Source organism: Methanothrix thermoacetophila PT (assembly GCF_000014945.1).
In the GTDB taxonomy this organism is placed as follows: Archaea; Halobacteriota; Methanosarcinia; order Methanotrichales; family Methanotrichaceae; genus Methanothrix_B; species Methanothrix_B thermoacetophila.
Map to the genome: position 1 here is coordinate 1,149,374 of NC_008553.1, position 115,343 is coordinate 1,264,716.

The window sequence follows — 115,343 nt, forward strand, 5'->3', positions numbered from 1 at the left end:
GCTTCCGCCACTGAAGCAGATCTCAGCATCTCTGCTTTTTGGTATGTGTGATGTGTCTGATGGTTATGACTTTTTCATCTTCTCTGGAAACTGGTCGCATTACGCTGCCAGAAAGCACCATCCAAACATGTGGTACTGCTACACGCCTGTGAGGGCATTCTACGATCTCAGGGAGAGCATGATATCCAGGCAGCCTGGATATTTTAGGAGGCTTGTAACATCCTCCTGGATAAGGTGCCACAGCTGGTTTGACCAGAGGTCGGTGAGGAACCTGGACAGGATCGTGGCGATCAGCGAGACTGTGAGGCAGAGGATTGAGAAGTACCATAAGAGATCTGCAGATGTCATCTACCCACCCGTGGATACGGGCAGGTTCAGGTTTAGGACGTACGGCGACTTCTGGCTCTCAGTGAACAGAATATACCCTGAGAAGAGGATCGATCTGCAGTTCGATGTCTTCCGGAAGCTTCCGGATGAGCGGCTTGTTGTTGTGGGTGGTTATGCGAAAGGAGATCATGCAGAAAGCTATTACAGGCGTCTGGTTAAGAAGATCCCTGATAATGTCAAGATGCTCGGTACTGTAAGTGAGGACGAGCTCGTGGATCTCTATGCAAGGTGTAAGGGGCTTGTGTGCACAGCCATGGATGAGGATTTTGGGCTTACGCCTGTAGAGGCGATGGCCAGCGGAAAGCCTGTTGTTGCAGTGCGTGAGGGCGGGTATGTCGAGACCGTCGTGGATGGTGTCACAGGAGAACTGGTCGCGGCTGATAGAGATGAGCTGATCGCAGCTATAAAAAATATATCATCGAACCCGGAGAGGTACAGAGATGCATGCCTCGCGCGCGCCAGGGAGTTTGATATGGGTGTGTTCCTGGAGAAGTTCCGGAGTGCCATCAGGTCAGGATAGGTGCACTATGCTCCTGAGCGTATCACACCTGCGTGAGCTGGTCGGGTTCAGGGATCTGATAATCAGGCTCGCATGGAGCGACTTCAAGCTGAGGTACAAGAGCTCAGCTCTGGGGTTCTTCTGGTCGCTTCTAGAGCCCATGCTCATGCTGCTGGTTCTGTACGTGGTGTTCACGAACCTCATGCGCATACAGGTTGAGCACTATCAGCTTTTCCTGCTTCTTGGCATAATCCTGTGGAACTTTCTCGACAGGGGGACGTCCATGAGCATCTGGGGTATTGTCGGCAAGCCGAGCCTGGTACAGAAGGTTTACTTCCCAAGGGATATAATTGTCATATCCACATGCATCACGGCTCTGATGATGACCGCGCTGGAGTTCATTGTCTTCGTGGTATTCATGCTGATCTTCAGGGTTATGCCGGCATGGACTGCGGTTTACTTTCCTTTGCTTCTGATGCTTGAGCTGATGATCATAACAGGCCTTTCGATGGCCCTCTCTGCGATGAACGTCTACTTCAGGGATGTCCAGTTCATATGGAGGGTGGTGCTGCAGGTCGGTTTCTTCGCCACGCCTGTTATATATCCAATCACCATATTTCCTGAGGGTGTGCGCTGGATGGTCATGCTCAACCCCATGGCACAGATAATAACTATGATGCGGGATTGTGTTCTGTACGGCACACCGCCAGGGATGGAATCTCTTTCCTATGTGGCTTTATCTTCAGCGGCAGTTCTCCTTATAGGGTATCAGATATTCGAGCGGCTCGAGCCCGGGTTCGCGGAGATGATTTGATGGGCGAGACAGCGGTTAAGGTCGAGCACCTCTGGAAGACGTTCCGGATACCTCACGAGCGGAGGAACACGCTGTTCGAGAACATCATTGGTTTTTTCAGGCCGAACAGCTATGAGACATTCACCGTGCTGAAGGACATAAACCTAGAGGTTGAGCGCGGGGAGTGCATCGGCATAATCGGCGACAACGGTTCCGGCAAGAGCACGCTTCTGAAGATCATAGCGAAGATACTCAGGCCAACAAGCGGATTTGTAAAGGTATTCGGGAAGCTCACGCCGTTCCTCGAGCTCGGCGTCGGGTTCCAGCCGGAGCTCAGCGTGAGGGAGAACATACGGATTTATGCCACCATAATGGGTCTGCCGAAGAAGGTAATAGATGACAGGATAGATGATGTGATAAGGTTTGCGGGGCTTGAGCGGTTCGAGGACGCAAAGCTGAAGAATCTCTCGTCTGGCATGCAGGTGCGGCTCGCGTTCTCGACAGCGATCCAGACAGACCCGGATATACTCCTGGTCGATGAGGTGCTGGCAGTCGGTGATATGGAGTTCCAGCAGAAGTGCTTCAGGGTGTTCGAGGATTACAGAGATAGCGGAGTTACAATACTGTTTGTGTCTCACGATCTGAACGCGGTCAGGATGCTATGCGACCGGACACTGCTTCTCAGCAATGGAGAACGTGTGGATTTTGGAGACACAAATAGCATTATAGATAAATATATTTATAAGACAGATGTATCTGAAGTTGCAGAAACATCTTCTGAGAAGGAGCGCGCATCCACCAGGAAAGAGATAGAGATTGTTGATGTCAAGTTCGTGGACAAATACGGATGTCCCAACGAGAACTTCGTAGCCGGAGATCCGCTGAGGGTCCGTATTTTCTTTGATGCACATGGGACGGTTAGGTCTCCAGTATTTGGTATAATATTTTATCATGGAGATACCTACTGCTACGGGACAACCACGGAGTTTAAGGGATCTGATACGGGTATTATCAATGGCAAGGGATATGTGGACTTCATAATACCAAGTTTGCCTTTTCTTCAGGGGAGGTTCGAGGTAACAGTGGCTGTGGCATCACATGATTACAGCACACAGTACGACTGGCACGACAGACGCTATGCATTCAACGTCCACAATCCAACACGTGACCTGGGCATGATGCTTATAGAAGGCACATGGTCGCTGCGCAGGGATGCTTAGAGCAACTCCAGTCGCGCCGAATTCCTATAGCCCTTAGGTACTCCAGCGCAAGTGTGGTATCCTGCAGGGTGTCTAACGTCTCAGAAGTATGCATGCAAGGCCAGACGCTGCTGGTGCTTCGTTGTCTTTGTACAGCACATCCTCCAGCTCATCTTCAGAGGCCTGATGCCAGCCAGCCCTGTAGATGTAGAGATCCTTTCTGATAAGACGACATCCTGAAGCTGATATAAGCCTGTCCAGGCTCTGCCTATCGTACTGCTGGAACCATCCGTAGTTCATCCTCCGACCATAGGGAACTGTTATAACAATCTTACCGTTCCTTCTCGTTATTCTGGCCATCTCTCTGATCGCACTGAGGTCTCCCTCCGGATCCTGAGGTATCGGTCCATTAAAGTAGATGGTGTTGTCCCGGCCGATATGCTCCAGAGTGGAGATGCAAAGGATCATGTCGAAGGCGCCATCACGGAATGGCATGCTCCTTGCATCTCCCACGACCGGTCTTATTCCTGGTATCGATCTGCCCACAAGGTCCAGCCCGTAAAGCTCCGGGATATTCAGTGCATTGATCGAATCGATATAGCGGTCCTCTGCATTCGCATAGCCTATATCAAGGACACGTCTCTCTCCTCTGTACCACGAGAGTGCCCAGGGGATCTCTACACACCGCTCAGTGTCGCCCAGGCCATACTGCAAATCCGGCAGCTTGAACCCCTCATCGTCGATGTGCTTCCAGATCCGCATGGCCAGACGTTTCAGCAGATCGAAAAATCCAGTCAAACTAAATCACACCCACCCTGTACACGGCTATTCCAAGCCTTCTCGTGTCGTCGTTCCCCCACTCCCTGGGAACGAATGTCCTGTCGACAGTGAGTCTCACCCTGTGGAGGCCTGGGCTGATCGGTGTGGGAAGATCGAAACAGATCGACCTCCTTCCAGGATCACTCAGCGCGAACTCGCCTACTTTACGCCCATCGAGATGCACAGCCAGTTTTAGTGGTCTCCTGCTCAGATCCGGACGGGCTGCCGCTACATCCAGTTTCAGATGAGATTTCATCTCATTGGACCTCAGATACAGTACCGCGGACCTCTCAGTCCACCGGAAACATCCCTCACATGGATAAAAACCGGCACCTATAGCCCACTCGGTGCAGTTAAGCATGTCGATCTCTGATGGGAGATCTATCAGATCCAGGTAGGGAGCCTCTGGGAATGTCGGATCTGGGGCACGGCCTTTCAAGCCCACTGCCCAGATCTGGTCCGGGATCCATCTGCTAATGAATCCTGGCAGCTTATCTTTGAGATATTTCACCTCTCCCCAGACGATGGGCGACAGACCGGCGGCTCTCATGAAGCCTCGTATGCTGCCGCGGGAGTGGTATCTTATGTGCAGGTGCTCATACTCCGGGGTTACAAGATGTTTTTGCAGATCGGCGGTGCCCAGTGAGATCGCACGCAAAAGGCAGGCCGCCCTCATGGCCTCAAGCGCTGGAGCTGTATGGAGCACCAGCCTTCCGCCAGGAGTCAGAGTGCGAAAGCACTCACTAAGAAGCGTGCTCAGCGTGCCGTCATCGATATGTTCAGCCACATCTGCCATTATCACTGTGTCGAATGAGGAATCCTTAAAGGGCAGAGACCTGCCGTCGAACTCGAACAGCTCGATGCGTGCGCCCGCATCTCTGGCGCGTTTTGCGCTGATCATCAGTGCGGCCCTGGATGGGTCCACTGCGTACACCTCAGCACCGAGGAGAGAGCAGCGCAATGCAACAACGCCCGGCCCACATCCGAGATCCAGGACTCTTTCTCCAGGCAGAATCCGTGCGAGCGATACCACCTTTGATATCCGATCCTCGGATAGGTCGTAGAGGCTCGATCTGTAGTACTCCTCGGAGTACTCCGTATCGTGGTTTCCGGCGCCCTCGATGAGATGGACGTCATCTCTCAGAAGGTACGAAAAGCCGCACGAGCAGCAGAGCGATCCATGGATACTCTCGAGCTCGCCGCTGCATCTCGGACACCGGAGCAGGCTGAGCATGGACAGAGCTGAAATCTGGCATGATAAAAAGCTTGCGAGGACGTCTGGATCTCGGTGTTGGGCAGCTGCGCTGCGAATCGGCGACTGTGGATTGGAACGAAATATTTATTAGCAGGTTCTGCGCAACTGTAGCAGCTGTAAAGGTATGTGGTCGGGGCTCATTGTGGATTGCTATGTAGCCCTGATCACAGGAGTATAGTGTAGGAGGATAATGTCATGAAAATGATGAGATCGATGCTGGCTCTAGCTGTCCTGCTAGTCATGGTGGGCTGGGCATCCGCAGCAACGGTGACTCAGATGCCTGGCGGAACGCACGCTTGGACCCAAGCGGACGGCGCGACAGCTGGATGGGCACATTCGTTCTACGAGGATACCAACTTCATTCAGGCGGACATCCTTGCGGTGGCATCGACAGATGGTGAGGGAGAGGCGTGGGTAAAGACAACGGTACCCGATCTCGCATCGAAGGATCTGGCGATAACTAACGGAAAATTGACAGTCAGTGCCAAGGGCACAGTTGAGGCGTACGTCAAAGGAGAGACAGGCTCAAAAGCGACAGCAGTAGGGCAAATCAGCTCTTACGCGAACGATAACCTTGCGGGATCTGCGGAAATAAGCTCCTCGTTGGGTGAGTCTTGGAGTAAAAATTTCGGAGACCCTGATTACCAGTTAGGCGATCCCCAGGGAAGTGCTAAAGGCAAGTTCTATGCATATGCAAATGCAGACGGATTTGCTGGATATTCAGCTGATGAAACCCTCAAGGTGGGCGATACTACTACTACATACACCATCAAAGGTGGTGTTGAGGGCAGAACCACAATAGAGGGCGAAGTGAGGGACTCGAATCGAGCAATAGGAGGTGGGTTGTCCCCCATGCTGCAAGTTTCTGAAGACCCAGCATATGCATCGATGGTTGCCCTCTCTACCTCCACGGAGGCTCATGTTTCTTCCAATGTTGATAATGAGATTTCTATAGCAGCCGGGCAGATAAATCTGTGTAATGGTGCAACAGGTTCGGCAGCGGTATCAGCAACAGCAAGCGGCAAGAGTTCTGCAACTGGCGGTAATATGACCTCCACTTATAGATGTGATCCGAACACTGGCTACTGTGATTACTCGGAGTATTATACATCAGCGACAACATCAAAAGAGGATATGATGAGCGCTGATGCGTATGTGCTCAACAATCGAGATGCTGCCGAGGCCAGTGCGGAACTGGATGTTTTGGGAGATGCAGACAATACAGATTCATATACATATAGTTTTATCAGGACATATGGATTCGCAGCGAGGATTAATCCAGGCAATAAGGATGATGGCAGCGACAGGACATATGGCAGGGCGTTCATAACCACAGGCAAGTGGAATGCCGAGGCATCACAAGTATACAGCCATTGGTGGATCGATGATGATGGATATCACTCTGAGAGTTCGACAAACCATTCTGCTGAACTCTCTGGCGAGCTGAGCCAGGTTAAGGATCCGACTGTGGCCAACGAGTACGGTATTGGTGCAGGTGCATTCCTGCGTAACAAGAAGAGTTCACCAGCAAGCGCAGATATTAGGCTTGAACAGTACGCTTGGTCAGATGGCACCACTAAATCAACCTGGATGTTCAATTATGCGTCCATAAGTGGCCCGTCCGCACCGATCTACGGCTCCTCAGTCTGGGATGGGTCTGGCGTCTACGAGGCGTTCAAGGACCTGCATGTGGGGGCAGATCCCGACGGTACTGTGTGGTCCACTGACATTCCGAGTGTAGAGGCCTACTTCTGGATCGACGGCACAAACGACAAGATGATGAACGGGCCCGGACTCAAAGTTGCGGAAGTTCCGACGTTCAACCCGAGCGGTGAGTATACACCACCGTACTGGACTCCGTTCCCAGGGAGTTCTACCGAGAGAAAGGCAGAAGTTGAGCTGGAAACTGAGCAGCCTTACTAAGTAAAACCATTATCACTTTTTTTTGGGGTTCTTACAATGTCACGTTACTTCATCTTTCTGTGTTGCCTTCTTCTTTTCACCCCCGCGCTCGGCGCAATTGAGATGTCCGGGGGGTGGTCAGTATCCAGCGATGGCGAGTCGGTGAGCAGCGGCTCCAGCGGGGTATCCTCGGTATCAGGAGACCCGACCCTGGTAATAGGCATACTATCATCAACAAGCCTCTACGGACCTGGCAGCGTCAAGCTCGTGCGAGAGGGGAGTATTGAGAGAGAGATCACCTCCGGCGGTTTCGTCCTCTCGGCGGGCTTCGATGGCAGTGTTGAGTCTGAGGTCATACTGGAGAGCTCAGGAACAGCATCAGCAGCGGCCTTCATCGGCGCCACTGCATGTGCGATGCCAACTGGCGGAGGCAGTCACGAGATATTCGGGACTGCTGATGTGACCACTGAGGGCATGCTCGTCGGCAAGGGCTCTGTCACCTCAAAAGCATCAGGCGAGGCCAGCTATGGAGTCTCTCTCCAGTCCGGAACCACAGAGGTCTGGGGCGAGGTCGAGGGGTCGAGCAGCACCTCCCTCCAGGGATCAGCTGCAGACTCTCTGCTGAGCACATCGGGCAGGAAGAACGGTTTGCACACAGAGTCGCGCGTACTCTCAAACCGCAGGAACGAGCTCACCGATAGCTCGACGAGCATCCTGTCAGCATACGCAACAGCGATGAACTCCGCGACTGCGGATGTAACAGTTTCTGGCAGAGCGGTGAGCGGCGGGTGGGACTCCACATCGACCACGAAATCGAAACTCGAAAACGAGAACGTGGCGTCGTCAGCCTCCGGCACACTGAAGGGAAAGGTGATCGCCCCAGGAAATGGCGATGCGGCATCTGTCATCGCGAGTGTTGAATCGACAGCGACACGCAACACTGCGCTTTACACAGGCCTGCCCATCGGGCTCTACGTCTCAGGAGGGCCGTCAAGCTACGCATCAGCGAGCCAGTCTTCTAGCTCGACCGAGAGTTATGCTCAGGCTCTGATCGATCCGCTCTGGGGATCTGTTGCAAGACAGCCTGGAAGGACTGCGCTAGAATGGGGCAGCATCGAGACGACGGGATCCGGGGCGATAGCAAGAGAGTCCGGAGCTTATGCGTTATCCTTCGCTAAGATCCAGCTGACCACAGACCTTGTCGAGCGTTCAGGTATATCAAGCTCCTCAGGTAATATCACCCTTGCAACATCTACTGAGATCTCAGGTGACAGGAAGGCGGTTGCAGGTGCGATAGCCCACGGCGTGGGATACGGCGACATGTGGACCAGTGACGGTTACATGCATAACTTCGCTTCCTACGTTGGAGATGCGGAAACGCCCATCCATCACTACTCCTATGTCAGCTCAGGGGATATTGTTCGTGGAGAGATATCGAACATAGCAAAGAACGTCGTCATATCCCAGGATCCATCAGGCACAGCAATCCTGGCCAAGCCGTTTGAGACCAATACCAAGACTAAGCCGGTTTATTACGCCTGGTCGAGCACCGAGGGCTGGTACTACCAGGCGCACTAATCTTTTTATCGTATGGATCTGACCTGTTTACGGCCATGGCTTTGAAGATGTTTAAGATCTTTCTTCTAACAGTCGCGGTGATTGTGGCTGCGCTTTACGTGAGCCTGTCATATCAGCGGTCGGCAGACCTTGCAGCATCTCCCATCCTGAGCCCTGAAGATCTGACGAGCTCCTGCGTGCTGCTAGACGTAAGCGAGGAGGCAGAATCCCATATACCCGGAGCAGTTCACATCAACTATACCGATCTCTGTGGCGAGGACGAGATTCTCAAGCCTCCGGAGGATCTTGCCCGGATATTCGGTAAGGCAGGCATATCAGACAGCGATTCTGTGGTGATCTACGGCGAGTGCAGGCCCTGTGGAGGCTCTGGCGTTACAATACATCCGTCGACCCTGACATACTTCGCGCTCCTGTATCTCGGACATAGAAACGTCTGGCTGCTCGACCGCGGCATCACCGGCTGGACGAACGCTGGCATGCCAACTGCCAGCGAGACATCCAAGAGGCCCCCTGCAGTATACACACCACACCCACGCGGAGGTCTTCTGGCATCGATAGATTACATAAAGAACAGCGATGTCCAGCTGGTGGATGCCAGAACAGTGCAGGAGTTCGAAGCATCAACAATACTGGGTTCGATCAACATACCTGCAGATACTGTGGTCTCAGGCGGCTGGTTCAGGGAGGATTCAGAGCTCGAGAACCTGTTCAGGGCCAAGGGTCTGACAAAGGAGAAACCAGTTGTGGTGTTCACATCAACAGGCGTGAAGGCGACTGTGGTATGGTTTGCTCTTAAGAGGATGGGCTACGATGCCAGGCTCTTCGCCATGAGGAGATGGGTCGGGGCAGGCGAGACCATAGTCAAGCCCTGAGAGAGCATCGCAACCTTTAAGTTTTATGTGGATGAGGGGCAGGCTATGTGTAGGATTCCCGTCATAATGTGCATTTTATTTATAGCAATCATGATACCCGCGAAATGTCTCAGTCTCCCCGGGGGCGAGAGCGTGACAGTGATCGGCGAGGGCTCGACGTCATCCTCTCCCCCGGGCCAGCCACCAGTCTACCGTTATCCGGGAATCTCGTTTGGCATGGGCGACCCATCAAACTATGTGGTTCCTATAGTGAAACCCAAGCCCACCCCTCCAAAACCCGACGGCAAATCCGGTCAAAACGTATCATACGGCACATCAGTCTCGCCTGTAATGGTCTTCACGATGAGCTCTGATGTCTCAGGCACCGGTCGGTTTTCCACGCGGAGCTTTATGGACGGGAGTGAGTATGATAACAATGCGTACCAGCTCATGAGCGCAAGATACGGGAATCTCACCCAATCCAGGGAGGTGAGCTTCATAAAAGAGAGACGGTCGGGATCACTGGGCTCTGATGAAATAACATACTCCCTGGCGCAGATCAGTATCCAGGATTCCATGAGGTTTCTGGGCATGTCCTACACAGATCTGACCAGGTTCAGGAGCGATAGGGATCTGATACAGGAGGGCATCAGAACCGGGGCTATATCCAGAACCTCGATGTACAGAAGCCAGTCCCTGGATTTGCAGCTCGAAGGCGATAACTACAGGCATCTCATGAACAACTATACCGCATACAATATCGACACGCGGTTTGTGGGATCATCCAATCTTCACGTGATCACAAACAGCAGCGAGATCTTCGAGTCCTACATAGGGCGTATCGCCGTCAAGAGGGATCTTGGAAGCCAGATGAAGCTCAACGATACTATATACGATGTGGGAATGCTCGAGTGCTGCGCTCAGCTCTTGCCAGAGAACACCTCAGGGGCGCTCCTGGTGTCAAAGCGCGATTGACCCTCTAAAATGCGCTGGAGCAGCATCTCGGTGCTCTCCCTCCAGGTGAGCCATCGCATGCCCTCTGATTCAGGGTGTCTCTTCTCTCTGTAGAGCTCCAACCACTCCTTTATCGCACTGGCCAGATCTGAGGGCTCATCGCCTTTGAAGTAGAACGCATGATCTCCAGCCACCTCTCGAAAAACGGGTATGTCCCGGGCGATGATCGGCATCTTATGCTGCGCCGCCTCGATCAGGGGCAGGCCGAAACCCTCCCCCAGTGACGCTGCTACGAGACATTTACATGACTCGTAAACCCTCTCCAGGTACTCGTCGCTTATCCCATCGAGCCAGAACAACCGCCTGCCAAGCTCAGGATGGTGGCGCAAGCGGTTCACAGTCTCTGGAATATTGCGACGCATATCATCAGAAAGATGCGTCCATCCCTCCCTGCCGACGATCACGAGATTTACATCAGCACCATCCATCCAGAGCATCTCAAACGCCCCGATGGCCTGAGGGTAACCCTTCCGCGGCTCTATCGTGCCGACCATAAGGAAGCTCATCCGGGATCGAATCTGATTCAGCACCTTAGACGCGTTCTCTGGAAGACCTCGTGTTGGCGAGGAGCTCTCCAGATCTGCACCTATATGGAACCACTCGACCCTGAGCGGACGGAGTCTATCAGGGCCGTGGCTCTTCAGCCATTCTGCCACACCATCTGCAACCGATTTGGAGATGCATAAAACGCCATCAGATACACGGCACACACAGCTCAGCCATTTACTATGAAGATCATCAGTCCCCGGCGGGAACACCTCTGGCATCTGAATTGGGAGAACGTCATACACAACGAAAAAGATCTTAACGCCTGCATTTCTGAGAAATTCCAAATAACGGGACTGCGCTGTTACAACGTACTGGTTCAGATCCAGGCCGAGGAATATATCGCCAGCCTGATACTCTATGGGATCGTCCTGAAGATCCATGGGGCACTCCAGAAATCGCATTGTAAAACTTCTCGCATACCGGTAGCCATGGGCTGGTGATGCATACACAGGCTCAACCCTGTAACCCTCTGGAGGATCCAGGAGCAGGCATCGCAAAATGCCCCTCGTCACCCTCTCAACGCCAGTTCTCAGATCACACTGCACAATTGCAGATACATCCACAAAGATCTGTCTGGCAGGATGCTTCCTGGGCAGACTTCTAGCTATGCAATCTGCCAGAGCTGCTACAAATTTATCATCTGATGGCATTCCATCAAGTTCTGCAATAGATTCTATCAGCGCCCTTGTTCCTGTTCGCGCGCGCTCATAAAATCTCTCTATCGCCTCACAGTACTGCTTTGCGCAGCGCGACGGAGCATGATTGGCGGATATGACCTCTCGTGCTCTTCTTCCCAGAGATTCACGCCTTTCAGCATCGCGCCAGAGCAACTCCAGGGCCTCTACAAGCTCCTCATCCCTGAAGTCATCAGGCAACATGTACACCGCATCATCGGGAAGCTCCGCTGAAGATCCGTGGGCGTTGACTATGAGAGGCAATCCGTAGCTCATGCAGTCCAAGATCGTTCCCGATGTCTCGCCTCTTGAGCGGGTGCGAAGCTGCACAGCCACGTCTGCTGCTTCAAGATAGCTCCTGAACGTCTCCCTATCCACCCAGCCGGTTATATGAACGCGATCCTGAACACCGCTTTCTTTTATAGTTTTTAACAGACTTTGACCGTACTCTCCCCCATGATTCTCCCCGACGAAGACAAGCTGGCAGTGGCGGTCACGCGAAAGGCTGGATTTGATCCATGCGTTGAGAAGACGGTGGTTATTTTTTGTTGGAGCAATAAGGCCAAAGCTGCATACCAGAAATGCATCCTGCGGGACTCCTAATTTTTTGCGGGCTGCTATCCTGTCGACATTTCTGGGCAGGACACGTAGGTGTGGTATAACAGCCCAGTCCTTTCCGGCTCCATACCATTTCAGCGCCAGCTTTGATGAATACGATGAGTGAACGATTATGCCCAGTGACTTGCTTATCGCATCAAAATTGCACGGGTATGTGAATATGGTCTTCTCAAGATCCTCCTCATGGAAGCGCTCGAACACTGCCTTATAGCCATGAGACTCGTAGAGCGAGTGAGTCCACGCGCCGGGGTATATTCCGTTAAACTCCATGTTTGCCTTAAAATTTCCGAGGTAGAAATCATGCAGCACTGTAACACCAGGGTATTCATCAAGCATCTCGAACATATGGTGGTGAAACGGAGAGTTTCCTATGTGGTATAACACTCTGTCGTATCGATATGCATTCTTCTTGAAATAATCCACAGAACGTATCGGCAGACATGCCCTGATCCAGGGGTCTGTTACCTCTGGGTGGTTGACCACGACCTCGATATCATAGTATTTAGCAAGCTCAGGTAAAAGCTCCGCGCTGTAGTCTGATATGCCGCTGCGCTCCGGCGGGAGAGGTGATATGTAGGCAAGAAGAGGTCTTTTATTCAGCTGGTAGTATCTCTTCGATATCTTATTTTTCGATAGGATACTCTCAACCGCCCCGATTACCTTTCTTGCGCACTCGTTCCAGGAGAACCTCTTTGCCTGCTGAAGTCCGTGACGGATCAGATCCTGACGTAAGTCCTCATTCAGGAGCACCACAGCCATCTTGGAGGAGATCGATTCCACGGAGAAAGGATCAAAGAGCGCATCCTCCCGACCGATGACCTCTGGCAAACTTGATGTACTGGAAGCTATCACAGGTGCCCCGCACGCCATTGCCTCGAGGGGTGGGAGACCAAAACCCTCATGCCAGGATGGAAATACGAAAAGTCTGCAGAGATTGTACAGCTTCAGGAGATCCTCGTCTGTGACATATCCTGTAATGACGAGCTTGTCTTTTTCAAGATGAGCATCCCGCGCGATGTCCTCAAGTCTCTTTTTGTCTTCCGGATCTATAGTGGAGACTATGACAAGCTGATGGTCTCTTCTCAGATCATCAGGCAGACGTGCAAAGGCGCGAATGAGTCTATCTAGATTCTTCCGTGGGTCTGTACCACCAGGTGCGCACATGACAAAAGGTCTGGATATGCTGTACTTGCTGAACAGCTCAGTTTTCTGCTCGTCGGATATATCTATGGGCCTGAAGCGTTCGTCGCATGCTTCATACGTGGTGAATACGCGATCTGGCGGAATGCCCAGCGCTGTTATTGCATCTCTGGCAGACGAATCAGATACGGCAAGCCAGGCATGGGCTCTTTTAAGATGGTATATCTTTCTCAAATAGTATTGCTTGTAAGCTGGGTTGTCACGTAGGTAGTGATCTGGATTCAGCAATGGTATTAGGTCATGCAGTGCAACCACGGTTGGCGTTCTGAGGTCGAAGATGCCAATGCTTGTGACCGCGTCATCGACGAACCCCTCGAAGAGGCTTGTTACAAGAATAACATCCGGCTCAAGGCTGGCCAGAAACGCCTCACGTATGCGCTCTGCAGCCGCACGGCGAAGATCGTTCCCGGGCTGGGACTCACGTACGGGTCCTGGCGCGTACCATACGCGTATGTTCTCCGGCGGGAGAAGTCCCACAAAAGCAGCGCGAATGGGCTCGATCGTCTCCGGGAACATACCGTTCAGAGCGATTAATATCTCATGATCCTCACGGTTTCTGGCGATCGCCTGAGCTATGGACAGTGAGTACCGGCCTATGCCGCGAAAGCGGGATTGTGTCTGAGCCCCCTGCAGGTCTATCACCATTCTCATTGTATCACCTCCTGCTCCTTTCTGTGGCTTCCTTGAGATCCCTGTAGATATGTCGAGCATGGTGGGAGAGCTCTGATATATCCGGTGGCAAATGCAGACATGAATGATCTCCACTTCCTACGCTGCGCTCAACCAATCCGGATGAGAGTACAGACTTACTGAATGCATCAAGACGCCGAGATCTTTTTAACATATACGCTGCCATGCGTCTCAATATGGAATGTGATAAGACAAAATTTGCAAACCCACCTAACACCATCATTATTACGTAAACCACCTTGCGCCTTAGCTTCGTGGGCATATCTATTATCGTCGCTTTTAATCCTAAAAGCAAATCAAAACCCACACGCAGAGGCGCTGTTATTTGCCAGCATTTGCTGGAGTACACCGACCTCAGTTCGCGCTCGAGCATCTGCGCACGTGCACGTTCGCTCTCTAATGTCTGGTACATCTCATCGGCTAAGCGGTCTATCTTAGAATTCATTACGCGCCATTCGCTCTCAAGCCATCGCCACCGTTCGCGTTCATATGCGATAAGCTGCTTCTCTTTCTCTGCATAACGCATTACCAATTCATCTCTAGCAAGTCCGTGCTTCTTATCGAAAGCTCGATCAAATAAGCTCATTTGCTCTTTTGATGTGCCTTTTTGAGCAACTACTGCGTAGTCGGGGCTGACACCGAAAAACACATCGGCCAGACTCATCTCATCCGGATTCTGTATTTGAGACGGCTCATTAAGCCTCAGTATCTTAATCCTTGCGAACCCGCTGCATTCGACTAAAAAATGTAATAAGTTTGGCGGTATCGGCCTTTTATGGGTTGGATCCAAGTAGAACTCCGTTGTGCTGACAATGAGGCTCTCGGGGTTTGGAGTTTCCAGGATCAATAATCCACCGGGTTTGAGGACGCGGTATGCGTCCTTCACAAGCTTCTTCACAGATTCGAATGGTATATGCTCGATTATATGAAAACCAGATACTATTACCGCACTTTCATCATCGAGTCTCTCTAGATGTTCTATAGCATCCGCTTTTTCCACCGATAGCCCTTTGGATCTGCATGTGTTGACCATGGCATCGTCGAGATCGACACCTTCGGCCTGGAAACCATTCTCTTTGAGCAACTCGAGCCATTCGCCTCTACCACAACCAAGATCCACGGCTCTGAGCTCCCCGTAAATCGATTTTAGAGGCAGGACGAAAGGAAGATACACATATAATCGAGATCTTACCAGTTCTTGAGAACCACGGAACCTGTTCTCAAATTCAAGGTAAAATCCATCATTATCCAGAATTTCAGCAGGTTCTCTCTCCACTTTGGTCACACCTCAATCGATTTCCGCAATCTATTCTCACGTTCTGTAGAGCCATGCTAAGGCATCTCCGATCTTGGACATTTATCTCTCTAATGTCTGATGGTCTATCGCAGCCATCTGGTACACGCAGCTGTATTGTATTCATGCCCCTAGCAAGCTTTATGGAACATGTTACATTGATGAAGTCGTCACTCGGAACTGAAACGCTATTTATAAAAGCATTTCCTGCATATATTTCCAGCGTTCTTGTACAATGGAAGCTCCTCGCTCGTATGCTTAGGTTACAGGTTAAATTATCCAGCGAAAATACTCCAAGATCTGCATCATCCATGATCCAGTTTGTTGGTATTCCGGACCAGGATTCGATACCATAGAACCCTGAAATGGGTGTATAGTATATGATGGACTCAGATGGCATGATCTTTAAGTTCTGCACAGCAATGCTCAGGCACCTGGAGTCAGGGTTGTTCAGCTCTTTTATGTCGCAAGGTCTTTCGCAACCCTCTGGCACATGCATGCGTATTACATTCATGCCCTCTACAAGGCTTACAGGTACAGACAGATTGATAAATCCGTCGCTGGGGATTTCAACGGTTAATATCTTCTCGTCTCCTGCATATATCTCCAAAGTCCTTGGATGGTAGAAGCTCGTTGCTTGCAAGCTCATTTCGCATGTCTGATTATCGGGAGATTTTAATGCCACCTTTGCATCATCTTGCATCCATCGTGTGGGCACATTATTCCATAACTCTATTCCATACCAGCCGGCAAGTTTCATTATGCTGTAATCGGAGATATCTTTTATATGTAAAAGAGACATGGCAGAGAAGATATTTTTAAAGCAGCTCAGTGGTGATGATGCCATACCAGCATTGAATGTTCTGGTCAATTGTGTGTCTTTCCAGTCCCACAATTTTTCAGGGTGCAGATCCACGTTTGGATCGCCATCCCAGTTGCCGTTTGGATAATAGAATGCACCGACAAATTGTGTAAAAAACGACCAAAAAACTAGGGCGGATACGATAAAAATAATTGATAAATTTTTAAATCTGTAAACGTTCAATTTAATGTCTTTGATAAAAAATCCTAAAAAGATCGCCATTGCAGGAAGCATGCCAGTCAGGAACCTGGGTCCATACGACCCACCTGCCCACCATATGATAAAAGAGCTGTATATTATGACCAGAGTAAAGCACGAAATGCCCATCAAAATTAGAAAATTTTTGATTCGTTTGTTGGGTATCCGCATAACTTTAGCAAATCCTAACACGGATAACAACGTGATAGGAGTATATACGAAGAGCCCTCGACTTGGGCTAACTAGCAATCCAGCAAATCTTGTAACCATCTCAGGACTTAAATCAAACAATTTTAGCAGATCTGTATAACCTCCAAATAAATTTCCAAAATAATAAATATTATATAAAAGAAACGGTGCACCGGATGAAAATGCTGAAAATATATAATAAATGATCCTTTTATCTCTCATATCAAATATATAATATAACACAGGCGCCAATAGTACGCTGTCGATTGGTCTGTTAAATACGAATAACCCGGATAAAACACCCAGAGAAATAACTATCTTATTTGACTTTATCTTTTCGTTTATTAAAACTAGATATATGAACATGGCCAGGATAAGCTCTATCAATCCATGCTGCCACAGTGCCTGACTGCTGATTGCCCAGGTGTTGGTTCCAAATGCAAATAGTACTGCTACGATAAATGCAACTCTTCTATTTATTAGCTCTTTTATTGATAAATAAACAAAAACAACAGATGTCGATGCAATTAAAGATGCGGATAGCTTCTCCATCACGCAAACTGTTTTAGCGAACCCAGGATGGAATAAATCGATTGGCAAATTATTAAATTTCAAAACAATATATGGAATTACATAAAGTGGTGTGATTAATAATGGTGTTACAATTGGATAGCTCGACAAAAAATGACCATCAGCCTCTTTGAAATACCATAGCTGATCATAATTAGAAAAATAATAAAAATAAAAATTATCCATATATAAATTGTGGTATTCCAATATGCTGAATGGTAACAAAGAAGCTGGAATGGTATCTCCGGATCCAAGGGTTCTACAATTGATATTGTATATGAAATATACCGACAAGAGAACCAAAAACACTTCGTTTTTTATTATGAAATCGTGCAATTTAAGCCAGAATCTAAAAAAAATGTTTGACTCATATTCCATCTTGAACACCTTACGATCTAGTTATTATTATCAGGCCAATTATTATTATAATACTTCCAATCAATTTATTGATGCCAAGCGGCTCTTTCAACACAACACTTGATAGTATTAGAACCAGCACGTATGTTAGTGATATAAACGGATACACGAAGCTCAGGTCCTTTTTTGACAAAGCAACCAGCCAGAAGATCGTGCTCGTACCGTACATCAAAAAGCCAAGCATAACAGGGAGGTTGAGCAATAAGTAAGGAAGAGATGAGAGAGTGAGCGTGCCTGCTTGATTGATGCCAAGCTTCCAGCAAAGCTGACCAAGTGCTGCAAAGACAACACTTGCGATAATTATAATAATCGTATTCATATGCGCACCTGCTTGATTATCTTATTTCACCAGACGCTCCTCTATTCTGTCAAGCTTCTTTGTAAGATAATCCACAATCAAACCCAGCGAGATCAGCTGAACGCCGACAAGTATAAGAAATGCGGTGAGTAGGGGGTAAAACTCATGATATATTACACCAGAATACAACTTCTCATAGATGGATACAGATCCAGTGTAAAGACCAATCAGAATGAAGATCAAGGAAGGCACGAGTATCATCTTCGAGAGCAAGGACGTCTCTGTGTACGCCACGGAGATGAGAGCAACCATCATCCTGGCGCCATCCTTTATTGGGTTCAGCTTGGACCTTCCCACCCGCGGCCTGTACTCTATGGGTATCTCGATAATCTTGTAGCCTAGCTTCGCAGCCCTTACTGTCATCTTGGTCTCGAACTCCAGGCCTTTAGCGTTGACGTCGAGCTTCTCGAACATCTCCCTCTTGAACGCCCTCATGCCGGTCTGGCTGTCCTGAATATTCATGCAGCTAATGTAGGTTGCGAGAAATGAGAATATGTTATTTCCGAGCCTGTTAAATGCTGGTATGTTCGTCCTGTTCTGAAGCCTCGCGCCAAGTACAAGATCCGCGCCCTTCTCTATCTCCCTCACGAGCTCGGGCACGTATCTAGCGGGATACGTGTAATCTGCATCAGTGAACACGATCACATCCCCGCTGGCGTGCTTCACGCCAGTTCGCAGGGCGGCTACCTTACCTCTGTTTATATCATGCCTAAAAATTTTCACTTTCTCCCCAGCGAATCTTTTTGCAACCTCATAGGTGCCATCATTGGAACCATCATCCACCACTATGATCTCGTCAACCCATTCCAGGTACTCCGCAATGACTAAGGGCAGTCCTTTCACCTCATTGAATGCCGGGACTACTAGCGATACTCGCATTGTATGACACCCTATTTAAGATGCGAAGCGCGACCATAGAGAATCCACACATCGAATTATCTCGGTCATTGTCATGTTCTTGCTCTCCAGTATGATATTATCACAGTTGATCCGGCTGATATGTTCCAGAAGTTCGCTTTTTGAGGGATCCAGGTGCAGATCCGATCTACTATCATTTTCATGCACATGTACCCCGATGACTCTGCCGTGGACACAGGATATAAACTCTTCCATTGTGAAGCACAGCCTGCGTGAGGCGATCTTAAGATGACCAAGGTCCAGCAGCAAGAAAAGCTCAGGAAACATCTCTAGGACACTCGTGAACTCAGATGGTCTAGTCATCATGTATGCATCATTCTTGTGCTCAAGGTTCTCGAGAGCAACCTTGATTTTGTGCTCTCTTGCATATGATAGTATCTCATCAAGCGATCTCGTGAAGTTTCTGAACGCTTCCTCGTACGGTATGGTCTTACCTGACAGGCTGAAATCCCTGCCCAAAGCTCCTGCGATCCTGAAACCGGGATGGAACGAGTAGAACTCCGCCCCAATATAGCTGCACAGCTCTATGGCTCTTCTGCATATATTTAGGCTCTGCTGACGTATAATCTTATCTTGAGCAGCGAGGTTCATCATAAACGAATCTCTCGGCGGAGGAAAGTAGTTGTGTATGACGAATTCTACATCAGGATAGCGCTTCAGGAGTTCATCTATATCTTCGATATAACTATGACAGCTTCCGAGTTCTATATGTCTGATCCCGGCATTTGTGTAAGCATCCAGCACCTGAGGAAGGCACATGCAGTTTCTCAGGCAGGATGTTGAAACGTATATTCTCAAACGGACTCTCCTGAGCACGATCTGAACCACTCGACAGTACGTCTGAGGCCGTCTTCGAGCGCAACCTTGGGCGCCCATCCAAGAAGCTCTCTCGCTTTGGTGATATCAGGGCAGCGGCGCAACGGGTCATCTTCAGGCAGCGGCTGGTACACTATACCTGAGTCAGAACCTGTTATCTTGAGCACTATTTTCGCCAGCTCGATTATCATTGTCTCTCTATCGTTACCGATGTTGACTACAGCTCCCTTTACTTCATCGATCGATGCGAGCCTCAACAGCCCTTCGATCTGATCTGTTACATATGTGAAGCTCCTGGTCTGAGTGCCATCTCCGAATATCGTTATTGGTTCTCCACGAATTGCCTGGGCTATGAACCTGGGAACTGCCCGGGCATAGATACAGTCCCAGCGTATCCTGGGGCCGTATGTGTTGAATATGCGGGCAATCCTCACATCGAGTCCATACTGGTTCCTGTATGCCATGACATATGCTTCACCGCAGCGTTTTGCCTCGTCATAGCAACCTCGAGGTCCGATTGGATTCACATTGCCGTTATAGCTTTCAGGTGTTGGCACAACCGTCGGGTTGCCATACACTTCGCTCGTAGATGTGTAAAGTAACCTTGCATCGTGATTTCTTGCGATATCCAAAGATGCCATCAATCCGATGGTGTTCGCCTTCAGTATCTCAATCGGGTAGTGCTCGAACTCAAAAGGCGAGGCCCTGCTTGCCATGTGAATCACAAGATCCAGCTTTTGATCGATTTTTAGTGGCCTCGATAAATCCGATACATCGTGCTGGATGAATTCGAATCTGTCTGCATCAAGAAGGTGGGATATGTTAGAGATAAGGCCGCTTGAGAGATTGTCCACACAAACAACATTAGCACCCTGTGCAATAAGAGCGTCGCAGATCCAGGAGCCCAGAAAGCCCGCACCTCCTGTGACAAGTATGTTCTTTTCCTGAAAGTACTGCTCTCCGAGTTCTCTGTTAATACTCTCTATCTCCCTCATGTTGCTCCAGCTCATACTCACACCCGCAGATCCTTATTCTTTCAAAAGAGACTTCATGAATCTCCTGAGCTCATCTGCAAACTCATCTCTGGCGAGGGCCAGTTCCAGGCTGGACTTCATCCAGCTGATCTTGTCGCCTATGTCATAACGACGGCAACGTGTGACCAGCCCAATTGCATCACCACAGCACTTTAGAGCATCGGTGAGCTGTATCTCGCCACCATGTCCGGGCTTAATAGTCCTGAGGATATCGAATATCTCTGGCATAAGTATGTATCTGCCGATTGCTCCGAGGTCTGATGGAGCCACCTCCGGCGATGGTTTCTCCACTATATCAGTTATCTTGTAGACGCCATCCTCCAAGAGCGTACCATCAATTATGCCGTAGTCCTGTATTTTATTTTTCGGAACTCTTTCCACAGCCACAATGGTGCTGTGATACTTTTTGTAAAACTTTATCATCTGGGAGGTACACGGCTCTGAACCGTTATATGGAACTGTTATCGTGTCACCCAGCAAAACTGCGAAGGGCTCACCATCACAGTGCCTCTCTGCATGCAGAATTGCATCTCCTAGTCCTCTCGGCTCTTTCTGCCGGATATAATGTATATCTGCAAGATCTGAAATTCTTCTGTACTGGTCGTAGAGCTTGGCATCATTCTTCTGCAGCAAGGTTTTTTCCAGCTCGCAGGATACGTCAAAGTGATCTTCAATTGCCCTTTTGCCACGGCCGGTTATTATCAGGATATCCTCTATTCCTGAGGATATCGCCTCCTCTACCACATACTGTATGACCGGCTTATCCACAACAGGCAGCATCTCCTTCGGCTGTGCTCTGGTTATTGGAAGAAATCTCGTACCCTGGCCGGCTGCAGGTATCACCGCTTTCCTGATTTCAGGATTTCCCAATATACCCCCTCCGTCACCAGCATATCCCCTCTCTGTCATTGCATGAGAGTATCCTTCTACCCTCTATAACAATTCTGGATTTCATAAGATCGAATTCTTTATCAAGATGAGCAAACTCCGGCCATTCTGTCATAACCAAACATGCATCTGCACCAGTAAGAGCTTCGGATGCGCTCGAGCAGTAATCGATTTCTGTCAGGAATCTTTTCATGGACTGGTTGGCCTTGGGATCATATGCGGCGACTCTTGCTCCTCTCCTAATAAGCTCCTTTATAACGACTATGGACCTAGATTCTCTCACATCATCTGTATTTTCTTTAAAGGAGAGACCTAGAACAGCTATCTTTTTGCCATTCAAATGACCAACTCTCTTTATAAGCAGATCTATTAGTCGCAGCGGCTGAAGTTTATTGATTTGCATGACGGATTTCAGGAGAATTGGGTCTTCACCCATATCCTCGGCCAGAGCGATTAGAGCAGAAACGTCCTTGGGAAGGCAGCTACCTCCGAAGCCGATTCCGGCATTCAGAAATGCGGGACCTATCCTCCTATCAAGCCCAACGGCGCGCATCACTTCATAGACATCTATCCCAAGCTTCTTGCATATGTTACCTATCTCATTTGCATATGAAATCTTGGTGGCCAGAAATGCATTTGATGCATATTTTATCATCTCTGCAGCCATTATCCCTGTGCGGATAACCGGCGCGTTTATGCCTGAGTAGGCAGCCTCTACAAGATCCCCATCCATCTTTTTGCGGCAGCCGATCACAATCCTGTCTGGGTTCAGGAAGTCCCATACGGCCATGCCCTCCCGCAGAAATTCTGGATTCACAGCAAACCCGATTTGGTCGTTATTTTTACCAAATTGCCTTAAAACAGAAGGTATGACCTGCCTCTCAGTGGTTCCAGGAGGTACCGTGCTCTTCACCACTACCACATGGTATCTTGTGCCATCTTTGTCTCGCAAAGCCCTACCGATGGATTCTGAGGCTGATATTATATTAGAGATATCAGGATGGCCATCAGGGCCCTGGGGCGTACCAACACAAATGAATATGATATCTGAATATTTTATATGATCGTATTCAACATACGCATGCAGGTTTCTACCTGCATGGGCTGATAGACGCTCTTCTAGACCAACCTCATATATGGGCGGCTGACCTGCATTTATCGCATCGCATTTTGCCCTGTCGATCTCAATCAAATCCACGGAATGGCCAAGCTCCGCAAAACACACAGCTGAAACGAGACCAACATATCCGCCGCCAACAACTGATATCTTCATATGTACACCAATTAAGGCGATCATTTCAATTCATATAAATATTTCTCATATAATTCTGGAAGCAGCCCGCCCGCCTGCGATGATGTGGAATGCAACTGTCACCATCCGGTCCAGGAAAGCTATCGAGAGGCCAGTTGATGCGGGGATCCCCTGGGAGGCGAGGAGCGCTGCCATGCCGCCCTCGACCAGACCAATGCCTGAGATGCTTACTGGTATTAGAGATAGAGCGCTGACGAGCGGCAGCAGAAGAAACAACATCTGAAGCGATGGCGTCTGGTCGACGGAGCTCGCGAGGATGTACACCCTCAGCGCATGTGTGATCCAGGCGATTGTGGTCAGGAGAACAGATCTGATCATGACGAGCCTGATGTCGTTTATCGCGCTGAGGGCATCGAACGATCGGGCGAGCGGCGCCAGGCGGTCCGAGCCTCTCAGTCTATCGGCGATCTCTGTTCTTCTCCGCCAGATCACCACAGAGGTCAGGGCCACGATCGCGAGCACCAGCGGGATTTCTATCATTTCTTCCCCAAAGAACAGGCCCAGCCCACAGGCTCCTAGGATGAACATCGTGAGGATATCCGAGAGCCTGTCGAGGACGACCGATGCGAGAGCTCTGCTCATCTCGATCCTGTCCCTAACAAGAAGAGGCCGAGAGAGCTCCCCGATCCTGGCTGGGGTGATGTCGGAGAGGATCATCCCGCCCGCGAATGCCTGGTACGCTGATACCAGTGGTATATTTCCGCCCATATCGTGAAGGATCATCCTCCATCTTGTTGATAGAATAAGAAACGTGAGGGCGTAGACCGAGGCTGCCATGAGAACATACACAGGCCTTGCTGAGATGATCGTTTGCGCGACCTCGGACGGTCCGAGCCTGTGGAGCAGTACAGCTACCAGAAGCAGGCCAAACGCGAGCCGGAGAGTCTTTCTGAATATCATCACGTCATGTATGCAGATCATGTGTTTCAGGGTTTCGTCAGGAGATGAACCCGCCGGATCGGATCGCCTCCCTTGGAGAGCATGATCTCCACCCTGGATGTGTTTCTAATCTCCTCAGAGCTGAGGTTCATCGACCAGATCGATTCTCCATCGAGCGTGAACTGGTGGCTGCTCAGAGTGCGTTCGTCGCCGATTATATCCAGTCTGTAGCTGACGTTGCCAGCGTGGTTAGCCACAACGACCATCACATCTGATGTTGTGGGCACATCTCCGTTCTGGTCTGTGAGATATAGCTCGACAGGCCTCTCCTGCTCCATGCTCAGAGCGATCACGATCGCCATAACTAAAAGCAGGATCGGAACTGTCCGCTTGATGCTTATCCTGAGCTCCAGGAGTTTCAAATTGGAGTGAACCCCTCCGCGCCTCTGCAGGATGGACACGATCACGAAGGCAGCAGTTGCGGCAGTGAGAGCGACTAGGAGCGGCGCATACCAGAGGCGCATGCCCAGGAAATCAATACCCACGGCAAGCATGCAAACCAGTGATACGTTCAGCCCGATGCTCATCACCAGGCGCTCGATTGGATTGAGGTCGTCCCTGTGCGGGAACAGAGCCACCGAGAGCGCATAGCCTGGCAGGAGCAGGATGACCGGAAATGCGATCAACGGGACCCCAAGGTATGCGCCTGCGTCTCCGATTAACAGCAGTATAAATGTCAGAATCGCATCCAGGGGAATCTCTTTCAAATCCATAGCATTATCCCATGTAAATCCAGGCCTCTCCATTATCGTATATCCTGGACGTCTTCCTCTCGAGCTTCTCGATCTCATCCTGTCTAAGCGGCATTTTCTCCTTGAGCAGCCACTCACCGAATTCAGCGTATCGCATCATCCTCTCGCGAACCAGAACAAAGTCGATGCCGCCTGAGAACCTGTCTGGATCCAGCTTCTCGCGCGCAGAGGTGCTTTTCCGCTCCAGCAGATCTATTGAGAGATCTGATGTGATGTTTTCCAGCTGGAGCGAGGCGTATCCAACATATCTGTCTGTATGCAACATGCCCTCCGCCCTGCCTCTCAGATAGTCGAGCGCCATGATCTCCGTCTCCGGATGGTATATTATAGATGCCCTGGCGTCATACCTTGGATCGCTCTGTGGGAACTCCTGTCCCCAGAAAACGGTTGATGGGAACGCCACAACCAGGCTGAAAAGACACATCAGAGCCATGGCGGTGGCTCCAGCTTTTGCATTCGACCTCTGGATCAGATATACAAAGCCATAAGCTCCGATAACCGCAAGCGATGGATATATGAACTCTATGAACCTTAGAGGATCCTCAAAATAGTACAGCTTCAGTATGCTGCCCAGAAAGAGCACAGCTACACCGCCAGCCCACGCCAGGAACGGCATGCCCCTTGTATTCATAAAGCCCCTCAGGCCGATAAGCGCAAGGACGATCATCATAAGGCCGTTCGTATAGAATGACAGCGGATAGCTCAGCACGAAGAAGGATCTTCCAAGAAGAAAGTTCAGAGCAAAGGCTGCGCCGATTGCTGTAAATGCAATCAATCCATAATACACAGGCGCAGCGAGGTGCTGAAGGCGGTGTGCATGTGATCTAATGTATACGATACGATCTTCCAAAAGGCTGAGCGATACATAGATCGAGATTATGATAATGAATATCACAGCAACAGGATCTCCCGGGATTGCAGCTGGAATGAGCCTGTCTGCTGTGCCAATCACAAGTCTGTAGATGCTTGGCAGTCTAATGCTCCACCACATGAGTGGAACAGCTAATGCAAAGAGCGAGAGGATAAGAGCCCTGAGGGCGTCTTTATGGTTTTCAGAAACGAACAGCAGGTACGCAATGGTGAATGAGTTGATCCAGACAACGAAGATCATTGCCGTCAAATGATGTGTGAGCGCGAGAGAACTTATGGTGATAAGAGCAACCGGAAGGTATCGTGTGCTCCCAAGAGCTCTGTATGAGATGTAGAAAGCGATCAGCGCTATGGGGATGCCGAGAGATTCAGTTGCAGCCTGGGATATCCAGTGTATGTATGCGGTGCCAACTGAGAGGAGCAGGCCAGAGGTTATGGCGATCCTGTCATCGAAGAAATCCCTTGCGAGGAGATACAGGGATATGATGCCAGCTGCGCTGAATGAGGGAACCAAAAACTTCTGGAGTGGCATGGCTTCGGTGTGCATGTACGTCGACGCGGCCGCGATCAGAGCGTGAAGCGCAGGCTGCTGGTCGGGATAGTATGCAGGAGTGAGAAGTCCGCTCTTCATAATTTTGAGTATCATCGAGTACTCGAACCATGGGTCGCCCCATGTGAGATACTCGAAGCGGAATGCCAGCACAAGTGATGACTGAATGCTGCAGAGGGCAAGGCCCGCCGGACTTTCTGTCAGCCAGGTGCGGTATATCAGAATCGAGTAGCAAGCTGCGAAAAGGATCACGGCCAGTATGTCAATCCTGCTCAGGGCGAGCCCCAAGAGACCTCCGAGAAAAAGCATGATCTCAAGTGCATGATTGCGCCTGTCAAGATGCTCTCTCATGCTCCTCCGACACATCTCATCATTTGAATCCTTTGCACATACTTAATAAAACTGATTCCGATCGTCATATCATCGCGCTGCCAGCGTGATCATCCCGATTGCAATGCAGAGCCACGAGAAGCTGACATCCCTCGCAAATCTCGTAAGCACATCCACCGTCGCATACCCGGTGATGAACGAAGATATCATTATCGCTGCTCCGGGCAGCGGTTGAATCGAGACAGATCCTGTGAAGCAGTCGAGCGCGATCGCGCCGAGGACCGCGGACACACTTATGATGAATGATATCAGAAGAGCATCATACAAATTCACTCCACGCATAAGATGAACTGTGAGTGTTGTGCCGAATCTCGTGACTCCGGGAAGTATCGAGAAGCTCTGGGCCAGTCCCAGGATGGCCATCTCCTTCGTGATGATCGCCTCTCTGTCTCCGGTGGACGAGCCGCGCAGCCTGAGCATCGGTCTTGTGATTATGAGCGGACAGCCTATCAGCAGACCGAAAGCGAGCCGGAGGATCTTTTTGTGGCGCATCTCATCATCTGCCGTTGCATCGGATGACGGAGACGATGCGCTCTCCAGCCACCTCTCTCACCATATCCAGCGCCTCATTCAGGCTTGACGGTCTGTGCTTTTCCGATATCGCTTTTATGGCCCTTCCGATTATGTCATCGTTCCCCTCTCTAACCCTGACGACCACGCTCCCCTCCGGCATGACAAGCCCGTTGCAGATGCAGTCGAGATCGCCATCGACTATCCCCAGCACCGGTATCCCAAGCCTGGAGAGAACATCTCCGGCGATGGCAGTTGTATCGTCTCCTATAGTTATTACAAATGATGCATCTGATGCATGCTCGAATGATTCCTCTGCAGCATGATCTATGATCGCGAACCTGCCGTTCCTGCTCGTTTTGACAGAGGAAATCCTTGGTTTCAGCATCCCTGCGGTTCTCCGCACAGACCCACTTCTAAGTATCGCGGATCTCAGATCGACATAGGGGAGCTTCTCCAGACCGTGCCTCTTGAGATTGATCCCTCTCCCGCCGACAATCCTTCCGTCACGGGCCATGATCTCGACATGTGCATCCGTGGCAGTGCCGATAACCGTGCCGTTGACGGAGATCCTCTCTCCCGGCAGGACCCCGCTCATCCTTCTCACGATAACATCGCCTTCCTGGCGCAGATTGTCATAAGGCATGCAGGCGTCCAGAATATCAAAACCGAAATGTGATGCAAGGCCTTTTGCGATGGCATCGCTTTTCTCAGAGAGATTCGCAAGGGCTGCGACGAAGCGACCGCCGGAGTCCACCTGAACTAGGGGATTCGCGGGCCTTGCCCTTGCAGCCACGATCGCTCCAAAAACAAGCCCCGTCTCCCTGCTCTTCGCATGGTTCAGGAGAACTGTGAGATCCGAGTGCTGGAGGTCGTGCACAGACTGGCTGGGGGACCTGCGCCTGCTGATATCTATCCTTCTCTCAAGCCCGGCGTCGATGACCGCAACCCTGCCCATGGTACCGCCGAGGACTGCCACCACATCACCACGCTCCTCAAGCCACTCCAGGGCCTGAAGAGCAAACCCAGTATCCACTACCTCAGGGCCATGAATTACAACGCCTATCAAGAGCCTGCGCTCATCCACCGCACTCGAGGTTCTCATCATGGAGCCTGGCACGTTCCATCAGCTCTTTCTCCTCCTTCATCCTCTCCGTGAGATCCTCAAGAGACATGCCGCTGAGCTCCTTGCGCTCAGGGACCTTCTCTATGGGCTCCAGGTAGGATGTGAGGTAGTAGAGATCTGTGGAATCCAGAAGCGCCCAGGTCTCCCCGTCCTCCTCTTTTATGAGCTTTACGACCCCCACAGTCCCAGTACCGTTGTACCTGACCAGGGATCCTTCCTTTATCTCCATCACCATCACCATGCAAGCCGGAAGACTCATGATATTCTTCGTGTCTCTCTGGTTTAAGCCTTGCGATTTTGATAAAGCTCTCTGATTGGTTCAGAATCTGTGGGAGCAGCTGAGCGGTTTCGTTGTAAAAGTCTGACTGATCAAGCATAGATGATGCGGGACATGATACAGCCAACAGAGCTCTCTAAAACTACTGTTTCCTGTGATCGCCTGGGGGCAACGGGCTTCCAAAAGATTAAATTGTATGTATCCGATTTGAGCTGGGGCTGGAGAGATAGATGTCAGAGGATCTGAGTAGCATTTATGCGAGGGCGCCTGCAATATTCAGGGGGATACGTGGGGAGATCGAGAAGGTCATGGTCGGGCAGAGGGTGGCTATAGAGCAGCTTCTCGCCTCCATAATCGCGGGAGGGCATGCGCTTCTTGAGTCCAACCCGGGCCTTGGGAAGACCCTGCTGATAAAGACCACAGCGAAGACCATGAGCCTGAGCTTCAGCCGGATACAGTGCACACCTGATCTGATGCCGGCTGACATCACAGGGACCACGATCATCGAGGAGGTCGACGGGGAGAAGAGGTTCAGGTTCGAGCCCGGGCCGATATTCGCAAACATAGTCCTGGCGGATGAGATAAACAGAGCCTCGCCAAAGACGCAGTCTGCGATGCTCGAGTCGATGCAGGAGAAGCAGGTAACTGTTGGGAACAGGACCTACAGGCTCGACGATCCGTTCTTCGTCCTGGCAACGCAGAACCCGATAGAGATGGAGGGTACGTTCCCGCTTCCAGAGGCGCAGCTCGACAGGTTCCTCATGAAGATAAAGCTTGATTACCCATCGCCCGAGGAGGAGTTCCAGATCATGGAGCGATACACTGGACGGGTGGAGCCAAGGGTTCAGAGCGTTGCGAGCAAGGAGGAGATCCTGGGGCTGCAGCAGATAGCGAGGGAGGTGCCGATCTCCGAGGATCTCAGAAAGGCTGCAGTGCAGCTCGTGGTTTCTACAAGAAACTGGAATGGGGTGAGATACGGGGCCAGCCCGAGAGCCAGCATAGGTCTCGTCCTCGCAGCCAAATCAAGAGCTCTGCTCGACGGCAGGAACTACGTCTCCAGGGAGGATCTCCATGTCATGGCGTATCCTATCCTGAGGCACAGGCTCATACTGACATTCGAGGCTGAGCGGCGGGGCCTGACCCAGGACCAGGTGATCACCGACATACTGAAAGAGTTGAAAATCTGATATGGACACGGAGTTCTTCGAGGAGCTTGAGCGTTTCAGTTTGCTGGTCAAAAAGAGGGTATCCACAGCACATATTGGGTCCAGAAGGTCCATACGGTTCGGCCACGGGATAAGCCCTGTCGGATACCGCGAGTACAGGAAGGGGGATGACTTCAAGCTCGTCGACTGGAAGGTGTATGCAAGGACGGAACGGCTCTATGTCAGGGAGCATGAGGAGGAGCGGAGTCTTCTGGTTCACATCCTCCTTGACTCGAGCGGCAGCATGCGCTTCAACAGAAAGTTCGAGCTTGCATCGGAAATCGCTGCAGGCTTTGCGTTCATTGCAGCACAGGAGAACGAGAAGTTCTCAGTCTCCACCTTCGCAGAGGAGCTCAGGGCGGGGGAGCCTGTGAGGGGTGTCGGAAACCTCCTGAAGGTGATAGATCTCCTGGACGGCACCAAGCCATCTGGCGGCACGGATATACTGAAGGCATCAGACCAGTTCGACAGGATGATCTCGACGACCAGCCTTGTTGTTCTCATATCAGATATGCTGGACGATCTCGATAAGGTGGAGACCGCGATCTACAGATTGTCACGCCATGATCTCATCGTTGTGCAGATACTCTCGCATGAGGAGCGCGATCTCGGAATAGCCGGAGATGCGAGGTTCATCGATATGGAGAGCGGAGAATCTCTCATAACAAGGGTGAGCCAGAGGCTCAGAGACGATTACAGATCCAGGCTCGAGGCGCACAACTCCAGGATATCAGAGGTCTGCGATTCTGTGGGGTCGAGTCGGTTTCTATTCGATTCGGAGATGCAGGTCTTCGATGCATTCTCAGAGATACTGAGAGCCGGAGTGCTTAAGGTCTGAGGAGCGGTAGTAAGCATCTGAACGCACCCAAAAATCGCACTCTGTTTCTGCTTCAGCGGTTTCTTGCTCAAAAAAGATGCTGCTCGCATCGAGAATGCATGCGAGCCCTGTATGCCCCAGTGCTCTCCTTTACTGAAGTATCAGCAGAACAGACTCCTCACGACCTCTGTCAGTATCGGCCCTGCTGTGTCTATTATCTTCGCCTCGAAGATCCAGCCTCTCTTCTCCGGCAGCTCACCTGTCACCATTATCGCACATCCCTCATACTGGCTCAGATCTAGCTCATGTGATGCAGCAAGCTCCTCTGCGGAGACTGCAGGTTTCACTATCTGAGTCAGCTTCACGGTGCAGCAGTGCTCCCGCGGCATCATGATATTCAATCTGCCATTTTCGACAATCCCCAGAAACCGATCCATGTGTATCACCCCCAAGTAACATACATGTATGAAAGGTATGGTTTAAAAAACCTTGCGATGATTTCTGGGGACCTGTCCGAATAAAGATTAGGTGTTTATGATGTGTAGAAGAGAGGAATATCCAGATTTCTGGCCACAGCTCTTATCCAGACATGTGTCCAGAATTGGACGTGTCCGGATAAGGAGGGAGTCTATTTGATGAGCATATCTTCAAGGCTCACGATTCAAACACATGGCCTTTATTTGGACAGACCCAATTCTGGGGCGACATAAAGCGCGAACCACTGTGTAGAGCTTCAGGCATTCTATTTTTTGTGTACGCTCTTATCTATTTGATGACTTGCCCGAAGGAGCAGTGGTCATGCTATGCGTTCGTGTCGAATGAATGTGGTCATCACCAACCACATCGCATGGCCCTACAAGTTGCTACCCACATATGAGCGTTTGTGTATTGCCCAAATGCGGCCCGTATCACTGAGATCAGCAGCATGTGACATGTGGGATTCACCTGGTGTTTGCTGTGTACGCCAGTATCTGGCAGATATCTCATACAGACGGCTCGGTGGTCCGAACATAGTATCATTTTTCAGACATGGCCATAACGATATCCTTAACAGCATCGCCGCTAATGACGATGCATGCGCTATATTTCAGCTGAGGAGATGGGCGCGATAGATGCGAACTGCGCGTATCTCGGTATATCCACGCTCCAGCTCATGGAGAATGCGGGAGCAGCGCTTGCGAATGAGATCAGGGCAATCGGTGGAAGGAGAATCGCCATAATCGCCGGCAGGGGGAACAACGGCGGCGACGCTTTTGTGGCTGCACGCCACCTCGACGATCTCGATGTGACTGTATTCCTCATAGGGCGCGCGAGGGATATATCCACAGAGGAGGCCAGGAGAAACTGGGATGTGCTCAGGCGCCTCGAGTTCGATCTGAGGGAGATCAAGGATGTGAGTGAGATAGATCTCAGCGGATACGATGTTGTCGTCGACGCCCTCTTCGGCACAGGTGTTCGCGGCCCGATAAAAGGCCTTGAGGGGGATATCATAGATCTCATTAATTCCTGCGGAAAGCATATCGTATCGGTCGACGTGCCGAGCGGAATGGGCACCGGAAAAGAGGTCTCCCCGGATATCACGGTGACATTCCACCGCCCGAAGATCGGGATGAGGGGCGATTTCAGGGTCGTGAGTATCGGCATACCGAGAATGGCCGAGTTCCTCGTCGGCCCCGGTGATCTGAAGCTTCTGGGGAGAAGGGGGCCTGAGAGCCACAAGGGCGACAGCGGAAGGATACTGGTGATAGGCGGCGGGCCGTACACGGGCGCCCCAGCGCTCTCTGCGATGGCCGCCCTCCGCGCGGGCGCGGACATAGTCACAGTCGCGGCTCCGAAGAGCGCCGCTGATACGATCTCCTCGTTCTCGCCGAACATGATCGTCAGGCCTCTGACATCAGACCGATTGTGCATGGCTGACATTGATATCCTGAAGGGCCTGATACCGAGACATGATGTGGTCGTCATCGGCATGGGTCTGGGAAGGGACGAGGAGACGCTGAAAGCGGTATCGCAGATACTCCCGCTTTGCGATAGGGTCGTGATAGATGCCGACGCGCTACAGCCGGATATGCCGCTGAAGGGGATAGTGACGCCGCATGCCGGAGAGTTCAGGCGCATAAGCGGGCTGGATCTCCCGAAGGGGAAGGAGCGGATTGAGATTGTGAAGAGGTTCGCCCGGGAGATGGGGCTTGTCGTTCTTCTCAAGGGAAGGATGGATATAATCACGGATGGGGAGATCGTGAGGGGGAACACCACAGGAAACCCGGGTATGACTGTCGGAGGGACGGGGGATGTTCTTGCAGGCATAACAGGGGCGTTTTATGCGCGTGCGGATGCCTTGAGGGCGGCTGCAGCTGCTGCATTCGTCAACGGCAGGGCCGGGGATCTCGTCTACCGCGAGAGGGATTTTGGGATGGTGGCCACGGATCTGATCGACAAGATTCCCGAGGCGATGATGGTCTGAATCCAGCTCGAATACAGAAGTCTGCAATCTCCACGTCTGGAGGTATTATATGATAAGAGACAACAATGGCATGGTTGACATCACCGACAAGCCTCCTGTCAGGAGAACCGCAACAGCATCCGGTCTGATAAAGCTCAGACGCAGCACGATCGAGGCTATTGTGTCTGGGAGGGTGAGCAAGGGAGATGTCCTCACGACAGCCAGGATATCCGCGATAAATGCCGTGAAGGAGACCCCGCGCCTGATACCTATGTGTCATAACATCCCTATCACAGGGGTCGATACTGAGGTTTCCCTGGAGGATTCAGCGGTTCGCGTTAAGGTGAAGGTGACATCTGTCGGCAGGACAGGAGTCGAGATGGAGGCGCTCACAGGCGCATCTGTGGCCCTTCTAACAATATGGGATATGGTCAAATCCCTGGAGAAGGATGAGCATGGATGCTATCCAGATACATCGATCGAATACATACGAGTCGAGGAGAAGGTAAAGGATCTGTGAGCAAAAGCCGTTCATGATCTGATGCATTTGCTGTGTCAACCTAGCATCTTTCAGTCCGTCCGGCCAGCGTGAGGGCTTCGGTGATGCGAATGCGCCAATGTCAGATTCCACATCCTACGAGCCGTGCTCATATCCTCTTCTGGATATGGGAATCCTGCTGCCATCCCTCTCGAGCCAGATGCCAGTTTCCACAGCACGACCTATCACAGTGAGCTCGCAGGCTTTTCTCGCATCATCGATCATATCCTCTCTGACAGTGAGGAGAAGCTCGAAGTCGCCTCCCGCCCTGAGAACCATCTCCAGAGCCTCATCATCGCTCTCGGCGATCGCTCTGACCTCCTCTGCGATGGGTATGCGCTCGCATTCAACCAAGAACCCCGTGCCTCCAGCCTCGGCTAGATCGTGGAGTGAGAGTGCGAGCCCGTCGCTGTTATCCATCATCGCTGTCACGGCTCCTGTCCCTGCGAGAGCGATGCCCTCCCTCACCCTGGGGCACGGCTCCAGAAGCCGGCGCGCGAGATCGATCCTGCCGATCTTCAGCGCCTTCAGTCCAGCCCCGGCACCGCCGAGAGAGCCTGTGGTGCATAGCAGATCCCCTGGTCGCGCGCCCCTTCTCCTCAGGATTCTCTCTCGAGATACTCTCCCGAGAGCGGTGCCACATATCGTGAGCTCTCTGTGTGCGTCTGTATCGCCCCCGAGCACCTCTGTGCCATGCGCCTTCACACAGTCCCTGATTCCCTCGAATATCTCTTCTACGAACTCGAGATCTGTTTCAGGCGGTATTCCAGATGCGATCAGAACTCCGAGTGGCTCTGCGCCCATCGCCGCGATGTCGCTAAGGTTGACAGCAGCGCTCATCCAGCCGATCTGCCACGGTGTGGCCTGGTCCGGAAAATCGGTCTCTCTGTGGAGCATGTCTGTGGTTACCACAAGATAATCGCCATCAAGTTCGACGACCGCGCAGTCGTCATGCTCCAGCCCGCCAAGCACCTCCGTTATTTTAGATATCAGTGAGCGCTCCCCGATGTCAGAGAATCTCATGCCAGAAATTCCCCACACAAATCCTTCAGTTTCGAGACTCCTGATGATCATCTTTAGAGATGACCTGCCTCAATCCCTTCCGGCATCTCTGCTCGCAGCCCCCTTCTCGTACTCTGATCTTATCGCCTCAATCATCGCGCTGTCTGCCTCCACAACAAGCGCGCCGATGTAGCCGCACCTCTTGCAGTGGTAGAGCTTTCCAGCGTAACCGCCTGCCTCGTAGTAGATATCAGAGCTCCCGCATACAGGGCAGACCTCGATCAGATGTTCCTTTCTCTCCATGTGTCATTCCTGAGTGCATTATGTGATCGCTTGGTTATTACACTTTGCTGGCAGGAGACTCGTGCTGTTGGTGGTCCAACAACAGCTGAACGGTGCAACTTGAATCTGCTGCCTCGACGGTTCGATGCTGCAGGCCAGAAGCTGCGGATCTCCGGGACTTGAGAATGGGTCACGCTCAAGCACTGGCAGTCCTGTTCTCGTTCTTCACATCCAGATGAATGCTTGATTCTGGATCCGATCTGGTAAGCATCCAAACCGCTCACTTTTTAGATGAGTATTGTGTATCGGTTAACATGCGGGTGATCCGGTTTGAAGGCTGTCATGATCTCCGGAAGGACCCTCGCGCAGGGAGCTGGCTGCGAGGATAAGATGTCTCCACTGTACATCAACGAGGTCTCATGCTGTTATCTCTCTGAGGAGGACTACAGGGCACTGGGGCTCTCAGATGGTATGAATCTGCTTCTGACCAGCCCACATGGAAGTGCGGTGCTGAGGGCTGGTGTGGACAGGGGACTGCCACAGGGCATGGTTTTCATACCCATGGGGCCGTGGGCGAACATGCTGACAGGCACAGATACAAAGGGCTGCGGGATGCCCGGATTCAAGGGTGTGGAGGTGGAGGTCACACCCACAGATGAGAAGGTGTTGGATATCCGCGAATTGATGTTGAGAGGTCGATGAGATTGCAGATCGAAGATGTGCTCTGCACCTTCTGCGGCTGCCTCTGTGATGATATAAAGGTCGAGGTGGATGAAGGCAGGATAGAGAAGGTCCGTGGGGCGTGCAGGCTGGGCTCCTCGAAGATCATGGGGCATAACAGGATAAAATCGCCCATGATACGCGTGAACGGAGAGCTGAAGGAGATTAGCTACGAGGAGGCATACAGAAGGGCGGCCGAGATTCTGATCAACGCCAGACATCCACTCCTCTACGGATGGGCCTCCACCACATGCGAGGCTCTGAAGAAGGGAATTCTCTTAGCGGAGGAGATCGGCGGGGTTGTCGATACCACAGCGACTGTATGTCACGGCCCATCGATCATAGGAATTGAGGAGAAGGGAGCCGTTGGCTCCACTCTTGGCCAGATAAAGAACCGCGCAGATCTGATAGTATTCTGGGGGTGCAACCCATCAGAGGCGCATCCAAGGCACACGCTCAGATACTCATCAAATGCATGCGGCAGGTTCACACCTGATGGGAGAAAGGGCAGAAAGGTTCTGGTCGTTGATGTGAGGGAGACGAGAACCGCCAGGAACGCTGACAGATTTCTGAGAATCCAGCCGGGGACGGACTACGAGATAATATCCGCGCTGCGCATGATCATCGGAGGAAAGGCAGATTCTCTGCCGGAGGATGTAGCGGGCGTCTCCAAAAAAGAGCTCATCGAGATCGCGGAGATGATGAAGAGCGCGAAGTTCGGCGCGATATTCTTCGGTCTTGGGTTGACACACAGCAGGGGCAGATACAAGAACGTCGACAATGCTCTTTCCCTGGTGTCGGAGCTCAACAGCCACACGAAGTTCGTGATAATGGCTATGAGGGGGCACTACAACGTCACCGGCGCAGGACAGGTACTGGCGTGGTCCTCCGGGTATCCAATGGCTGTTGATTACGCCCGTGGTGCGCCATACTACAATCCCGGAGAGACATCGTGCTGCGATCTCCTGAGCAGGCGTGATGTCGATGCAGCCCTGATCATAGCCTCAGATCCGGCATCGAACCTGCCCAGGGGCTGCGTCGAGGCTCTCGCGGAGATGCCGGTGATACAGATAGATCCATTCGAGAATCCGACGACGCTATTCGCGGATGTTGTGATACCAAGCGCGATCGCAGGCATCGAGGTCGAGGGGACTGCCTACAGGATGGATGGCCTCTCGCTCCGGCTGAGAAAGCTTGTTGATGTGGAATACCCGGGAGATGTGGAAATACTCCAGGCGATTCTCGATAATGTCAGGAGGCTCAGAGATGATAATTAAAGGGGGCATCGTCTACGATCCTGCCAACGGGATCTTCGGCGAGGAGATGGATATATGCATAGAGAACGGCCGGATAGCTGAGGACGCCGGCGGGGAGGTGATTGATGCCAGAGGTCTTCTGGTTATGCCTGGCGGTGTGGATGCGCACTCGCATATCGCAGGGCCGAAGCTGAACACTGGAAGGATAATGCGCCCCGACGACTCCAGGATGGGAACTGAGCCGAGGACGAGGGTCTGCAGGCCGTCGACGGGATATACGGTGCCTAACTGCTACGCCATAGGCTACAGGTACGCCAGGCTTGGATACACCACCGCGTTCGAGGCCGCGACGCCGATAATAGAGGCCCGCCACACGCATGAGGAGCTGGAGGAGATCCCAATCGTTGACAAGGGCGCCCTTACGCTCTTCGGAAGCAACTGGACCGTGATGGAGTGCGTGCGCGAGAACGATATGGATATGCTCGCTGCATACGTTGCGTGGGGCTTGAGGGCCGCGCGCGGATACGGCGTTAAGATCGTGAATCCGGGCGGCGGCGAGGCATGGGGTTTCGGATCGAACGTGAAGAGCGTGCACGATCCGGTGCCGCACTTCGATGTAACTCCAGCACAGATTATACGAGCGCTTGCAGAGGTCAACGAGCGTCTCAGACTTCCACACTCGATACACCTGCACTTCAACAATCTGGGCAGGCCTGGGAATTACACCACAGCGATCGAGACCCTTGAGCTGCTGAAGGACATAAAGCCGAGCAGGATGCGGCAGGTTGTGCATGTCGCGCACATGCAGTTCTCAGCGTATGGCGGCACAGGCTGGAAGGACTTCGAGTCGAAGGCATCTGCGATAGCGGAGTACTTCAACCAAACAAATCATGCTACGATGGATCTCGGCCAGATAATATTCGGCCCTGCCACAACAATGACCGCTGATGCGCCGCTGGAGTATGCGAACGCCAGGATCGGGCACCAGAAATGGTCGAACCACGATATAGAGCTAGAGGAGTCCAGCGGTGTGGTGCCGTGGGTTTACACGAGAAAGATGCCTGTCAACGCGGTCCAGTGGGCGATAGGGCTGGAGCTAGCGCTTCTCACAAAAGATCCTTGGAAGGTGGTCATGACAACAGACCATCCGAACGGCGGGCCGTTCGTCAACTACCCTGAGATAATATCGCTGCTGATGAGCAGGGAGAAGCGCGAGGAGGAGATGAAGACGCTGCACGAGGTGGTGAGATCAAGAAGCACCCTACCATCGATTGAGAGAGAGATGGATTGGTCAGAGATCGTGATAATGACGAGAGCTGCACCTGCGAGAATTCTTGGCCTGGAGGACAAGGGGCATCTTGGCATCGGCGCTGATGGAGATGTATCGATATACAACATCAGACCAGATGAGATCGACCCGTCGAAGGATCATGCAGTGGTGAAGGCAGGCATGTCCAGGGCGAAGTACACGATAAAGGGCGGTGCTGTTGTAGTAAGGGACGGCGAGATAGTCGCAGCGCCACAGGGAAGGACATACTGGGTGGATGCCGCTGTTCCTGAGAGCGATATGGATCGCATGCTGTCTTCTCTCAAAGAGAAGTTCGAGAGGTACTACAGCATAAGGATGTCGAACTACATGGTGCAGGACGCGTATGTACCGAATCCGGTTGTGGTGAATGCTGGAATGCAGCCTCTGAAAGAGGTGATCTGAGATGCGCACCATCACCATAAAGCTTCCGCAGTACCATGGCGTGCCGGTGGAGGCGGAGAGGATATCTCCGGATGTTCTTGCAGGTCTCAGCATCAGGGAGATTTCTGAGATCGAGGTATGGCAGGGCAACAGGAGATTGCGGCTTTCGGATATCTTTTTGATCTCAGGCGATACTGACCCGGACAAGCCGGAGAACACGAGAGTCGTCGTAGAGGGCGATCTCTCAAAGGTCAAGCGTCTCGGTGAGGGCATGTCTGCCGGAGTTATGGAGATCATCGGTGACGCTGGAATGCACGCGGGAAACAGCATGCGCGGCGGAGTTCTGCGTATAAAAGGAGATGCAGGTGACTGGCTCGGGAGGGAGATGCGCGGAGGCAGGATCGAGGTCGATGGGAACGCGGGCAACTACGCTGGCGCCGGCTACCGCGGTGAGCGATGCGGCATGCGCGGCGGGGAGATAATTATAAAGGGGAATGCAGGTGCATTCCTTGGCGAGCATCTCTGTGGCGGGACGATCGAGGTCATGGGAGATGCTGGCGACTTCCCGGGGTGCGCGAATCAGGGTGGCATAATCCGCATACATGGACATGCTAACCTCCCCGGGGCTGAAATGGTCAAGGGCAGCATAACCGCAGGGAGCGCACGCGTGCTTCCCAGCTTCGCATATGAGGATATCGTGGAGCTGGGTGATATGACTTACAAAAAATATGTCGGAGATCTGGTTGAAAATGGCAAAGGTGAGCTCTATATTGCTTCTGGCCAGATCGGTAAATAATAAATCATGTCAGCATATACAGCTTTGAGGTGTCGAGTTGATCGATCGCAGCAGGATCTATGAGATTCTGGACGGATATGAGATGGATGATGTGAGAATAGGCATGATCGCATCTCATTCCGCCCTCGATGTCGCTGATGGCGCTGTGGAGGAGGGCTTCAGAACCCTGGCTGTCTGCCAGGAGGGGCGGGAGAGGACCTATGTAAAGTACTTCCGGGCGGAACGGGCACCGGACGGAAGGATAATCACGGGAATGATAGATGAAGTGGTGGTCTTAAAGAGGTTCAAGGATATCCTCGACCAGCAGGATATGCTTCTCAGAAAGAACGTCCTTTTTGTTCCCAACAGGTCATTCACATCTTACTGCGGAATAGATTCGGTGGAGGACGAGTTCGAGGTCCCGCTCGTGGGCAGCAGGAATCTCCTGAGATCGGAGGAGCGGGGCGACAAGATGGACTACTACTGGCTCCTGGAGAAGGCAGGCCTGCCATACCCGGAACAGATAGAGCCGGATGAGATCGACTGTCTTGTCATAGTAAAGCTGCCACATGCCGTCAAGACGCTTGAAAGGGGTTTCTTCACAGCGGCATCCGCAGAGGAATACTACGAGAAGTCGGAGCTTCTTCTCCGCCAGGGGGTCATAGACAGCGATGGCCTCGAGCTCGCCAGGATCGAGAGGTACATAATAGGCCCGGTGTTCAACCTGGACTTCTTCTACTCGCCTCTCAGGGATCGCATCGAGCTTCTCGGGATCGACTGGAGGTTTGAGACGAGCCTTGATGGGCATGTGAGGCTTCCGGCACCACAGCAGCTCAGGCTGAACGAGAAGCAGATAAACCCTGAGTACACAGTCTGCGGCCACAACTCCGCGACGCTGAGAGAGTCTTTGCTGGAGAAGGCTTTTGATCTCGCTGAGAAATATGTTGCAGCGACGAAGGAATACTATCCTCCTGGAATAATCGGCCCGTTCTGTCTCCAGACCTGCGTTGACAAGGACCTGAACTTCTACATCTACGATGTGGCGCCCCGCATAGGCGGAGGAACAAACATACACATGGCCGTGGGGCATCCGTATGGAAACGCGCTCTGGCGGACGAACATGTCTACTGGAAGGAGACTGGCTAAAGAGGTGAGGCTTGCGATAGAGAGTGATTCACTCAGGAAGATAGTGACCTGATTCGATCCATGAAATCCTTGATGTCTAGTCGAAGCGCAGGGAACACGCCAATCGGGGACGAGTTGCAGGTGAATACCATGCCCGGATCCGGAGAGCATTCGCGGAAGCTCAGACGCACACTGGATAAGCTCGCAAAGGAGGGGGAGAACGTCCAGCTCGTGTACCCGGCGCTGCTGGAGCGGCACTGCGACAGGAACACGCTGGCCCTGGCGAGGCTCGGCGGCGATGTGAGGATATCGAGCTGGGTGATCGTCACAGATAAAAACCTGCACTTTGTGAGAGCCGGCATACTCTGGGACAGCGTGCAGAGCATACCGCTCGATCGCATAACCGATATCGAATACGTCGACGAGTTTCACACCAATACCATCAAGATCCGGGTCGGGGAGCTCTCAGAGAACCTGGTATTTTACGATGAGCTCGAGGGGATACGCTTCTATCAGTACATGAAGTTCAAGAGATGGAAGGATACGTCTACGTCGTTTCACACTGTCTCCTGAACCCGCTCGTCAGGGTCAGGGGGCTCAGGCAGCCCGAGCTCTGTCACAGAGGCCCATTCATACAGCTTCCCTGCCCTGAGGTGATCTACATGGGTCTGGATAGGTGGGCTGTGACGAGGAACCAGCTTGATGTGCCAGAGTACAGGCGGTTCTGCAGGGAGCTGATGTTATCCTCGCTGGATGCAATGGAGATGCTCTCCAGGCGTTACAGGATAGCGATCGTGGGGGTTGCAGGAAGCCCGAGCTGTGGCGTGTTCACCACGACCACCGGCTATCAGGGAGGCAGGGTGCGGGAGTCAGAGCATGAGGAGATCCGCGGCATGGGCATCTTCATGGAGGAGCTGAGGCGCGCCATGAGCGAGAGAGGAATCGATGTGGAGTGGCACGAGGCGCGCAGCCGCGAGGATTGAGCGGGCGGGAGGATCTCGACAAATCATCCGGTGGGCCGTTATATATCTTCGAGGGCGTTTGAATTATGGGGCATTAAGCATGCGCTCAATCGGTTTATGTCTGGCTCTGGTGCTGGCGGCTTCACTTATCCTCTCCGGCTGCATCGAGCAGCCTCGCGTGGATGGTGGTGATAAGCTTCTCGTGGTCGCCACGATATCGCCGCTGGGAGAGTTTGTCAAGGCGGTCGGTGGGGATCGCGTTGATGTGATGGTGCTGCTCCCACCCGGGGCTGATCCGCATACATTCGAGCCCACGCCGGTGCAGATGAAGCATATAGAGAACTCAGATCTTTATGTGAAGAACGGCGCCGGTCTGGAGCTGTGGCTGGACAGATTCTCCTCAGAGGGACTTAAGGTCGTTGATAGCTCAGAGGGGATCGAGCTGATATATCTGAACGGCACCCCAGACCCCCACATCTGGCTCTCGCCCCGCTGTGCCATGATCCAGGTCGAGAACATCTGCCGGGCACTGATCGAGGTGGATCCCGATGGCAGGGAGATCTACGAAAGCAACAGAGATGCGTACATAAATGAGCTCAAAGGCCTCGACGAATATCTGAAGAACATACTTTCCAGCGCGAAGGGGCGCATCTTCGTCGTGGATCATCCTGCATGGAGCTACCTCGCTAGGGATTACGGTCTGGTGCAGGTTGCGATAGAGGAGGGCGAGAGGGAGCCCGGGCCGAGGCGCATCGCCTACATAATAAAAACCGTGAGGGATAACAACATAAAAGCGATACTCGTCGAGCCTGAGTTCAATCCCAAGATGGCAGAGGTGATCGCATCAGAGGCAGGATGTGAGGTCGTGGAGATCGATCCACTGGCAGGTAATTATATAAATAATATGAGAGCTGTGGGAGATACCATAGCGGAATCTATTGGAGCATGATGTCAGCTGTCTCTATTGAGGGTCTCACGGTCAGGCTAGATGGCAGGATCGTGCTCGAGGACGTCTGGCTGGAGGTGGGGGAGAGGGATTTTCTTGGCCTGATAGGGCCGAATGGAGGCGGCAAATCGACGCTTCTGAAGGCGATCCTCGGGCTTGTGAAGCCCACCTCCGGGCGGGTCAGGGTCTTCGGCAGGGACCCAGTTGCTGCAAGGCCTCTTATCGGATATCTTCCGCAGCACAGCATCTTCGATCAGAGGTTTCCTGTGAGAGTACTGGATATCGTTCTCATGGGAAGATACCCGCGCGTGGGCATTCTCAAGCGATACAGAAATGAGGATATCGAGGCCGCGAAGAGGGCGCTCGATGCCGTCGGCATGTTAGGCCTGGCTGACCGTGAGATCGGAGCTCTCTCAGGAGGCGAGCAGCAGAGGGTCTTCGTCGCCAGGGCGATCGTATCCGATCCGAAACTGCTCCTGCTCGATGAGCCGACAGCTGGCGTGGATATAACACAGCAGAGGGAGTTCTACGATCTCTTAAAAGATCTGAACAGCAGAATGGCCATAATAATGGTATCTCACGATCTCTCCGCCATATCAGCTCACGTCGAGAAGGTCGCATGTCTGAACCAGAGGCTTTACTACCATGGATCAAAGGAGCTCACAGAGGAGGATCTCGTCCAGGCATACGGATGCCCAATAGTAGATATAATCGCGCATGGGATTCCGCACAGGGTCTTGAGGGAGCACAGGTAGATGAACGACCTGATAGGAGAGATGATGCAGTATGAGTTCATGAAGACCGCTCTGGTCGCAGGGCTGATGCTCTCCATTCTCTGCGGGGTTGTTGGAGTGTATGTGGTTTTGAACAGGATTGTATTCATTGGTGATGGTGTCGCACACGCTGCCTTCGGAGGCATTGGCCTGGGATATCTGCTGGGGATCGATCCCTTCTTCCTCGCTCTGGTAGCAGCTGTTCTAGCCGCAGCGGGCATCGGCGCTGTGAGCAGGTTTAAGGTCTCAGAGGACACCGCGATTGGAGTATTCCTTGCGATGGGGATGGCGCTTGGTGTTCTCCTGATGAGCATGAGCACCGGCTACTCCAGAGATCTATTCGACTACCTCTTCGGAAATATACTCGCAGTATCCTGGATCGATGTGAAGATAATGATCGTATTGACAGTGATAATAACAGTGCTGGCACTCGCGCTTTATAAAGAGTTTCTGATACTCTCATTCGATCCGCATTATGGGGAGGCGCTGGGCCTGCCGGTGGGCAGGCTGAAGATGCTGCTCCTGTGCATGGTGGCATTCACTGTTGTCATGCTGATAAAGATCGTGGGGATAATAATGGTGATAGCCATGCTCACAATACCGGCTGCCATAAGCAGACAGCACCTATGCAATCTGAAACTGATTATTGCTCTCTCGGTTATACTGGGCATGATATTTGCGACCGCCGGCCTTCTGGTATCCTATGCTTTTGATCTCCCATCGGGGGCGACGGTAATACTCATAGCAGCTGCTGCATTCTTTGCAAGCACTGCTGTATCACAGAGAAATGCATCCGTATGAGCATCAGTGGCATGTGTGAATCAACTTTATAAGTTCATGTAATCTATACAACCAGGATGCTCCGTTTCATCCTGCTCGCATTGGTTCTCATACAATGTGTGACATGCCAGGAGTTCATGCTCTTTGCGGATGATTCCTACAAGGCTGCTGGCTCCCCTGATATACAGATCTCAGCTGTGAATCCCTTTATTGATGCCGGAAAGCCCGCCATCCTAAGACTCATTGTGGCAAACGATGGCAGGCTCAATGCGCTCATCCCCACAGGATTCTCCGGCTCTGAGGATCCGGAGAAGGAGATGGGGGAGGAGATGAAGGCCGCGGATGCCCTGAATGTGGTTGTGGAGGTATCTTCTGATGGAGCTCTGAGACCAGCCATTCAGAGGAGGAGCGTGCCTCTGCTCCAGGCCGGAAGCCATGCTGTTCTTGAGTTTCCTGTTGCGGTGGATTTCAATGCATCGAGCTGTGTGCTGAATGTGAATGTCACATATGAGCATCAGATGGATGCTAAGATTTCAAAGGGAACGCCGGTGCAGCTGTACGTTCCGGGAAATGCGAGCAGGCAGATACCTCTGGAGGTTCGCAGGAGCGATCGCATCACAGTGCTTCATACTGATGGTGTGTTACAGGCAGGCTCAAACAGAAGTCTCGGGATCGTCATCAAAAATCAATCTCCATGGCTGCTGAGGAACTGCACCCTGAGGCTGATCGCATCCAGTCCCATTCAGTCCTCGCAGCCTGTATGGGTTGGAGAGCTGATGCCAGGCGAGCCAGTGCTGATATGGGTACGGTCAGATGTGGAGATGAATGCCAGCATCGATCAGTACTGGCTCTCGTGCGTGGTTAACCATGATGATGGTGTGGAGCGTCTGACGTTCCCTGTGAGCGTCTCTAGAGGCCGCTCTCCAATTACATGGATCGCAGCTGCTGCACTCCTATCGCTGATTATCATCGCAGCGCAGTATCTGATGCGCACCGGTGGCATACGAAGAAGATCTGGCCTCAGGGCCGCAAGGAGACGTCGCAGGTGAGCACAAGGTCCTACCTGTGATCCACAGTTTAGACATATAATGGCTGCAGCATACTGATTAATGATATTTACAATTCTGAGGGCACGTATCTCATACGGATAAGGACTTGCTTCATGAAACGCAGCATACTGATTAATGATATTCTCAGTTCTGAGGGGCCTGTCCGGACGAGAGCTGTGGCCAGAGATCCGGATCTTCCCCTCTTCTGCACATCATAAACACTACGCTCTTATCCATACGATCTGGAAAGACAATGGCCCCAGCATGCGTTCTTGGAGAATGAATGAGTGCTTCCAACAACCAGACTACATTTCCTCTAAGTTGTTGAGTTCATGTAATCTATACAACCAGGATGCTCCGTTCCATCCTACTCGCATTGGTTCTCATACAATAACACACAAGAGCAAACACCTAATCCTATTCGGACACATTCTGAGAGTGTAACATCAATCCTTCTGTTTTATCTGAACGGGAATGAGCTCAGGGTTCGAAGATAATCGCTGCTGCATCATGTCGTGGGCTCAAATCACCAAATGTTTTGCTAGAATCTCGAAATATCCCGGCACAGTATCTCATAACTCCTGCGGGGTCAATGCTGTTGGTCTCAATGATGCTGCGCAAGCGCAGCATCCTGCTACCAGATCGTGGCGCTGGGTTACAGGTGGAACTGCTTCACAACGAAAACTAAGGGGGTGGCAAAAGTCGGGAGGGTGTAGAAGGGAGTAGCAATGAGAAGAGGGTAACAAATTCGACTTTTGCCGTTTAATACTTAGTCTAGAGTCGAATATAAAGTTTTCGGTATACTCGGGTAACAAATATTGGAGATGATATAGTCGATGCAGGATTTATATCAATCGTTCAGGTTCATCGGGATTCATATTATCTCCAAGTATATCAGCGGCGCCAGTGCGATGAGCGTCAATCCGGTGATGATCCGGATCGCGACGCGATGCTCGTGCCTGAAACGCTCGACGCTCTCAGGCTGCATGCCGAGGGCGATGGCTCCACCCAGCAGCATCACGGGAAGAACCACGCCGAGGTTGTACAGAAAGAGGTATGCGATCGCTGATGATGCGTAGCCCTTTGTGTAGATCATGGTGATGATCGCCACGTAAACCGCACCGACGCATGGGGCCTTGACCATCGAGAACAGCATTCCGAGCAGGAAATATGCTGCGAGGCTCTGAGCACCTGCCGCGGCCTGGAAGTAACTCAGTATCCAGTCAGTCCTGAAGAGAGAGCGCCCACTGGAGCCCAGACGCCTCGCATCCTCAAGCTGCAGCATCCCGAGCAGGATCAGAAGCATGCTCAGCACCAGCCTGAGCATCGATGCAGTATCGGTGTTCTGCATCACCCTGAAGAGACCCATGCCGACTATGAGGTACACAGAGAGTATGCCCAGGGAGAAGAAGATGATCATCGAGAGCATATCCCTTCTGCGACCTGTGCTCGATAGAACTGTCGTCGCAAGGAATGCGAGTATTGCTAGAAGGCAAGGGTTGAACCCCGCAAGAAGGCCGGCGATCAGGACCGTAAGCGCTGTGGATAACGTGATGCTCTCAAAGAGCTCCGATGGGTATGGCATCTCGGAAGAAGCGTTTGTACGAATTCTGCCTTCGAGAGCAGATATTATCAGCTCCCTCAGCCTGCTCTCATTTCCATCATAATCTCTGTACCCTATAACAGAGCCGTCGATTATTATCGATGGGATGTCTTTGACTCTGAACTCTTTTATGATCTTTCTCCCTTCCTCACTGGTGTATGTGTGCTCCTGGATGTGCACATCCTCGTAACTGGAGAGCACATCCTCCAGCACACTGTGGGCAGCGGCGCATTTGGCGCATCCAGGGGCTGTCAGTATCAAAACGTCCTCGCATGCTGCTGGATACACGAAGAGGAAGAGAGCGAGGGCTGGAACAAGCGTCCTCAAAGCATTACGAATGGTGTTATCTGCTGCAGATCTGCGGGAGTGCATGTTCTGTTACCCTGTTAATTTGCTGCAGATTCTCACATTAGGAGACCAGAGCTCCATAGATCATGCCGATGAGCGTCGAGATCATCACCACCAGCGCGATATACACTCCGGCCTTTCTGGGACCTATGACCCTCGCAATCACAATCATGTTCGGGAGGCTCAGGGATGGGCCGGCGAGGAGAAGCGCCAGCGCGGGACCCGGGGCTGTGACGCCTGAGCTGTAACCGAAGAGCGTCCCGACTATGGGGACCTCGAGCAGTGTTGGCATGTAGAGCACGGCGCCTATGAGGGAGGCTGTTAGGCACGATATAAAGCTGTTCGACCCCATGATCATCTTTATCAGATCCATGGGCAGGAAGTATCCGATCACACCCACCACGAACGTGCCCGCGAGAAGCAGCGGGAATATCCTCTTCGCGAGCCACCAGGTCTCGCCGAGGAATGTGCGTCTCTCCAGAGGCGTGTAGTACCTCCACATAATGTATGCCGCGATAAGTATCAGCGCTGAGAGTATCGCGATCTTCGGCACTGCAACTATCGCGCTCGATGTGGCTACGAGAAGTATGGCGATGAGCACTCCTATAAAGAGCAGAGTGGTCCTGCTCACAGAGCCGTCCTTTGGGCTGGGATTTCTGGAGGAGCTTCTTCTCTCTCCTGGAAACACAAATGACATCACGAGCCCTATGAGCACTGCCATTGTTACAGCTGCGATTGCTCTTGCAATCCCTATATCCAGACCCAGAACCCTGGCGGTCAGAACGATCGCCATCAGGTTGATGGCCGGGCCGGAGAAGAGAAATGCGATGGCAGGGCCTATGCCGGCGCCCTTCCGCTCTATTCCTGCGAACATCGGGAGTATCGTACAGCTGCAGACTGCGAGCACAGTGCCCGATATCGCCGCGACCGGATAGCAAACCCATTTAGAAGCGTCTGCGCCGAAGTACTTCAGGATTATTTCCTTCTTCAAGAGCGCGGATATAGCTCCAGCTATGAAGAACGCCGGAATCAGACATGTAAGCACATGCGCCGAGAGGTACTCGAGAAGGCTCTCAAGACCCGCGCTCAGAGCTGCGTAAATGATATCCTGCAATCAATCACCTTCGGACTCCACGAGACTGGAAAGATGTGCAATAGCTATCGCATCTGCGGTCTCGAGAAGCTCTACGACCCGTCTGTTCTTTATGCTGTAGATCGTCCTGTTTCCCTCGATCCTGCGATCGAGAAGCCCTGCATTGTAGAGAATGCTCAGGTGCTTCGATATCGTTGACTGGGATCTCTCAAATGCAGGGAGTATCTCGCACACGCACCTCTCCCCATCAGAGAGGAGCAGGAGGATTTTTATTCGGATCGGGTCGGCGAGCGCGCCGAATATGCGGACCTGCATCTCCAGCCTTGGAACAGAGAGCATGGATGGGGCTTTGCGAGGGCTGTATATAAGTTTATCGAAATATGGCGATATATGAACAACCAACACGACCGGTGTTCTCACTCACAGACCGGTATGATGCAGTTCCGTATGTCAGAAATCGCGACTCCGTAAAACATGGGGCTGGAATGAAATCCGTGTTCTGTGAGACATGCGAATGCCGGTTATACGGACACAAAACAACGCTTCTGATCCAGGTGACCTAATCTACGTTTGTTCTTCCTTCCTGCTCTTCAGCTCCTCCAGGTTCTGCATGTAGAGCCTCACGAGGGAGCTGTCGAAGTACAGCGGCAGCAGGTACTCAAAGAGCTTGTCGGTGAGCATGCCAGCCCTCTCAGCAGCGCTCTCGACTCTGTAGAGATCGTTGAGTATCTCCTCATCGATGTTATCGCTAAGCCTCTTCCTGATCCTGGTGTTTGTCTCCTTTATGGTGGTGATCGCCTCTTCCAGCTCATGCGATATCCTGTCCATGAACTCATCGAGGTTCAATTTATCGGCTTCAAGATCTGAGACACACTTTGCGATCTCCATCTCAGTTCTTCTTCTCTCCATCAGAGTGCTCCACTCATTCAGAATTCTGCTCGCAGTGGAGGGGAGCTGACGGAGATCTTCAGAGCTCTTCACGACATAATCCATGGCACCAGACTTCATTGTCTGCACAGCAAGCCTCTCAGATCCAACGCCTGTCAGTATTATGAGAGGAAAGCCTACATCCTCAGGAGTAGCAGCGCCTCTCGTAAGATCGAGACCTGTGCCGTCCGGCAGCCTGTAGTCGGCAATGACGATATCTGGCAGGGAGTCCTGGTTTTCATCAAGAAATCTCATAGCATCTGCGAGGGTCGAGACCCGCGATACGCTCCAGGCCGAGCCGTTCTCCTCAAATATCCTCTGGATGAGCACAGCATGAGCATCGTTATCCTCAACCAGAAGAACCCTCCGGAGCTTATCCATGGAAACTCACCAAATTTCTGTAACCCCTCTTCTCTAGCAATGCGTGCCCTTTCATAAAAACTTTTTGTTGAATTAATCGCTCTTCGCTCTTATGTATTCAGCAACTTGAGGGACATGCACGCCAGTTGCTGAATGCACTCATTCGCTCGCCATTAGCGCATAGCAGGACTGGTGCCTCTGCGGGCAGGTTATCAGATTGATAAGAGCTACCACGAGATGCGCTCAGAAGTCGATCCCGCTGAATCTTGACTGAGGCTGGCCGCTCTCCTGTATCTTGAGCAGCTTCTCAACATCAAACCTGCCCTGGAAGCTTGTGTGATCGCGAACATTCTTCTCGAAGATCTTGTGCCATGCGGCATCTGTTGTCCATGTGCCGTTGAAGCTCGCGGAGACATCCATCGCGATGGCATCGCACGGGTTTCTTGATCCGAAGAATGTCCTCTGTATCCGGTCCATCTCTGTCACCGCGAAGCTCTCCTGTATCTCAGCTCCTATTCCGCCATAGATCGACCTGGATTTTATGAGCTTGAATCCAACGAGCGGGACCGAGCCGAGATACGTCATGCGCGTCGAGTCGGTGAGGTTTGTGGGGGCGGATCCGCCGGATGGCGCTGTGGCAATCTCATGTGTGGAGTCCATCTCGAAGTCGCCCTCTCCATACATCACATTGTAGTATTCCAGTCCGGATCTCCTGTCCACAGCAGAGGTGCTGATATCGATGAGCCCTGTGCCTGCGACCCTGAGAACGTTCGTGTACTCCTCATGGTATTGATTTCCGGGAGAGCCACGCGCAGCAGAAGCTATGATGGCGAGAATGAGCAGAATTCTGATAAGCGTCGCTGCGTTCATGCTACTCCCCGGATTCCTTGCAAGTATTTCGGATGTTTATGTTTAAATTATCTTTGATCCAGATGCGGAACATATCTGAATAAGATGCGGGAGCCAAAATATCTGCCTTACAGATCATGTTTGGGACATGTCCGAATAATGATTAAGCGTTTCAGACATCGAAAAGCAGTAAGCCCAAATCTCTGGCATTAGCTCTTATCCGGACATGTCCCTTGTTCGTCACAATTACTTTTGCTTATTCGAACAGGTCCGGATGCTGTGTTCATCGCGGATCGAACACCATGATTCCAGTAGTCATCTGAACTGAGGCCCGAAACCATTTAAATCCATGCGCGATACGATGCATGGAGGCGTTTGGCTTTGCTCGAGATACTGAAGCGATCACTCTACGATGCGCCTGTGTTCAAGAGAGGGGACTACAACTACTTCATTCATCCTATAACAGATGGGGTTCCAGAGACGAGACCTGAGCTGATAAGGGAGGTAGTCTGTCACATAATCAGGATCGCCGATCTGGATGTCGACAAGATAGTCACCGTTGAGGCGATGGGGATACCGATTGGCGGAGCGCTCTCACTTGTGACAGACATACCGCTCGTGATAATTCGCAAGAAGATGTACGGTCTGCCCGGGGAGATAGAGGTCAGCCAGGTCACGGGCTACTCCAAATCGAAGATATATCTCAACGGTATAAAAAAAGGAGATCGTGTGATATTTGTTGATGACGTTGTGAGCACCGGTGGCACGGCCATCGCGGTTATGAAGGCGCTGGAGGCTGCGGGCGCTGTTATCAGGGATGCGGTTGTGGTGATCGAGAGGGGCGCTGGCGCTGAGCGTGTGAGATCAGCCGGTTACCCGCTTAAAACGATGGTGAAGGTGGACGTGGACGAGAAGCGTGTATTCAGGGTAGAGGAGGTCTCATTCAGGTCTTGAACGAAGATCTTGCTTCTGACCTCAGGGACGAGACCGAGAAGTGGCTCGTGAGGGCTGATGAGAGGCTCTCGGGATGCAGAGGGGACGAGAGTTTTCTGAGCAACATAAAGGCCTACATCAGCGACTCGAGGTATTTTTTAGAGAAGGGCGATCTTATCAGGGCATTCGAGGCCGTCATCTGGGCATGGGCATGGCTCGAGATCGGCGAGGAGCTGGGAAGGATAGAGAGCGGATCGGCCCATCAGCATCTGAATGCAGATCTGAAACGGAGTGGGCATGTCGATTCATACGACAGGCCCGCGACGGACAGCTAATCAGAGATCGCCTCCGTGCGCGTCTCCTGGCGCATCTCGATATTCCTGCCGTAGCCGGGGCTCACCTCGATATCGCCATCGAACACGACGCTGCCCCTCACAAGGGTCATCACCGGAAAGATCGCCTTCTTCCTTTCATACGGTGTCCAGTCCGCCCTGCTGTGGAGCCGCTGAACATCGATTCGTTCCTGCCTTTTCGGATCGAAGATAACCAGATCCGCATCTTTTCCGATGGCTATCTCCCCCTTGGATCTCAATCCAAGTATGGATGCTGGCCTTGCTGAGAGCGCGTCAACAACCCTCTCCAGGGTTATCATGTTGCTCTTCACAGCGTATAGCATGAGGGGGAGCATCGTCTCCACGCCCGGGACGCCGGGGGGCGCATGCCAGATATCATCCCTCTTCTCCTCAGGGAGATGGGGTGCGTGGTCTGATGCGATGACATCTATATCCCTCCGCCTCAGGCCGTCCCAGAGGGCATCGCAGTCAGCTGTGTTGCGCAGAGGCGGGTTCGTCTTGAGGAATGTGCCGAGCCTCCTGTAATCCCTCCTGCTCAGGAAAAGGTGGTGCGGAGCGACCTCGCAGCTCACCTTCCTGTTCCTTCTCCTCTTTACGAGCTCCAGTCCATCAGCCGTCGAGATGTGACAGATATGAATCCTGCATCTGGATACGCTCAGAGCCCGGTCGATCGCAGAGACCTCAGCTATCGGCGGTCTCGCTCTTGAATGGACATCGGGATCGCAGATCCCTCCAAGCGGCTCCGAGTATCTCCGTATCACCTCCCCATCCTCTGCGTGCACAGTCGCGAGCACGTCGAGCCGCTCGACCTCCTTTAAAATTCTGGCTAGACGTTCCTCGCTCATCTCGTACATGAAGATCTCGCCGATCGCAGCCGCCCCCTCTCTGAGGAGTGATTCGATATCGCCCGGACCGCCGTTGAGGCAGAAGTCCACGATCGACCTTCGCTTCGCCAGATTCAGCTTCTCTTTATACGACTCCGCGTCCATGACCGGAGGATCTGTGTTGGGCTGGTCGACCACTGTCGTCACACCGCCAGCAGCCGCGGATATCGAGCCGCTCTCCCAGTCCTCCTTGTGCGTGTACCCAGGATCCCTGAAGTGGACGTGCATGTCGATAACCCCAGGTATGATGATCATGCCGCTGGCGTCGATTCTCTCTGCGGCTGTGTTGTATCCACCGAGTGCTGCGATCCTTCCGTTTTTGATCCATATGTCCGTGTTCAGCAGCCTGCCACCAGTGTAAACCCTGCCGTCTTTTACCAGAAGGTCCATCATGCAGCATTCTCCAGCATTGGAGTTCTCGTGACATCCTCTCCAGCCTGAAAGACCGGAGTCTGCGCCCTGTTACTCCATATCAAAGCTTGTATCCGAATCTCCTGAGAAGGCTCCGCCTCTCCGCGACCTTCTCTGGCCCCTCGACACCCTTTGGAGAGCTTCCATCTATCACCCCAAGTATGCCGCTGCCCTGTTCTGTCGACGCTACCACCACCTCCACCGGATTGGCTGTGGCGCAGAAGATGCCGCAGACCTCCTGAACGCTTTTTATGGCGTTTAGGACGTTTATCGGGAACGCGCCCTGTATCAGGATGACAAATGTGTGCCCGCAGCCGAGCGCGAGGGAGTTTCTCTTTGCAGCTTCCTTCAGAGCATCGTCGTTCCCCTCAAGCCTAACGAGACAATCACCGCTTGCCTCGGAGAATGCAATTCCGAACCGCGCGCCTGGCACGCTTCCCGCAATCGCCTCATAGAGGTCCTCAGCCGTCTTGATGAAGTGGCTCTGGCCGAGTATGAGGTTGGAGCCATCGGGTATCTCCATTCTCACCGTCTTCAGTTCCATTCGATCACCACCACCTTGGATGACAACCATTGACTTATCGGTTGCGGACCTGAACTAGCGCTTCTTCCGCAGCCCCTTTCCACGCCTTTCAGTGCTCTTCGATCTCAGTGCAACTGATGTGAAGTAGTATGCGGCCATGAATATCAGCGATGCGATCAGCGCCTCGATCGCGGACTCGATGGCGCCCAGGCCATGGCCGAAGTACGTAAAGAGATCGTAGATGGTGAAGAAGACTGCCCCAATCAGCAGGGTCTGGAACGGTAGAGCCATAGCCCTGAATCTAAGCAGTATATCCTCTATCATATCTGTGTAAGTCCTTTCCAGTTCTGCTCATATAAAGCCTCGTCCACCAGATCGTCGTCAGGGGTGCTATGACGAGAACGCTGAAGATGCCGCCTGCCGTGGACCACAGACCCTCAAGACCTGTTCCCTCAAAGAGCATCCCAATTATGCTGAACGCCATAGATAATCCCACAGTCACAAGCCAGAGCAAGAAAACATCGAAGATATTCTCTCTGAAGAAGCGCATGCTTGCCCTGATCCCTGAGATCGCGCTGAGTGAATCGACCACAATTGCAGGAGAGACAACAGCGAGTGCCATGGATATCACTATGAGTATCAGGCAGATTGCCAGAACCCAGGCGATCACAAGAGCTACGAGCCCCGGATCTATCTGCTCCGGGCTCTGTGCGATGCTTGAAAGAGCCTCCAAAGATATGAACGGCACAAAGAGCGCGCTGACGACCAGAACACACAGGGCGTAGATGATCAGGCTCAGCAGGGATACTGAGAAGAGTCGGATGCAGTATCTCTTTCCCGCTTCCCACATCTCCCCCAGGGAGGAGAAGCCGGTCGCATTTGCGCTTCGAGCCATGCCAGTTGCACCTGCCGTGAAGAATGCACTGACAAGCAGCGCAAGTACAAAGAACAGCACTACATACACTCCGATCGTTATGCCATTCTGATCGAACGCCTGCATGATCTCCTCTGGAGGCACATCCTCGATGTTCATAAAGGCCTCGGGCATTGTTCCAAGGATGGAGACGAACAGCAGTATGAACAGTAACCCTACAGCAATAACATCGAGCATGAAGGGGACACATATAATGAGATTGTTCTTCCAGGTGGAAAATCCCCTCCCTATAACCGACCCAATTTCCTCGTACATGCTTTCCTCGTACATGCTCAAAACATTGTCTTCGCATACTAGTGAACTACCCTACTCTGGAGGGTAGGGCTTCCCACTTCATCGCCAAAACTTGCATCACAGATATATGATGTAGAGGTTTTGACTCTATGGGCACTACGGGCTGTTCCATCCCTGCAATGAGTATGTTCATGGAAGCATTGTAGTCTCTATCGCATGAGAACCCACAATAAGGGCACTCATGAATTCTGTCCGATAACTCTTTCCTCACAATGCTCCCGCAAGTGGAACACCTCTGAGTAGTGTTCCTTGGATCTACCTTGATCAGCTTTCGACCAGCACTTTCAGCCTTGTACGAAAGCATGAATATGAACTTAGACCAGGATGCATCATGGATGTTTCGATGTGTGCCTTTGTTGTAACCTTTCTCCTTCAGACCCTTGACATCCAAGTCCTCGACGCAGATTATATCGTAGTTGTTGACATAATGTCTAGAGAGCTTATGAAGGAAATCCAATCTCTGATTATTGATCCTTTCATGAACTTTATTCAGTTTCTCTTTGAACTTCTCGCGGTTATTAGAGCCTTTCATAGCTCTCGATAATCTTCTTTGGATGTTCTTAACTTTGGTAGCTACCTTCTCTGCAAATCTTGGATTCTCTACAGAATTTCCGTCTGTGTCGACAGCAAACGACTTCAAGCCAACATCTATACCTACTGATTTTCCAGTTGCAGGCAGTGTCTCTGGCTCTTGATCTGCCTGAACAATGGCAAACCATTGCCTACCTTCTCTCTTGATCAGGATAGCCTTGATGCATCCTTGAACTTTGCGATGCATTTTGATCTTGATGTCGCCTATCTTGGATAAATGCAAACAGCCATGATCTTGATCCAGCTTGAAGCCTGACTGATTATAGTACATGGTCTTGTACCATCCATACCCTTTGAAGCGGAGACGACCGATCTTGCGACCATTCTTCTTTGATGCTGAGAGTCCTTTAATGTTAGACCAAAGAGTGTAATTCACCATCTGGAGGACTTTGGAATATACTAGGTTCAGTTTTGGATTTTCAAGCTTCAGAACGGGTATCATGTTCTGAGTGTCATAGGTCGTGAGCTTGATGCCCTTCTCTTTAGCTTCGTTCAGCTCTTGAAGAAGCCGATTATAGAGCCACCTACAAGCATCCAGCGCTTCAGCTAACTTTTGCTGTGTCGCCTCATCAGGAAATATTGGATACTTGTAGCTGATAATCATTATTTCTCCATCTGAGACTCTAATACTGCATCGGAACTAAATAGTTATCGTTGAGCATGTCAGAAGCAGGGAGGGCTTCGCTCTCATCCGGGGACTTCCCGCTGCGCCCTCTCCTCTCCCAAGAGTTAAACCCCACATGAGACAGAGGGCACTCTTATGATTGTTCTCACAAAAAACGTGCCGATACAGGAGGTTGAACCATCCATGTCACGTTTTCATGGATACAGCACAGTCCACCAGAGACTTATGGGCACTCCGCCACTACCGAATCCGGCAGGGCTGTTTGAGCCCCACGATCTGAATCTATAACAGATTTAGCGCATTGGTACTCCAAGCGCAAGCCCCGCGATCGTTCGTCCCACATTCACGCCGAGCGCTGAGTATATACCCTTTCCAGACGGGGTCCCGTTGACCTCGATCACCATCATTCCATCTTCTGATTCGAGCATGTCGACTCCGCTGTACATGGTCCCGACCGCCCTGTTTGCATCTACCGCGATTCTCTCTATCTCATCGCTGATCTCGCACCTCTCCGCTCTCCCGCCACGTGCGAGATTGCTTATCCATTCGCCTGGTGGCGCGACCCTGTATATGGCGCCAGCAACCTCCTCCCCAACAACAAATGCCCGTATGTCTCTCTTCTCAGGCGTCTCAATGAACTCCTGGAGGTAGAGGGCGCCTCTTCTGATGAGAAGATCTTTTATGAGATCCGCGTCCCCAGGCCGGAGTAGCGCTATATCCTTTCCCTTGTACCCGAAGAGCGGCTTGCAGACCGCACGCCCCATCCTCTCCACAGTCTTTAAAGCCTCATCGTAGCTGGAAGTCACAACTGTCCTGGGTGTTGGAACACCTGCACGCCTGAGCGCCATGGATGTTGCAAACTTGTTCGCAGCTCTCACAATCGCATCCGGAGGATTTATCACGGTCACTCCGAGATCTGCAAGCGACCTGAGCGCCTCAAACCTGAATGCAACATCCTGTGGCGCGCCCCTGCCCATGTCTCTGATTATGAGCGTGTCGAGATCGAAAAGATCCACGCCTCCCTTCCTGAAGCTCAGATCAAACCCGATCTCGACCGCAAGCTCTGAGATATCCATCATCACCGCAGAGGCGCCGAGTTCTGCCAGGCCCATGGATATCGCCCTGGCGGTCCAGTCGTCCGGATTCGAGACCACGATACCAAGCGATTTCATAGAACCTCCTGGAGGGCAGCTTTGGTCTTCCAGTGTAGCTTACAGCTGGTTCATTCCAAGAATTCCGCTGACTGGCCCGGAGACCCTGTACTCTGTTCTGTTGATCACAACCCTCTTCGATGACGTGTATCCTGATGTCTCAGAGCTCACCCTTCTCGCGATGAACGATCCTGATTCGCTGAAACCGCTGCTGTCCATTCGGATGAACTCACCGTTTACCATCTCTCCTGCGAACTTGCCGCTCATATATATCGATATCAGAACGTCATCATAGAGAGCTGCAATGGCAATGCTCATCTGATCTCCTGAGACCATGCCTGAGATCACACCGCTCCATGCGTCTGATCTGCAACGCCCTGTGATCTCACGGCCTGTCTGATTGATGGCCGCTGTTATCACGGTCTCGTTTAGGCTCAAGCTCCATATCCCATTAACATCGACCGCCTCCTGATCGAGCGGCACAACACTGCCAGAGTAGACTATGGTCGTGTCCCTTCCCAGGGAGTGTGCAGATAAAAGGACGCATATCATGAGAGATATGATCAGAAACCTCATATCACCACCTCAAAGCTCATATCCTGATAGCAGCTCTTCTGGGGCGCCTGCAAGCATCCTGAGCGCCTTCGCCTCCATGAAGTGCAGTCTTCCGGGGATGACCATCACATGCAAAGGCGGGCCGAAGCTGTACGTCTTCAGCTCCAAAAGCGTGCCGGCCCTGACGCACATATCCTCTGACCCAGCCCTCGCGATGCCAACCGCGAGATTTGACGCGAAATCCTCATCGCCGCTCCCGTTTGCGACCTCGATCAGGAGAGCAGCAGCCTCATTTATGCACATGAATCGTTCGTCCTGGATGTCCAGATATAGCAGCGTGTGCAGATCTCTTCTCAGATTATCCTTCACAGCATTATATGGGGTTGATGATACAATGCGCTTTCCCCTTACGATATGAGGGAACGGCACAGTGGCAGACCTGCCAAACCTGTAGTTCTGCAGACCTGTTATCCCGGGAACCGCAGATGCGATGTTCGATCCGTGTATAACCCTCGTATCAATGCCCATCTCAATCGCTCTGAGCCGCAGGTCCAGATGCGTCGTGGAGATCATCGGATCTCCTCCGACCAGAAGGGCGACATTCCTATCCCTGGCGTGCTCGAGCCACTCAGGTTCGCCCTCTATCTCAGACCTCGAGAGCATCCTTATCTCACGCCCGTACAGCTGCTCCAGCCTCTCGATGGATGTGCCCATGAGCCTGGAGGTATAAAATTCTGCATACACCGCATCAGCGCATCTCACAATCTCAAGGCCCTTCACGGAGATGTCCCGCTCGTCATACAGCCCGAGGCCCACAAAGAAGAGCATGGATGCTAATCCGCAGCATGGGTTTAAATATTCTGCATATCTCTCTGCGCGGCCCGAGTGCAGGAAAACATGGGCATTGCTTCCCATGAGTGCTGGGAATTGCATGCCATCCAGCCAACTTAACTGTGACCGTACGGGGAATATATTTATCACAGCTGACACAACGCAGAGCAACATGGCTTTGGACGAGGTTAAGATCACAAGGGCGATAGTGGAGAGCTACCTGGAGAGCTTTCTCAAGTGCACAGATGTCGATGTGGCTCTAGTCGGCGCAGGTCCTGCGAATCTCGTTGCAGCGAAACGGCTCGCAGAGGCTGATGTGAGGGTCGTGCTCTTCGAGAAGCGTCTGTCTGTGGGAGGCGGCCTCTGGGGCGGCGGCATGATGTTTCCCAGGATTGTTGTCCAGAAAGAGGCATGCAGGATACTGGATGAGTATGATATTTGGTACCGCGAGTTCGAGGAGGGCTACTACGTTGCGGATTCGATAGAGGTCGTGGCGAAGCTGACCGCGGGCGCGATAGATGCTGGCGCAGAGTTGATAAATCTTGTATCCGTTGAGGACGTCATGATCCGCGAGGGCGACAGGATTGTGGGGCTGGTCATAAACTGGACCGCTGCGGATATGGCCGGTATACATGTCGATCCCCTTGCGATCAGGGCGCGGGTTGTGATAGACGGCACAGGGCATGATGCAGCTGTCTGCAGGGTCGTGCAGAAGAAGATCCCTGGCGCAATTGTTGGCGAATCAGGGGTGATCGGAGAGAAGCCGATGTGGGCGGCGCTCGGAGAGAAAATCGTCGTTGATGCCACCCGAGAGGTATACCCAGGACTCATAGTTGCGGGTATGGCCGCGACAACAGTTGCCGCAGGGCCGAGGATGGGGCCGATCTTCGGAGGCATGCTGCTATCAGGAGAGAAGGCTGCCTCGATCGCGCTGGAGAAGCTCGCACAGTCGGTGGATTGAGTGAGGGGCGCGCAGGAGATAGCGGAGTTCATACGCTCCCATTACACTGGAAGGATCATAGAGATCGGAGTAGGCCAGTGTGGAGATGTTGCCAGGCTTATTCCAGATCTCATCGCAACGGATATACGTCCTGTGCACGTCGATGGCGTCAAAACGGTGCGGGACGACATCTTCAATCCATCAGAGGAGCTGTACCGCGGTGCGTCTCTTCTCTACTCCATACGCCCTCCGATCGAGGTGCAGATCGCGATGGGCGATCTCGCCCTCCGCATCGGTGCGGACGTTCTGATAAGACCCCTCGAGGATGAGATCGCGGATCTTGAGGGCTTTTCGAGAGAGCCGATATGCAGAGGAGCGGCGAGGTTTTATCTGTACAGAAACCGCAGGGCGATGGGCGAGGAGATCTGTGCTCCTCCTGCGCCAGGTCGTATAGCTTGATTTGAGCGCTCAGCCTACGAGAGCGGTTGTGCCTGAAAACACGTGCCCTCCTGCGCCAGGTCGTGTAACTGATTTGAGCGCTCAGCTTGGGCCAGATCTGAATGCAACATCCTGAGGCGCGCCTCTGCCCATATCTATAATTATAAGCGTATCGAGATCGGGAAGATCCGCGTCCCCTTCCTGAAGCTCAGATCAGCCCTGATCTCGACCGCAAACTCTGAGATTAGCAGCGTGACGAATTTGTTGCAAATTCAAAACTGATTGGGTTTCGCATCATCATGAGGTTAATTTACAGCAAATTCGTCAGGCATCTCAGCTCTCAGCCTGACCCCCGATCTCCACATGTTCAAGCATGCATGTGGGATCTGTCTCCAGGATATCGCCTCTGTAGTAGAAAGCCTTCTGCCTGCACCCGCCACAGAGATCGGCGTAGCTACAGCTTCCACACGCCCCTTTGAGATGCTTTTTCGAGTTTCTGATGAGAATAAGCTCCTGTGATGGGTTGTCTATCCATATATCTCTGAAGGATCTCTCCCTCACGTTCCCAGCGATTATATGAGGCATGAACTGGCATGGATGGACATCACCTCTGGGAGAGATATTTGCGACCTTGGACCCTGCGCTGCATCCTCCAGCGTTCATGAGCAGCATCCTCGCCCGCTCTAGCCTCTCCGGATCGCTCTTCAGCATTTCCAGGAGATAGGCTCCATCTATCGGCGAGTCTGTTGTGAGTATCTCGATCTCCCTGTCGCTCAGCTCCAGCGCGGCCTCCATGAGCAGGCGTATCACAGATCTCCGCTGCTCGGGCGTGACGTCTCTCTCGGCAATGCCGCTGCCCCGGCCTGCCGGCACGAGATGATACATGCAGAACCTGGGGATCTCCAGATCGAGAGCGAGCTTCAGCAGCGCGGGGATGTCGTACCAGTTGTCCCTGGTGAGCGTGACCCTGAGCCCGGTCTTCAGCCCAGCATTCCTGGCGTTGATCAGCCCCTGAACCGCCCTGGCATGGGCACCCGGGACTCCCCTGAACCTGTCATGAACCTCAGGAGATGATGAGTCCAGGCTCACACCAACGTATCTTATTCCTGCCTCCCTGAGCAGCATCGCGACCTCTGGAGTTATCAGAGTGCCGTTTGTGGATATCGCGCACCTCAGGTTTTTTTCTTTAGCGTGAAACGCATACGCCCAGAAGTTCCGGCTCATGAGCGGCTCGCCGCCTGTGAGTATGAGCATCGGGATTTTGAGATCTGCAAGCTCATCTATCAGCCGTATTCCCTCATCGAGCGAGAGCTCATCCGTCATCTCATCATTCGCATCTATGTAGCAGTGATCGCATCTCAAATTGCATCTCCGGGTCAGATTCCACATCACGACAGGTCTTGTCTCCCCGGAGAACCTCACCAGATCGGGAGGCAGGCTCTCACAGGGCTGATCCGCAGCCCTGATCGCATCCCAGACCGTCGCTCTATCCGCAAGAATCTTCGAGATTATTATCAGGATCTCACCCCGATCTCCCTTCTGGCAGCCTCGAGCATGCCCTCAAACGTGTATCTCTCAGGGATGAGATCGACCCTCACCCCGAACTCCCCGAGCACCTCAGCCGTCGGCGGGCCGATGGCGACAACAAGCGCAGAGTCCAGAGCCCTCCTGAGATGATCTTCCATCCCGAGCTCCTCAGACCTTCTCATCAGATACCTCACAGTGGATCCGCTGGTGAACGCGAAGACATCTATGAGCTCCGCCCTTCTTATGAGATCGTCCAGCCTGCTGTCCTCAGATCCTTTCACTTCGTACACAGGCACATCCTCAACCTCAATCCCAGAGGATCTCAATCCCTGGAGCAGCGCGGGAGATCCCTGGGCGCTCCTGAGAAGCAGCACACTTTTGAATCCTCCGAGAGCGTTGACAAGACCTCTCGAGCTGTACTCAGCCGGGATCACATCGACATTCACGCCCCTCTCTGAGAGAGCCTGCGCGGTCTTCGGACCTATGGCTGCGACGCGCTTCTTCTGGATCAGATCGACCAGATCAGATCTCCTGGAGATGATCTCCACACCGTTCGAGCTCGTGAAGACCACGCACTCCGTTTTCTCTATCCTCTCCTTTATGTCATGAGGAAGCTCCAGCGCCCTGAGTGAGATCGACGGAGCCGCGACGGGAATGAAGCCATACCTCTCCGCGAGTCTCACAGAAACATCCAGCTGTTTTTCAGCACGTAGAATCGCTATCCTTCTTTGTCGTAGATACCTCTCGAGATCGACCACATCTCCAACAACGAGAACCGCGGGCGATTTCACTCCAGAGGATGATGCACGCTCCGCTATGTCACCCAGCGTCCCCCTCACACACCTCTGATCTGGCCAGCTCCCGCGCTCTATCAGCGCTGCAGGCGTCTGAGGGCTCAATCCACCATCTAAGAGCATCGACGTGTTCTCCCTGATCCTGCCCACGCCCATGAGGACGACCAGAGTGCCTCCAAGCCTGGCCAGAGCGTGCCAGTCGAGCTCCTTATCCTTGCCCGGCTCTTCATGCCCTGTGACGACTGTTAAGGCGGTGGAGATCCCGCGGTGAGTCACAGGTATGCCGGCAAGCGCTGGCGCTGCTATCGCTGAGGTCACGCCGGGCACCACTTCAAAGGGAATGCCAGCTTCCCTGAGGGCGAGCGCCTCCTCCCCGCCGCGACCGAAGAGATACGGATCGCCCCCCTTGAGCCTCACAACTATCTTCCCCTCTCGAGCTTTTTCGATGAGAAGCTCGTTGATCTCCTCCTGGGAGAGCTTGTGTTTGCCAGGCGCCTTTCCGACGTCGATGATCTCAGCTTTAAGATCCCTGAGCAGCTTCTCGTTCAGGAGCCGGTCGTGGAGAACAACATCCGCCTCCCTGAGCAATCTCAAACCCTTGACGGTTATCAGCTCTGGATCGCCGGGTCCGGCGCCTACCAGATACACCTTTCCAGCATCACCGTTCAATCTCTACAGCCTCCCTCACCAGCTCATCACCGCCCATCTCCAGGAGGCGCCTCCCGATCCTCTCAGCGCTCTCCAGACCATCTCTGGGGACTGTATCCTCAAGCCTGACGAACCTCTCCCCGTCCTTCGAGAGTATCTCCGCTGTGACATGTATCCTATCACCGAGATGCCGCGCAAAGACCGCCATCGGAACCAGGCATCCACCTCCGACAACCTCCATTATCCTCCGCTCAACCATTGTCTCCTCCCTCGAGGGCCTGTGATCTATCAGGCTCGCCAGCGCGTCGCCTTCTGTGCCGGCGACGGATACGACAGCTATTGTCCCCTGGTTCGGTGAGGGAACGAAGAAGCCGGGATCGAGCACCTTGTAACCTAGGTGATATCCCATGCGCTGAACACCTGCCTCAGCTATGACTATGCCATCATACTCTCCAGCATGCAGCTTCCTGAGCCTGGTCTGGAGGTTCCCGCGAAGGCTTCTCACCACCAGATCTGGCCTGGCCCTTCTGAGCTGTGCCGCCCTTCTCATGCTGGACGTGCCGATGACAGCTCCGCTTTTGAGATCATCCAGGCCGGAGCCATCCTTTGTGAGCAAGATATCACATGGCGAGTCTCTTTTCATGATCGCTGCTATCCTGAGCCTCTCAGGGCGCTTGCTGGGGAGGTCCTTCATGCTGTGCACCGCGAGATCTATCTCGCCGGAGAGCATCCGCTCATCTATCTCCCTCACGAACAACCCCTGCCCGGAGATCATGTGCAGCGGCCTGTCGAGAAAGAGATCTCCGCTGGTCCTGACCGTCACTATCTCAGCCTCTGCGCCGTGCTCGATAAGGCGCTTCGCAACGATCTCTGTCTGCCGCAGCGCCAGAGGGCTGCCACGTGTACCGATTCTCAGCCTTTGAGGAATAGCTTGAACGCCTCCAGTGTTTTATCTATGATCTCCTTATCGTGAGATGCTGATATGAAGTCCGTCTCGTACTGGCTGGGCGTGAGGAATATGCCGGCCTCGAGCATCCTCCAGAAGAATCTCAGGTATCCCTCTTTATCACACCTCAATGCCTCTGAGTAGTTTCTGGGAAGTGGGCCGAAGAAGACCTTGAACATCGAGGCCACCCCGGATACGCTGTAATCCAACTTCAAATCCTCAACGATATCCGAGATCCCCTTCCTCAGATACGACCCCATCTCGTTGATCCTGTCGAGAACACCTCTCTCAAGTATATCCAGAGTCGCGAGGCCTGCTGCCATGGATACCGGAGATCCGTTGAACGTCCCGGCCTGGTAGATCCCACCCTGAGGGGCCACGTTCTCCATGATCTCTCGACGCCCGCCGACGGCGCCTATCGGGAACCCTCCGCCTATTATCTTCCCAAGCGTGGTGATATCAGCCCTGACCCTGTAGTAGCTCTGTGCGCCCCCAAGTGCGAGCCTGAAGCCTGTTATGACCTCGTCGAATATCAGAAGGGCGTCATGCTCCTCTGTAATCCTTCGCACACCCTCCAGGTATCCGTCCATGGGGAGCACGGGCCCTATGTTGCCCAGAACAGGCTCCATTATCACCGCTGCCACATCATCTTCTCTCAGTGCTGCCTCCATGGCCTGGATATCGTTGTATGGAACCAGCACGGTGTTCTTCGCAGTATCCGCGGGCACGCCCTTCGAGTCGGGCACGCCGATCGTAGTGGCTCCGGATCCTGCTTTAACGAGAACAGAGTCGTGAGCCCCGTGAAATCCGCCCTCGATCTTTACAATCTTATCCTTCCCGGTGAAGCCGCGGGCGATCCTCAGAGCGGCCATCGTCGCCTCTGTGCCTGTGCTCACGAACCTGATCATCTCAATGGATGGGTAATGGGAGATTATGCGCTCTGCGAGCTCGACCTCCAGGGCGGTTGGCGTGCCATAGAGCCAGCCCCGCTCGATTTGTTCCTCGACCTTTCTCATCACTTCCGGGTTTCTGTGCCCGAGGATCATTGGACCGTAGGCAAGACAGTAGTCGATGAAACTGTTGCCGTCCTCGTCCCAGAGGTAGGGCCCCTCTGCCCTTTTAACGTAAAACGGATACGGCCTTATCGCCCTGACCGGACTGCTTACACCTCCGGGCATGAGCCTCTTCGCGCGCTCGTAGAGACTTCTGGAGGAGTTGAGATTCATGGTATCAGCGCTCACATGAGACCTAATCAATCTTGCGACCTGCGATCCTCCATCCCTTCTCAGATGCGATCCTGATGATATCCTTCACTGGAATGTTCAGCTCCTCTGCGATGCGCCTGCAGACATCATGCTCCGGCTTCACGCTTATTATCTCTCCTCCAATGGATCCGATCTTAACAGGCACGGATCTGCCCATGACCTCGACGCTCTCGATCCTCCGCTCTGCGATCAGCCTGTGGAGCGCGGGGAAGACCCTGACCCCCAGACTGCCGGTCTCCCTCATCAGAACCGCGGAGAGCTTGCGCGCGTCGTTCTCTCTGGAGATTATGGATATCACGCTCCCGCTCCTGCCTTTCTTCATGACAGCCGGCACAACCGTCACATCGAGCGCCCCCTCTTTCATGAGCATGTCGATGAGACTTCCCAGGATCTCGCCCGTCACATCATCCACATTCGTCTCTATCTGTACCACACGATCGTGTTGCATGTGGTGAGGGATCTCCCCGAGGATTGCTCTCAGGAGATTCGGCATGCCTATCTCCCTGGAGCCTGCGCCGTATCCAACGCGCTCCGTCACAATCTCAGGATGATGATCCAGAAACGTATCTACCGAGGCTGCAAGTATCGCGGCTCCTGTTGGCGTGAGCAGCTCATGGGCAACAGGTCCTCCTCGCCATGGTATCCTGTGGGAGCGGAGTATCTCCAGGGTCGCTGGCGCAGGAACCGGAAGCATTCCGTGAGATGTATCCGTGATCCCGCCACCGACAGATGGCGCGATCGAGAGGATCCTCTTCACATCGAGAGATTCCATCGCTGCACAGGATCCCGCAATATCGGCCAGCGCATCAAGAGATCCCATCTCGTGAAACCTCGCATTCTCTCTATCAACACCATGGACCTTTGACTCCGCAGATGCCATGATATCCAGAATCCTCAGCGCTCTTTCGAGAGCTCGCGATGTGAGTGCTGATGCCTTCAGTATATCAATGGCCCCACCGAGTGAGCGGAAGGATTTATCCGATATGACCTTGACCCGGATAGCTCTGATGTGATCAAACCTGCGTTCATTCACCTCAAGCCGACATCCCACAGACTCCACAGCAGAGCGGACGTATTCGAGGTCTGCGCCCAGGTCGATGAGCGCCCCGAGTATCATGTCGCCCGAGGCGCCGCAGTAGGGATCGAAGAGAAGTGCTCTCATGTCTTAATCCTGCGAATTTTTATCTGGAGATCATCTGATGTTTCATAAAAGTTGTGGCACCATGCACAATTCATGATTATATGAATCAAAACAGCTCGCAGCTCTTGATGTTTGGATAGGCACTGGAACCCAGATGCAGCGTATCTGGGTTTCACAGTCGATGGCGTCTGGCTATTTCGAGAGGGGTTCGATAAGAGCAATACATTGTGTGGCCGAACACCCGATCAGTTAGAACGTGTCCGAATAAGAGGCGGGGAGTCCAAAAATATAAGCCTTATAGATCTTGTTTATCACAATCGCTCTTCGCTTATCCGGACAGGTCCCTCAGTCAGGACGTGTCCGAATAAGGATTAGGCGTTTATGATATGCAGAATAGTAGAAGATCTAGATTTCTGGACATATTCTTATCCGGACAGGTCCATCAGTTACACCAAAAATTTTAAATCATATTGTTTTAATAAATATTTTCAGCGTTAGTTCTGCTACCGAATACAGGCAGATCTTCTGGCAGTGTTCGGAGCATGTCTTTGAAATGAGATGAGTGTGGTGAGATTGTGAACAGACTGACCATAATAATAGCGGTTTTTGCTCTGCTTGGATGCTCGGCTGCCCTTGACGCGAAGGTCATCATTCCAGAGGAGAGAACTCTTGTTGTCGATCCTGGAGAAGGTTACTACATCAATACCGGCGATATCGATACGTCCTCTGGCATCTTCATGGAGAACTTCACGATATTTGGTGAGACCGGTAAAGCAGATGCGGTGGTTTTCACACCATATGATGATATTCTGAAAATGTTGAGCAAGGAATCATTCCTGGATATAATGTCGGTGGCGCTGATGATCGAGGCCACAAAGGAGGCACAGGAGACCGGCAACTGGACCACCTCCAGCTATTACGGAGCGCCTGTGGTCGTGCATAACATGACATTCACCTCTGGCACGCTCGAGGGCAGCGATGGATATCTTGCGGTATGGCACGCGGGAGGTGACAGCTACATAATGCTGTTATCCATGCTGGACAGCAACACAACATCACAGATCATCCGCACCGCCAGGATAGTCTAGATGTTCTCCCCCTGGTAGGCCCCGCTGTAGGCTCTCTCTGCTGCGCTCTTCATGGTGATGAAGACGAGCTGCATGAGCCTTGCGTTCTTTTTTATGCGTATCCCGTGCGGGTTGTGGACCACGAGAAGCGATTGCGATCGCCCATTGTATCCGGGATCCCATATCGCACTCTCGAGGGTCGCCCCGCATCTCAGGAGGCTCGATCTGGGAAGCGCGAACGCCATCATATCCAGAGGCACCTTCACGATCTCATTGAACGTCACCAGATACGCGCCCTGCTCCAGGAAGACCCATTCATCACCACCGAACTGAACCGCCTCAGTCTCTGCGACTCTGCGCTCGCTGTTGTCGAGGTCGATAGAACCTGAGGACACGAACCGCTCTATGCTTCTGGCTGTCAGGTCCACCCCACATATCTGCGCCTGAATATCCCGATCAGCAAACGACTCGAGGTATCTCAACGCATCCTTTCCAGAGATCACCGACATGAGAATCCCAAGGGTTAAATTCGATGACGCCTTAAATATCATAGGGTCCTCCGGATCGGTCTGTTTGGGGGTACAGGCTGTTCGGAAGTCCCGGGGATGGAAGTGTGGATGGATTGATAATATTCGAGGTGGAGATCGAGGAACCCACCGTCATCAGGTCGAGAATAATCTGGCCGAATGCAGAGGGCCCGTGGATAGAGGGCGGGGTGGATGAGCTTGTAGTCCATCTTATCTACGCAATGTGGTCTGCCTACAACACAGCCTGGGCACTCTCTCTCGTGATATCAAGCCGGTATGCAGATCTCGGCATCTCGATCTCAGAATCCCTCTCGAAGCTCATCTGCTCGCTGGGCGCTGTGGAGATAAGCGAGATACGGATGGATAAAAACGCCCTGGAGGAGCTCAGGAAGGACAGGATAGAGCCGTGACCCTCTCCCCCAGGGCAGGTATGTGGCGGTAGTATTGCGGCACATATCAGGACCGTGTGCTTCTGCCACTGGGATCGACGGCACGTCACCCTCCGCCGGATGGTACCACACCAGTCTCTTCATGATCTATTCTTTATTCATCCACATCTCAGAGCATGCGCTCCGTAATTCCAAAGCAAGAAGTAACACCGACGAGCGCTATTCTTTATTCATCACCATCTCAGGAGCATGCGCTCAGGATGCAGCGCAGTCGGGCGTCAGCTTCTTTTTGATGTGAGACATGGATCTGGCTGGTGGTTCTGTGAATGCGGAGCTGGATGATAGGGATGTTATAGAGTACTTCAAGCGCAGCTACAGAGCCGTCGACGGGCTGTGGTTCATGAAGGTCGAGGAGCGCTACGGCTTCGATACTGCTCTGGAGATCGATGATGATGTCTGGAGGGTTATGCCGAAGATACAGGCGAGAGCCCTGAAGTCGATTATGAATGAGTCGAACGGCCTCGAATCTCTCGCTAGATGCTTCACGGCAAAGCTCTCCCTGGAGGAGTTCGAGTTCGCCAGCACATGTGATGGGCGATGCGCGAGGTTTGTGGTGACAAGATGCCCCTGGCATGAGATCATGGTCAGAGCCGGGAGGGCTGAGCTGAACGAGCGCGTCGGGTCCAGGATATGCTGGAGCGAGCTTGAGGTCTGGGCATCTGAGTTCGGCGACGGTATAGTTCCGAGGAGAGACAGAAGGATCTGCAGGGGAGACGAGAGCTGCGAGATCGAGTTCGAGCTGAAGAATGGAGCGGAGCATTAACATCCGATCGATGCTGCTCTCTCGCATTGAGGGTACGTAGGTCCATTCGAACGTGCTTCTACTGGCGTAGACGCAGCGGCTACGTAGCTGTTCACTTCGAGTTGTGCGTACAGACGAATGCGTCTGTCTTCACATCCTCTTCTCGAAGAGGTCGATCTCGTCAAGAGATATCGCGGCGCACCCAGTGGTTCGGAGGTGGTGCGCGAGGAGCCTCGACCTGACGCCTGCAGGATGGTAGAAGATCACAGCCTCAGGCGAGACATGATCGAGCATTCTCATTATCCCGCGAAAATCCAGGTGGTCGCTCAGGCGTATCCTCTTCCATGAAACATCCGCCCTTCCGGTGAGCATGTACCTTTCAGGCGAGCGCACCCTTGGAAGGTTTTTTGGGGTGACGATAGATACTCCATCACAATCTCGGAAGTCGATGATATCCCCTGCGTCAGGCATCAGAGCCTCTGTGAGCCTTCTCCCCTCCTCATCCATGCCGATCGGCTCGTTGAATCCCATCGCTCTTATCAGAGATACCGCACGCTGTGCCTTGCCGAATGCGTATGCGCCAAAGGATGATCCCGAGTTGAGCGCCTCCCAGAATCCGCTCAGATCATCATCGAATATGCAGGACGAGTCCCAGGGATCCCCGTAGTTCGCCTCTGCCACCAGAAGATCGCATTTTGGCAGGGATCTGTAGTCCTTCACATCCCCTGTCACGAGTACCCTCACGCCCAGACTGTTCTCCCAGTAGAACGCTGATGAGCCTATGGTGTGTCTTGTGGGGTACGTCCGCAGCTCGACGCCATTTATGTCCAGTACATCTCCGATCTCAAAGATACTGCCTGCATAGCTCCTCTCGTGCCTGATCTCGAGAGCCAGTGCGGTCTCCCGGGATGCTATCGCCCTAGGCGACCGCATCGCGGAGCTTCCATGATGATCGCTGTGCGCATGTGTTATGAGATAAGCATCAGGCTGTTCGCGCCCTGGAGACCTGCTGGTGTCAACAGAGAACTTGTGATCGTCGAAGAGCAGCGAGAGGTGTGGGGCTGGATTGCCATTGCCATTCAGCCTCCTGATGGGCCATACTCCGAGGTCTGTGAACAGATCATGGACATGAGGCAAACCTATTGCGACCGCCCCCTAGAGGATCGCATCTATCGCGCTACTCAGCTCCTCTTTGGATGTGACGCCCAGCCAGCGGCGCACCTCCTTGCCGTCCTTCTCGAGGATGATCGTCGGCACCACCATGATGTTGTACCTGTTCGCGAGCTCAATGTTTCTGTCCACATCTATCTTTTTGATCTCTATCCTTCCGCCGTACTTCTTATCCAGCTCCTCCATTATCGGCGTCTGCATCCTGCAAGGACCGCACCACTCTGCGAAGAAATCCATCAGCACAGGTTTGTCCAAATCCTCAACCTCCTCAAATGATATCAAACTTGACTCCTATCTTGAAAATCTTGATGGTCGGGAGCACGAGCATCTCACACCCGGTCCTTCTCCTTATCTCCGAGATTATCTCATCAACACGCTCCTCAGGCGCGGATACCGTGAACCACATGTTATAACCGCTCTCGTTCGGTCTGAGATAGTTGTGTGATACCTCATCGTATTCATTCACGACAGTGCTGATTTGATCCGCGTCCTCCGGAGATACCCTCATCGCGATGAGCACTCCAATCATGCCGAGACGTCTCAGATCCAGTATCGGGCCGATCCTGCGAATCAGCCCGATCTCCTTCAGCCTCGAGACTCTTCTTATGAGCTCCTCCTCCTCGATGCCCAGGCTCTCCGCGAGCACCCTGAAGGGTCTATCGACAAGAGGAAAAGACTCCTGGAGCGCTGCGAGGATCCTCAGATCGATCTCATCCAATGGATCCCCTCCAGGCGCATGTCGGATCCTCTCCCAGATAATCACCGGTGAGCGCGTATGCCCGAGCTCTGCAGCCGCCGCATATCCTTACGTAATTACAGCTTCCGCATCTGCCCTTCAGCCTTCGCTCCCTGAGATCGTTCAGAAGCGGTGAGCTGCTCCAGATCTCTGAGAAGGAACGATCGCGTATGCTGCCCGCGGATAGCGGGAAGTATCCGCACGGAAAGACGTCACCAGTTCTCGAGATAAACACAAATCTTATTCCAGCGATGCATCCCCCAGCGGTGCGCGCCTGTGATCCCTTCTTTTCCATGAGCACCCTCCCGTACTGCGGCGCACATGTGGGGCGTATCTCGATCGATCTCTCTTCCGATGCGATCCTCTCGAGAAGGGATCTCTGCATCTCCGGGGAGATACACTCCACGGCTCTGCCCCTGCCTGTCGGCACCATGAAGAATATGTGTGCAGCTGCCGCGCCCTCGCGCTCTGCCAGGTCTAAAATAGGATCCAGCTCATCGATGTTTGCTGGCGTGATTGTCATATTGATCTGGAACTCGACCCTTCCGCTCAGAGCCCGAATGCCGCGAAGGGCCAGATCAAAAGATCCCTCGCCTCTTGTCGCGTCGTTCGTCTTGGCGCTTGCGCCATCTAGACTTATGCTCACCCTTGATATCCCTGAGAGGAGGATCCTGTCCACGATCTCAGGTGTTATGAGCGTGCCGTTTGAGGCTAAAGAGACCCTGACTCCGGAGCCGGCTGCATATCTCGCCACCTCGAAAACATCCTGCCTCAGCAGTGGCTCGCCTCCAGAGATTATCAGCATCGCCCCCATCGGGGCGATCTCTTTTATCAGACCTTTTATCTCACCGGTGCTGAGCTCATCTCCAGATGGCGCAGGCCCAGCAGACGCCCTGCAGTAGCTGCAGCTCAGGTTGCAGGCTCCTGTGGACTCCCAGGCTACGAGCAGCATTCAGAGCAGACCCTTTTTGTGGAGAAGCTCGGCGTTCAGTATGCTCGCTCCCGCAGCCCCGCGGATCGTGTTGTGGCCCATGCAGATGTACCTGATGCCGGGCCTGATCCTTCCAACGGAGACTGACATGCCCCTTCCGGCGTTCCTGTCCAGCCTGGGCTGCGGCCTGTCCGGCTCATCCCTCACTATGATCGCCTTTCTGGGGGACGTCGGGAGGTCATCCAGCCCGGGATTGAAGTCCAGAAAGGCCTGCCTGACCTCAGCCGGCGTGGGATCATCTTTCATCCTGACCCAGACAGCCTCTGTGTGTCCGTCCATGACAGGAACACGATGGCAGCTCGCGCTTACAGTGAAATCAGCCGGAACTATCCTCTCCCCATCAAACCTTCCCAGGATCTTCTGGGCCTCTGTCTCAACCTTCTCTTCCTCGCCTGCGATGTATGGTATGATGTTGTCCAGGATCGCCATGGATGGCACTCCCTCGTATCCGGCGCCGCTGACCGCCTGCATCGACGCGACATGAACGCTCTCTATGCCGAACTGCATCAGGGGCTTGAGTGTGAGCGCGAACATGATGGTGGTGCAGTTTGGATTCGTGGTGATGTATCCCTCCCAACCCCTCCTCTCCTTCTGGATCTTTATGAGCTCTATGTGATCAGGATTGCATTCCGGTATGAGCAGAGGAACATCCGGAACCATTCTGTTTGTCGCGGTGTTCGAGGCGACGACGAATCCAGCCGCTGCAAACTCCGCCTCAACCTTCTTCGCCTCATCAGATGGAAGTGCTGAGAACACTATATCTGCGTCGACCTCCTTCGGGTCGACCCTGACAACTGTCATGTCCGCGAACTCATCCGGCAGCTCGCTCTCAAGCCTCCATTTCGCAGCCTCGCGATACTTCTTTCCCGCGCTTCTGTCAGATGCTGCCAGGCTCGTGAGCTCGAACCACGGATGCCCCCTGAGTCCTTCGATAAAACGCTGTCCAACAGCGCCTGTTGCACCCAGGACGCCTGCCTTGATCTTTGCCATCAACGATCACCCTCTGAACTGAGACGGCATAGAAGATTCTTTGGTATATAATTACTGCTTCGGACATGGTGGACCTGTCCGGATAAGAGCCAAGGCCATAAATTTGGACCTTACTGCTTCTGCATGTCAGAAACACGTAATCCTTATTCAGGCACCTCCCCTATAACAACCCAAAAGCTTATATTCGTCAAATGTCGAAGAGATGCTGACCGATATGTTCGAGAGAGATGTTTGCATGTATGGCTTCGCTCACATGAGCTGGTTCAGCGTGTATGATTGGGAGAAGCCGGAGCCGAATCCTGAGCCCAGGATGCCCAGGAGAAGGAGACCATTCATCAGCGGCCCATGGGGCTGCTAACTTCTGTCTTTTAATTCGCGCTGCACTTGTGATATGTTCATGTACTTGTATCATTGAGATTCATCAGATCCTAAAACGCCACCATGTCACTTGTTCGCATGCCGATCTCTTCGTGTACCTGTATCATTGTGAGCGTTCAGCCAGGTGAATGGAGATCTGCGAATGAGGTATGTTGGCAAATAACAAAACGAAATTATTATATCCTTAATTGGCTGTATTACTATTGGGGTTTGAGGTGGCTATACGTGTTTTGAATCGCAGATGTGCATAACACCTCAATCCCGTATTTGAAGGAGTGGTGGGCATGTCAGATCTATACAAAAAAATGGTTGATGAGGCCATGATGGCCCAGCGTGCGGATGTCGAGACTGTGAAGAGGAAGAGAGGCCAGGACTTCGTCGTATCAGATACTAAGGCGTATGTCGATGTGGTCAACAAGATGAAGGCTGCGGATGGTCAATCGAAGGCAGTGATAAAGCTCCACGTCGACTCGGTGAACGCGCACTACGATATACTGAGTTCGCTCACAAAGACAATACGTCCTGAGGACGATCCCTTTGTGGAGCACTACCAGACCCCGGCCATAATGGAGATACTCTACGAGGAGGACGAGAAGTTCAGGAAGAGCGTCGAGGCGTTCATCCAGGCTGTGGGAAAGGCGGAGGCGTTGATTGGACTGGAGGTGGTCAGGAGATATGGCGGGTTCTACGGTCCGACATGTGTCGTCGATTTCGCACTGATACCGGGATCGACAAGCAACGTCGTGAACAGGATACTCAAGACCGTCGATATACCGGAGCACCACAAGCAGGCGATACTCGCTGCGAAATCGTGGGGCATGAACACATCCTATGGCATAGGTGAGGTATTCGCGCACGAGATCGAGAAGGGTGCTACACTATCAGACGCGATCAGGAAAGAGATCGAGATGATTCAGACGGTGTACAGGACACCCATCGAGGCGCAGGCGAAGCTGATGGACGCAGCAGGGCACACGTCGTTTGATGTGAGAAAGTACATGCAGAGCTACAAGAGCAGGATGAAGAGCGCGGTCAAAGAGGCGATCGACGATGGCGTGCACTACGGCAACATAGTCACAGTGCCAGCCTACTGCGTCGGAGACGTAGCGCACCACATCGCCCAGTCGACGTTCAACATGTGCAAGGATGACGTTGTCATGGCTACAATCGAGGCAACAACAGAGGTTATGGAGACCACGCTGAACAATGCCGTTGATAAATTCAAGAATGAGTACCAGCCGCTCGCGCTCGCCACTGGCGCATCCGCATGCGCTGTTGAGCACATCCTGGAGCTTGATGGCTTCAACGCGATAATGATCGTGGATCTTCTGACAAAGAGATTCCATAACTACGTGCAGCTCTATCCCACAAGAAGCGCAGCAGCAGAGCTCCACAACTGCGACTTCATGGACATGATACTCAGAGGATGGAAGTACCTCGACAAGGCCATGCGCATGAGGAACGGCTCGAAGACGAAGATCGTCCCGAAGGTCCTGGGATTCGATGTCGATCTAGAACCCATACATAAAAATGAGGTCCTGATGAACCCGCAGAGGTACGCGTATCCTGGGTGCGCCATCTCTGTCAGATTCTCCGCGCTGATGAGACTTGCTGATTATCCGTGCCTGCTCACCAGCGAGCCCGTGACCGCCACGATGATGACCAACATAATAGCCCTCCACAAGGAGAAGCCAGCATCGCCTGCAAGGGTATGCAAGGACTGTGCTGCTGCATCGCTGATAGACTTCAGGCATCAGTACTGCCAGTGGAAGGAAGCCGTGTGAGGGATTGAATGAGATGCTATCTCTGCGCCCTCGAGGGGAAAACCACCGAGGCGGTCGCGATATGCATAGTCTGCGGGATGGGCGTCTGCATGGATCATCTCGTCAGGGATGAGATCGAGGTCTGGGAGGGAGGGTATCCCTTCCCATCAAAGAAGCTGAAGAGACGGCTTCCCAGGATTCTCTGCAAGCCATGCTACGCTGTATACCACGAGGGATGAGATATGTCCCTGGCAAAGAGATGTCTTGCTGAGGTCGTCGGGACAGCGATTCTGGTCTACTTCGGCGCTGGAGCCGCGGCCATCACACTCATGATCTCGAAGGGCTCCAGCCCGCCGAACCCCTTCAACATCGGGATCGGCGCGCTTGGCGGCTTGGGAGACTGGTTCGCGATAGGGATGGCCTTCGCCATAGCGATCGCGGGCGTCATATACGCTCTCGGGAGGGTCTCGGGGGCGCACATTAATCCGGCCGTGACGATAGCGCTCTGGGCCACCAGGAGGTTCCCGAGCGGCGAGGTGATTCCGTACATAGTGGCGCAGCTGATCGGCGCCTCTCTCGGATCCCTGCTCTTCGCCGCAAGCGCCGGATCTGATGCTGTGATGGTCGGCGGTCTCGGAGCGACTGCGCCGTTCCCCGGCATATCATTCGGGCAGGCGGTGCTCGCGGAGGCGATAGGGACGTTCCTGCTGATGCTCGTGATCATGGGGGTGGCGGTTGACGAGCGGGCGCCACAGGGGTTCGCCGGGCTTATTATAGGCCTGACAGTTGGAGGGGTCATAACAACCACCGGAAACATCGCCGGCTCCTCTCTGAACCCTGCAAGAACGTTCGGGCCCTACCTGGTAGACCACATCATGGGCGGCCCTGTGCTCTGGAGCCACTACCCGATATACGTCATAGGCCCGGTGCTCGGTGCTCTTGTGGCAGCGTTTCTGTACGATATACTGGCAAAAGAATAAAACTGAGATTCTCATCATTTTTTAATTTCGAATTCCTTCATCTCTCTTGCGTCATATCCTCCGATATCTGCATGGAGGCCATCTCTCACATAAACCCAGATGAAATATTTACCCTCAGGAACATCAGCACTCCAGACCCACACGCTCTGGTTCTGGTATCCTTGTGTCCCATCAACCCGTTTGCCATCCATGTCGAGAACCTCGAACTTGTACTGTAGGAATCCATTTGATGGGTTGGTGGCGCTGCAGGATATCTTCACCTTTGTCCCTGGCGTAGCAGGACTATCGGGATCTGTTGTGAAGTTCTCAATTGCAGGCTTTGCTGCTGCAGCCGGCGCTGGAGGGCCACCACCATTTTGCGGTTCAGCGCCCTGTGTGGCGCGGCCGCCGAAGTAGAAACCGATTATGGAGGAGATGGCGCCGGTAAGCGCGAGGAGGATGTCCTTCAAAGTTGGAAGTATTTTGTCCAAAGTCGTATCCTGTAATTTGAAAGGGTTGGCGATGAGCAGGAATATAGCAGCACCGAGGATGACGCTCAGTGTCAATGCCATTGTGGCCCTGGCTACGCCCTGCATCCCACTGGACTGAACTACCAGAGCATCCTTTACCAGCTGAACCAGCTCGGCCTGGTTGCAACCCGACGAGAGCTTCTTCTCCAGCAGATTCCGGACATCTCTCAGATGATCATAGTAGCCCTTGATGTTCCACAGTATGGGAAGACTGGCGAATACGAACAGCAGGAGAATCACAAGCGCCGTGAGTAAAGGAGTGCTCATAGATAAACGCGCTGCCACAAAGGTCAAAACCATTCCTGCCAGCAGCCCCAGGAGCAATATCAAAAAACCTCTTTGATTTTTGCACAGTGACATATACATTTGTTTACTCGCCGATATATATAATTTATTCAGCGAGTATTCCTAAAAAAACCTCTGGTTTTGAGGCAAATGTGAGACAAATACGATATCAGCGAGAATCCGCCATTGTAAAAATAAGGGTTTATAGAATACTCCAGCTCAATAACAATCTCCTGAGATCTGCAGATGCCTTCTGACACATGATATCTGCGAAGCTCTCTCAATCATGCGTGAATAGTACAGACAGACCATTAGGCTTTTAGATAAAAATATATATTCAGAAAATCTGCTAGATGCTCCGGTCGATGGAGGCTTGGGATTGAGTGGTGCAGGGTTGAGGCACTGCGGCCATCTCGAGGAGGGAGTTCTGGCCCTGATCGGCAGCGACGGTGTCGTGCAGTCCGAACTTGCGAGGCTTCTCGGTATAAGCAGCAGCAAGTGCTCGCGTATCGTGCGGAGCCTCGAGAGGAGGGGGCTTGTGAAAAGGAGCAGGACCGTTTTCAGGGGGAGAAGGACCTATCTGATAAGACGAAGGTCCCCGCCGGGGAGATCGATCGACAGCTACTTAGCGGAGCTGTATGTCCTTTTCCTTGTGAACACTTCTCTTGAGACCAAAGATCGGAGGCGCTCTTCTTGACCCTCCTGGAGATCATGAGGCCCGCGAACTGCGTGATGGCAGGTGCTGCATCGCTCACGGGCATGTTGGTCTCAGGGGCGCTTTTGCAGTCATTGCACACTCCTGTTCTTGTCTTCTCCGCAGTGCTTCTCATCACCGGCGGAGGCAATGCGATAAACGACTACTTCGACAGGGAGATCGATGCTGTGAACAGGCCGGATCGGCCGATACCGAGCGGCCGGATCTCCCCGCGTGCAGCTCTGATATGGTCGGTGGCGCTGTTCATCGCAGGTTGTTTAATCGCAGGTCTGATAAATCAGAGCTGTCTTGCGCTGGCCTTGCTGAACTCATTTGTTCTCATAATATATGCTGCGAGGCTCAAGGGGCTGCCTGTTGCAGGCAACATCGCAATCTCGTACCTGACTGGCACCACCTTCCTGTTCGGCGGATTGGCAGCATCGCCGTCGAGCATAACAGCGTTTCTCTCCATACTCTCAGCACTCGCAACACTCAGCAGGGAGATCGTCAAGGATATCGAGGATCTCCCAGGAGATCTCGCACATGGCGCCAAAACGCTCCCCGCGTTCATTGGAAAAAGAAAATCATTCGTCCTGGCATCTCTGGTTCTGATTGTGGCGATGCTGCTGAGCTATCTCGTGCCGCTGGGGATCGACTACCAGGCTGCGGTCAGCATCGCGAATCTTGCGTTTCTCCTCTCCATAAAAAGAATGCTCTGCGGCGATGCCTCCGGATCTCAGAGGTGGATAAAGATGGGAATGGGGATGGCGCTGGTGGCGTTTTTGATCGGGTATCACATATAGCATCCGGCATATGCTCAGCAGCAGGGGGGGCGATCCAAAGTGATTTTCTCTCTTTCAGAAGGGGTTTGTGCGCTCACATTCTTCGTCAAAGCCTCTCCAGTATCGATGCAAAGGCGAACCTCTGCTTTACAGGACCGATCTTTATCCTGAGCCGCTCCCCTGGAGATGCGTTCTTCACGATAACAGCGAATCCTTGTATCATCGCTATCCCGTCGCCTGTGCGTCCGACGGAGTCCACCGTGACATCATAGATTTCGCCGGACCTGACAGGCGCGCTGAGCAGCTTCTTCCCTATCACGTAGATCTCAGCGCTCTCCTTTCTGGATGCAGGAGGAGTGTAAGCATGCACCGAGCTGAACTCGCGTTTAACCTCCTCAAGGTAATCATTGAACATATCTCCCTGGAATACCTTCACCAGAAAGCTGCCGCCCGGACGCAGGAGACGCTTCGCGATCCTGAGCGCCGCTCTGGAGAGATCTATAGATCTGGCGTGATCCACATCCCATATCCCTGAGAGGTTCGGAGCAGCATCCGATATCACCACATCCGCCTGCCCTCCGAGGGCAGCTGCGATCTGCTCCAGGGTCTCCTCCTTCGTGATGTCCCCCTGTATAGTGACAATGCCCTCTAGAGGCTCTATTCTCTCCAGATCCACACCCACAACGATGCCGCCGGATAGCTCCCTGGCGACCTGAAGCCAGCCTCCGGGCGCTGCGCCGAGGTCGACAACTCTCGAACCTCTGCGGATGATGTGAAACTTATCATTTATCTGCTTCAGCTTGTACGCTGACCTCGCCCGGTAGCCCTCCTCCTTGGCCTTCCTGTAGTAATGATCTTTCTGGTCTCTGGCCATAAATTCACCGCGTGTGTCTGACGAATCCTGACAGCCGCTTCATCGCCTCGTACTTCTCCTTATCGCCCAGCTTCGCCTCCTGGAGCGCCTCTCTGAGATGCTCTATGCTCCGATCGTAGTTCTCTCTGTCTACAGGATACGGATATCCGTCCTTCCCGCCGTGGGCGAAGCTGTACCTGGCAGGATCCCTCCAGCTCGGCGGTGCCCCGAAAATCAGCTCTGCTATCAGGGTGAGTGCGCGTACCCTCTTCGGTCCCATGCCCCTGAGCATTACAAGCTCTTCGTAAGTTGATGGCTGCAGCTCATAGGCTGCCTGCAGGATCCTGAGGCCATCTCTCCCGATATCCACAGGTAGAATCTCATGCCTGGCAGGCATTCTCAGCGCCGGCGAGAAATCCTCCAGGCTCCGCTGTGCTGTGTATTTTTTGATGTGTGATGGTCCATCCCTTACGAGATCGAGCGTGGCCTGCCTGTTCTCCCTGCTCTCCTTTGATGTGAGATCCATAACCCTGGATTCGAGGCGCTGCGCGCATATCGCTGCGTGCGGCTCCTCGATCATGCTGTATAACTTATCGGAGAGCCAGTGGTACCTGCGCGCGTATCTCTCGTTCATCCCCTGCTGGACCACTGCCCACTCCCCATTTGATGTCAGTATGAATGCATGGTGGTAGAGCCTGTAGCCATCCTGCACCAGGGCGTTGTCAACCTTTGCAGAGAGTCTGCTCGCCCTTATGAGATCCTCGATCTTCCTCTCCGACAGCGAGAAGATCTCCCCGTAGCGCATGATCTCCACAGGGGTTTTCAGAGATGTCGCTCCCTTTCCTCCTGCAACCACCACACCATCCTCAGGTCGGAGAGACGCCCTCAGCGCTCCGGTGGTTGTGGTCGTTGTGCCCGATGAGTGCCAGTCGAATCCAAGGACGCAGGAGAACGCCTGGAACCAGAATGGATCCGAGATCCTACGGAGGAGCTCCTGCTCACCATATTCGTATATGATCACCCTGGCTATCTCGCCTGCGAGAAGTCGCATTCTACTGAAGAGCCATGGTGGCGCTCTGCCATCGTGAAGTGGGAGATCCGCGGTTCCTGTTTGAGCCATTATCCCTGGAGTATCTTTCATTCAGGATAATAACACTTCCGAAGAAAACCTATGATACGCTGATCATCACGGGTTTCAGGAAGGATACACACTTCTTCTGAAACACGATCGATTCTCTCCTGACCGCATATGTTTCGTGGAGGCAGCAGATCCTCATCTTTGCCGCCCTTCGTCGGGCATCAGATCATCACTCCAAGAAACACATCGAGCATCAGGGCTGCGAAGAGCACTGCCCTGTAGTTTGCGCCCTGGTAGAAGAGCATCTCGCCGCGCGATGGTGTTGGATTCCTGACGAAATCCGCGCACTGCATGAGCATCCATATGCCTGAGAGAATAGCAGTCGCATGATAGAGAGCGCCGAGGCCTGATAAGATTCCGAGCAGCAGCGACAGGATCACACCGATAGTCCAGAAGGCTGCCACCAGCTTCGATGTGAGTGGAATCCCGTAAGTGGCAGGGGTTGTGGGTATGCCCTTTGCCCTGTCTCCCGGGACATCGCGGGATGCATCGCAGTTCGTGAACCCCCAGTCTGTTATGCATATCATTAGACCCAGGATCAGGGCTGCAGGATGAAAGCCGGGACCGGGCATGAGGTATCCAGCAGGCGATATGGCGAGCCAGACGCCAACAGGGACCATGCCATATGCCAGCCCTACGAACATCCAGCTCAGCGGAGTCCTCCGCTTCGCCCATGCAGAGTAAACGGTTATGATCGCTGTGGCAGCTATGAGCATCACCAGGCTCTCAGGGTTTAGGTATGTCGCCGCGGCTGCCGCGAGCATCAGAAGGACGAGGGCGTAAATGCCGGCACCGCGCCTGCTGACCTTGGCTGATGGTAGGGGCCTGTCAGGCATCGCCACCCTGTCAACGTCGACGTCCACGTAGTCATTGAAGACGTATGAGCTGGTTATCGCAAAATACGCCCCGATCGTGGCTATCAGAAACGGTTCCGCTCCTGGAAGCGAGCCTGTGGTCGCATAAGCGGAGAGGAGAGCTGATGCAGCAGGAAGCGCGAGATCCATGGGCGCCAGAGGCGGACGGAGCAGCTCCAGGTACGCTCTCACATCCATACTATCACTCCAGGATGTTCTTGAAGTCCCCAAGGCAATCGCAGAGAAAGGCCCAGGGCCGACTCACATCCATGCTATCACTCCAGGATGTTCTCGAAGAGGCTCAGGTGATCCTGTGGTCTGGTCAGAAACTCCAGCCCGATGGGGTTCTTGAGAGAGGAGTACATCTCCCTGCTGCGGCTGAGCCCAAATCTCCTCAGGAGAGCCTCATCTGGTGCCTCCAGCCACCTGACGGGCGCGGGATCCCTGTACCTGGGGTTCTTCACGAACCCTTCCTTTGTGTAGTAGTATGCTCCGCCGCGCAGATCTCTGTATGGGCCGTATATGGAGGAGAAGCTCCTGCATACAAAGTTCGACATCTTCAGGCGCCTGTTTGAGCGGTTTATTGTGATATGACCATATCCTGGAGGTATAACGATCTTATCACCCTCAGATGCTACGATGCACACGACAGAGCTCGCGTCCTCATTCTGGAGGAGGTAAAGCGCCTCTCCTTCAAGGACCTCATAGACCTCGGGATATGTCACATCCGTGCCTGGGACCTTTGGATGATAATGGCCAGCCGTCTTCACATACTCCCTCCCGAGCATTCTGGGAGGTATGATTGTTATGTCGTAGCGAAGATCATGCTCGATAAGAGTGTTTTGGTCAGCCCTGCTCAGGTAGAGGTCCCTGTACATGTAGTAGAGATCGATATCATCAGCGGATGATGCCCATTCTGTATCGCAGAGAAGCTCGCGCATATCGCTCAACCGTCTGATATCAGGCTCCCACCGCCTGCCTCCAATCTCAAGAGTCTGCAATTAAACACCTCGCTTGCGTTCACCGCTCACGGAGAAGTTGTCGGGCTGTTTTCAGCGAATCGGTTCCCTAAACATCCATCTCCGACTATCCCAGAGCGCACGCAGATAAATTCTTTAGGGCGGTATATACACGAAGGGCGGAACTTCCCGCTTCATGTGGAAAAACTGCCCGAACCGGTTCGACGACAACTATTTTAGTGAACCAGTCTGACTTCAGCAAGGAGATGTGGGACAATGCGATCTCTTGTACCTTTTGTCATCCCGATGCTTTTGATGCTTGCCATGGGGGCAGCGGCTCATCAGCCTTTCTTTGAGGGTGTGGATATCACAGCGGGTGATCCCTGGGTTGTGGAGGACCCGACGATCTCAACTGCGATTTACGCGACTCTGGATGCTCCTGAGGATGTGGATTACTATTCATTCAATGCCACCCGCGGCCAGACGATACTGCTGAGCATACTCATACCACAGATTGAGGGGCATGAGAATTTCAAGCCCCGGATGGCGCTGATGGGTCGTGGTCTCGCACCGGCCAGGCCTCCTGTGAGGGTGTACAAACCGGAGGGCTTCGGTACTGTGATGCTGAATCCGCCGGAAAACGCGACCACCTTCTTCGAACCGTTCACCCGCACCACATACTGGACCCGTCAAAAGGAGCTTGTGAGGATTCCGGCTGATGGCCGGTACCTTGTGGCCGTCTGGGATGATTCGGGGATGGTGGGTAGATACGTCTTCGTAATCGGCGATCGCGAGGTTCCTGGTGGAGATCTCGCATACCCGTTGAAGATTCGGGGATACTGGAGACCTCTGGCAGAGGCCGGCCAGAACAGATCCCAGAACGAGAGCGCCCCCATGAGACAGCCAGGCATGGAAGCAGTCGCGGCATCGATATGCATGGTGCTCACATTTCTGTTGAGAAGGGTGTGGTGAGATCGGGCCCGGTGCCACCCCACATTGGGCCCGCAGAGCGTCCTGTGATCTCGCTATGGAGAGAAAGTTTTATCTCCGATCACAGACTCGATCTCCTCGCGCGCCGGGATAGGGTAGTGGTCATCCTGCGGGACTGTGGATCCCTCGAGCCGGGTTCGAATCCCGGTCCCGGCCTGAGAACATCGTTTTTCATGCGTTGTCTCATATCATCGATGCTGGATACAGTATCACTTACCGCTCAGCGGCCGGCATTCGCGTTTCCATCGAAAAACGGTGCCCTCCTCTTCACAGCCTCCAGGATCAGCCTCTCGATCTCATCCGGATCCGTCGATTTTATCTCCAGGAGGTTGTCGTTTCTCAGGAGGCATGGCTTCAGTCTTCCATCCGAGGTCACCCTGAGCCGATTGCAGTGCGCGCAGAACTCAGTGTTGTCCATGGGCCTGACGATCTCAACAACCGCGCCGTTCAGAAAGTACTTCCTGCGCCTGTGCATCTCTCTTGTCAGGACCATTTCTGCCTCCGACTCAAGCAGCCTCTCCACCCTCTCCAGATCACCCTTTGGGCCATCCCCTAGGAGCTCGATGAGCTGCAGAATCACTCCTCTTTTCCGGGAGAACTCGATCATCTCCGGAATCTCGCGCTCGTTCTCCCTCAGAACCACCATGTTGAGCTTTACAGGTCTCAATCCGGAGAGCTGAGCTGCCTCTATCCCATCGAGGACCCTCTCCAGGTCGCCCCCTCCTGCGCCTGTGATTCGCCTGTACATATCAGGATCCAGCGAGTCCAGGCTTATGTTGACCCTCGAAAGTCCGGCTGCAGCAAGCCCTTCAGCTCTATCTTTCAGGTATACGCCGTTGGTGGTGATCGAGATCTCGACCCCGGGTGCGACCTCCTTGAAGCCAGCTATCATCTCCTCGAGATCACTGCGCATCAGCGGCTCTCCTCCTGTTATCTTCACGCTCCTTATTCCGAGACGTGATGCAGCGTTTACTACATTCACCGCCATCTCCCTGGAGATCTCCCCTCCCGTCACCTCTCCCTCGTGATGGCAGTAGATGCATCTCAGATTGCATCTGGATGTGACAGATATGCGCAGACCTGTGACCTTACGTCCGTATGGATCGATCAGGACCATTGTGCTGAAGAATCGACTGATACTATTTATCGGATTTGCTGTGCATAAGTTGTATGGAAAACGTTCATGACCAGATGAACAGGGTGGCAAATCGCTCGGCGCGCAGACAGGCGCGTTAGTGTATGTTCTGCGATTACAGATCTCAGTAACCTCCGAGCCGCCCGAGGGAGCGCTTGAGGTAGCTGAGCAGCGCCATCGAGAGCATCATCGAGAGAGCGAGCGCTGATATCGCGTCCTCCCATCTGATGTCGCTCATCTCCATGAGGTACACGACGCCGCCTGAGAGGGTTGTGAGGAGTGCTGTTGATAAAAGAGATACAAGAAGCGACGCAGCCACCGATCCCACCTGGTATCGCTCAAAGAGCGCGACGAATATGACGAAGCTTATCGCGGTTATCACGAGTATCAGGGAGTGCGGAAGAGTCGGGCCGTACATGAAGACCTGAATGAGGCCAAATGCGAGAAGAACAATGGTGATCCCGAGCAATGTGGAGGCCAGGAACGCCCTCAGGACATAGCTGTCGCGCGATATCATCTATAATTTGTTTGCTTTTATTGAATATAAGGATTCTCTTTTTCCCAGAATAGTCCTCTCGCATACAGAGATTCTGAGTGGAATTGCGATATGCCAAAAAGCCGTGGAGAAAGGGATGCTCAGAGTTCAGCATTCGCTCTTATCCATATGATGGCTTGCCAGAAGAGACACAGGTCTTGCTATGCACTTCTGGATGCTGAATGATTTCAGCAACCAGCTTGTATGTCCTTCAAGTTGCTAGAGACAAAAGAGCGTCAGCATTTACGCCATCTATCAATCCTGTTATATAAGATAGTTGGACGAAAAGAGCTTTTGTGGAAAGATGGCGTAGCCCACACAGTCATGCTCTGAGCGATCGTATTATCTACCATTAACCAGCAAACTAACTTTGGTGTCTTCCCTTGTATGACGTCATCGTTGTGGGTGCCGGTCCGGCGGGTCTGACTGCCGGCATGTACTGCGCCAGAGGTGGCATGAAGACATTGATACTGGGAAATGTCTACACCTCACAGCAGTCAATGGGCGGACTTTACGAGAACTACCCTGGATTTCCGGATGGCATTCAGGGCATCGAGCTCTCGGAGCGGATGCTCTCTCAGGCGCAGAAGTACGGGGCAGAGTACAGGCAGGAGATGGTCGAGAAGATAGTCCACCTGGATGACACGTTCAGGATCAAGACCGAGAGCTGGGAGTACGTCTGCAGAGCCCTGATCCTTGCCACCGGTGCGAGCCACAGGAAGCTTGGAGTTCCGGGAGAGGAGAAGTATGTCACAAGAGGTCTATCATACTGCGTTTACTGCGATGGCGCCCTCTTCAGGGACAGAACGACGGCCGTTGTCGGCTATGGCAACGGCGCGGCCCGGGCGCTGCTGTACCTCTCGAACATATGCAGCAGGGTCCATCTTCTATGTCCGCGGGAGAGGCTTGTTGCCGAGGCTGTGTACCTCGATCGGCTGAAGGGCATCAATAACATAACACAGACCTTCGGCGTCGAGGTGACACGCATCACAGGAGATGAGTTCGTCAGCGGCATTGAGTTCGTGGTCGGGGGGACGCCTAGGTCTCTGAAGGTGGACGGCATATTCGTGGAGATGGGGGTCTCTCCAAACACAAAGCTCGCGGAGGATCTCGGGCTTGAGCTGACCGAAGGAGGATTCGTGAAGGTCAACCGCCTCACACAGGAGACATCGATGCCGGGCGTGTTTGCAGCAGGAGATGTCACGGGAGGAAGAATGCAGGTTGCAACCGCGGTCGGCTCGGGCGCATCAGCAGCTATAAGCGCAATGCGGTATATCAGGTAGAATGATGAAGAGCGCTCGATCCCCTGTTGCAGTCTGGCGCGGCAGGGATCTTTTTGATGGAAGGGTTGCCGAATCCACTACAGTGATACTCAGGACCAGGGGCTGCAGATGGAACAGGTGTGTGATGTGCGGATATGCACAGGAGGGGGTCGATGCGAGCGCTGAGGATATCATCGCGCAGTTCAGATCGATACTCGATAAAGTCGAGGGCGCGGAGCTTGTCAAGATATATACCAGTGGCAGCTTCCTCGATCCTGCTGAGGTTCCTGAGGCAGCGCGCCTTGAGATACTGAGATCGCTGAGAGATATGGATGTTAGGAGGCTTGTCATAGAGTCCAGGCCGGAGTACATCGATCGCCTTGCGCTTGAGCAGATTCTCAGTTTCTTGGATGCGGAGATAGGCATCGGGCTGGAGAGCTCAAGCGATCTTGTGAGGACGTATCTGATTAACAAGGGGTTCACGTTCTTCGATTTCACAGGAGCCTCTGATATGATACACTCTCTCGGAGGCCGTGTTAAGACCTACCTTCTCCTCAAGCCCCCCGGGCTATCTGAGATGGAGGCGATCGCTGATGCAATGAGGTCTGCGAGAGACGCAGAGCCCTACTCGGATATCATATCACTGAACCTCTGTAACGTCCAGAGGAACACACCGCTTGAGAGGATGTGGCAGCGCGGCGGTTACAGACCCCCCTGGCTCTGGTCAGCGGTGGAGGTGCTCCGAGAGGCTTCGCTGAAAATTCCGGTGATATGCGACCCTGTGGGTGCGGGTGCGCGGAGGGGGCCGCACAACTGCGGCACATGTGATGGTTATGTTGCGGCTGCGATAAGATCTTTCTCACTGAGCCAGAGCCGGGCAGATCTCAATGTGGATTGCAGCTGCCGCTCAGTCTGGAGGAAGGTTCTGGAGCTCGAGGATCTCTCCTTCGGAGTTCCACTGGTTTGATCAGAGAACGTGTTGAGCCTGTGGCACACGCAGCAACAACCGCAGTTCGCTCAGGACCGCCCGTCGAGCAGGGCGCACAGGAAAGTGTTATGAGCCACCACGCTCTCCCAGAGTAGGGATTCAGATGATCGTGGTATACTCTCTGGGCGGATCTGTTCTCGCAGCACAGGATTCCGCCGGCCTCAAAAGATATGCTGAAGCGTTAAGGACGATCGCAAGGGACAACCAGGTCTATGTGGTCGTCGGGGGAGGGGCCCTCGCGCGTGAGTACATAGGGAAGGCGCGCGACGTGGGCGCGAGCGAGGCCCTCTGCGATTCGATAGGGATACTGGCGACCAGAATGAACGCAGCTCTCCTGGCCGCGGCACTCGATGGGTCTGCGCCCTTCAGGGTGCCTGAATCTTATGATGATGCTATCGAAGCATCAAAAACATACAGGATGGTGGTCATGGGTGGGGTATCTCCGGGACAGACAACAGACGCGGTCGCAGCCCTCCTGGCGGAGTACACCCGTGCGACACTTCTGGTCATCGCCACATCCGTGAACGGCGTTTACACCTCAGACCCGGAGAAGGATCCGGGGGCTGTGAAGATCCCCAGGATGGGTGCAAAGGACCTCTCCAGGATGATGAGCCAGATCGAACTCAAAGCAGGCTCGAAATCCCCTGTGGATCCGCTTGCAGCCAAAATAATCGAGCGGAGTCACATCCCAACAGTCGTTGTTGATGGGAGGAATGTGGCCAATCTGATCAGGGCGATAGATGGCACACACGATGGCACCGAGATTCGCAGCTAGCTATGCTGGAGTCAGCGATCGGATTATGTCCAGGGGGTTGACCAGACCCCATGGCACCCCACCTTCGGTGACCACAATCTGGGCTGCACCTGTCTTGCCCATGATCTTTATCGCCTCGTATATCAGATCGTCCGAGTCAATCGTCAGATATCCTCTGGTCATGATCTCTCTGACATCAACACATGTGCGGCCCTCTGCAATCGCTCTCACGAGATCCGACAGGCTCACAAGTCCTGGCGAGCTTTCATCGACGAGCGCCTCACTCACGCCGTTATGTATCATGGTTCTGGCGGCGTCCTGGATCGATGAGGAGGGGCTGATCCTGACCGCGCGGCGTGCGATCTTTTTCACGGGTATCCTCGGCACCGAGATCATCTCACTGACCTTGAATATCAGCCTGCTCATCGTATCGTCCCTGCCGGTGACCTCTCCCTTTATGTAGAGCCTGTTCACCGGAGTTGGCCCTATCTCGATCTCATCTCCTATGTTGAAATCTCTGACATTCCCTGTGATCCGAACCATGCCGCTACAGCTGTCGTGCTGCATGACCTTGTTGAATATGATCTCGCTCGCAGAGGCGCCCTCAACCTGGACGCCGTTCTTGATTATCGGCACATCAACGACATCGCCGCTGTTGTCAAGGCACAGCGCCTCATAGGCAGCTCCAGTCGCCTTGTATCCGCCCTTTGGCCCCGGGACCCCCTCCACGAGATTCAGCGCCTTGAGCGACTGCATCTGGTTGCGTATAGTGCCAGGGTTGCGGTCGATCAGCTCTGCGATCTCTTCTCCCTTTACAGCTCTTCCCTCACGTCGATGTATGTTGATCAACGCGGTTAGTATATCCCTCTGAACTGGTGTTAGCTCCATAGCAATACGGAGTTACCATCATTATTACCTATTTAGATTTTTGGATGGCCCTTTTAATCGCATAGGGCATCTGTTAATTCCTTTATAAGGAAAATCTGACATCCTTTTCCAGATTCTGGATAGCGATTCTCTGAGACCGTTTCCATAACTCTTCGGGTAGCATGCGCACGGGTACACGTCGCCAGATGGTGTGACATGCATCCAGCTTCTCCCCGCGAAGCATCCTAAGCGTTTGAGCGCCGCAGGCACGGAGAATATCCTCGGCGGGGGTGCGTTTGAGACGAACATCTCCAGCGCAGAGAGATCTGAATCATCCAGCATGATATCTTCTGAGCCGGCGCACCTGCCTGTCGGCACGACCTCGAAGAACGTGAGCTCATGCACGCCCATTTTGCGCGCGAGCTCGTGGAAGCTCTGTAGATGCATTATGTTATCATGCCTCAGCACGACGTACAGGTCTACCAGCAACCCTGCGCTCAGCGCATGCTTTATAGCGTTCATCGCATCTCTGTACACACCCTTACGCCCACGGATGGCGTCATGCTCCTCCTCCAGGGGGCTGTCCAGGCTCACGTTCACCGCCTGGAGCCCCGCATCTCTGAGCTGCTTCGCCAGACCATCTGTGAATCCGGCGCCGGATGTGAACATGGTGGTCACCGCCCGATCATCCACGTAGCTCACAAGCTCTGGAAGCTCTCTGTACATACACGGCTCCCCGCCATCGAATATTATGAGTGTGGATCCGAGATCGAGCGCCTGATCTATGATCCTCTGGACATCCTCAGGCTCAAGACTGAGATGTTCTCCAGTATCCGGCAGCGCGCAGTGTTTGCATCTGTTGGGACACTCCTCTGTCACGGATATCGTGATCTGGTCAGGGGTTCTTCTGCCGAGGGATGCGAGTACCTGGCTCCTGACAAACCGATCGAACGCCCTGCTCGGAACAGGTGGCAACCATGTGGATATGTACAAAGACTCTCCAGCGAATGCAGGGATGTTTCCATCTATCATCGAGAGGGTAGATGAGATCGCAGGAAGCCTTGAGAGAAGACCATCAGCCCTGACCCGGATTCTCCCCGAATCGACAGATGCCGTCGCCTTTAAAATAGGAGTGTCGCAGAGCGTGTAGTTCAAATGATCACCGCTTGTAGACCTCATCCGGATCGAAGATCCTCTTCCCGACTATCCTCCCGTCCAGGGTCCTGTAGAAGCAGGATCTGTATCCGGTGTGGCATGCACCCCCTTTCTGCTCCACCTTCAGAAGGATTGCGTCCTCATCGCAGTCGACGAGTATCTCTTTCACAATCTGCTCGTTTCCTGAGGACTCCCCCTTACGCCACAGCTTCCCCCGCGACCTTGACCAGTAGTGCGCAACTCCGGTCTCGAGTGTCTTGGAAAGCGCGATGCTGTTTATGTACGCCAGCATCAGCACCTCTCCCGTCTTCCAGTCCTGTGCTATTGCTGGAATCAGCTTGCCCTCCGGGATCTCAACCATGCTCATCATTCCAAGAATGGTGGATGTACCGTATAAAGCTTGGGTGCTGTTTCTTTCATATGCAAGTGCCCCTCCTCCAAGGCCATTCGCCCTCGAGGGCGCCATCAGGATTCGCATGAACCCGCGCTAACGCCTGTCTGGAATCGATCTCGATTCTGCCCGCAAGAGATATATCCAAAAAAACTTGACCTTAAGCCAATTAAGTTTAACAGGTGATCGGCTTGGATGTTGCAATCGCGCTCGGCGTTCTTACGGGGCTGCTGATATTCGCACTGAAGGCCAGCATGGGATGCGGGCTTGCGCATCTCAGCTGCAGAGAGATCGTACTGGTCGCATCAGGCTATCTCCTGGTGGCCACTGCAATGGGCTTTGTAATCGATCGAATGTCCATAGATCTGATGGCAGAGATGATCAGAGCAGGTGTGGCGATGCACACAGTTCTGGCAATCTGCCTTGTAGCCCTCGGAATGCTCACGCTGAGAGAATGGAGGCGCTCCGGTACGGACATCTCACGCAAGACCTTCTGGGCACTCTCGATCCCATGCCCTGCATGCATGGTGGCGACGTTTCTCTCGTGCGGCGTTCTTGCGGATGTCATCAAAATCTCACCTGCGAGAATCGGCGCAGCTGTGGGCCTCATGCTGTTCGTAACGATCACCTCGATCTCGCTGCTTCTGAGACGTATTCGAGGAGGGCCGGATATCATCGGGCGGGTGATGATGCTCCTGGGAGGGTTTTACATCCTCTCGATAATGCTCCTCCCATCATACATCCAGCTGCAGAAGACATCTCTGGACTGTATAGCACCTGAGATGCATTCCGAGCTCGTTCCATCTTATCTGATCTTGCTGTTATTGATATCCATAGGATACGTAATCAGGAGGAAAGGTGTGATTGTATGATCTATGAGACCACTGTCAGCCTTCTCTACATCTTCTCCACATCTCTTCTCTACCCGGACATGATCTGCCTGCTTGTTCTGTTCGGCTGGTCGCTCATCCTGGTTGGATCCGTGATCCAGGAGTACACATCCAGGAGGAGAGACGTTCACGAGCTGGAGGAGGTGACGCTCAGGGCAGCATCCCTCGCATCCTCCGGGAGAGAGAAGGAGGCTGCAGAGGTCCTAAGTGGGTACAGATCCCCCCAGCTGGCTGGCGTTTTGGGGGAGATCGCCGCTTCTCTTGAGAGCAACATACTCCGCGTCAGGCTCGAGAAGATACTTCAGGATGCTGAGCTGGATATGGCCAGGAGGCTCGAGCCTCTGCGCATTGGCATGAGGGTGGGGCCGATACTGGGCCTGATGGGCACACTGATACCAATGGGCCCTGCGCTGGTGAGCCTCTCAAGGGGAGATGTGCAGTCGATGGCGGCGAGCCTTATAATAGCGTTTGCAACGACTGTTATAGGATTGGTTGTTGGTGGAATATGCTACTGCTCCCTTCTTATCAGAAACAGGTGGTACCATCAGGACCTGAGCGATTTGGAATATTCCGCGGCTATTCTCAGGAGGGCTCTGGATGAGAGGCCGGATGGGCATTCTTGATGAGATCGATGGGGACCCGATGGAGGGTGTCGCCAACCTCTTCGATATCGCGATGGTCTTCGCTGTGGCGCTTCTCCTCGCGCTTGTCACTGCTTACAACATCTCAGAGCTTCTGGATCCAACGTCCAGCGTCACCGTTGTGAAGAATCCCGGCGATCCAGATATGCAGATAATAATAAAGAATATGAGCAGCATCCAGGTCCTTAACATGACGGAGCAGGTCGGAGGAGGTCAGGGGACCAGGATAGGCACAGCCTACCGGCTCAAGAGCGGCCAGGTGATATACGTCCCAGAGGATGAGAGATCATCCTCTCCTGCATGAGCATCGAGAGCGCATGCGGATCTTTGATATATAGTAGCGGTGCAAACTCCGATATCCAGGAGGAAGTCACTGACCCACAAGCTGCATGGTGGAGAAGACCAACATATGCCAGCACAATCCGGTGGAGATTTCAGTGATGTGTGTAGGGGCGAGAGGTGAGCGAATGAACGTCATTCTTCTCGGCACAGGGGTGGGGATACCGCAGGCAGATCGTGCGCAGTCATCTCTGCTCATTCGTGATGAGGATGTGCTGCTCATCGACTGCGGGGCGGGCGCTATTCTCAGGCTTGGTGAGATCGGCATGAGCCCGCTTGAGATCGACACTGTGCTTCTCACGCACCTCCATCTGGATCATGTTGCAGATCTCCTGCCACTCGCAAAGGCGAGGTACTTACTTGGAGAGCCCTGGCTCAATATCTGGGGGCCTGTCGGCACAGAGGAGCTGATGAGATCGCTGCAGTCCTTGTACCCTTATCTGCGTTCGATAAAGCTGGACGTCACAGAGATCAGCGCGGGATGCAGATTTGAGATATGCGGATTTGGGGTGTCCAGTGCATCCGCGATCCACAGCGTTCCGGCGCTGTGCTACAGGATCGAGGGCTCCCGCACAGTCACATGCTCCGGGGACACCGAGCCGGCTGCAAGCGTCTCTGAGCTCGCATCAGGCTCCGACCTGCTCGTCCATGAGTGCTCGTTCCCGGATGGATTTGAGGTGACGAATCACACAACTCCAGCAGCACTCGGCCGGATTGTGAGTGATGTCGGGGAGATCATACTCACACACTTCTATCCCCAGTGCAGAGGTCTGGAGGAGGACATGGCGCGCACGGTGGAGCAGCTCTCTGGAATCAGGACCAGAGCGGGAATGGACCTGATGAGCATTTATGCGAGTGCTGGAAAATAGAGAGCATCAGGGCGCAAACTCCAAAGGAGAGGAGGTCACAGAGAATCAGAATCTATCAGACCCAGAGACGCCGGTTTACAGAGCTGTTGTCCAGCGGCGCTCACATTCCCCCTCCGGGGCGGGTGATGAAGAGATCCCCAAAGAACTGCTCCTGCTCGAGCCATATCTGCTTCCTCTGAGCCATGAAGAGGAGCGCGAGGTAGTTCATTATCCGGTCGCCCTCGATCTCCTTGATCTCGACCATCTCTTTCATGCTCAGCATATCCTCTATCACAGGAGAGAGCATCTTTATCCTCTCCTCGACGTTCTCCTCATGGGAGAGGTCCAGTATCTCCTCCTCTGGCTCCGCAAGGCGCTGGCGTATCGCTCTCTTTCTCCCAATCATCTCGGCCTTTTTGAGCTCAGCTATCAGCTCGTCAAGCGTGACAGGTCGTCTGGTCCGGCGGCGGACTGGCGGCTGAGGCAGGGTGTACGCCACATCCTCATGTGTCTCGACAGGTGCCTCCTCGATCTCCTCCTCTTCCTCCTGCTCCTCCATTGCATCTGACTTCATTCTGAGGAGGATCGCGGCGTACAGAAGAGTCCTGGCAGGTATCCGCAGATCCCTTCGCTCCAGCGACTCGACGTACTCCAGGAACCTCTCGGTGGTTCTAACTATATCCACATCCCAGGGGTCGAGCTCCCCCCGCCTGGCGAGCTCAACCAGCACCTCAGCCGGGTCGCTCATCTCAAGACCTGCGTATGGATCAGGTTTCAGCTCAGACATATTCCGGTCACGCTGCTGATGTTCTTTTCCTGCATCGAGACACCGATTGTGTAGCTGGCCTGCTGTATCATGGGGCGCCTCAGCGATACCACTATGAACTGCGCATCCCTGGAGATCCTGCGAATCATCTTAGCCACCCGCTCCACGTTCGCCCCGTCGAGGAACATGTCGATCTCATCCATCGCGTAGAATGGAGCAGGCCTGAACCGCTGGATCGCGAATATCAATGAGAGCGCGGTGAGACTCTTCTCCCCACCTGACATCGCCTCAAGCCTGTGGAAGACCTTGCCAGCTGGCCTCGCTCTTATCGTCATACCCCCGCTCAGCGGATCGTCAGGGCATTCGAGCACAAGCTCACCATCTCCTCCGGAAAGCTCGTGAAATATCTCCCTGAAGTTCTGGTTCACAGCAGCAAAACAGCTCATGAAGGCATCTTTCTTGAGCTGATCGTATCGCTCCAGCTTCTCTATGATGCCCTCCCTCTCCCTGTGAAGAACCTCTCTGCGATCGCTCAGGTTGCGGAATCTTTTATCAACGCGCTCGTACTCGTCGATGGCGAGCATATTGACAGGCTCGAGCGATGCCATCTCCTCCTCCAGCGCTCTGATCTTCGCAGCTATCGTCTCGCTCTTGGGGGGAGCCTCAGAGGGATCGATGCCCGCGCTCTCAATCTCGGATCTGAGAGACTGCATGCTTATGGAGATCTCCTCTCTTGCCCCTGAGACCGCCGTAAGCCTTGCATCGAGACGCTCGATGCTTCTCTCCATCCCGCCTATCTCGCGCTCCTTGCCGATTATGCTCTCCATGAGAGACCCCCTCTCCCCTTTCAGGCCGTGCAGCTCCCTGTCGAGATCCTTTTCTTTTCTGCTCAGCTCATCCAGTGCGGCCCTGAGATCCTCCATGCTCGAGAGCGCTGAGCTGCGCCTTTGGATCGCATCATTCTTCTTGAGCTCCAGGAGCTCTTTCGTACGCGCAAGCTCATCCAGCCTGTTCCTCAGGTTCTCCTCCTTAAGTCTGCAGCGCATGATCTCGGAGTCCAGATCCATGATCCTGGACTCGAGCCTCCTGATCTCGCCTTCGAGCTGCTCCGCCCGCTCCATCATCTCAGGGATCCTGGAGCCCTGCATATCCCGCTCCAGCTTCTCCCTGAGATCTCCCTTCTCAGAGAGCGCGGACTCGAGCTCCTGCATCTCCTGCTCCAGCACTGTGAGCCTGCTCCTCCACTCCTCGCTCTCCCTCTCCATCTCCGAGAGCCTGGACTTGCGTTCCTCGATGTACCGCTCCATTCTGCCTCTCAGCGCTCGCTTCTCCTCCAGCAGGAATGTCCTCCTCGAGATCTCCTTGTCTAGGGACTCGAGCTTTCTGCTGATGGATGATATCTCCTCCTCGACGGAATCGAGCTTCTCGAGCAGCTCGCCTCTCCTCGCCTCTGTGGCTGATATGCGTTCTGATATCCCCACAAGCCTCCTGCTCTCCTCTGCTGCGAACTTCAGGCGGGATGTGTAGTGTCCACCTGTCATCGCGCCGCTCCGCTCGATCAGATCTCCATCAAGTGTCACCATTCTGTATCGCCCGATCATCCTCCTGGCGGTATCGAGATCCTCAACGACGAGCGTGTCTCTGAAGACGTACCAGAAGGCAGGGTAGAAACGATCATCAAATCTTATCAGGTTCAGGGCGAAGTCGATGACCCCTGGCACCCTTGGAACCTCAGGCAGCGATCCTACCTCCATTTTGTTGAGTGGTAGAAATGTCGCTCTGCCTATCTGGGATCTCTTGAGGTAATCTATCGCAACTGCTGCATCCTCATCGCTCTCCGCGATCACGCTCTGGAGCCTTGCACCAGCTGCGACCTCAAGCGCCGCAGCATACCGCCTGTCAACCTCTCCGAGATCCGCGATCGTGCCGCAGAGGCCCTGGAGTATGCCACGCTTCATCGCAGACCTCACTGCCTCTACTGCTCTGCTGTAGCCGGACCTCTCCTCGGCTGCCCTGACCTGGGCCTCGACCCTCGCGTACTCGCTCTGCAGCCTCTGGAGACTCCTGTCGAGCTCTGCCAGCTCCCTGCGGAGGCTGAGCCTCCTCGACTCCAGCTCCTCTCTTCTCTTATCGAGATCCATTGCCTCTGAGGCGATGGACTCAACCTCCCTCTCGAGCCTCTCAGACTCTGTGGATGCAGCAGAGATGCTGCTCAGCGCCTCTGTGATCTCTGTGGCGATCTCCTCCTTCTCCATCGAAGCTCTGCGGATTGCATCGAGAAGCCGATCCCTCTCTCTGAGTCTCTCTCCGATCTGGGAGCGGGTATCCTCAATCTCTTTAATCAGCTGAGCCAGCTCTTCCCTGTATTTGGCGAACCTGCTATCAGCATCGGAGATGTTTGCTCGGAGCGATGAGAGCTGGGATCTCTGGTCGTCCAGCTCCCCCTGAATGCCAGCCCGTCTCATGGCTTTATCACTGAGCTGCTCGGAGATGGCAGCGATCTCAGCTCTCACCCTGTCCATCTCGATGAAGCACTGGCTAAGGGATCTGTCCGCCTCCTCTATATCTGCATCAGCGGCCTCGATCCTCGTCTCCTCCCTCGCGATCTTTCCCCTGATCTCTTCTATCTCGCGCCTCACCCTGAGCTGCTCGTCCTCCCCCTTGTGGCTGATCTCGCCCTCCACGGCCTTCAGCCGCTCCTCAAGCCTCCTCAGCTCCTCTCTTCCAGCCTCAAGGCTCTGTAGAAGCTGAGACTTCTCGGAGGTGATGGATGTGATCTCATCGTCAAGCGCGCTGATCTCGGCCTCCGCCTCTTTGAATCTTGCAAGCAGAAGATAGGCTTCCTGCTTCTTCCTCTCCTCACGACATGCCCTGTATCTCAAAGCCCTGTCGCGCTCGGCTTGGAGCCGCCTGAGCTGCTGGCCGACCTCCTCGAGTATGACATCCACGCGGGCGATCCTCTCCCTGACGACATCGAGCTCAGCCATTGCGCGCTGTTTCTTCTCCTCGAACTCGGAGACTCCGGCGATCTCATCGATTATCCTTCTCCTCTCCGTGGGGCCCATCTCGATTATTCTCGTGACGTCCCCCTGCATCACCACATTGTAGCCTTCAGGGGTTATTCCTGCTCTCGCCAGATGCTCCTGGAGCTCGGCCTGGGTGCATGCCCTTCCATTCAGGTAGTGCTGCGCATGGTACCTCTCGCCGTTGACCTTTATGCGTCTCGTGATGACAACCTCATCGCTGTCCACAGGCATGGTTCTGGTGCTGTTATCGAGCCTCACAGTAACCTCTGCGAAGTCCGGGGCTCTTCCGTCATCGCCGCGGTAAATCAGATCCGGCAGCCTCTCAGCGCGCATCGCCCTGGAGCTCGTGAGGCAGAGCGAGAAGAGGAGGGCATCTATGATGTTGGATTTTCCGCTTCCATTGGGCCCTGTGACGACTATGAAGTCCTTTTTAAGCTGTACGAGAGCCCTTCTGCCGAACGATTTGAAGTTCCTGAGCTCGATCTCCTTGATATGCAAATGCTGCCTCCAGGCATCGGATCAGAGACGACCGCTCCTCTCAGTGTGAGCTTCGGATATGGGCGTGCCAGAGCTGTTGAGTCAGCTCATTCATGCCTCGGTTCCTGGATTTCACTGTATCAGATCAGCGGGTAGTAGTAATCCGTTGGTGTCCTCACTATCGTGCCGAGCTGCTGCGCTCTGACCCATGGATCGTCTGAGAGGTACAGCGGCGACAGCGGGAGACCTTCCTTCAGGGTGGCATACCTGCTCCCGTTCAGGTTAACTATTGTTCCGAGCGGCATCTCACCAAGCCAGTCTGAGGTTATGTTCGTGTAGTTCACAGTCATATCCGGAACGAGCTTGCCTCCGACGATCCTCTTCCCCTTGGGAGCCCCACCCCAGCTCCAGAGGTCGTTCACCTGATCCGTCTCCACAGGCGGCTCATTGTACCTGAGAAAATTCTGGAGCCATGCCCTTCCGAACTCTCCACCCACCTGCTGGCCGGATACCGGAACAAATGCCTCATTAGAGGTCTGTGCTGCAACAACCCCGGCAACCAGAGCAATCGTGAGTAAAGGAATAAGCATTCTGATGGACATCCTGATCATCCAGAACCCCCATGAAATGATACCACAGATTCACCCAGATAAAGACATCCTCTGACCGAAAGTCCAGATGTGGTTGATGACGTATAGATTTATCGGTGGTTCTTCCCTGTGATTCAGCGGATCAGCAATCTTGCACAAGATGCAGAAAGCGGTTGATGTAGGTGTACAGAGCTTCCCCCTCAGACGATTCAGCTTCATGAGCCACGCTGGTGTGTTTTATAACATGATCAATATTTTGTATCTAACCGAACGCCTGCATGTATCCGTCAGCTATTTGTCAGAGACCCATCATCTGGGTTGCAGAATGTCGCCCAGAGTGAAGATGCCAAAGCAGACCCCTGAGTTGAGGCGCAGGAACTTCTCAGAGGTGGCTCTAGGGTACAGTAAAGAGGATGCTCTTCGGGAGGCTGATAGATGCCTCGGGTGCAAGAAGCCCGGATGTGTAGAGGGCTGCCCTGTCGGCGTTGAGATCCCGCAGTTCATAGATGCGCTGAGGAGGGGCGATGCTGATGAGGCGCTCAGAATAATCAAGCGCAGGAACAGCCTTCCCGGGATATGCGGCAGGGTCTGCCCTCAGGAGGAGCAGTGCGAGAGCAGATGTGTTCTCGCCAGGAAGGACGAGCCTATCGCGATAGGGAGGCTTGAGAGGTACGCAGCCGACTTCGGTCGTGATTGCAGGAGAGCCAGGGAAAGCACAAAAGGGAAACGCATCGCGATCGTCGGCTCCGGGCCTGCAGGGCTCACATGCGCAGCGGATCTCGCACTGATGGGTCATGATGTAACAATATTCGAGGCGCTCCACGAGGCTGGTGGCGTTCTCACCTATGGGATACCGGAGTTCAGGCTGCCCAAGAGCATCGTGAAGAGAGAGGTCGATTACGTTAGATCTCTCGGTGTCAAGATCGAGCTCGACGCTGTCGTGGGCAGGACTGTGGGGGTCCAGGATCTTCTTAGAGAATACGATGCCATCTTCCTGGGCATAGGCGCTGGAGCCCCACGATTTCTGAACATACCTGGCGAGAATCTCGGCGGGATATACTCTGCAAATGAGTATCTCACAAGAATCAATCTGATGAAGGCATACATGTTCCCCGACTTCGACACCCCGATAAATAAAGGCAGGAAGGTCGCTGTCATTGGGGGAGGCAACGTCGCCATGGATGCGGCCAGATCCGCTCTGCGGCTCGGGGCAGTTGAGGTGCATATAGTCTATCGGAGATCGGAGGCCGAGATGCCCGCGAGGCTCGAGGAGATCGAGAACGCGAAGGAAGAGGGCGTGATATTCGATCTCCTCACGAACCCGGTCGCGTTCGAGGGCGATGGGATGGTCCGGGCGATGGAGTGTGTCAGGATGGAGCTTGGGGAGCCTGATGCCAGCGGCAGGAGAAGGCCTGTTGAGAAAAAGGGCTCCGAGTTCACCATGGAGATCGACACAGCGATCATAGCGATCGGCACAACCCCAAATCCTCTCGTGCTAAGAAGTGTTCCAGGTCTGAGGACAACAAGATGGGGGACTGTGGATGTGGATGAGAGGGGAAGGACGTCGATCGAGCGGATATGGGCTGGGGGGGATATCGCAACAGGAAGCGCGACCGTTATAAGCGCAATGGGCGCGGGGAAGAGGGCAGCATTCGACATCGACTCATGGCTCAGGGACGGCGGAGAGTGGCGCCCCTAGCTCCACGATCCTGCCCTTCAGGACATCCTCCTCAGTGACGTTCACGAGCGTCACATCTCCCCAGCCATCGGTGGCCGGTGTGATCTCCACAATCTGGTAGGGTCCGGCTGCTTTTATGCCATACGCACCCTCAGTTGAGTACGGAACCCTGATCTCGTAGCTCCCGTTGCGCGGGACAGCGTAGTTCACGTACTGGAAGGGCCTGCCAAGGTTTGAGCTGAGGTTCAGGACAGCGACAACGATCGTATCATCCCTCGCACTTCCCCTTATGACCGCTCCGGGGACGCACTCGAAGATCTTGACCATTGCAGCTAGCCTTCCACCATACGGCCCTGCAAAGCTCCTGGACTCGTGGATGAGACGGAAGTGCTCCATGTAGCTGCAGTCATCGAGATGCAAACCCGTGAGCATCGTTCTGTTGAGCCGCTCCAGATTGTGCACGACCACCATTCCGTTTTTTGTGTAGATCATTTGATAGCTGGACGGATCCTCGCCGAGCCAGCTGCATATCGCCTGGAGCTTCCCGTAGATCATTGTGAGATCCGTGATCACGTATCTGGCGCGCCTTTCGTTCAGAATTTCGAGGGCGGATTCCTCGTCCTCGGACAAAAAGAACCTCGATCCTTCCAGGACACCGGTCTGGAAGTTGTTTGCAACCACAGGACGCTCTCCGATGTAGACTATCCAGTTCCCGTAGTCCCACCAGCACATCACACTGTACTCAGGGACCTGGAACGGCTCATCGAAGTAGCTTGTCTGAGGTGTACTGTTTCTGAGCCATTGCAGCGACTCAACCCAGTCCTGGGTGATCGCGGGCTCAGAGCTGACTATGCCAGGGAGATCCATGATGGGAAGAAATATCATGATGGCAAGAGCCGCTCCGGCGATAAACCTGCGCGATGGGTATGACCTGGTCCATATGATCGCCCTGATGAGCAGCAGAGCCATCAGTATGGGGCCGACTGTTGATGAGACATAGATGAACCTCTTCTGGCCGAATGTCAGGGCGAGCGCCAGGACTGCCCAGATCAGAAGGAGAAGTCTGGCATCTCTACTAACACTCGCCACCGTCTCATAAAGGAGAACAGCTGCCCCCAGAATGTACAGCAGGAGCCAGAGGATCAGTGGTGTGAAGGGGTCTGTATTGACAAAGAGCGGCTCGGCCTCCGCTATCTTTCCCGTCATCCCCCCTCCGATCAGGTAGACCACGGCGCTTTGGATCCTGCTGTAGTTGATGAAGATGATTATCAGAGCAACCGCGAACAGGGATGCGGGCAGAACGATCCATGGCAGATCCTTTCTGAGAGCAAGCTTCTCTATGATGGTGGTCAGGAGAACGATGGCGGTTATGATTATTATGGACAGAAAAGATACATGCAGCCAGCTGCTGAAGCCGAATGGAAGGACGAGGACAGATGCGACAGCAAGGCACACGAGCAGGGGTCTGTAATCGAAGGCGCTATTCCCCCTCAGACTCAGAATGGCTCGCAGTACTGCAAATGATGGTATGATGAGAAGGTAGATTGGTGCCCCCGCCCATGTGTAGGCAAGAGCTGCCACTGCGATACCAGCACATATGCTCCAGATGTACCCTCCTCTGATTGTGTACAGCAGGAGCAGCACTATCAAAGAGAAGAGAAGAATCTCAAGGCTGTGGTGGTCCGGCGAGCCGAATGACGTTCTGATGACGCTGTAAGGGCATACCGCCAGGAGGAAGGCAGAGACCAAAGCGGTTTTAACATCAAAAACCTCCCTGGCAATGGCATAAACAACCACCACAAGAACGCCGCCCAGGATCGGGGAGATCACCGCTGCGACTGCTTCCACAGATCTGTCGCCGATCAGAGGCGTGACGAGATGCGCAATGGCTGCGACAGCGATATCGAATAGAGGCGGCCATGTTATCTCAAGGCCGTGAGGGTAGTTTATGTACGAATCGAACCAGAGCGTCTGCGGGAAGTGGTGAAATGTGTAAAATATTCTTCTGAGATGGTAGTACTCGTCATAACCATCGAAGATCGTATCGCCCCTGTACAGTGCAGGAGCCAGCCTTATGGCCAGGCTGAGCATCACAGCGGTTGCAAGGAGTGCAGCATCTCGTCGGTTCATGTAACCTCCTGGGGTGTGGGATCGCGGAAACACCGGCCTGAATGCTGAGCAATTGACGCGGATCATCCAGATGATTATCGACGTTGCGTGCTCTTGCTCATGACCGGCGCGGCCTTTGCGGGGCAATTGACGCGGATCATCCAGATGATTATCGACTCCCGCTGTATCCTGCCAGGATATTGATAATCTTTTAGGTGCGGGCTTCCGGATCCTGTACAGAGATATTCATGCAGAATGGCAGCCTGCAACGGACGTGTCCGAATAAGGATTAGGTGTTTATGATGTGCAGAAGAGGGGAATATCAGATTTCTGGCCACAGCTCTTATCCGGACAGGTCCCTGGCAAGAATCGCAAAAAGTATTGGCGCATCCCTTGATGACGGTTTGGTAATTCGCGCCTCTCCGGCGGTTCTATGATTTCGCTGCTTATCATAGCCATCATATCCCGAGCATCATTCGCAGCGTGTTCCTTGTGGCGGGTGCAAGCCCCAGGACCAGCAGCGTCAGCACAAGAATGCCCATAATATCCCTATCATTCCTGAGGGATTCATCCAGTATGACAAGCAGCGGCAGAAGTACGATCAGCTTTAGGGGGTACATCACTGCCGCGCTTCCAGCAGTGTGTATGAGCAGTGTGGGGACGACATGCTTCTCCTCATAGCCCAGCCAGTCGACCCCGATGTAGGTCGAGCTCGCATCGAGCATATGTGAGAGGATGACGGAGAGCGCGCATCTCCTCATCGAAAGACTGTGTGGCAGGATTTGTAATAGAATGTACACACAGCCGGTGATCGATGATCCCAGAGCTACGACAGCCAGTGGCACCCATGCATGCTGCACGCCCTCTCTGATGAGCAGAAGCAGATTCAGGGCGCTCCATGAGATGCCAACAGCAGAGTACAGCCTGTAGCCGCCTGTGAGCCTTCTGGATATGAAGAGCGCGAGAAGAGTCACAGATGCCACAAGAATGTAGATGAGAGGCGTTATCAGGAGGTAGCTGAGCGGCGGATCGATCAGCTCCGCGTCCTCAATGACGCGTAGCGAGGAGCCTGCGATTATGTAGGGAGCAGTTGCGAGTATAAATCTGCTGTTGACCTCGATACCATATCTCCTGAACGCCCTCTGTATCAGAACTATGAAAACGCCCAGTACGATCGCCCATGTCACAGTGTTCACCGGATTGTATCCGCTGTCGTTGATTATCGGCTCCACGTAGTATCTCTGTACGAAATGAACGATCTGACTACTCAAGGAGTTCATCCAGATACCTCACTACAGCAGATCCCGGATCCCAGCGCGGCATTTGAGCGCGTCGATCCGCTACTCTGTCAGAGGGACCATCACATCAAAGGCGTTATTATGCACCCGCACTTGGGGGGTGCCTGCCGGTCGCAGTCTTCGCAACAGCCTCAGGTATCTCCTCAGGGGACTCCAGGATCGTGTAGCCCCTCTCCCTGAGCATCTCGATGTTCCTCTGATCTATGCCTCTCCGTCTGACGTTCATCCTCACAGCATCTATTGCGCTGCTGCTGCATAAAGGCAGACAGGTCCCACAGCCATCGCAGCGCATCAGGTCTATGGAGCGAACGCCATCTCCAGATATCGCACCCTGTGGGCAGGCGGTCTGCGGAGGACAGATCTCACATGCATTGCACATCTCTCTGTTCACAGCATACGGCGCTCTCGTCACCGCTTCCCTCACATCAGTCGGCAGCACCAGCACCGGCACCTGCGCCTTCTCGGCGAGCGCAGCCGCATTCGTGACTATTGTATCCGAGATCCCGCATGCGATCTTCGCCACTGTATTCGATGTGGCAGGCGCGATGAGGAGCAGGTCATACCTTCCTATCATGAGCCTTCCAGTCATCGGAAAGCTCCTTCCAGACTCGCTCTCCAGGAAGATCTCCTCCAGGTAGCCGCCTCCAGAGATCTCACGGAGTTCCTCGAGCAGCCCGTACATCCGCAAAACCTCCTCACCTGCTTTCGAGACAAACGTGCATACCCTGTGTTGGGCTGCGACCTCTCGCATCGCCCTCACGCTCTCAGCCAGGTACTGGCCGCCGCCGGTTATACCCCATGCAACCCTTCTCATCCGGATAACGGTTGATCCAGAGGATATATATCTGGTGCAGGTTGTTATAGTGAGCTTGCGGAGGCCTCCATACGGCTGAGTTTGTGGTGGATCACATGCTGATGCGCCTGGGAAGATGGCTCAGGCTTGCAGGGCATGATGTGGAGAATCCCAGATCGATGAGCGATGTCGACCTCATCGCGCAGGCAGGGGATAGGAGAACACTGCTCACGCGCGACAGGTCTCTGGCAGAGCTGTGCGAGAGGGAAGGGGTGAGATGCATCCTCATCAGATCATCACATATCGATGAACAGCTGAGAGAGGTGCGGGGGAGGGGCATCGACCTCAGCCTAAATCCGGAGAGATGCACAATCTGCAATGGCGAACTTCTCGATATGGGGAATGGAAGATGGATGTGCTCCGAGTGCGGGAAGATCTACTGGCGGGGATCTCACTGGCGTGGGATCGAGGCGCGGCTCAGATCTCTGGGCTCCTAGGGCGGTACCCGCCGGGGATCTCCCTGGAGCTGATGTATTCTGAGAGGCGTATCTCACTGGGCGCTATCGACCACATGTGGTTGCGGTTGAAGCAGAGCTGGGGCTCATATCGATCCCCGCTTCCTTGCTCTGTGAACGGATCTGCAGGAGGCAGCCTCTGCGGAATCGAATTTAATGTGCTCTCCAGCAGGCACCAGGTACCGCTCTCGTTCTGGTAGACAACCCAGCAGTGACCGTATGCTGTGTTTCTCGTGAAGACCCTCCCAATCACAACCCTGACGCAGTGTTCGCTTATCCCACTGGCGATCATAAGCGTGGCGAGCAGAAACGACGAATCCTCACAGTCACCCCTGCGCAGGGTGAGGGTCTCTGCAGGAAACAGCCAGAAGTCGGGCATGCCAAATGCCTTTTTATCTGAGACGTACTCGATATTCTCAGCCACATACTTCCAGACCTTCCATGCCCTTTCGTCAAAAGTCCCCGCTGCCCTCGATGCCGGAAGATTCATCTCCTTCAGGGCGAGCTTGATGACCTCGCTGTCCGGATACGATATCCACTCCCTCACATCTGTGGGGATGAATACATTCTCGTTCCCCAGAACAGCCCTCTTGCTCCAGACTATTGTATCCCTGACGATCGTATCGCCAGCCCAGTTGTATCTCAGAGCTACCCCCTCCAGAGAAACTAGATCTTTGATTATATTTAAATTTATCTACTGTAATGATCTTTGCTGCACAGGGAAATTGCCAAGGGAATAACAGATTTATAGTAATCCTCGATAATACCCAGCGCTGTCCAGCGCCGTTACACACCAATCTCGTCTCCAAAACTGCACATACAATGCGACAGTCGCATCTGCCAGTACCCGCTATTGTGGTGGCTGGCTGCTCTGTGTAATGCAGTCCTGGATATCAGAAAAATATCGGAGCGTGGTTGAGATATCAGAGCAATCCCTTGAGAGCGCTTTGAATGAGCTGGAGGAGATCGTCAGGGAGCTTGAATCCGGCAGGCTCTCACTTGACGAGAGCCTGGAGCTCTTCGAGCGGGGCGTCCGGCTCGTGAGGATCTGCAGCTCTAAAATAGAGGGCGCAGAGCGCAGAATAGAATCGCTTACAGGCGCAATACCCGAGGACCTGCTCGAATGAATTATCGGCGAAGAAATGCGTCCGGGCGGCGGTTGCGCTTACCACATGAGCATCACATGGTTAAGACCGGACGCATCGCACGGGACAATCTCACGACGGCGAAGGCTAGCGAAAATATGATGGACTGCGGAAAATCCCGACCATCCACCGTCATCATCGATCACTTCTTCTGGCCAATGACCCCCATTGCCATCAGCGATGCCTTTGCCTGGATTCTCACGACCATATTCTCATCGTCCATCGCCTTCTGAAGCGGCTCTATCGCCCTGGGGTCCTTCAGCTCACCGAGCACCCATGCAGCCCCGGCCCGTATCTCTTCATCAGGGTCGTTCAGCGCCTCCAGAACTCTGTCGAGGACCGCTGTGCCCCTCTCGGAGAGCCTGACCATCGCGTTGCTTCTCACAACATAATCCTCATCCTTCATCGCCTGGATGAGGGCCTCGACGACTTCCGGTCCCTCTCTGGCGGACAGAATGCTCACAGCGTTCGACCTGACGAGCATGTTCTTGTCTCTGGTCGCCTCTATGAGACGGTCTGTGGGCCACGATTCATCGGGCAGGACCTCGGGGATCTCTGGCTCATCCACTTGGTTTTTATCGGGGTTCATCTCCATGCTCAGACATCCAGTTATCCGGATACTTCAGCCTTTCCCAGCTCGAACGCCTTCAGGTTGACATCTAGATACTTCGCTGGAACAGAGTCCCTGAGCGCATCCAGGATCAGAGCCTCCTCGATCGGCATGAATCTGGACATGGCTCCGAGCATCACGATGTTTGCTGTCTGCGAATTTCCCGCCCTTTCAGCGATCTCTGTCGCATTCATGGATATCACCCGTCCGACGCCTCTCAGCGGAGCGAGTATCTCCTCGATATCCGGGTATCTGAAGTGGCCCGTAGTGACCGTCGTAGGAAGCACGGGCTTTGTATTCACAAGCGCAACGCCACCGCTTGAAAGATATCTCCCATACCTGAGAGCCTCAGCAGGCTCGAGAGCGACGAGAAGATCTGCGCCGCCCTCAGGGACCATCGGGCCGTAGATGCATCCGAGGCGTGTGTGGTTTATGACGCTCCCGCCCCGCTGTGCCATGCCGTGTGTCTCCGCAGCCCTCACGGGGAGCCCTGCCTTCAATGCCGCCCTGCCTATGATCTCGGAGATGAGAATCACGCCCTGTCCGCCGACCCCCACAATCACTATGTCGCACTTCGATGTTCTCATTTCACCACCTCTATCGCGCCCTTCGGGCAGATCTGCGCGCACACGCCGCACCCGGTGCAGAGCTGATTGATGGACGCCTTCTCATCGAACTCTATGGCTGGGCAGTCGAATTCGAGACACTGCCTGCAACCCACACACTCATCGGTGACCCTGTAGCGCCTGAACCTCTCACCCTTTCTTCTGAGCAGTATCCTGCACGGTGCTCTCGATATCACCACAGAGAGCCCTGCGAAATCCCTCGCACGCGCGAATGCGTTGATGCTCTCCTCCAGGCTGTACGGATCGATGCATTCGACATGCCCAGCGCCGAGTGCTTTCGCTATCCCCTCGAGCGAGATGCGCACACTCTCCTCTCCTGTCGCTGTCTTCCCTGTGCCAGGATGTGGCTGATGGCCGGTCATCGCGGTCGTCGAGTTGTCGAGTATCGCTATGGTCATTCTTGATTTGTTGTACGCTGCGTTCAGCAATCCCGTCATGCCAGCATGCAGGAATGTCGAGTCACCTATGCAGCAGCATATCGGCCGCTCGTCGCCGCCGAACCTGATGCCCGAGCCGATTGTGATGCTGGCGCCCATGCACAGGCACGTGTCCACAGTGCCCATCGAGATCCCGATGGTGTAGCATCCGATGTCGTTGGTGTATATCGCGTCCTTTCCGAACGCCTTTCGCATGGCGTAGTACGCAGCTCTGTGCCCACATCCCGGGCAGAGCGATGGCGGCCTAGGCGGTACGATCTCGGTGCCGGGGAGATCCTTCGGCACGATAGCGCTCATGCCAAGCATCCTCGCGATCGCATTTCTCACTGTGAGGAGATCCAGCTCGCCAGCTCTGGGGACATCCCCGCTTTTCTTTCCGAGGATCTGAAGCTCAGGATTACAGCGTCTCGCCACAATCTCGACCTGCTCCTCAACTACAGGCTCCATCTCCTCGATTACCATAACTTTAGAGGTATGCTTCACGATCTCCTCGATCTGGCGCGACGGAACTGGATACGTGCCTATGCGGAGAAGGGATAGATCTGCACCAAGATTTGCCAGAGCCTCCTCTGCGTAGAGCCCTCCTATGCCGGAGGATATCACACCAACATCTCCTTTCAGCGCAAGCCTGTTCCAGGGAGCGGATTCGATCTCTCTCTCCATGTCTTTCTGCTTATCGATCAGCTCCCTGTGGAGCCTCCTCGCATTTACTGGCAGGGAGACGCGTCGGGCAGGATCCTTTCTGAATCCCCGACCCCTTCTCCTGCCCTCAGGAATCTCGCCCGTCTCAACATCAGACCTCGCGTGCGAGACCCGCGTTGTGGGGCGGAGGAGCACCGGCACGCCGAAACGCTCTGAGAGCTCGAAGGCGTAGATCGTCATGTCCTTCGCCTCCTGGGGATCTGCGGGATCGAGGCATGGAACAGATGCGAACTGCGCGTACCGCCTTGTGTCCTGCTCGTTCTGAGAGGAGTGGCAGTACGGATCATCAGCGGAGACTATGACGAGCCCCGCGTCGACCCCGAGATACGCCAGCGTCATGAAAGGGTCAGCCGCTACATTCAGGCCGACGTGCTTCATCGTCGCGACGGATCTCGTTCCAGCCCAGGACCCGCCTATTGCGACCTCAAGAGCTGCCTTCTCATTGACAGACCATTCGACGTGAATGTCATACCTGGATGCGATACCTGAAAGGGTATCTATGATCTCAGATGAGGGGGTCCCTGGATAGCCGGCTGCAAGTCCAGCACCTGCCTCCAGGATTCCTCTTGCGATTGCCACATTGCCCAGAAGATATTCTCGCATGGAAAGCCCTTCCTGGTGGTAGCCTGTGCTTATGATTTATAGATCCAGTGGCTGGATCGGGATATCTGCATATCGTCCTGATAGTCTCTGTGATCATTGAAGATCCATGTGCTGAGAGCTGGGCTCATGCAGCAGGGGGCAGTCTCTCAGCAAACGCCAGGACGACTGACAGCTACTTGCTCAGGTTGATGCTGCTCTTTATTATCTTCAGAGCGCAGTAATCGCCGCACATCGTGCAGACCCTGCTATCAGCAGGCTCTCTCTCAGCCCTGATCTGCCTGGCCCTCTGCGGGTCCAGTGCCAGGTGAAACTGCATATCCCAGAGCAGATCTCTTCTTGCCCTCCCCATCTCCAGATCCCTGTCTCTTCTGCCGAGCTTGATCATATCCCCGATATAAGCAGCGATTCTTGCAGCGATTACACCCTCCCTGACATCCTCCGGAGTGGGGAGCGCAAGGTGCTCCGCAGGTGTGACGTAGCAGATGAAGTCTGCACCGTATGCGCTGGACAGGCTCGCCCCAATAGCAGCCACGATATGATCGTAGCCGGGAGCTATATCTGTCACCAGAGGACCCAGCATGTAAAACGGCCGCTCATCGGTCATGCGCTTCATGATCCTTATGTTCGCCTCTATCTCATCAACAGGTATGTGCCCCGGCCCCTCGACGATCGTCTGGACGCCTGCCGCCTGCGCTCTGTCCGCGAGCTCCGCATTGATTACAAGCTCCTGTATCTGAGCTCTATCCGTCGAGTCGTGAATCGCGCCCGCACGCATGCCGTTCCCGAGGCTAAGAGTCACCTCATGCTCCTTCAGTATCTCAAGAAGGTAGTCGAATTCGCTATACAGAGGGTTCTCCTTTTCGTTATGAAGCATCCAGGCTATCATGAACGCGCCCCCACGGCTGCAGAGCCCTCCGAACCTGCCGCCCTGCGCCTTCAGGCGCTCCAGGCAGATTCTGTTTATTCCTGTATGTATCGCCATGAAGTTGGTGCCCATCCGCGCCTGCTCATCCACAGCCCGGAACAGCTCGTCCTCTGTCATATCAACGCCTGCGCCGTGCTTCCTTATCGCCTCGATGAATGCCTGATAGAGCGGAACGCTGCCGACGCTGAGGCTCGTCACCTCTATCACCCTCCTCCGGATCTCGCGCAGGTCACCGCCTGTTGAGAGCTCCATCAGCGTGTCAGCCCCTGCGCTCTCCGCAACACGCGCCTTCTCGACCTCCATATCCACATCCACGATGTCAGAGCTCGTGCCTATGGATGCGTTCACCTTGGTGCGCAGGCCCTTTCCTATACCCACCGGCCTGGTCTCTCTGTATGGAGAGATGGGTATCACTATTCTTCCGCTTGCAATGCCTCTGCGTATGAACTCAGGACTCTTTCCCTCAGCCTGTGCCACTAGTCTCATCTCGTCATTCAGCCTTCCAGCTGCGGCATCCTCAAGCATTCCCATGCAATCACCAGCATACGAGACAACGGATTTTTATTTAAACTTTTTTAACAAAAAAAGTTTACAACCAGACAGATAATTTTGTGCGGTTCACGTGTGGCAGTTTGCCAAGCGGAGAGCAGCAAAACCTCGCATGTGATGGGATTGATGTGCCAAAAGGAAGGAAAGCGTTTTGAGATGCGGTCGGTCACGCCCAGAGACGATTTGGCACAGAATGTTAAACTCTCCATGCAGCGCTCTCATTTTAAACGCACGCGCTTATAAATGAAGTCGTCTCAAAATCCCCAGGCGTATTGATTTGTGTGGATTGTATTTCAGCGCATGGATCGATGGAGATCCGCATCGTTGCTTAAATAGTTTCGAGACGAATTCAATGTCTGAATCGGGCAGATCAGCTGCCGGACGAGAGCATATCAAGCTCTTTGGAGACCCTCTCGATCCTCTCCCGAAACTTCTCCCTGACCGCCTCTATCGCAAGATCTGCAAATCCTGTATCCTTGACAGCAGTTTCGAAGTCGCTTATGGCCTCCTCATAGGACTTTATGTAAACATACATCATGGCAAGGTACATGCTGCTCGTTTTGTTTATATCCATAACACCACCGGTTCCTGTATGCATGAGGCTCTGCAATTCAGAGAGTCGACTCAACATGTCGCAAATCCATGTACTTATAGACGATTCATCTAAATGCTATTGTATAGATAGCATGTTGAAACGTGGCAGCTGCCGGGAGATCGACATATCATCTGCGAGGTTGTCTCAGAATTGCATCGAAAATCTGCCCAGAGCTCGATTGTGCGGATCGGTGGTGCACAAGAGCTCTCGCACTCAAGCTGATGTACAATAGCGTTGGAGATTTTGATATGGCCTCTGCTCTTACAGTTACATACTCATGTGGCTGAGCATCCAGAATGAACAGCCGGAGGAGCCAAAGCAATCGACTTCATCCCCCACAGCACCGGTGCGCAGATCAGGGGGCACCGGTGCTGTGGGGGTACGCGTGACCTCCTCTCCTTTGGAGTTTGCGCCCTGTTATTCCAGGTGAGAGATGATACTGGTCTCCGGCTGCGGCACGTTCCTCTCGATTGGATCACATGCTGGATCATATTCTCAGCGTATACGACCTCCCTGCGACGAAGTATCTCGTCTGAATATAACGATATCCACCCTTGGATACCGCGATCTTGTGGTTCATATTGCCAAGAACCGTAAAGCTGATGGTCCCATCGATCGAGCCGTCATCGACATCTCTGTATCGATATGTGTCATCCACAACCACATCAAACCCTCTGAGCATGCCTGATGTCACGGTGATCAGGGCAAGCCCGCCGGAGCTCGGAGGAATGTACCCTCCACCGCCAACGTCAATGATCACAGCATTGCTCGGCAGGTTATCCTTTACAAAGAGGAGTATGTGTCGGCCAGGTGTATCTCCGTAGAAGCTCAGATAGCTGTATGTGTTGAACCAGTACCTCTTGGTATCCGTGCTTCCCCTTGGGTATATCTCGATGAGTTCTCCTGGCCCCGCATACGGCGTCGTTGCCACCAGCGAGACGCTGCCGCCCAGCGGGCATGTGGTGTACTGCCTCCAGACACCACCGTCTGCTACCCAGAGCGTGTTCGCCCCCGATATCATTGTTCTGTACGAGGTGAAGCTCATCTCTTCAGTGCCGAAGTAGACTGTCTGAGGCTGGTTATGCTCCAGGTCATAACTCATGAGCGCCTCCGGGGCAGAGTCGCTGGCAGGCCCTTCCTCGCTTACATATGCATAAGAGATCTCCCCGGAGACCGCAGCCTCTCCCTCGATCGGCCCCTCAGTCCACTCCTCCTCAGTCCACTCCTCAGCCGCCCCGGCTGAGAGCAAAAGTACCAGAATGAGTGGAAAAAGCATCTTCCATGGCGACATGGTACATAGTTATAATTTTATGTTATAAAAAATTTTGTGACCTGCCCGCCAGCTTGCATCTCTCGAGATCAGAACAGCCACCAACTCGGATTGAAAGAATGGTGTATCTGACATCTGGGTCGTGTACCCGTGCATCGTGTTCTGCATCCGACCTAGTTATCCTGCCGGAGAACACCGATCTCTGAGAGCTTCTTCGGTTCAGGTCCACGGCCGGAATTGGGCATCTTCTTCGCAGACCACATGCTGTAGCATGGCCATCGAAAGGTTTACTTACTGGGGGGCCATCCTCCCATCCGTATCGGGTGATACTATTGCAATTACTTCTGATACATTCAGACTTCATAGAGTTCGAGGCGAAGAAGCCAACAAAGTTCGCAGAGGAGGTGCCTGAGGAGGCGAGATCAGGCAGGCTTGACGAGGCACTCTGCGCATTCATTGCTGTGGAGAAGTTCGATGAGGATGATCCGGACGCTGTTGTGGCTCAGGCTGCCGGAGAGATCGAGGAGGTGGCAAAGAGGGTCAAAGCAGAGCGGATAATGCTCTATCCCTATGCACACCTGAGCTCCGCCCTTTCCTCACCAGAGACCGCTGTGCGCGTTCTCAGGGATCTTGAATCAACGCTGAAGAGCAGCTTCGAGGTCGCACGCGCACCCTTCGGATGGTACAAGTCCTTCACGATAAGATGCAAGGGCCATCCACTCTCAGAACTCTCAAGATCGATAAGAATCGGCGAGGGAGAGGTCGTATCCCAGGCTCTCAAATCCGAGGCCAAGGCTGTATCGCACTGGAGGATCATGAAGAAGGGCGGTGAGATGGTACCTCCGGAGGAGTTCGACTTCAGGGGGCACGAGCGGCTCGAGAAGTTCGTGAGATATGAGATAGAGAAGAGCCGTGCGGTCGACAGGATCCCGCCACATGTAGAGCTCATGCGACGTCTGGAGCTAGTCGACTATGAGCCCGGCTCCGATCCGGGCAACATGAGGTACTACCCGAAGGGCAGGCTCGTGAAGTCACTCCTGGAGAGCTACGTCACCGACAGGGCGCTCGAGATGGGCGCGATGGAGGTCGAGACTCCGGTGATGTACGACATGGACCATCCGACGCTGAAGAAGTACCTGGACAGGTTCCCGGCGAGGCAGTACGCGATAGAGGCTGATAAGAAACACCTCTTTCTCAGATTTGCCGCGTGCTTCGGCCAGTTCCTGATGGGGCATGATATGACATTTTCATACAGATCGCTCCCGCTCAGGATGTTCGAGCTCACCCGTTACAGCTTCAGAAGGGAGCAGCGCGGCGAGCTTGTCGGGCTCCGCAGGCTGAGGGCCTTCACAATGCCTGACATGCATACATTCTGTGGCGACATGAGCTCGGCCATGGAGGAGTTCCGGAAGCAGTACGAGGCCAGCATATCAGTGCTCAGGGACGCAGGTTTGGACCTGAAAGATTATGAGGTCGCAATAAGGTTCACGAAGGATTTCTACGAGAACAATAAAACGTTCATAGAGGGGCTTGTTGATATCGTGGATAAGCCTGTGCTCATAGAGATGTGGGATGAGCGCTTCTTCTACTTCGTGCTCAAGTTCGAGTTCAACTTCGTGGATGCGCTCGACAAGGCAAGCGCTCTATCTACGGTACAGATAGATGTCGAGAACGCGGAGAGGTACGATATCGGCTACGTGGACGCTGAGGGGAACAGGCAGAGGCCGATAATCCTTCACTGCTCGCCATCAGGCGCGATAGAGCGTCTGATGTACGCGCTTCTCGAGAAGCAGGCGATGATCGCTGCAAACGGCGGTCTCCCCATGCTTCCGACCTGGCTCTCGCCAACGCAGGTCAGGATCATACCGGTCGCGGAGCGCCACCATGCCAGGGCGATGGAGGTCGCGGAGCAGCTGAACTTCCGGGTGGATGTGGACGACAGGGATGAGACCGTGGGGAAGAAGATCAGAGATGCGGGAAGGGAGTGGGTGCCCTATGTCGCTGTCGTAGGGGACGAGGAGCTCTCCACAGGGCTTCTGACTGTGACTGTGAGGTCTGAATCAACATCCAACCAGAAAATCAAGATGAGCGTGGAGGAGCTCCGCGCCAGGCTCCAGAGCGAGACCGCGGGCAGGCCCTGGAGGAGGCTGCCCCTGCCGGTGAGGCTCTCCGAGAGGCCTAAGTTCGTCTGAGGCCTTTGCGCATTCTTTTTATGGCGATTCCCATCATGGCGGATGTGGTTATCGCCACAATCGAGGCGACAGCTCCAGGAGCTGGGATCTTGCTCCCCTCCGCAGTTTTCCGCCCGGTCGGCATATCGCCGTTCATGCTGTTATTCGCAGAACTTCCATTCTCATGAGTTTGGGATAAGAGGGGAAGGGTGCTGTAAATCGGGGAGGTGAGGTTGAATTTGGCACTTGCCACCGCCTCCCCCATTATGTTCTGCACCCTGAGCTGGAGCGTGTATCTGCCTGGAGCTGCTGGAACACGCTCGATATGCGGCTCCAGCGCGTTTATGTCGCCCACCAGCGTCTGGTTCTTTTGACCAACGACCGTGCTGTTGTTCCACAAGAAGAACGCGAGTCTGCTCCCTGAAGCAAACGACATGATCTGGCCCCTGGAGTAGTAGACTCTCCCATCGTTTCCAATTATCCTCTCAATCCTGCCCGCCTGGTCGAAGAAGACGCCCACGCTCGCAGAATAGGAATCGTTGATGTAAAGAATGGCACTCGTCGGGGTGATATCTGCATCTGGCACTACCATATCATTCATCACAGGCACAGTGCCGTTCCAGGTCCAATCAAACCTCCATGTGTCGCCCAATCCTCTGCCGGTGGAGATCTCCTTCAGCGACACAGTCCTTCCGGGAGGATCCATAACCTCCACGAGAGCACCCCTCATCTCGCCAGCCTTGACTGTGGCATTGAATGCGACAGGTGGTGCAGCATCAGACGGGACTCCCAGCTGGAGTATCCTCGGCATTGGAACGACGTATGCCACTGTGTATGGGAAGTACCTGAGGGTATCGTTGTCCGCGACCGCAAGATAGAGGCCCTTCGTCACGCCCGGATACTCCGGCCAGATCTCTACAGATGACCCCTTCCCCAGCGACTTCGACTCGTCATTCACCATGTAAATGCCCTTTGGAGTAGTGAATATCACCATATCTCCTATCTTGGAGCCGCCCTCTATCGGGAGGTAGATCTGATCTGAGATCTGGAAGACGCCATCTATGACCGCAATCTGTCTCTCTTTGTCCCTGAAGATCTCTCCTACATGAACTGCAAGTATCGGGAGATCCTTGATATCGAAGACGTCTTTCTTGTAGACATATGTCGAATTGGAGCTGATGGTGCTGTTGTCCACGATCCTGTTATCCTTGAGGAGACTCACGAAGATCCTGTCTTTGCCGACGTCTCTTATTAGAAGCGAGTATCCGTCCCTGAAGAAGTAGATGTTCCCAGATGTCGCTATGTCCTGAGCGTCTGTGTCTATCAGAACCCTCCCGAGGCGCTCGTAGTCGAACATGCTCTTCTCTCCGATCTCGGAGCTCGTGTTTCTGCCATATCCTGCAAACCAGAGCTCTCCGAACAGGCTCAGAACGTAATACTCTCCCCACGAATCGCGCTCGAAGCGTTTCGGCTGGATGTAAGTGTAGTACAGCAATCCCCTCATCGAGCCGACCACTGAGCCGTTCATCTCCACAGGCACAATCGGCCCGAACCTCGGGACGACACGTCTGGAGCTGCCGTTCAGGACGAACGTCTCGCTTCCGATCATATCCTCATCGTCAAAGTAGAAGCCGGCGTAGTTCCTGTAATCCCAGACGGTGCTGACATAAGCAGGTATGTCCTCGATGATCTTCTGGACATGCAGATCGCCCTCGTGGAAGACAGGCCCCCGTATTATGTACCTCCCGTACTCGGTGTATAATCCCACAGGGTAGTATCTGAGAGTGGGACTGTCCGTAACCCTGAGAGCGAGACCTCCGGCGATGTGAACCATGCTGTCGGGGCTCAGGGCTATATCATCGCTGTTCCTGAGCTCGATCCGATCCCCTGATATGTCGTTCACCTTCAGGAGTCCTATCGTTGCACCATCTGTGAGGACCACGGCTGGATGGGTGCTGACCTGGAAGATACCATCGACGTCCACCCTGTCCTCATCCCTGCCATGCATTCCGGAGCGGACGTGGATAAGTATCAGAGGAATATCGGTCTCTGGATGCTTCCAGACATACGTGCTGCCCTCCTCGACGACCGCGCGATCAACCGTTGAACCATCCATGAGCAGCTCTATGAACGCCTTTCTCCCGTCATCTGAGACGCTCTCAAGCGCCACA

Annotated in this window: 114 protein-coding genes and 1 tRNA gene (2 of these 115 running past the window's edge); 47 read left to right on the top strand and 68 right to left on the bottom strand. The window is 53.5% G+C overall.

The genetic code is table 11. The annotated features are described in order from the left end of the window. The 3 genes in view from MTHE_RS05555 to MTHE_RS05565 are tightly spaced (at most 7 nt apart) and all read left to right on the top strand, a layout consistent with a single transcriptional unit that may run on beyond the window. On the top strand, positions 1 to 907 hold the 3' portion of the coding sequence (locus tag MTHE_RS05555) for a glycosyltransferase (protein ID WP_175265839.1). It extends 176 nt beyond the left edge of the window; 907 of the gene's 1,083 nt are visible here — the last part of the coding sequence; its start codon lies beyond the left edge, outside the window; its stop codon occupies positions 905 to 907. A 7-nt stretch (positions 908 to 914) separates the two neighbouring features. Further along, entirely contained in the window at positions 915 to 1,700 is a 786-nt protein-coding gene (locus MTHE_RS05560) for an ABC transporter permease (RefSeq protein WP_011696242.1), read from the top strand. After that, positions 1,700 to 2,899, top strand: coding sequence for an ABC transporter ATP-binding protein (locus MTHE_RS05565; RefSeq protein ID WP_011696243.1), 1,200 nt, complete (start codon positions 1,700 to 1,702; stop codon positions 2,897 to 2,899). Before MTHE_RS05560 ends, MTHE_RS05565 begins: the two co-directional genes overlap by 1 nt. A gap of 72 nt (positions 2,900 to 2,971) precedes the next feature. Here MTHE_RS05565 and MTHE_RS05570 read toward each other — a convergent pair whose 3' ends face one another. Together MTHE_RS05570 and MTHE_RS05575 are read right to left on the bottom strand one after the other, a co-directional pair. Beyond that, positions 2,972 to 3,676 (bottom strand): class I SAM-dependent methyltransferase, encoded by a 705-nt coding sequence (locus MTHE_RS05570; protein ID WP_011696244.1) that lies wholly within the window; start codon positions 3,674 to 3,676, stop codon positions 2,972 to 2,974. A 1-nt stretch (position 3,677) separates the two neighbouring features. Beyond that, complete coding sequence (locus MTHE_RS05575) at positions 3,678 to 4,931, bottom strand: class I SAM-dependent methyltransferase (RefSeq protein ID WP_011696245.1); 1,254 nt, start codon at positions 4,929 to 4,931, stop codon at positions 3,678 to 3,680. 222 nt (positions 4,932 to 5,153) lie between these two features. Here MTHE_RS05575 and MTHE_RS05580 point away from each other — a divergent pair, with 222 nt between their 5' ends. The 4 genes from MTHE_RS05580 to MTHE_RS05595 are packed head-to-tail and all read left to right on the top strand — an operon-like array spanning position 5,154 to position 10,258. After that, positions 5,154 to 6,875, top strand: coding sequence for a hypothetical protein (locus tag MTHE_RS05580; RefSeq protein WP_175265840.1), 1,722 nt, complete (start codon positions 5,154 to 5,156; stop codon positions 6,873 to 6,875). 36 nt (positions 6,876 to 6,911) lie between these two features. Beyond that, the gene (locus MTHE_RS05585) at positions 6,912 to 8,432 is read left to right on the top strand and encodes a hypothetical protein (protein WP_011696247.1); all 1,521 of its coding nucleotides are present in this window, start codon (positions 6,912 to 6,914) and stop codon (positions 8,430 to 8,432) included. A 35-nt stretch (positions 8,433 to 8,467) separates the two neighbouring features. After that, the gene (locus MTHE_RS05590) at positions 8,468 to 9,304 is read left to right on the top strand and encodes a sulfurtransferase (RefSeq protein ID WP_175265841.1); all 837 of its coding nucleotides are present in this window, start codon (positions 8,468 to 8,470) and stop codon (positions 9,302 to 9,304) included. Between the two features lie 45 nt (positions 9,305 to 9,349). Continuing rightward, the gene (locus tag MTHE_RS05595; protein WP_011696249.1) at positions 9,350 to 10,258 is read left to right on the top strand and encodes a hypothetical protein; all 909 of its coding nucleotides are present in this window, start codon (positions 9,350 to 9,352) and stop codon (positions 10,256 to 10,258) included. Here MTHE_RS05595 and MTHE_RS05600 read toward each other — a convergent pair. The 15 genes from MTHE_RS05600 to MTHE_RS05670 all read right to left on the bottom strand — a co-directional run bounded on the left by MTHE_RS05600 (position 10,204) and on the right by MTHE_RS05670 (position 28,280). After that, positions 10,204 to 13,989, bottom strand: coding sequence for a glycosyltransferase (locus MTHE_RS05600; RefSeq protein WP_011696250.1), 3,786 nt, complete (start codon positions 13,987 to 13,989; stop codon positions 10,204 to 10,206). The genes MTHE_RS05595 and MTHE_RS05600 overlap by 55 nt on opposite strands. A gap of 4 nt (positions 13,990 to 13,993) precedes the next feature. Then, on the bottom strand, positions 13,994 to 15,313 hold the full coding sequence (locus tag MTHE_RS05605) for a class I SAM-dependent methyltransferase (protein WP_175265842.1): 1,320 nt from the start codon (positions 15,311 to 15,313) through the stop codon (positions 13,994 to 13,996). Continuing rightward, positions 15,285 to 17,519, bottom strand: a complete 2,235-nt coding sequence (locus MTHE_RS05610; RefSeq protein WP_011696252.1) for a hypothetical protein — start codon at positions 17,517 to 17,519, stop codon at positions 15,285 to 15,287. The genes MTHE_RS05605 and MTHE_RS05610 overlap by 29 nt, the downstream gene beginning before the upstream one ends. A gap of 10 nt (positions 17,520 to 17,529) precedes the next feature. Next, a complete protein-coding gene (locus MTHE_RS05615; protein ID WP_175265843.1) occupies positions 17,530 to 17,877 on the bottom strand; it encodes an EamA family transporter in 348 nt (115 codons plus the stop codon). 21 nt (positions 17,878 to 17,898) lie between these two features. Beyond that, complete coding sequence (locus MTHE_RS05620; protein WP_011696253.1) at positions 17,899 to 18,795, bottom strand: glycosyltransferase family 2 protein; 897 nt, start codon at positions 18,793 to 18,795, stop codon at positions 17,899 to 17,901. 15 nt (positions 18,796 to 18,810) lie between these two features. Then, positions 18,811 to 19,632, bottom strand: coding sequence for a sugar phosphate isomerase/epimerase family protein (locus tag MTHE_RS05625; protein WP_011696254.1), 822 nt, complete (start codon positions 19,630 to 19,632; stop codon positions 18,811 to 18,813). Then, positions 19,629 to 20,645 (bottom strand): UDP-glucuronic acid decarboxylase family protein, encoded by a 1,017-nt coding sequence (locus MTHE_RS05630; RefSeq protein WP_217417046.1) that lies wholly within the window; start codon positions 20,643 to 20,645, stop codon positions 19,629 to 19,631. Before MTHE_RS05630 ends, MTHE_RS05625 begins: the two co-directional genes overlap by 4 nt. A gap of 33 nt (positions 20,646 to 20,678) precedes the next feature. Then, positions 20,679 to 21,593 (bottom strand): UTP--glucose-1-phosphate uridylyltransferase GalU, encoded by a 915-nt coding sequence (galU, locus tag MTHE_RS05635; RefSeq protein ID WP_011696256.1) that lies wholly within the window; start codon positions 21,591 to 21,593, stop codon positions 20,679 to 20,681. Then, on the bottom strand, positions 21,568 to 22,845 hold the full coding sequence (locus tag MTHE_RS05640; RefSeq protein WP_011696257.1) for a UDP-glucose dehydrogenase family protein: 1,278 nt from the start codon (positions 22,843 to 22,845) through the stop codon (positions 21,568 to 21,570). The genes galU and MTHE_RS05640 overlap by 26 nt, the downstream gene beginning before the upstream one ends. Before the next feature lie 45 nt (positions 22,846 to 22,890). Beyond that, positions 22,891 to 23,784 (bottom strand): lysylphosphatidylglycerol synthase transmembrane domain-containing protein, encoded by an 894-nt coding sequence (locus MTHE_RS05645; RefSeq protein ID WP_175265844.1) that lies wholly within the window; start codon positions 23,782 to 23,784, stop codon positions 22,891 to 22,893. A 26-nt stretch (positions 23,785 to 23,810) separates the two neighbouring features. Continuing rightward, a complete protein-coding gene (locus MTHE_RS05650) occupies positions 23,811 to 24,536 on the bottom strand; it encodes a DUF1616 domain-containing protein (protein ID WP_175265845.1) in 726 nt (241 codons plus the stop codon). Between the two features lie 4 nt (positions 24,537 to 24,540). Beyond that, positions 24,541 to 26,346: a glycosyltransferase family 39 protein gene (locus MTHE_RS05655; protein ID WP_175265846.1), complete on the bottom strand. Its 1,806-nt coding sequence runs from the start codon at positions 26,344 to 26,346 to the stop codon at positions 24,541 to 24,543. Between the two features lie 69 nt (positions 26,347 to 26,415). Next, positions 26,416 to 26,877 (bottom strand): undecaprenyl-diphosphate phosphatase, encoded by a 462-nt coding sequence (locus MTHE_RS05660; protein WP_011696261.1) that lies wholly within the window; start codon positions 26,875 to 26,877, stop codon positions 26,416 to 26,418. A 4-nt stretch (positions 26,878 to 26,881) separates the two neighbouring features. After that, positions 26,882 to 28,003, bottom strand: coding sequence for a DUF2117 domain-containing protein (locus MTHE_RS05665; protein ID WP_175265847.1), 1,122 nt, complete (start codon positions 28,001 to 28,003; stop codon positions 26,882 to 26,884). Next, positions 27,975 to 28,280: a DUF2098 domain-containing protein gene (locus MTHE_RS05670; protein ID WP_232840828.1), complete on the bottom strand. Its 306-nt coding sequence runs from the start codon at positions 28,278 to 28,280 to the stop codon at positions 27,975 to 27,977. The genes MTHE_RS05665 and MTHE_RS05670 overlap by 29 nt, the downstream gene beginning before the upstream one ends. 248 nt (positions 28,281 to 28,528) lie before the next feature. Between MTHE_RS05670 and MTHE_RS05675 the strand changes: the two genes are divergently transcribed. Together MTHE_RS05675 and MTHE_RS05680 are read left to right on the top strand one after the other, a co-directional pair. After that, positions 28,529 to 29,485, top strand: a complete 957-nt coding sequence (locus MTHE_RS05675) for an AAA family ATPase (protein ID WP_011696264.1) — start codon at positions 28,529 to 28,531, stop codon at positions 29,483 to 29,485. Position 29,486: 1 nt separating this feature from the next. Further along, entirely contained in the window at positions 29,487 to 30,341 is an 855-nt protein-coding gene (locus MTHE_RS05680; RefSeq protein ID WP_011696265.1) for a DUF58 domain-containing protein, read from the top strand. Between the two features lie 140 nt (positions 30,342 to 30,481). Here the strand turns inward: MTHE_RS05680 and MTHE_RS05685 are convergent, their stop codons facing one another. Next, positions 30,482 to 30,757 (bottom strand): hypothetical protein, encoded by a 276-nt coding sequence (locus MTHE_RS05685; protein ID WP_011696266.1) that lies wholly within the window; start codon positions 30,755 to 30,757, stop codon positions 30,482 to 30,484. A 638-nt stretch (positions 30,758 to 31,395) separates the two neighbouring features. On the opposite strand from MTHE_RS05685, the gene MTHE_RS05690 reads away from it, so the two are divergent. Together MTHE_RS05690 and moaC are read left to right on the top strand one after the other, a co-directional pair. Further along, positions 31,396 to 32,784: a bifunctional ADP-dependent NAD(P)H-hydrate dehydratase/NAD(P)H-hydrate epimerase gene (locus MTHE_RS05690; RefSeq protein WP_011696267.1), complete on the top strand. Its 1,389-nt coding sequence runs from the start codon at positions 31,396 to 31,398 to the stop codon at positions 32,782 to 32,784. A gap of 49 nt (positions 32,785 to 32,833) precedes the next feature. Beyond that, positions 32,834 to 33,283: a cyclic pyranopterin monophosphate synthase MoaC gene (gene moaC, locus MTHE_RS05695; RefSeq protein ID WP_011696268.1), complete on the top strand. Its 450-nt coding sequence runs from the start codon at positions 32,834 to 32,836 to the stop codon at positions 33,281 to 33,283. A 114-nt stretch (positions 33,284 to 33,397) separates the two neighbouring features. Here moaC and thiL read toward each other — a convergent pair whose 3' ends face one another. After that, the gene (gene thiL, locus MTHE_RS05700) at positions 33,398 to 34,324 is read right to left on the bottom strand and encodes a thiamine-phosphate kinase (RefSeq protein ID WP_175265848.1); all 927 of its coding nucleotides are present in this window, start codon (positions 34,322 to 34,324) and stop codon (positions 33,398 to 33,400) included. Between the two features lie 69 nt (positions 34,325 to 34,393). After that, the gene (locus MTHE_RS05705) at positions 34,394 to 34,606 is read right to left on the bottom strand and encodes a hypothetical protein (RefSeq protein ID WP_011696270.1); all 213 of its coding nucleotides are present in this window, start codon (positions 34,604 to 34,606) and stop codon (positions 34,394 to 34,396) included. Positions 34,607 to 34,915: 309 nt separating this feature from the next. Between MTHE_RS05705 and MTHE_RS05710 the strand changes: the two genes are divergently transcribed. From MTHE_RS05710 to MTHE_RS05760, 11 genes are all read left to right on the top strand, one after another. After that, complete coding sequence (locus tag MTHE_RS05710; RefSeq protein WP_011696271.1) at positions 34,916 to 35,287, top strand: molybdopterin dinucleotide binding domain-containing protein; 372 nt, start codon at positions 34,916 to 34,918, stop codon at positions 35,285 to 35,287. Further along, complete coding sequence (locus tag MTHE_RS05715) at positions 35,284 to 36,582, top strand: formylmethanofuran dehydrogenase subunit B (RefSeq protein WP_175265849.1); 1,299 nt, start codon at positions 35,284 to 35,286, stop codon at positions 36,580 to 36,582. Before MTHE_RS05710 ends, MTHE_RS05715 begins: the two co-directional genes overlap by 4 nt. After that, complete coding sequence (locus MTHE_RS05720; RefSeq protein ID WP_011696273.1) at positions 36,572 to 38,272, top strand: formylmethanofuran dehydrogenase subunit A; 1,701 nt, start codon at positions 36,572 to 36,574, stop codon at positions 38,270 to 38,272. Before MTHE_RS05715 ends, MTHE_RS05720 begins: the two co-directional genes overlap by 11 nt. Before the next feature lies 1 nt (position 38,273). Beyond that, positions 38,274 to 39,047: a formylmethanofuran dehydrogenase subunit C gene (locus MTHE_RS05725; RefSeq protein ID WP_011696274.1), complete on the top strand. Its 774-nt coding sequence runs from the start codon at positions 38,274 to 38,276 to the stop codon at positions 39,045 to 39,047. A gap of 37 nt (positions 39,048 to 39,084) precedes the next feature. Continuing rightward, a complete protein-coding gene (locus MTHE_RS05730; RefSeq protein WP_011696275.1) occupies positions 39,085 to 40,224 on the top strand; it encodes a formate--phosphoribosylaminoimidazolecarboxamide ligase family protein in 1,140 nt (379 codons plus the stop codon). Between the two features lie 77 nt (positions 40,225 to 40,301). Then, the gene (locus MTHE_RS05735) at positions 40,302 to 40,724 is read left to right on the top strand and encodes a hypothetical protein (RefSeq protein ID WP_011696276.1); all 423 of its coding nucleotides are present in this window, start codon (positions 40,302 to 40,304) and stop codon (positions 40,722 to 40,724) included. Beyond that, on the top strand, positions 40,685 to 41,134 hold the full coding sequence (locus MTHE_RS05740) for a 2-thiouracil desulfurase family protein (protein ID WP_011696277.1): 450 nt from the start codon (positions 40,685 to 40,687) through the stop codon (positions 41,132 to 41,134). The genes MTHE_RS05735 and MTHE_RS05740 overlap by 40 nt, the downstream gene beginning before the upstream one ends. Before the next feature lie 79 nt (positions 41,135 to 41,213). Then, on the top strand, positions 41,214 to 42,062 hold the full coding sequence (locus MTHE_RS05745) for a metal ABC transporter substrate-binding protein (RefSeq protein WP_011696278.1): 849 nt from the start codon (positions 41,214 to 41,216) through the stop codon (positions 42,060 to 42,062). Further along, positions 42,062 to 42,814 (top strand): metal ABC transporter ATP-binding protein, encoded by a 753-nt coding sequence (locus MTHE_RS05750; protein ID WP_011696279.1) that lies wholly within the window; start codon positions 42,062 to 42,064, stop codon positions 42,812 to 42,814. The genes MTHE_RS05745 and MTHE_RS05750 overlap by 1 nt, the downstream gene beginning before the upstream one ends. After that, a complete protein-coding gene (locus tag MTHE_RS05755) occupies positions 42,815 to 43,633 on the top strand; it encodes a metal ABC transporter permease (RefSeq protein WP_175265851.1) in 819 nt (272 codons plus the stop codon). A 56-nt stretch (positions 43,634 to 43,689) separates the two neighbouring features. Then, complete coding sequence (locus MTHE_RS05760; RefSeq protein ID WP_011696281.1) at positions 43,690 to 44,661, top strand: COG1361 family protein; 972 nt, start codon at positions 43,690 to 43,692, stop codon at positions 44,659 to 44,661. Positions 44,662 to 45,535: 874 nt separating this feature from the next. Here the strand turns inward: MTHE_RS05760 and MTHE_RS05765 are convergent. The 5 genes from MTHE_RS05765 to MTHE_RS05785 all read right to left on the bottom strand — a co-directional run bounded on the left by MTHE_RS05765 (position 45,536) and on the right by MTHE_RS05785 (position 49,862). Next, the gene (locus MTHE_RS05765; protein ID WP_232840829.1) at positions 45,536 to 46,591 is read right to left on the bottom strand and encodes a cytochrome c biogenesis protein; all 1,056 of its coding nucleotides are present in this window, start codon (positions 46,589 to 46,591) and stop codon (positions 45,536 to 45,538) included. Positions 46,592 to 46,673: 82 nt separating this feature from the next. Then, complete coding sequence (locus MTHE_RS05770) at positions 46,674 to 47,726, bottom strand: permease (RefSeq protein ID WP_011696283.1); 1,053 nt, start codon at positions 47,724 to 47,726, stop codon at positions 46,674 to 46,676. Continuing rightward, positions 47,727 to 48,044 carry an ArsR/SmtB family transcription factor gene (locus MTHE_RS05775; protein ID WP_175265852.1) on the bottom strand — a complete coding sequence of 106 codons (318 nt, stop codon included), beginning with the start codon at positions 48,042 to 48,044 and terminating at the stop codon, positions 47,727 to 47,729. Between the two features lie 225 nt (positions 48,045 to 48,269). After that, on the bottom strand, positions 48,270 to 49,013 hold the full coding sequence (locus tag MTHE_RS05780) for a response regulator (RefSeq protein ID WP_011696285.1): 744 nt from the start codon (positions 49,011 to 49,013) through the stop codon (positions 48,270 to 48,272). A gap of 222 nt (positions 49,014 to 49,235) precedes the next feature. After that, positions 49,236 to 49,862 carry a hypothetical protein gene (locus MTHE_RS05785; RefSeq protein ID WP_011696286.1) on the bottom strand — a complete coding sequence of 209 codons (627 nt, stop codon included), beginning with the start codon at positions 49,860 to 49,862 and terminating at the stop codon, positions 49,236 to 49,238. A gap of 360 nt (positions 49,863 to 50,222) precedes the next feature. Between MTHE_RS05785 and hpt the strand changes: the two genes are divergently transcribed. Further along, on the top strand, positions 50,223 to 50,795 hold the full coding sequence (gene hpt, locus MTHE_RS05790) for a hypoxanthine/guanine phosphoribosyltransferase (protein ID WP_011696287.1): 573 nt from the start codon (positions 50,223 to 50,225) through the stop codon (positions 50,793 to 50,795). Continuing rightward, positions 50,792 to 51,109, top strand: a complete 318-nt coding sequence (locus tag MTHE_RS05795; protein WP_011696288.1) for a DUF357 domain-containing protein — start codon at positions 50,792 to 50,794, stop codon at positions 51,107 to 51,109. Before hpt ends, MTHE_RS05795 begins: the two co-directional genes overlap by 4 nt. Here the strand turns inward: MTHE_RS05795 and MTHE_RS05800 are convergent. From MTHE_RS05800 to dph5, 8 genes are all read right to left on the bottom strand, one after another. Continuing rightward, on the bottom strand, positions 51,106 to 52,404 hold the full coding sequence (locus MTHE_RS05800) for a dihydroorotase (RefSeq protein WP_011696289.1): 1,299 nt from the start codon (positions 52,402 to 52,404) through the stop codon (positions 51,106 to 51,108). The two genes, MTHE_RS05795 and MTHE_RS05800, sit on opposite strands and share 4 nt — an antisense overlap. Before the next feature lie 79 nt (positions 52,405 to 52,483). Then, positions 52,484 to 52,966 (bottom strand): adenosine-specific kinase, encoded by a 483-nt coding sequence (locus MTHE_RS05805; protein ID WP_011696290.1) that lies wholly within the window; start codon positions 52,964 to 52,966, stop codon positions 52,484 to 52,486. 54 nt (positions 52,967 to 53,020) lie between these two features. Next, the gene (locus MTHE_RS05810) at positions 53,021 to 53,269 is read right to left on the bottom strand and encodes a hypothetical protein (protein WP_011696291.1); all 249 of its coding nucleotides are present in this window, start codon (positions 53,267 to 53,269) and stop codon (positions 53,021 to 53,023) included. Next, positions 53,247 to 54,056 (bottom strand): DUF7847 domain-containing protein, encoded by an 810-nt coding sequence (locus tag MTHE_RS05815; RefSeq protein ID WP_175265853.1) that lies wholly within the window; start codon positions 54,054 to 54,056, stop codon positions 53,247 to 53,249. The genes MTHE_RS05810 and MTHE_RS05815 overlap by 23 nt, the downstream gene beginning before the upstream one ends. A gap of 124 nt (positions 54,057 to 54,180) precedes the next feature. Continuing rightward, a complete protein-coding gene (locus MTHE_RS05820; RefSeq protein WP_011696293.1) occupies positions 54,181 to 55,368 on the bottom strand; it encodes an RNA-guided endonuclease InsQ/TnpB family protein in 1,188 nt (395 codons plus the stop codon). Positions 55,369 to 55,682: 314 nt separating this feature from the next. Next, positions 55,683 to 56,561 carry a tetrahydromethanopterin:alpha-L-glutamate ligase gene (mptN, locus tag MTHE_RS05825; protein ID WP_011696294.1) on the bottom strand — a complete coding sequence of 293 codons (879 nt, stop codon included), beginning with the start codon at positions 56,559 to 56,561 and terminating at the stop codon, positions 55,683 to 55,685. Between the two features lie 39 nt (positions 56,562 to 56,600). After that, positions 56,601 to 57,116: a hypothetical protein gene (locus tag MTHE_RS05830; protein ID WP_011696295.1), complete on the bottom strand. Its 516-nt coding sequence runs from the start codon at positions 57,114 to 57,116 to the stop codon at positions 56,601 to 56,603. Positions 57,117 to 57,125: 9 nt separating this feature from the next. Further along, a complete protein-coding gene (dph5, locus tag MTHE_RS05835) occupies positions 57,126 to 57,923 on the bottom strand; it encodes a diphthine synthase (protein WP_011696296.1) in 798 nt (265 codons plus the stop codon). A gap of 175 nt (positions 57,924 to 58,098) precedes the next feature. On the opposite strand from dph5, the gene MTHE_RS05840 reads away from it, so the two are divergent. After that, positions 58,099 to 58,887 (top strand): sulfide-dependent adenosine diphosphate thiazole synthase, encoded by a 789-nt coding sequence (locus MTHE_RS05840; protein WP_175265854.1) that lies wholly within the window; start codon positions 58,099 to 58,101, stop codon positions 58,885 to 58,887. Then, positions 58,888 to 59,325 (top strand): UPF0146 family protein, encoded by a 438-nt coding sequence (locus MTHE_RS05845; RefSeq protein WP_011696298.1) that lies wholly within the window; start codon positions 58,888 to 58,890, stop codon positions 59,323 to 59,325. Positions 59,326 to 59,637: 312 nt separating this feature from the next. Here the strand turns inward: MTHE_RS05845 and MTHE_RS05850 are convergent, their stop codons facing one another. Genes MTHE_RS05850 through larC form a run of 5 tightly spaced genes read right to left on the bottom strand, consistent with a single transcriptional unit; the run spans position 59,638 to position 65,646 of the window. Continuing rightward, complete coding sequence (locus MTHE_RS05850; protein WP_327036619.1) at positions 59,638 to 60,825, bottom strand: radical SAM/SPASM domain-containing protein; 1,188 nt, start codon at positions 60,823 to 60,825, stop codon at positions 59,638 to 59,640. Further along, a complete protein-coding gene (gene cobA / locus MTHE_RS05855) occupies positions 60,819 to 62,294 on the bottom strand; it encodes a uroporphyrinogen-III C-methyltransferase (protein WP_011696300.1) in 1,476 nt (491 codons plus the stop codon). Before cobA ends, MTHE_RS05850 begins: the two co-directional genes overlap by 7 nt. Then, positions 62,284 to 63,189 (bottom strand): hydroxymethylbilane synthase, encoded by a 906-nt coding sequence (gene hemC, locus MTHE_RS05860; protein ID WP_175266053.1) that lies wholly within the window; start codon positions 63,187 to 63,189, stop codon positions 62,284 to 62,286. Before hemC ends, cobA begins: the two co-directional genes overlap by 11 nt. Then, positions 63,186 to 64,445 (bottom strand): glutamate-1-semialdehyde 2,1-aminomutase, encoded by a 1,260-nt coding sequence (gene hemL / locus MTHE_RS05865; protein WP_175265855.1) that lies wholly within the window; start codon positions 64,443 to 64,445, stop codon positions 63,186 to 63,188. Before hemL ends, hemC begins: the two co-directional genes overlap by 4 nt. Before the next feature lie 22 nt (positions 64,446 to 64,467). Beyond that, positions 64,468 to 65,646 (bottom strand): nickel pincer cofactor biosynthesis protein LarC, encoded by a 1,179-nt coding sequence (gene larC / locus MTHE_RS05870; protein ID WP_011696303.1) that lies wholly within the window; start codon positions 65,644 to 65,646, stop codon positions 64,468 to 64,470. 554 nt (positions 65,647 to 66,200) lie between these two features. Between larC and MTHE_RS05875 the strand changes: the two genes are divergently transcribed. Then, positions 66,201 to 66,713, top strand: a complete 513-nt coding sequence (locus MTHE_RS05875) for a hypothetical protein (protein WP_011696304.1) — start codon at positions 66,201 to 66,203, stop codon at positions 66,711 to 66,713. Here MTHE_RS05875 and MTHE_RS05880 read toward each other — a convergent pair. Further along, positions 66,710 to 67,201 (bottom strand): deoxyuridine 5'-triphosphate nucleotidohydrolase, encoded by a 492-nt coding sequence (locus MTHE_RS05880; protein WP_175265856.1) that lies wholly within the window; start codon positions 67,199 to 67,201, stop codon positions 66,710 to 66,712. The two genes, MTHE_RS05875 and MTHE_RS05880, sit on opposite strands and share 4 nt — an antisense overlap. Before the next feature lie 104 nt (positions 67,202 to 67,305). Between MTHE_RS05880 and MTHE_RS05885 the strand changes: the two genes are divergently transcribed. Both MTHE_RS05885 and MTHE_RS05890 read left to right on the top strand, forming a co-directional pair. Beyond that, positions 67,306 to 67,629 (top strand): hypothetical protein, encoded by a 324-nt coding sequence (locus tag MTHE_RS05885; RefSeq protein WP_011696306.1) that lies wholly within the window; start codon positions 67,306 to 67,308, stop codon positions 67,627 to 67,629. A 301-nt stretch (positions 67,630 to 67,930) separates the two neighbouring features. Beyond that, positions 67,931 to 68,431, top strand: coding sequence for a DUF6125 family protein (locus tag MTHE_RS05890; RefSeq protein ID WP_232840830.1), 501 nt, complete (start codon positions 67,931 to 67,933; stop codon positions 68,429 to 68,431). 129 nt (positions 68,432 to 68,560) lie between these two features. On the opposite strand, the gene MTHE_RS05895 is transcribed toward MTHE_RS05890, so the two are convergent. Genes MTHE_RS05895 through asd form a run of 5 tightly spaced genes read right to left on the bottom strand, consistent with a single transcriptional unit; the run spans position 68,561 to position 72,297 of the window. Next, positions 68,561 to 69,547, bottom strand: a complete 987-nt coding sequence (locus MTHE_RS05895; RefSeq protein ID WP_011696308.1) for an MBL fold metallo-hydrolase — start codon at positions 69,545 to 69,547, stop codon at positions 68,561 to 68,563. A gap of 18 nt (positions 69,548 to 69,565) precedes the next feature. Then, positions 69,566 to 69,862, bottom strand: a complete 297-nt coding sequence (gene trxA, locus MTHE_RS05900) for a thioredoxin (RefSeq protein ID WP_011696309.1) — start codon at positions 69,860 to 69,862, stop codon at positions 69,566 to 69,568. After that, positions 69,849 to 70,298: a siroheme decarboxylase subunit alpha gene (gene ahbA, locus MTHE_RS05905; protein ID WP_011696310.1), complete on the bottom strand. Its 450-nt coding sequence runs from the start codon at positions 70,296 to 70,298 to the stop codon at positions 69,849 to 69,851. Before ahbA ends, trxA begins: the two co-directional genes overlap by 14 nt. Continuing rightward, entirely contained in the window at positions 70,291 to 71,268 is a 978-nt protein-coding gene (locus MTHE_RS05910) for a radical SAM/SPASM domain-containing protein (RefSeq protein WP_011696311.1), read from the bottom strand. Before MTHE_RS05910 ends, ahbA begins: the two co-directional genes overlap by 8 nt. Next, positions 71,269 to 72,297 (bottom strand): aspartate-semialdehyde dehydrogenase, encoded by a 1,029-nt coding sequence (gene asd / locus MTHE_RS05915; protein ID WP_011696312.1) that lies wholly within the window; start codon positions 72,295 to 72,297, stop codon positions 71,269 to 71,271. Between the two features lie 662 nt (positions 72,298 to 72,959). On the opposite strand from asd, the gene MTHE_RS05920 reads away from it, so the two are divergent. Genes MTHE_RS05920 through MTHE_RS05930 form a run of 3 tightly spaced genes read left to right on the top strand, consistent with a single transcriptional unit; the run spans position 72,960 to position 75,418 of the window. After that, positions 72,960 to 74,459 (top strand): DUF2193 domain-containing protein, encoded by a 1,500-nt coding sequence (locus MTHE_RS05920; protein ID WP_011696313.1) that lies wholly within the window; start codon positions 72,960 to 72,962, stop codon positions 74,457 to 74,459. An 8-nt stretch (positions 74,460 to 74,467) separates the two neighbouring features. Beyond that, positions 74,468 to 74,677: a DUF2180 family protein gene (locus MTHE_RS05925; protein WP_011696314.1), complete on the top strand. Its 210-nt coding sequence runs from the start codon at positions 74,468 to 74,470 to the stop codon at positions 74,675 to 74,677. Between the two features lie 3 nt (positions 74,678 to 74,680). Then, on the top strand, positions 74,681 to 75,418 hold the full coding sequence (locus MTHE_RS05930) for an MIP/aquaporin family protein (protein ID WP_011696315.1): 738 nt from the start codon (positions 74,681 to 74,683) through the stop codon (positions 75,416 to 75,418). A 14-nt stretch (positions 75,419 to 75,432) separates the two neighbouring features. Here the strand turns inward: MTHE_RS05930 and MTHE_RS05935 are convergent, their stop codons facing one another. Next, complete coding sequence (locus MTHE_RS05935) at positions 75,433 to 76,194, bottom strand: hypothetical protein (RefSeq protein WP_175265858.1); 762 nt, start codon at positions 76,192 to 76,194, stop codon at positions 75,433 to 75,435. 397 nt (positions 76,195 to 76,591) lie between these two features. Between MTHE_RS05935 and MTHE_RS05940 the strand changes: the two genes are divergently transcribed. Both MTHE_RS05940 and MTHE_RS05945 read left to right on the top strand, forming a co-directional pair. Further along, positions 76,592 to 76,909: a helix-turn-helix transcriptional regulator gene (locus MTHE_RS05940; RefSeq protein ID WP_175265859.1), complete on the top strand. Its 318-nt coding sequence runs from the start codon at positions 76,592 to 76,594 to the stop codon at positions 76,907 to 76,909. Then, positions 76,906 to 77,709 (top strand): geranylgeranylglycerol-phosphate geranylgeranyltransferase, encoded by an 804-nt coding sequence (locus MTHE_RS05945; RefSeq protein WP_011696317.1) that lies wholly within the window; start codon positions 76,906 to 76,908, stop codon positions 77,707 to 77,709. Before MTHE_RS05940 ends, MTHE_RS05945 begins: the two co-directional genes overlap by 4 nt. Before the next feature lie 85 nt (positions 77,710 to 77,794). Here MTHE_RS05945 and MTHE_RS05950 read toward each other — a convergent pair whose 3' ends face one another. The 4 genes from MTHE_RS05950 to MTHE_RS05965 all read right to left on the bottom strand — a co-directional run bounded on the left by MTHE_RS05950 (position 77,795) and on the right by MTHE_RS05965 (position 81,534). Next, on the bottom strand, positions 77,795 to 78,562 hold the full coding sequence (locus MTHE_RS05950; protein ID WP_011696318.1) for a 23S rRNA (uridine(2552)-2'-O)-methyltransferase: 768 nt from the start codon (positions 78,560 to 78,562) through the stop codon (positions 77,795 to 77,797). 4 nt (positions 78,563 to 78,566) lie between these two features. After that, entirely contained in the window at positions 78,567 to 79,682 is a 1,116-nt protein-coding gene (locus MTHE_RS05955; RefSeq protein ID WP_011696319.1) for a DUF763 domain-containing protein, read from the bottom strand. Positions 79,683 to 79,840: 158 nt separating this feature from the next. After that, the gene (locus MTHE_RS05960) at positions 79,841 to 80,731 is read right to left on the bottom strand and encodes a UbiA family prenyltransferase (RefSeq protein WP_011696320.1); all 891 of its coding nucleotides are present in this window, start codon (positions 80,729 to 80,731) and stop codon (positions 79,841 to 79,843) included. Positions 80,732 to 80,808: 77 nt separating this feature from the next. Next, positions 80,809 to 81,534 (bottom strand): glucose-6-phosphate isomerase family protein, encoded by a 726-nt coding sequence (locus tag MTHE_RS05965; protein WP_011696321.1) that lies wholly within the window; start codon positions 81,532 to 81,534, stop codon positions 80,809 to 80,811. A gap of 234 nt (positions 81,535 to 81,768) precedes the next feature. Here MTHE_RS05965 and MTHE_RS05970 point away from each other — a divergent pair, with 234 nt between their 5' ends. Further along, positions 81,769 to 82,464 carry a hypothetical protein gene (locus tag MTHE_RS05970; protein WP_011696322.1) on the top strand — a complete coding sequence of 232 codons (696 nt, stop codon included), beginning with the start codon at positions 81,769 to 81,771 and terminating at the stop codon, positions 82,462 to 82,464. A 102-nt stretch (positions 82,465 to 82,566) separates the two neighbouring features. Next, positions 82,567 to 82,638, top strand: a tRNA-His gene (locus MTHE_RS05975). A 64-nt stretch (positions 82,639 to 82,702) separates the two neighbouring features. Here MTHE_RS05975 and moaA read toward each other — a convergent pair. Then, positions 82,703 to 83,599 carry a GTP 3',8-cyclase MoaA gene (gene moaA, locus MTHE_RS05980; protein ID WP_011696323.1) on the bottom strand — a complete coding sequence of 299 codons (897 nt, stop codon included), beginning with the start codon at positions 83,597 to 83,599 and terminating at the stop codon, positions 82,703 to 82,705. Positions 83,600 to 83,741: 142 nt separating this feature from the next. Then, a complete protein-coding gene (locus MTHE_RS05985; protein WP_011696324.1) occupies positions 83,742 to 84,134 on the bottom strand; it encodes a hypothetical protein in 393 nt (130 codons plus the stop codon). Between the two features lie 401 nt (positions 84,135 to 84,535). Here MTHE_RS05985 and MTHE_RS05990 point away from each other — a divergent pair, with 401 nt between their 5' ends. The 3 genes from MTHE_RS05990 (at position 84,536) to pyrH (ending at position 87,177) form a co-directional block, all read left to right on the top strand. Next, the gene (locus MTHE_RS05990) at positions 84,536 to 85,435 is read left to right on the top strand and encodes an NAD(P)/FAD-dependent oxidoreductase (protein WP_011696325.1); all 900 of its coding nucleotides are present in this window, start codon (positions 84,536 to 84,538) and stop codon (positions 85,433 to 85,435) included. Between the two features lie 4 nt (positions 85,436 to 85,439). Beyond that, a complete protein-coding gene (locus MTHE_RS05995) occupies positions 85,440 to 86,381 on the top strand; it encodes an archaeosine biosynthesis radical SAM protein RaSEA (protein ID WP_011696326.1) in 942 nt (313 codons plus the stop codon). A gap of 124 nt (positions 86,382 to 86,505) precedes the next feature. Beyond that, complete coding sequence (gene pyrH / locus MTHE_RS06000) at positions 86,506 to 87,177, top strand: UMP kinase (protein ID WP_011696327.1); 672 nt, start codon at positions 86,506 to 86,508, stop codon at positions 87,175 to 87,177. Here pyrH and MTHE_RS06005 read toward each other — a convergent pair whose 3' ends face one another. Genes MTHE_RS06005 through hisI form a run of 3 tightly spaced genes read right to left on the bottom strand, consistent with a single transcriptional unit; the run spans position 87,178 to position 89,548 of the window. Next, positions 87,178 to 88,044 (bottom strand): CBS domain-containing protein, encoded by an 867-nt coding sequence (locus tag MTHE_RS06005; protein WP_011696328.1) that lies wholly within the window; start codon positions 88,042 to 88,044, stop codon positions 87,178 to 87,180. A gap of 24 nt (positions 88,045 to 88,068) precedes the next feature. Continuing rightward, positions 88,069 to 89,178, bottom strand: a complete 1,110-nt coding sequence (locus MTHE_RS06010; RefSeq protein WP_232840831.1) for a radical SAM/SPASM domain-containing protein — start codon at positions 89,176 to 89,178, stop codon at positions 88,069 to 88,071. A gap of 4 nt (positions 89,179 to 89,182) precedes the next feature. Then, the gene (gene hisI, locus MTHE_RS06015; RefSeq protein WP_011696330.1) at positions 89,183 to 89,548 is read right to left on the bottom strand and encodes a phosphoribosyl-AMP cyclohydrolase; all 366 of its coding nucleotides are present in this window, start codon (positions 89,546 to 89,548) and stop codon (positions 89,183 to 89,185) included. A gap of 212 nt (positions 89,549 to 89,760) precedes the next feature. Between hisI and MTHE_RS06020 the strand changes: the two genes are divergently transcribed. From MTHE_RS06020 to MTHE_RS06035, 4 genes are all read left to right on the top strand, one after another. Next, complete coding sequence (locus MTHE_RS06020) at positions 89,761 to 90,441, top strand: DUF2162 domain-containing protein (protein ID WP_011696331.1); 681 nt, start codon at positions 89,761 to 89,763, stop codon at positions 90,439 to 90,441. Further along, complete coding sequence (locus MTHE_RS06025) at positions 90,438 to 91,082, top strand: MotA/TolQ/ExbB proton channel family protein (RefSeq protein ID WP_011696332.1); 645 nt, start codon at positions 90,438 to 90,440, stop codon at positions 91,080 to 91,082. The genes MTHE_RS06020 and MTHE_RS06025 overlap by 4 nt, the downstream gene beginning before the upstream one ends. Further along, the gene (locus tag MTHE_RS06030) at positions 91,057 to 91,404 is read left to right on the top strand and encodes a DUF2149 domain-containing protein (RefSeq protein WP_175265861.1); all 348 of its coding nucleotides are present in this window, start codon (positions 91,057 to 91,059) and stop codon (positions 91,402 to 91,404) included. Before MTHE_RS06025 ends, MTHE_RS06030 begins: the two co-directional genes overlap by 26 nt. A 163-nt stretch (positions 91,405 to 91,567) precedes the next feature. Next, positions 91,568 to 92,308: an MBL fold metallo-hydrolase gene (locus MTHE_RS06035; RefSeq protein ID WP_175265862.1), complete on the top strand. Its 741-nt coding sequence runs from the start codon at positions 91,568 to 91,570 to the stop codon at positions 92,306 to 92,308. Between the two features lie 100 nt (positions 92,309 to 92,408). Here the strand turns inward: MTHE_RS06035 and MTHE_RS06040 are convergent, their stop codons facing one another. The 3 genes from MTHE_RS06040 to MTHE_RS06050 form a co-directional block, all read right to left on the bottom strand. Continuing rightward, entirely contained in the window at positions 92,409 to 93,074 is a 666-nt protein-coding gene (locus tag MTHE_RS06040; protein ID WP_011696335.1) for a segregation/condensation protein A, read from the bottom strand. After that, the gene (smc, locus tag MTHE_RS06045; RefSeq protein ID WP_011696336.1) at positions 93,062 to 96,577 is read right to left on the bottom strand and encodes a chromosome segregation protein SMC; all 3,516 of its coding nucleotides are present in this window, start codon (positions 96,575 to 96,577) and stop codon (positions 93,062 to 93,064) included. Before smc ends, MTHE_RS06040 begins: the two co-directional genes overlap by 13 nt. Before the next feature lie 119 nt (positions 96,578 to 96,696). Beyond that, a complete protein-coding gene (locus MTHE_RS06050) occupies positions 96,697 to 97,167 on the bottom strand; it encodes a hypothetical protein (protein ID WP_011696337.1) in 471 nt (156 codons plus the stop codon). Between the two features lie 304 nt (positions 97,168 to 97,471). Between MTHE_RS06050 and gltA the strand changes: the two genes are divergently transcribed. After that, positions 97,472 to 98,845 carry an NADPH-dependent glutamate synthase gene (gene gltA / locus MTHE_RS06055; protein ID WP_011696338.1) on the top strand — a complete coding sequence of 458 codons (1,374 nt, stop codon included), beginning with the start codon at positions 97,472 to 97,474 and terminating at the stop codon, positions 98,843 to 98,845. Here the strand turns inward: gltA and MTHE_RS06060 are convergent. From MTHE_RS06060 to MTHE_RS06070, 3 genes are all read right to left on the bottom strand, one after another. Beyond that, a complete protein-coding gene (locus MTHE_RS06060) occupies positions 98,810 to 100,954 on the bottom strand; it encodes an oligosaccharyl transferase, archaeosortase A system-associated (protein WP_175265863.1) in 2,145 nt (714 codons plus the stop codon). The two genes, gltA and MTHE_RS06060, sit on opposite strands and share 36 nt — an antisense overlap. Positions 100,955 to 101,391: 437 nt before the next feature. Beyond that, positions 101,392 to 102,213, bottom strand: a complete 822-nt coding sequence (locus tag MTHE_RS06065) for a DUF63 family protein (protein ID WP_011696340.1) — start codon at positions 102,211 to 102,213, stop codon at positions 101,392 to 101,394. A 97-nt stretch (positions 102,214 to 102,310) separates the two neighbouring features. Further along, positions 102,311 to 103,045: a dihydromethanopterin reductase (acceptor) gene (locus MTHE_RS06070; protein ID WP_011696341.1), complete on the bottom strand. Its 735-nt coding sequence runs from the start codon at positions 103,043 to 103,045 to the stop codon at positions 102,311 to 102,313. Positions 103,046 to 103,131: 86 nt separating this feature from the next. On the opposite strand from MTHE_RS06070, the gene MTHE_RS06075 reads away from it, so the two are divergent. Next, complete coding sequence (locus tag MTHE_RS06075; RefSeq protein WP_268741189.1) at positions 103,132 to 103,521, top strand: Mut7-C RNAse domain-containing protein; 390 nt, start codon at positions 103,132 to 103,134, stop codon at positions 103,519 to 103,521. Here MTHE_RS06075 and MTHE_RS06080 read toward each other — a convergent pair. Continuing rightward, positions 103,502 to 104,086 (bottom strand): transglutaminase-like domain-containing protein, encoded by a 585-nt coding sequence (locus MTHE_RS06080; protein ID WP_011696343.1) that lies wholly within the window; start codon positions 104,084 to 104,086, stop codon positions 103,502 to 103,504. The two genes, MTHE_RS06075 and MTHE_RS06080, sit on opposite strands and share 20 nt — an antisense overlap. A gap of 331 nt (positions 104,087 to 104,417) precedes the next feature. Between MTHE_RS06080 and xseB the strand changes: the two genes are divergently transcribed. Continuing rightward, positions 104,418 to 104,666, top strand: coding sequence for an exodeoxyribonuclease VII small subunit (gene xseB / locus MTHE_RS06085; RefSeq protein ID WP_011696344.1), 249 nt, complete (start codon positions 104,418 to 104,420; stop codon positions 104,664 to 104,666). A gap of 160 nt (positions 104,667 to 104,826) precedes the next feature. Here the strand turns inward: xseB and MTHE_RS06090 are convergent, their stop codons facing one another. The 6 genes from MTHE_RS06090 to MTHE_RS06115 form a co-directional block, all read right to left on the bottom strand. Continuing rightward, the gene (locus tag MTHE_RS06090) at positions 104,827 to 105,279 is read right to left on the bottom strand and encodes a HEAT repeat domain-containing protein (protein ID WP_011696345.1); all 453 of its coding nucleotides are present in this window, start codon (positions 105,277 to 105,279) and stop codon (positions 104,827 to 104,829) included. A 14-nt stretch (positions 105,280 to 105,293) separates the two neighbouring features. Next, entirely contained in the window at positions 105,294 to 105,881 is a 588-nt protein-coding gene (iorB, locus tag MTHE_RS06095) for an indolepyruvate ferredoxin oxidoreductase subunit beta (RefSeq protein WP_011696346.1), read from the bottom strand. Next, positions 105,878 to 107,662, bottom strand: coding sequence for an indolepyruvate ferredoxin oxidoreductase subunit alpha (gene iorA / locus MTHE_RS06100; RefSeq protein ID WP_011696347.1), 1,785 nt, complete (start codon positions 107,660 to 107,662; stop codon positions 105,878 to 105,880). Before iorA ends, iorB begins: the two co-directional genes overlap by 4 nt. A gap of 172 nt (positions 107,663 to 107,834) precedes the next feature. Then, positions 107,835 to 109,118, bottom strand: coding sequence for a phosphomethylpyrimidine synthase ThiC (thiC, locus tag MTHE_RS06105; protein ID WP_011696348.1), 1,284 nt, complete (start codon positions 109,116 to 109,118; stop codon positions 107,835 to 107,837). 388 nt (positions 109,119 to 109,506) lie between these two features. After that, positions 109,507 to 109,710, bottom strand: coding sequence for a hypothetical protein (locus MTHE_RS06110; protein ID WP_011696349.1), 204 nt, complete (start codon positions 109,708 to 109,710; stop codon positions 109,507 to 109,509). Positions 109,711 to 110,218: 508 nt separating this feature from the next. Next, positions 110,219 to 111,022, bottom strand: coding sequence for a hypothetical protein (locus MTHE_RS06115; RefSeq protein WP_011696350.1), 804 nt, complete (start codon positions 111,020 to 111,022; stop codon positions 110,219 to 110,221). Between the two features lie 311 nt (positions 111,023 to 111,333). On the opposite strand from MTHE_RS06115, the gene MTHE_RS06120 reads away from it, so the two are divergent. Then, complete coding sequence (locus tag MTHE_RS06120) at positions 111,334 to 113,193, top strand: threonine--tRNA ligase (RefSeq protein WP_011696351.1); 1,860 nt, start codon at positions 111,334 to 111,336, stop codon at positions 113,191 to 113,193. Here the strand turns inward: MTHE_RS06120 and MTHE_RS06125 are convergent. Further along, positions 113,180 to 115,343, bottom strand: partial view of an S-layer protein domain-containing protein gene (locus tag MTHE_RS06125; protein ID WP_011696352.1) — the 3' portion only. 461 nt of this gene lie beyond the right edge of the window; only the last 2,164 of its 2,625 coding nucleotides appear in the window; its start codon lies beyond the right edge, outside the window; its stop codon occupies positions 113,180 to 113,182. The genes MTHE_RS06120 and MTHE_RS06125 overlap by 14 nt on opposite strands.

Bases quoted from the DNA above. Each gene is read 5' to 3' on its own strand.
- galU (WP_011696256.1), bottom strand. From the start codon at position 21,593: ATGACAGAGAGGGGATATGCTGGTGACGGAGGGGGTATATTGGGAAAT.
- MTHE_RS06060 (WP_175265863.1), bottom strand. From the start codon at position 100,954: ATGAACCGACGAGATGCTGCACTCCTTGCAACCGCTGTGATGCTCAGC.
- MTHE_RS05735 (WP_011696276.1), top strand. From the start codon at position 40,302: ATGCCCGGATCCGGAGAGCATTCGCGGAAGCTCAGACGCACACTGGAT.
- MTHE_RS06035 (WP_175265862.1), top strand. From the start codon at position 91,568: ATGAACGTCATTCTTCTCGGCACAGGGGTGGGGATACCGCAGGCAGAT.
- MTHE_RS05760 (WP_011696281.1), top strand. From the start codon at position 43,690: ATGCTCCGTTTCATCCTGCTCGCATTGGTTCTCATACAATGTGTGACA.
- dph5 (WP_011696296.1), bottom strand. From the start codon at position 57,923: ATGCTCTTCTTTGTGGGCCTCGGGCTGTATGACGAGCGGGACATCTCC.
- MTHE_RS05580 (WP_175265840.1), top strand. From the start codon at position 5,154: ATGATGAGATCGATGCTGGCTCTAGCTGTCCTGCTAGTCATGGTGGGC.
- MTHE_RS06030 (WP_175265861.1), top strand. From the start codon at position 91,057: ATGAGAGGCCGGATGGGCATTCTTGATGAGATCGATGGGGACCCGATG.
- MTHE_RS05810 (WP_011696291.1), bottom strand. From the start codon at position 53,269: ATGATAGAGGATATACTGCTTAGATTCAGGGCTATGGCTCTACCGTTC.
- MTHE_RS05920 (WP_011696313.1), top strand. From the start codon at position 72,960: ATGTCAGATCTATACAAAAAAATGGTTGATGAGGCCATGATGGCCCAG.
- pyrH (WP_011696327.1), top strand. From the start codon at position 86,506: ATGATCGTGGTATACTCTCTGGGCGGATCTGTTCTCGCAGCACAGGAT.
- MTHE_RS05585 (WP_011696247.1), top strand. From the start codon at position 6,912: ATGTCACGTTACTTCATCTTTCTGTGTTGCCTTCTTCTTTTCACCCCC.
- MTHE_RS06110 (WP_011696349.1), bottom strand. From the start codon at position 109,710: ATGGATATAAACAAAACGAGCAGCATGTACCTTGCCATGATGTATGTT.
- MTHE_RS05610 (WP_011696252.1), bottom strand. From the start codon at position 17,519: ATGGAATATGAGTCAAACATTTTTTTTAGATTCTGGCTTAAATTGCAC.
- MTHE_RS05600 (WP_011696250.1), bottom strand. From the start codon at position 13,989: ATGAGAATGGTGATAGACCTGCAGGGGGCTCAGACACAATCCCGCTTT.
- MTHE_RS06050 (WP_011696337.1), bottom strand. From the start codon at position 97,167: ATGATCAGGATGTCCATCAGAATGCTTATTCCTTTACTCACGATTGCT.
- thiC (WP_011696348.1), bottom strand. From the start codon at position 109,118: ATGGGAATGCTTGAGGATGCCGCAGCTGGAAGGCTGAATGACGAGATG.
- hisI (WP_011696330.1), bottom strand. From the start codon at position 89,548: ATGATGAGCATGGTTGAGATCCCGGAGGGCAAGCTGATTCCAGCAATA.
- MTHE_RS06070 (WP_011696341.1), bottom strand. From the start codon at position 103,045: ATGAGAAGGGTTGCATGGGGTATAACCGGCGGCGGCCAGTACCTGGCT.
- MTHE_RS06065 (WP_011696340.1), bottom strand. From the start codon at position 102,213: ATGAACTCCTTGAGTAGTCAGATCGTTCATTTCGTACAGAGATACTAC.
- mptN (WP_011696294.1), bottom strand. From the start codon at position 56,561: ATGAAATCGCTTGGTATCGTGGTCTCGAATCCGGACGACTGGACCGCC.
- MTHE_RS06040 (WP_011696335.1), bottom strand. From the start codon at position 93,074: ATGTCTGAGCTGAAACCTGATCCATACGCAGGTCTTGAGATGAGCGAC.
- iorB (WP_011696346.1), bottom strand. From the start codon at position 105,881: ATGAGAACATCGAAGTGCGACATAGTGATTGTGGGGGTCGGCGGACAG.
- MTHE_RS05615 (WP_175265843.1), bottom strand. From the start codon at position 17,877: ATGAATACGATTATTATAATTATCGCAAGTGTTGTCTTTGCAGCACTT.
- MTHE_RS05565 (WP_011696243.1), top strand. From the start codon at position 1,700: ATGGGCGAGACAGCGGTTAAGGTCGAGCACCTCTGGAAGACGTTCCGG.
- MTHE_RS05630 (WP_217417046.1), bottom strand. From the start codon at position 20,645: ATGAGGGAGATAGAGAGTATTAACAGAGAACTCGGAGAGCAGTACTTT.
- MTHE_RS05970 (WP_011696322.1), top strand. From the start codon at position 81,769: ATGCGATCTCTTGTACCTTTTGTCATCCCGATGCTTTTGATGCTTGCC.
- MTHE_RS05745 (WP_011696278.1), top strand. From the start codon at position 41,214: ATGCGCTCAATCGGTTTATGTCTGGCTCTGGTGCTGGCGGCTTCACTT.
- MTHE_RS05595 (WP_011696249.1), top strand. From the start codon at position 9,350: ATGTGTAGGATTCCCGTCATAATGTGCATTTTATTTATAGCAATCATG.
- MTHE_RS05785 (WP_011696286.1), bottom strand. From the start codon at position 49,862: ATGAACGCAGCGACGCTTATCAGAATTCTGCTCATTCTCGCCATCATA.
- MTHE_RS05805 (WP_011696290.1), bottom strand. From the start codon at position 52,966: ATGGAACTGAAGACGGTGAGAATGGAGATACCCGATGGCTCCAACCTC.
- MTHE_RS06090 (WP_011696345.1), bottom strand. From the start codon at position 105,279: ATGGAGATGAACCCCGATAAAAACCAAGTGGATGAGCCAGAGATCCCC.
- MTHE_RS05935 (WP_175265858.1), bottom strand. From the start codon at position 76,194: ATGAGCACTCCTTTACTCACGGCGCTTGTGATTCTCCTGCTGTTCGTA.
- MTHE_RS05910 (WP_011696311.1), bottom strand. From the start codon at position 71,268: ATGCTGCTCGTAGCCTGGGAGTCCACAGGAGCCTGCAACCTGAGCTGC.
- MTHE_RS05750 (WP_011696279.1), top strand. From the start codon at position 42,062: ATGTCAGCTGTCTCTATTGAGGGTCTCACGGTCAGGCTAGATGGCAGG.
- MTHE_RS05645 (WP_175265844.1), bottom strand. From the start codon at position 23,784: ATGATATTCAGAAAGACTCTCCGGCTCGCGTTTGGCCTGCTTCTGGTA.
- hemL (WP_175265855.1), bottom strand. From the start codon at position 64,445: ATGAATCTCAACTCCTCCAGAAGTCTCTACGAGCGCGCGAAGAGGCTC.
- MTHE_RS05620 (WP_011696253.1), bottom strand. From the start codon at position 18,795: ATGCGAGTATCGCTAGTAGTCCCGGCATTCAATGAGGTGAAAGGACTG.
- MTHE_RS06005 (WP_011696328.1), bottom strand. From the start codon at position 88,044: ATGGAGCTAACACCAGTTCAGAGGGATATACTAACCGCGTTGATCAAC.
- thiL (WP_175265848.1), bottom strand. From the start codon at position 34,324: ATGAGATTCTCTGACATCGGGGAGCGCTCACTGATATCTAAAATAACG.
- MTHE_RS06025 (WP_011696332.1), top strand. From the start codon at position 90,438: ATGATCTATGAGACCACTGTCAGCCTTCTCTACATCTTCTCCACATCT.
- MTHE_RS05685 (WP_011696266.1), bottom strand. From the start codon at position 30,757: ATGGATCGGTTTCTGGGGATTGTCGAAAATGGCAGATTGAATATCATG.
- MTHE_RS05820 (WP_011696293.1), bottom strand. From the start codon at position 55,368: ATGATTATCAGCTACAAGTATCCAATATTTCCTGATGAGGCGACACAG.
- MTHE_RS05655 (WP_175265846.1), bottom strand. From the start codon at position 26,346: ATGAGAGAGCATCTTGACAGGCGCAATCATGCACTTGAGATCATGCTT.
- MTHE_RS05780 (WP_011696285.1), bottom strand. From the start codon at position 49,013: ATGGATAAGCTCCGGAGGGTTCTTCTGGTTGAGGATAACGATGCTCAT.
- MTHE_RS05925 (WP_011696314.1), top strand. From the start codon at position 74,468: ATGAGATGCTATCTCTGCGCCCTCGAGGGGAAAACCACCGAGGCGGTC.
- MTHE_RS05650 (WP_175265845.1), bottom strand. From the start codon at position 24,536: ATGGATTTGAAAGAGATTCCCCTGGATGCGATTCTGACATTTATACTG.
- MTHE_RS05960 (WP_011696320.1), bottom strand. From the start codon at position 80,731: ATGGATGTGAGAGCGTACCTGGAGCTGCTCCGTCCGCCTCTGGCGCCC.
- asd (WP_011696312.1), bottom strand. From the start codon at position 72,297: ATGGCAAAGATCAAGGCAGGCGTCCTGGGTGCAACAGGCGCTGTTGGA.
- MTHE_RS05755 (WP_175265851.1), top strand. From the start codon at position 42,815: ATGAACGACCTGATAGGAGAGATGATGCAGTATGAGTTCATGAAGACC.
- MTHE_RS05705 (WP_011696270.1), bottom strand. From the start codon at position 34,606: ATGGAGAGAAAGGAACATCTGATCGAGGTCTGCCCTGTATGCGGGAGC.
- MTHE_RS05715 (WP_175265849.1), top strand. From the start codon at position 35,284: ATGAGATTGCAGATCGAAGATGTGCTCTGCACCTTCTGCGGCTGCCTC.
- MTHE_RS05670 (WP_232840828.1), bottom strand. From the start codon at position 28,280: ATGAGTCTTCCGGCTTGCATGGTGATGGTGATGGAGATAAAGGAAGGA.
- MTHE_RS05950 (WP_011696318.1), bottom strand. From the start codon at position 78,562: ATGGCCAGAGACCAGAAAGATCATTACTACAGGAAGGCCAAGGAGGAG.
- xseB (WP_011696344.1), top strand. From the start codon at position 104,418: ATGCAGTCCTGGATATCAGAAAAATATCGGAGCGTGGTTGAGATATCA.
- MTHE_RS05680 (WP_011696265.1), top strand. From the start codon at position 29,487: ATGGACACGGAGTTCTTCGAGGAGCTTGAGCGTTTCAGTTTGCTGGTC.
- MTHE_RS05590 (WP_175265841.1), top strand. From the start codon at position 8,468: ATGGCTTTGAAGATGTTTAAGATCTTTCTTCTAACAGTCGCGGTGATT.
- MTHE_RS06115 (WP_011696350.1), bottom strand. From the start codon at position 111,022: ATGTCGCCATGGAAGATGCTTTTTCCACTCATTCTGGTACTTTTGCTC.
- MTHE_RS05665 (WP_175265847.1), bottom strand. From the start codon at position 28,003: ATGATGAGAACCTCGAGTGCGGTGGATGAGCGCAGGCTCTTGATAGGC.
- larC (WP_011696303.1), bottom strand. From the start codon at position 65,646: ATGAGAGCACTTCTCTTCGATCCCTACTGCGGCGCCTCGGGCGACATG.
- MTHE_RS05800 (WP_011696289.1), bottom strand. From the start codon at position 52,404: ATGATGGACCTTCTGGTAAAAGACGGCAGGGTTTACACTGGTGGCAGG.
- MTHE_RS05720 (WP_011696273.1), top strand. From the start codon at position 36,572: ATGATAATTAAAGGGGGCATCGTCTACGATCCTGCCAACGGGATCTTC.
- gltA (WP_011696338.1), top strand. From the start codon at position 97,472: ATGTCGCCCAGAGTGAAGATGCCAAAGCAGACCCCTGAGTTGAGGCGC.
- MTHE_RS05840 (WP_175265854.1), top strand. From the start codon at position 58,099: ATGGCTTTGGACGAGGTTAAGATCACAAGGGCGATAGTGGAGAGCTAC.
- MTHE_RS05955 (WP_011696319.1), bottom strand. From the start codon at position 79,682: ATGAAAGATACTCCAGGGATAATGGCTCAAACAGGAACCGCGGATCTC.
- MTHE_RS05995 (WP_011696326.1), top strand. From the start codon at position 85,440: ATGAAGAGCGCTCGATCCCCTGTTGCAGTCTGGCGCGGCAGGGATCTT.
- MTHE_RS05575 (WP_011696245.1), bottom strand. From the start codon at position 4,931: ATGCTCAGCCTGCTCCGGTGTCCGAGATGCAGCGGCGAGCTCGAGAGT.
- MTHE_RS05985 (WP_011696324.1), bottom strand. From the start codon at position 84,134: ATGATATCGCGCGACAGCTATGTCCTGAGGGCGTTCCTGGCCTCCACA.
- MTHE_RS05930 (WP_011696315.1), top strand. From the start codon at position 74,681: ATGTCCCTGGCAAAGAGATGTCTTGCTGAGGTCGTCGGGACAGCGATT.
- MTHE_RS05725 (WP_011696274.1), top strand. From the start codon at position 38,274: ATGCGCACCATCACCATAAAGCTTCCGCAGTACCATGGCGTGCCGGTG.
- MTHE_RS05640 (WP_011696257.1), bottom strand. From the start codon at position 22,845: ATGAAGATATCAGTTGTTGGCGGCGGATATGTTGGTCTCGTTTCAGCT.
- MTHE_RS05740 (WP_011696277.1), top strand. From the start codon at position 40,685: ATGGAAGGATACGTCTACGTCGTTTCACACTGTCTCCTGAACCCGCTC.
- MTHE_RS05560 (WP_011696242.1), top strand. From the start codon at position 915: ATGCTCCTGAGCGTATCACACCTGCGTGAGCTGGTCGGGTTCAGGGAT.
- iorA (WP_011696347.1), bottom strand. From the start codon at position 107,662: ATGCGAGAATATCTTCTGGGCAATGTGGCAATCGCAAGAGGAATCCTG.
- MTHE_RS05690 (WP_011696267.1), top strand. From the start codon at position 31,396: ATGCGCTATATTTCAGCTGAGGAGATGGGCGCGATAGATGCGAACTGC.
- MTHE_RS05815 (WP_175265853.1), bottom strand. From the start codon at position 54,056: ATGCTCGATGTTATTGCTGTAGGGTTACTGTTCATACTGCTGTTCGTC.
- MTHE_RS05660 (WP_011696261.1), bottom strand. From the start codon at position 26,877: ATGCGCCACAAAAAGATCCTCCGGCTCGCTTTCGGTCTGCTGATAGGC.
- MTHE_RS05830 (WP_011696295.1), bottom strand. From the start codon at position 57,116: ATGAGGTTTCTGATCATATCTCTCATGATATGCGTCCTTTTATCTGCA.
- MTHE_RS05775 (WP_175265852.1), bottom strand. From the start codon at position 48,044: ATGCTCTCTGTTCCAAGGCTGGAGATGCAGGTCCGCATATTCGGCGCG.
- MTHE_RS05880 (WP_175265856.1), bottom strand. From the start codon at position 67,201: ATGTCGGTGATCTCTGGAAAGGATGCGTTGAGATACCTCGAGTCGTTT.
- MTHE_RS05675 (WP_011696264.1), top strand. From the start codon at position 28,529: ATGTCAGAGGATCTGAGTAGCATTTATGCGAGGGCGCCTGCAATATTC.
- moaA (WP_011696323.1), bottom strand. From the start codon at position 83,599: ATGGTCCTGATCGATCCATACGGACGTAAGGTCACAGGTCTGCGCATA.
- moaC (WP_011696268.1), top strand. From the start codon at position 32,834: ATGATAAGAGACAACAATGGCATGGTTGACATCACCGACAAGCCTCCT.